The organism is Streptomyces sp. NPDC057445, from assembly GCF_042802855.1.
In the GTDB taxonomy this organism is placed as follows: domain Bacteria; phylum Actinomycetota; class Actinomycetes; order Streptomycetales; family Streptomycetaceae; genus Streptomyces.
The window spans coordinates 1-86,387 of record NZ_JBHVDH010000027.1; the positions used below are offsets into that span (position 1 = coordinate 1).

86 protein-coding genes and 12 pseudogenes are annotated in these 86,387 nt (G+C 68.6%); 51 read left to right on the forward strand and 47 right to left on the reverse strand.

Annotation, left to right across the window (positions count from 1 at the left end; genetic code table 11):
* The first annotated feature begins 16 nt into the window (after window positions 1–16).
* Entirely contained in the window at window positions 17–682 is a 666-nt protein-coding gene (locus ACFU5O_RS33300; protein WP_384246228.1) for an IS5 family transposase, read from the forward strand.
* Between the two features lie 75 nt (window positions 683–757).
* Here ACFU5O_RS33300 and ACFU5O_RS33305 read toward each other — a convergent pair whose 3' ends face one another.
* The gene (locus tag ACFU5O_RS33305; RefSeq protein WP_384246110.1) at window positions 758–1,795 is read right to left on the reverse strand and encodes a hypothetical protein; all 1,038 of its coding nucleotides are present in this window, start codon (window positions 1,793–1,795) and stop codon (window positions 758–760) included.
* Between the two features lie 274 nt (window positions 1,796–2,069).
* Between ACFU5O_RS33305 and ACFU5O_RS33310 the strand changes: the two genes are divergently transcribed.
* The 4 genes from ACFU5O_RS33310 (at window position 2,070) to ACFU5O_RS33325 (ending at window position 4,791) form a co-directional block, all read left to right on the forward strand.
* Entirely contained in the window at window positions 2,070–2,543 is a 474-nt protein-coding gene (locus ACFU5O_RS33310) for a hypothetical protein (protein ID WP_384246111.1), read from the forward strand.
* Between the two features lie 130 nt (window positions 2,544–2,673).
* A complete protein-coding gene (locus ACFU5O_RS33315; RefSeq protein WP_384246113.1) occupies window positions 2,674–3,855 on the forward strand; it encodes an aromatic acid exporter family protein in 1,182 nt (393 codons plus the stop codon).
* 277 nt (window positions 3,856–4,132) lie between these two features.
* Window positions 4,133–4,546: a DUF1622 domain-containing protein gene (locus tag ACFU5O_RS33320; protein ID WP_384246114.1), complete on the forward strand. Its 414-nt coding sequence runs from the start codon at window positions 4,133–4,135 to the stop codon at window positions 4,544–4,546.
* A complete protein-coding gene (locus tag ACFU5O_RS33325) occupies window positions 4,543–4,791 on the forward strand; it encodes a DUF1622 domain-containing protein (RefSeq protein ID WP_384246116.1) in 249 nt (82 codons plus the stop codon). Before ACFU5O_RS33320 ends, ACFU5O_RS33325 begins: the two co-directional genes overlap by 4 nt.
* An 866-nt stretch (window positions 4,792–5,657) precedes the next feature.
* Here the strand turns inward: ACFU5O_RS33325 and ACFU5O_RS33330 are convergent.
* The 5 genes from ACFU5O_RS33330 to ACFU5O_RS33350 form a co-directional block, all read right to left on the reverse strand.
* Window positions 5,658–5,879, reverse strand: coding sequence for a hypothetical protein (locus tag ACFU5O_RS33330; protein WP_384246117.1), 222 nt, complete (start codon window positions 5,877–5,879; stop codon window positions 5,658–5,660).
* A gap of 122 nt (window positions 5,880–6,001) precedes the next feature.
* Window positions 6,002–6,280, reverse strand: a complete 279-nt coding sequence (locus ACFU5O_RS33335; protein ID WP_384246118.1) for a hypothetical protein — start codon at window positions 6,278–6,280, stop codon at window positions 6,002–6,004.
* Window positions 6,281–6,927: 647 nt separating this feature from the next.
* Window positions 6,928–7,473 (reverse strand): hypothetical protein, encoded by a 546-nt coding sequence (locus ACFU5O_RS33340; RefSeq protein ID WP_384246120.1) that lies wholly within the window; start codon window positions 7,471–7,473, stop codon window positions 6,928–6,930.
* A 721-nt stretch (window positions 7,474–8,194) separates the two neighbouring features.
* Window positions 8,195–8,791: an NADPH-dependent F420 reductase gene (locus ACFU5O_RS33345; protein WP_384246121.1), complete on the reverse strand. Its 597-nt coding sequence runs from the start codon at window positions 8,789–8,791 to the stop codon at window positions 8,195–8,197.
* A gap of 41 nt (window positions 8,792–8,832) precedes the next feature.
* The gene (locus ACFU5O_RS33350) at window positions 8,833–9,651 is read right to left on the reverse strand and encodes an inositol monophosphatase family protein (RefSeq protein WP_384246122.1); all 819 of its coding nucleotides are present in this window, start codon (window positions 9,649–9,651) and stop codon (window positions 8,833–8,835) included.
* A 137-nt stretch (window positions 9,652–9,788) separates the two neighbouring features.
* Between ACFU5O_RS33350 and ACFU5O_RS33355 the strand changes: the two genes are divergently transcribed.
* The gene (locus tag ACFU5O_RS33355; RefSeq protein ID WP_384246124.1) at window positions 9,789–10,694 is read left to right on the forward strand and encodes a LysR family transcriptional regulator; all 906 of its coding nucleotides are present in this window, start codon (window positions 9,789–9,791) and stop codon (window positions 10,692–10,694) included.
* A gap of 85 nt (window positions 10,695–10,779) precedes the next feature.
* Here ACFU5O_RS33355 and ACFU5O_RS33360 read toward each other — a convergent pair.
* Both ACFU5O_RS33360 and ACFU5O_RS33365 read right to left on the reverse strand, forming a co-directional pair.
* Window positions 10,780–10,881 (reverse strand): annotated as a pseudogene (locus ACFU5O_RS33360) (DNA-binding response regulator); the annotation flags it as partial.
* 95 nt (window positions 10,882–10,976) lie between these two features.
* Window positions 10,977–11,240 (reverse strand): hypothetical protein, encoded by a 264-nt coding sequence (locus ACFU5O_RS33365; RefSeq protein WP_384246125.1) that lies wholly within the window; start codon window positions 11,238–11,240, stop codon window positions 10,977–10,979.
* A 595-nt stretch (window positions 11,241–11,835) separates the two neighbouring features.
* Here ACFU5O_RS33365 and ACFU5O_RS33370 point away from each other — a divergent pair.
* Together ACFU5O_RS33370 and ACFU5O_RS33375 are read left to right on the forward strand one after the other, a co-directional pair.
* Complete coding sequence (locus ACFU5O_RS33370) at window positions 11,836–12,114, forward strand: hypothetical protein (RefSeq protein ID WP_384246230.1); 279 nt, start codon at window positions 11,836–11,838, stop codon at window positions 12,112–12,114.
* 74 nt (window positions 12,115–12,188) lie between these two features.
* Window positions 12,189–12,524 carry an ankyrin repeat domain-containing protein gene (locus ACFU5O_RS33375; protein WP_384246126.1) on the forward strand — a complete coding sequence of 112 codons (336 nt, stop codon included), beginning with the start codon at window positions 12,189–12,191 and terminating at the stop codon, window positions 12,522–12,524.
* Here ACFU5O_RS33375 and ACFU5O_RS33380 read toward each other — a convergent pair.
* A protein-coding gene (locus tag ACFU5O_RS33380) for an IS5 family transposase (protein ID WP_384246231.1) occupies window positions 12,496–13,294 on the reverse strand; the annotation gives its coding sequence in 2 pieces (ribosomal slippage) (window positions 12,496–12,955 and window positions 12,954–13,294; 801 coding nt in all). The genes ACFU5O_RS33375 and ACFU5O_RS33380 overlap by 29 nt on opposite strands.
* 48 nt (window positions 13,295–13,342) lie before the next feature.
* Window positions 13,343–13,984, reverse strand: coding sequence for a TetR/AcrR family transcriptional regulator (locus tag ACFU5O_RS33385; RefSeq protein WP_384246128.1), 642 nt, complete (start codon window positions 13,982–13,984; stop codon window positions 13,343–13,345).
* A gap of 84 nt (window positions 13,985–14,068) precedes the next feature.
* Between ACFU5O_RS33385 and ACFU5O_RS33390 the strand changes: the two genes are divergently transcribed.
* The 3 genes and pseudogenes from ACFU5O_RS33390 to ACFU5O_RS33400 form a co-directional block, all read left to right on the forward strand.
* Window positions 14,069–14,806 (forward strand): SDR family NAD(P)-dependent oxidoreductase, encoded by a 738-nt coding sequence (locus ACFU5O_RS33390; protein WP_384246130.1) that lies wholly within the window; start codon window positions 14,069–14,071, stop codon window positions 14,804–14,806.
* 65 nt (window positions 14,807–14,871) lie between these two features.
* Window positions 14,872–15,076 (forward strand): annotated as a pseudogene (locus tag ACFU5O_RS33395) (DUF664 domain-containing protein); the annotation flags it as partial.
* A 107-nt stretch (window positions 15,077–15,183) separates the two neighbouring features.
* Window positions 15,184–15,854, forward strand: a pseudogene (locus ACFU5O_RS33400) (transposase); the annotation flags it as partial.
* A gap of 36 nt (window positions 15,855–15,890) precedes the next feature.
* On the opposite strand, the gene ACFU5O_RS33405 reads toward ACFU5O_RS33400, so the two are convergent.
* Window positions 15,891–18,161 carry an MMPL family transporter gene (locus ACFU5O_RS33405; protein ID WP_384246132.1) on the reverse strand — a complete coding sequence of 757 codons (2,271 nt, stop codon included), beginning with the start codon at window positions 18,159–18,161 and terminating at the stop codon, window positions 15,891–15,893.
* A 175-nt stretch (window positions 18,162–18,336) separates the two neighbouring features.
* On the opposite strand from ACFU5O_RS33405, the gene ACFU5O_RS33410 reads away from it, so the two are divergent.
* Complete coding sequence (locus ACFU5O_RS33410) at window positions 18,337–19,509, forward strand: sensor histidine kinase (protein ID WP_384246134.1); 1,173 nt, start codon at window positions 18,337–18,339, stop codon at window positions 19,507–19,509.
* The gene (locus ACFU5O_RS33415; protein ID WP_147977719.1) at window positions 19,484–20,146 is read left to right on the forward strand and encodes a response regulator transcription factor; all 663 of its coding nucleotides are present in this window, start codon (window positions 19,484–19,486) and stop codon (window positions 20,144–20,146) included. Before ACFU5O_RS33410 ends, ACFU5O_RS33415 begins: the two co-directional genes overlap by 26 nt.
* Window positions 20,147–20,352: 206 nt before the next feature.
* Here the strand turns inward: ACFU5O_RS33415 and ACFU5O_RS33420 are convergent.
* A pseudogene (locus tag ACFU5O_RS33420) lies at window positions 20,353–21,070 on the reverse strand (IS630 family transposase); the annotation flags it as partial.
* A gap of 89 nt (window positions 21,071–21,159) precedes the next feature.
* Here ACFU5O_RS33420 and ACFU5O_RS33425 point away from each other — a divergent pair.
* Both ACFU5O_RS33425 and ACFU5O_RS33430 read left to right on the forward strand, forming a co-directional pair.
* Window positions 21,160–21,318: pseudogene (locus ACFU5O_RS33425) on the forward strand (transposase); the annotation flags it as partial.
* A gap of 53 nt (window positions 21,319–21,371) precedes the next feature.
* Window positions 21,372–21,524, forward strand: a complete 153-nt coding sequence (locus tag ACFU5O_RS33430; protein ID WP_384246238.1) for a hypothetical protein — start codon at window positions 21,372–21,374, stop codon at window positions 21,522–21,524.
* A gap of 136 nt (window positions 21,525–21,660) precedes the next feature.
* On the opposite strand, the gene ACFU5O_RS33435 is transcribed toward ACFU5O_RS33430, so the two are convergent.
* Window positions 21,661–23,484 carry a glycoside hydrolase family 15 protein gene (locus ACFU5O_RS33435; protein WP_384246136.1) on the reverse strand — a complete coding sequence of 608 codons (1,824 nt, stop codon included), beginning with the start codon at window positions 23,482–23,484 and terminating at the stop codon, window positions 21,661–21,663.
* Between the two features lie 257 nt (window positions 23,485–23,741).
* Window positions 23,742–23,942: a hypothetical protein gene (locus ACFU5O_RS33440; protein ID WP_384246138.1), complete on the reverse strand. Its 201-nt coding sequence runs from the start codon at window positions 23,940–23,942 to the stop codon at window positions 23,742–23,744.
* A 485-nt stretch (window positions 23,943–24,427) separates the two neighbouring features.
* On the opposite strand from ACFU5O_RS33440, the gene ACFU5O_RS33445 reads away from it, so the two are divergent.
* From ACFU5O_RS33445 to ACFU5O_RS33465, 5 genes are all read left to right on the forward strand, one after another.
* Complete coding sequence (locus ACFU5O_RS33445) at window positions 24,428–24,646, forward strand: ferredoxin (RefSeq protein WP_384246140.1); 219 nt, start codon at window positions 24,428–24,430, stop codon at window positions 24,644–24,646.
* A complete protein-coding gene (locus ACFU5O_RS33450; protein WP_384246232.1) occupies window positions 24,643–26,046 on the forward strand; it encodes an NAD(P)/FAD-dependent oxidoreductase in 1,404 nt (467 codons plus the stop codon). Before ACFU5O_RS33445 ends, ACFU5O_RS33450 begins: the two co-directional genes overlap by 4 nt.
* 55 nt (window positions 26,047–26,101) lie before the next feature.
* On the forward strand, window positions 26,102–27,325 hold the full coding sequence (locus ACFU5O_RS33455; RefSeq protein ID WP_384246142.1) for a cytochrome P450: 1,224 nt from the start codon (window positions 26,102–26,104) through the stop codon (window positions 27,323–27,325).
* A gap of 21 nt (window positions 27,326–27,346) precedes the next feature.
* Window positions 27,347–28,381, forward strand: a complete 1,035-nt coding sequence (locus tag ACFU5O_RS33460) for an NAD(P)-dependent alcohol dehydrogenase (protein ID WP_384246144.1) — start codon at window positions 27,347–27,349, stop codon at window positions 28,379–28,381.
* A 234-nt stretch (window positions 28,382–28,615) separates the two neighbouring features.
* Complete coding sequence (locus tag ACFU5O_RS33465; RefSeq protein ID WP_384246146.1) at window positions 28,616–29,617, forward strand: DUF4158 domain-containing protein; 1,002 nt, start codon at window positions 28,616–28,618, stop codon at window positions 29,615–29,617.
* On the opposite strand, the gene ACFU5O_RS33470 is transcribed toward ACFU5O_RS33465, so the two are convergent.
* Complete coding sequence (locus ACFU5O_RS33470) at window positions 29,521–29,892, reverse strand: winged helix-turn-helix transcriptional regulator (protein ID WP_384246148.1); 372 nt, start codon at window positions 29,890–29,892, stop codon at window positions 29,521–29,523. The two genes, ACFU5O_RS33465 and ACFU5O_RS33470, sit on opposite strands and share 97 nt — an antisense overlap.
* A 91-nt stretch (window positions 29,893–29,983) precedes the next feature.
* Here ACFU5O_RS33470 and ACFU5O_RS33475 point away from each other — a divergent pair, with 91 nt between their 5' ends.
* Window positions 29,984–30,823, forward strand: coding sequence for an SDR family oxidoreductase (locus ACFU5O_RS33475; RefSeq protein WP_384246150.1), 840 nt, complete (start codon window positions 29,984–29,986; stop codon window positions 30,821–30,823).
* 199 nt (window positions 30,824–31,022) lie between these two features.
* On the opposite strand, the pseudogene ACFU5O_RS33480 reads toward ACFU5O_RS33475, so the two are convergent.
* From ACFU5O_RS33480 to ACFU5O_RS33490, 3 genes and pseudogenes are all read right to left on the reverse strand, one after another.
* A pseudogene (locus tag ACFU5O_RS33480) lies at window positions 31,023–31,348 on the reverse strand (Tn3 family transposase); the annotation flags it as partial.
* 162 nt (window positions 31,349–31,510) lie between these two features.
* Window positions 31,511–32,438, reverse strand: a protein-coding gene (locus ACFU5O_RS33485) for an IS5 family transposase (RefSeq protein ID WP_384246152.1) whose coding sequence is annotated in 2 segments (ribosomal slippage) — window positions 31,511–32,101 and window positions 32,103–32,438 — 927 coding nt in all. Because the reading frame shifts where the segments join, the coding sequence is not laid out codon by codon here.
* A gap of 55 nt (window positions 32,439–32,493) precedes the next feature.
* A complete protein-coding gene (locus tag ACFU5O_RS33490) occupies window positions 32,494–32,967 on the reverse strand; it encodes a hypothetical protein (RefSeq protein WP_384246154.1) in 474 nt (157 codons plus the stop codon).
* Window positions 32,968–33,059: 92 nt separating this feature from the next.
* On the opposite strand from ACFU5O_RS33490, the pseudogene ACFU5O_RS33495 reads away from it, so the two are divergent.
* A pseudogene (locus ACFU5O_RS33495) lies at window positions 33,060–33,591 on the forward strand (transposase); the annotation flags it as partial.
* Window positions 33,592–33,658: 67 nt separating this feature from the next.
* On the opposite strand, the gene ACFU5O_RS33500 reads toward ACFU5O_RS33495, so the two are convergent.
* Together ACFU5O_RS33500 and ACFU5O_RS33505 are read right to left on the reverse strand one after the other, a co-directional pair.
* Window positions 33,659–34,093 (reverse strand): VOC family protein, encoded by a 435-nt coding sequence (locus ACFU5O_RS33500; RefSeq protein WP_384246156.1) that lies wholly within the window; start codon window positions 34,091–34,093, stop codon window positions 33,659–33,661.
* A 214-nt stretch (window positions 34,094–34,307) separates the two neighbouring features.
* Window positions 34,308–34,705 (reverse strand): annotated as a pseudogene (locus ACFU5O_RS33505) (Ku protein).
* A 238-nt stretch (window positions 34,706–34,943) separates the two neighbouring features.
* On the opposite strand from ACFU5O_RS33505, the gene ACFU5O_RS33510 reads away from it, so the two are divergent.
* From ACFU5O_RS33510 to ACFU5O_RS33520, 3 genes are all read left to right on the forward strand, one after another.
* A complete protein-coding gene (locus ACFU5O_RS33510) occupies window positions 34,944–35,384 on the forward strand; it encodes an HD domain-containing protein (RefSeq protein WP_384246158.1) in 441 nt (146 codons plus the stop codon).
* A 232-nt stretch (window positions 35,385–35,616) separates the two neighbouring features.
* A complete protein-coding gene (locus ACFU5O_RS33515) occupies window positions 35,617–36,087 on the forward strand; it encodes an SPW repeat protein (RefSeq protein ID WP_384246160.1) in 471 nt (156 codons plus the stop codon).
* A gap of 551 nt (window positions 36,088–36,638) precedes the next feature.
* Window positions 36,639–36,917: a transposase family protein gene (locus ACFU5O_RS33520; RefSeq protein WP_384246161.1), complete on the forward strand. Its 279-nt coding sequence runs from the start codon at window positions 36,639–36,641 to the stop codon at window positions 36,915–36,917.
* A gap of 529 nt (window positions 36,918–37,446) precedes the next feature.
* Here ACFU5O_RS33520 and ACFU5O_RS33525 read toward each other — a convergent pair.
* A complete protein-coding gene (locus ACFU5O_RS33525; protein ID WP_384246163.1) occupies window positions 37,447–38,328 on the reverse strand; it encodes an MBL fold metallo-hydrolase in 882 nt (293 codons plus the stop codon).
* Between the two features lie 210 nt (window positions 38,329–38,538).
* Window positions 38,539–38,670, reverse strand: coding sequence for a hypothetical protein (locus ACFU5O_RS33530; RefSeq protein ID WP_384246239.1), 132 nt, complete (start codon window positions 38,668–38,670; stop codon window positions 38,539–38,541).
* Between ACFU5O_RS33530 and ACFU5O_RS33535 the strand changes: the two are divergent.
* Window positions 38,657–38,982, forward strand: a pseudogene (locus ACFU5O_RS33535) (transposase); the annotation flags it as partial. The gene ACFU5O_RS33530 and the pseudogene ACFU5O_RS33535 sit on opposite strands and share 14 nt — an antisense overlap.
* A 497-nt stretch (window positions 38,983–39,479) precedes the next feature.
* Here the strand turns inward: ACFU5O_RS33535 and ACFU5O_RS33540 are convergent.
* Window positions 39,480–39,992, reverse strand: coding sequence for a hypothetical protein (locus tag ACFU5O_RS33540; protein ID WP_384246165.1), 513 nt, complete (start codon window positions 39,990–39,992; stop codon window positions 39,480–39,482).
* Window positions 39,993–40,074: 82 nt separating this feature from the next.
* Between ACFU5O_RS33540 and ACFU5O_RS33545 the strand changes: the two are divergent.
* The 6 genes and pseudogenes from ACFU5O_RS33545 to ACFU5O_RS33570 form a co-directional block, all read left to right on the forward strand.
* A pseudogene (locus tag ACFU5O_RS33545) lies at window positions 40,075–40,560 on the forward strand (IS5 family transposase); the annotation flags it as partial.
* A 63-nt stretch (window positions 40,561–40,623) separates the two neighbouring features.
* Window positions 40,624–41,423, forward strand: a protein-coding gene (locus tag ACFU5O_RS33550) for an IS5 family transposase (RefSeq protein WP_384246234.1) whose coding sequence is annotated in 2 segments (ribosomal slippage) — window positions 40,624–40,963 and window positions 40,963–41,423 — 801 coding nt in all. Because the reading frame shifts where the segments join, the coding sequence is not laid out codon by codon here.
* A 601-nt stretch (window positions 41,424–42,024) separates the two neighbouring features.
* A pseudogene (locus ACFU5O_RS33555) lies at window positions 42,025–42,781 on the forward strand (transposase).
* A gap of 1,229 nt (window positions 42,782–44,010) precedes the next feature.
* Complete coding sequence (locus tag ACFU5O_RS33560) at window positions 44,011–44,406, forward strand: hypothetical protein (RefSeq protein WP_384246167.1); 396 nt, start codon at window positions 44,011–44,013, stop codon at window positions 44,404–44,406.
* Window positions 44,403–44,561, forward strand: a complete 159-nt coding sequence (locus tag ACFU5O_RS33565) for a hypothetical protein (protein ID WP_384246168.1) — start codon at window positions 44,403–44,405, stop codon at window positions 44,559–44,561. Before ACFU5O_RS33560 ends, ACFU5O_RS33565 begins: the two co-directional genes overlap by 4 nt.
* Entirely contained in the window at window positions 44,558–44,896 is a 339-nt protein-coding gene (locus ACFU5O_RS33570; RefSeq protein ID WP_384246170.1) for a GNAT family N-acetyltransferase, read from the forward strand. The genes ACFU5O_RS33565 and ACFU5O_RS33570 overlap by 4 nt, the downstream gene beginning before the upstream one ends.
* 163 nt (window positions 44,897–45,059) lie before the next feature.
* On the opposite strand, the gene ACFU5O_RS33575 is transcribed toward ACFU5O_RS33570, so the two are convergent.
* Window positions 45,060–45,398, reverse strand: a complete 339-nt coding sequence (locus ACFU5O_RS33575) for a hypothetical protein (RefSeq protein WP_384246171.1) — start codon at window positions 45,396–45,398, stop codon at window positions 45,060–45,062.
* A 225-nt stretch (window positions 45,399–45,623) separates the two neighbouring features.
* Between ACFU5O_RS33575 and ACFU5O_RS33580 the strand changes: the two genes are divergently transcribed.
* Both ACFU5O_RS33580 and ACFU5O_RS33585 read left to right on the forward strand, forming a co-directional pair.
* Complete coding sequence (locus tag ACFU5O_RS33580; protein ID WP_384246173.1) at window positions 45,624–46,844, forward strand: esterase/lipase family protein; 1,221 nt, start codon at window positions 45,624–45,626, stop codon at window positions 46,842–46,844.
* Between the two features lie 214 nt (window positions 46,845–47,058).
* Window positions 47,059–47,274 carry a DUF6207 family protein gene (locus tag ACFU5O_RS33585; protein WP_384246174.1) on the forward strand — a complete coding sequence of 72 codons (216 nt, stop codon included), beginning with the start codon at window positions 47,059–47,061 and terminating at the stop codon, window positions 47,272–47,274.
* 157 nt (window positions 47,275–47,431) lie between these two features.
* On the opposite strand, the gene ACFU5O_RS33590 is transcribed toward ACFU5O_RS33585, so the two are convergent.
* From ACFU5O_RS33590 to ACFU5O_RS33640, 11 genes are all read right to left on the reverse strand, one after another.
* Window positions 47,432–47,572: a hypothetical protein gene (locus tag ACFU5O_RS33590; protein ID WP_384246175.1), complete on the reverse strand. Its 141-nt coding sequence runs from the start codon at window positions 47,570–47,572 to the stop codon at window positions 47,432–47,434.
* 827 nt (window positions 47,573–48,399) lie between these two features.
* Window positions 48,400–48,657 carry a DUF6087 family protein gene (locus tag ACFU5O_RS33595; protein ID WP_384246177.1) on the reverse strand — a complete coding sequence of 86 codons (258 nt, stop codon included), beginning with the start codon at window positions 48,655–48,657 and terminating at the stop codon, window positions 48,400–48,402.
* Between the two features lie 5 nt (window positions 48,658–48,662).
* Window positions 48,663–49,598, reverse strand: coding sequence for a hydroxymethylbilane synthase (hemC, locus tag ACFU5O_RS33600; RefSeq protein ID WP_384246178.1), 936 nt, complete (start codon window positions 49,596–49,598; stop codon window positions 48,663–48,665).
* A gap of 18 nt (window positions 49,599–49,616) precedes the next feature.
* Complete coding sequence (locus ACFU5O_RS33605) at window positions 49,617–50,186, reverse strand: O-methyltransferase (RefSeq protein ID WP_384246179.1); 570 nt, start codon at window positions 50,184–50,186, stop codon at window positions 49,617–49,619.
* Entirely contained in the window at window positions 50,179–51,165 is a 987-nt protein-coding gene (locus tag ACFU5O_RS33610; protein ID WP_384246181.1) for a hypothetical protein, read from the reverse strand. The genes ACFU5O_RS33605 and ACFU5O_RS33610 overlap by 8 nt, the downstream gene beginning before the upstream one ends.
* A 461-nt stretch (window positions 51,166–51,626) precedes the next feature.
* Complete coding sequence (locus tag ACFU5O_RS33615; RefSeq protein ID WP_384246183.1) at window positions 51,627–52,055, reverse strand: thioredoxin family protein; 429 nt, start codon at window positions 52,053–52,055, stop codon at window positions 51,627–51,629.
* Window positions 52,056–52,062: 7 nt separating this feature from the next.
* The gene (locus ACFU5O_RS33620; RefSeq protein WP_384246184.1) at window positions 52,063–52,512 is read right to left on the reverse strand and encodes a DUF4395 domain-containing protein; all 450 of its coding nucleotides are present in this window, start codon (window positions 52,510–52,512) and stop codon (window positions 52,063–52,065) included.
* Window positions 52,513–52,896: 384 nt separating this feature from the next.
* Window positions 52,897–53,280 (reverse strand): transposase family protein, encoded by a 384-nt coding sequence (locus tag ACFU5O_RS33625; RefSeq protein WP_384246185.1) that lies wholly within the window; start codon window positions 53,278–53,280, stop codon window positions 52,897–52,899.
* Window positions 53,281–53,434: 154 nt separating this feature from the next.
* Window positions 53,435–53,656, reverse strand: coding sequence for a helix-turn-helix domain-containing protein (locus tag ACFU5O_RS33630; RefSeq protein WP_384246187.1), 222 nt, complete (start codon window positions 53,654–53,656; stop codon window positions 53,435–53,437).
* Window positions 53,656–54,147: a DUF2975 domain-containing protein gene (locus ACFU5O_RS33635; RefSeq protein WP_384246188.1), complete on the reverse strand. Its 492-nt coding sequence runs from the start codon at window positions 54,145–54,147 to the stop codon at window positions 53,656–53,658. The genes ACFU5O_RS33630 and ACFU5O_RS33635 overlap by 1 nt, the downstream gene beginning before the upstream one ends.
* A 251-nt stretch (window positions 54,148–54,398) precedes the next feature.
* The gene (locus ACFU5O_RS33640; RefSeq protein ID WP_384246189.1) at window positions 54,399–55,526 is read right to left on the reverse strand and encodes an NADH:flavin oxidoreductase; all 1,128 of its coding nucleotides are present in this window, start codon (window positions 55,524–55,526) and stop codon (window positions 54,399–54,401) included.
* Between the two features lie 114 nt (window positions 55,527–55,640).
* Here ACFU5O_RS33640 and ACFU5O_RS33645 point away from each other — a divergent pair, with 114 nt between their 5' ends.
* Window positions 55,641–56,075 carry a MarR family winged helix-turn-helix transcriptional regulator gene (locus ACFU5O_RS33645; protein WP_384246191.1) on the forward strand — a complete coding sequence of 145 codons (435 nt, stop codon included), beginning with the start codon at window positions 55,641–55,643 and terminating at the stop codon, window positions 56,073–56,075.
* A 438-nt stretch (window positions 56,076–56,513) separates the two neighbouring features.
* Here ACFU5O_RS33645 and ACFU5O_RS33650 read toward each other — a convergent pair whose 3' ends face one another.
* Entirely contained in the window at window positions 56,514–60,062 is a 3,549-nt protein-coding gene (locus tag ACFU5O_RS33650) for a SpoIIE family protein phosphatase (protein ID WP_384246193.1), read from the reverse strand.
* Between the two features lie 654 nt (window positions 60,063–60,716).
* Between ACFU5O_RS33650 and ACFU5O_RS33655 the strand changes: the two genes are divergently transcribed.
* On the forward strand, window positions 60,717–61,589 hold the full coding sequence (locus ACFU5O_RS33655) for a hypothetical protein (protein ID WP_384246194.1): 873 nt from the start codon (window positions 60,717–60,719) through the stop codon (window positions 61,587–61,589).
* A gap of 415 nt (window positions 61,590–62,004) precedes the next feature.
* Here ACFU5O_RS33655 and ACFU5O_RS33660 read toward each other — a convergent pair whose 3' ends face one another.
* On the reverse strand, window positions 62,005–62,499 hold the full coding sequence (locus tag ACFU5O_RS33660) for a cupin domain-containing protein (protein ID WP_384246195.1): 495 nt from the start codon (window positions 62,497–62,499) through the stop codon (window positions 62,005–62,007).
* Between the two features lie 77 nt (window positions 62,500–62,576).
* Window positions 62,577–62,981, reverse strand: coding sequence for a RidA family protein (locus ACFU5O_RS33665; RefSeq protein WP_384246197.1), 405 nt, complete (start codon window positions 62,979–62,981; stop codon window positions 62,577–62,579).
* Between the two features lie 681 nt (window positions 62,982–63,662).
* On the opposite strand from ACFU5O_RS33665, the pseudogene ACFU5O_RS33670 reads away from it, so the two are divergent.
* Window positions 63,663–63,973 (forward strand): annotated as a pseudogene (locus tag ACFU5O_RS33670) (CBS domain-containing protein); the annotation flags it as partial.
* Window positions 63,974–64,259: 286 nt separating this feature from the next.
* Window positions 64,260–64,406 (forward strand): hypothetical protein, encoded by a 147-nt coding sequence (locus ACFU5O_RS33675; RefSeq protein ID WP_384246198.1) that lies wholly within the window; start codon window positions 64,260–64,262, stop codon window positions 64,404–64,406.
* A gap of 25 nt (window positions 64,407–64,431) precedes the next feature.
* On the opposite strand, the gene ACFU5O_RS33680 is transcribed toward ACFU5O_RS33675, so the two are convergent.
* Window positions 64,432–65,970 (reverse strand): carboxylesterase/lipase family protein, encoded by a 1,539-nt coding sequence (locus ACFU5O_RS33680; protein WP_384246200.1) that lies wholly within the window; start codon window positions 65,968–65,970, stop codon window positions 64,432–64,434.
* Window positions 65,971–66,202: 232 nt separating this feature from the next.
* On the opposite strand from ACFU5O_RS33680, the gene ACFU5O_RS33685 reads away from it, so the two are divergent.
* On the forward strand, window positions 66,203–66,943 hold the full coding sequence (locus ACFU5O_RS33685) for a hypothetical protein (RefSeq protein WP_384246201.1): 741 nt from the start codon (window positions 66,203–66,205) through the stop codon (window positions 66,941–66,943).
* A gap of 772 nt (window positions 66,944–67,715) precedes the next feature.
* Here the strand turns inward: ACFU5O_RS33685 and ACFU5O_RS33690 are convergent.
* Window positions 67,716–68,123 (reverse strand): hypothetical protein, encoded by a 408-nt coding sequence (locus tag ACFU5O_RS33690; protein ID WP_384246203.1) that lies wholly within the window; start codon window positions 68,121–68,123, stop codon window positions 67,716–67,718.
* A 790-nt stretch (window positions 68,124–68,913) separates the two neighbouring features.
* Here ACFU5O_RS33690 and ACFU5O_RS33695 point away from each other — a divergent pair.
* Both ACFU5O_RS33695 and ACFU5O_RS33700 read left to right on the forward strand, forming a co-directional pair.
* Window positions 68,914–69,498, forward strand: a complete 585-nt coding sequence (locus ACFU5O_RS33695) for a flavodoxin family protein (protein WP_384246204.1) — start codon at window positions 68,914–68,916, stop codon at window positions 69,496–69,498.
* A gap of 482 nt (window positions 69,499–69,980) precedes the next feature.
* Window positions 69,981–70,565, forward strand: a complete 585-nt coding sequence (locus ACFU5O_RS33700; protein ID WP_384246206.1) for a hypothetical protein — start codon at window positions 69,981–69,983, stop codon at window positions 70,563–70,565.
* A 296-nt stretch (window positions 70,566–70,861) separates the two neighbouring features.
* Here the strand turns inward: ACFU5O_RS33700 and ACFU5O_RS33705 are convergent, their stop codons facing one another.
* Window positions 70,862–71,068, reverse strand: coding sequence for a hypothetical protein (locus tag ACFU5O_RS33705; RefSeq protein WP_384246207.1), 207 nt, complete (start codon window positions 71,066–71,068; stop codon window positions 70,862–70,864).
* A 317-nt stretch (window positions 71,069–71,385) separates the two neighbouring features.
* Here ACFU5O_RS33705 and ACFU5O_RS33710 point away from each other — a divergent pair, with 317 nt between their 5' ends.
* The gene (locus ACFU5O_RS33710; protein WP_384246208.1) at window positions 71,386–71,535 is read left to right on the forward strand and encodes a hypothetical protein; all 150 of its coding nucleotides are present in this window, start codon (window positions 71,386–71,388) and stop codon (window positions 71,533–71,535) included.
* A gap of 302 nt (window positions 71,536–71,837) precedes the next feature.
* On the opposite strand, the gene ACFU5O_RS33715 is transcribed toward ACFU5O_RS33710, so the two are convergent.
* Window positions 71,838–73,802: a protein kinase gene (locus ACFU5O_RS33715; protein WP_384246209.1), complete on the reverse strand. Its 1,965-nt coding sequence runs from the start codon at window positions 73,800–73,802 to the stop codon at window positions 71,838–71,840.
* Between the two features lie 205 nt (window positions 73,803–74,007).
* On the opposite strand from ACFU5O_RS33715, the gene ACFU5O_RS33720 reads away from it, so the two are divergent.
* Genes ACFU5O_RS33720 through ACFU5O_RS33730 form a run of 3 tightly spaced genes read left to right on the forward strand, consistent with a single transcriptional unit; the run spans window position 74,008 to window position 74,822 of the window.
* A complete protein-coding gene (locus tag ACFU5O_RS33720; RefSeq protein ID WP_384246211.1) occupies window positions 74,008–74,313 on the forward strand; it encodes a helix-turn-helix domain-containing protein in 306 nt (101 codons plus the stop codon).
* 3 nt (window positions 74,314–74,316) lie between these two features.
* Window positions 74,317–74,445, forward strand: a complete 129-nt coding sequence (locus ACFU5O_RS33725; RefSeq protein WP_384246212.1) for a winged helix-turn-helix domain-containing protein — start codon at window positions 74,317–74,319, stop codon at window positions 74,443–74,445.
* A complete protein-coding gene (locus ACFU5O_RS33730; protein ID WP_384246214.1) occupies window positions 74,385–74,822 on the forward strand; it encodes a hypothetical protein in 438 nt (145 codons plus the stop codon). Before ACFU5O_RS33725 ends, ACFU5O_RS33730 begins: the two co-directional genes overlap by 61 nt.
* Before the next feature lie 700 nt (window positions 74,823–75,522).
* Here the strand turns inward: ACFU5O_RS33730 and ACFU5O_RS33735 are convergent.
* Window positions 75,523–75,963 (reverse strand): nuclear transport factor 2 family protein, encoded by a 441-nt coding sequence (locus tag ACFU5O_RS33735; RefSeq protein WP_384246216.1) that lies wholly within the window; start codon window positions 75,961–75,963, stop codon window positions 75,523–75,525.
* Between the two features lie 121 nt (window positions 75,964–76,084).
* Here ACFU5O_RS33735 and ACFU5O_RS33740 point away from each other — a divergent pair, with 121 nt between their 5' ends.
* Complete coding sequence (locus tag ACFU5O_RS33740) at window positions 76,085–76,657, forward strand: TetR/AcrR family transcriptional regulator (protein WP_384246217.1); 573 nt, start codon at window positions 76,085–76,087, stop codon at window positions 76,655–76,657.
* A gap of 1,179 nt (window positions 76,658–77,836) precedes the next feature.
* The gene (locus ACFU5O_RS33745; RefSeq protein WP_384246218.1) at window positions 77,837–79,000 is read left to right on the forward strand and encodes an aminotransferase class V-fold PLP-dependent enzyme; all 1,164 of its coding nucleotides are present in this window, start codon (window positions 77,837–77,839) and stop codon (window positions 78,998–79,000) included.
* A gap of 245 nt (window positions 79,001–79,245) precedes the next feature.
* Here ACFU5O_RS33745 and ACFU5O_RS33750 read toward each other — a convergent pair whose 3' ends face one another.
* Window positions 79,246–79,983, reverse strand: a complete 738-nt coding sequence (locus ACFU5O_RS33750; RefSeq protein WP_384246235.1) for an SDR family NAD(P)-dependent oxidoreductase — start codon at window positions 79,981–79,983, stop codon at window positions 79,246–79,248.
* A gap of 92 nt (window positions 79,984–80,075) precedes the next feature.
* Between ACFU5O_RS33750 and ACFU5O_RS33755 the strand changes: the two genes are divergently transcribed.
* A complete protein-coding gene (locus tag ACFU5O_RS33755) occupies window positions 80,076–80,915 on the forward strand; it encodes a LysR family transcriptional regulator (RefSeq protein ID WP_384246220.1) in 840 nt (279 codons plus the stop codon).
* A 204-nt stretch (window positions 80,916–81,119) separates the two neighbouring features.
* Here the strand turns inward: ACFU5O_RS33755 and ACFU5O_RS33760 are convergent, their stop codons facing one another.
* Complete coding sequence (locus ACFU5O_RS33760; protein ID WP_384246221.1) at window positions 81,120–82,226, reverse strand: alpha/beta hydrolase family protein; 1,107 nt, start codon at window positions 82,224–82,226, stop codon at window positions 81,120–81,122.
* A 625-nt stretch (window positions 82,227–82,851) separates the two neighbouring features.
* On the opposite strand from ACFU5O_RS33760, the gene ACFU5O_RS33765 reads away from it, so the two are divergent.
* Together ACFU5O_RS33765 and ACFU5O_RS33770 are read left to right on the forward strand one after the other, a co-directional pair.
* Complete coding sequence (locus ACFU5O_RS33765; RefSeq protein ID WP_384246223.1) at window positions 82,852–83,523, forward strand: HEAT repeat domain-containing protein; 672 nt, start codon at window positions 82,852–82,854, stop codon at window positions 83,521–83,523.
* Between the two features lie 3 nt (window positions 83,524–83,526).
* Window positions 83,527–84,531: a MerR family transcriptional regulator gene (locus tag ACFU5O_RS33770; RefSeq protein ID WP_384246224.1), complete on the forward strand. Its 1,005-nt coding sequence runs from the start codon at window positions 83,527–83,529 to the stop codon at window positions 84,529–84,531.
* 236 nt (window positions 84,532–84,767) lie between these two features.
* Here the strand turns inward: ACFU5O_RS33770 and ACFU5O_RS33775 are convergent, their stop codons facing one another.
* On the reverse strand, window positions 84,768–85,028 hold the full coding sequence (locus ACFU5O_RS33775; protein ID WP_384246237.1) for a transposase: 261 nt from the start codon (window positions 85,026–85,028) through the stop codon (window positions 84,768–84,770).
* Window positions 85,029–85,315: 287 nt separating this feature from the next.
* Here ACFU5O_RS33775 and ACFU5O_RS33780 point away from each other — a divergent pair, with 287 nt between their 5' ends.
* On the forward strand, window positions 85,316–85,549 hold the full coding sequence (locus tag ACFU5O_RS33780; RefSeq protein WP_384246226.1) for a hypothetical protein: 234 nt from the start codon (window positions 85,316–85,318) through the stop codon (window positions 85,547–85,549).
* A 30-nt stretch (window positions 85,550–85,579) separates the two neighbouring features.
* On the opposite strand, the gene ACFU5O_RS33785 is transcribed toward ACFU5O_RS33780, so the two are convergent.
* The gene (locus ACFU5O_RS33785) at window positions 85,580–86,017 is read right to left on the reverse strand and encodes a hypothetical protein (RefSeq protein WP_384246227.1); all 438 of its coding nucleotides are present in this window, start codon (window positions 86,015–86,017) and stop codon (window positions 85,580–85,582) included.
* Window positions 86,018–86,387 lie beyond the last annotated feature (370 nt).

Here is an 86,387-nt window from a genome sequence, read left to right on the forward strand (position 1 = left end):
CACCACTTTTTCGACCATGATCGACAAGGGGCGCAAGTCATGCCGGACCCGGAGACCGGGAACCCCATTGCGGGGCCACGAAAACGGTAACGGGGCGACGGCGGGGACGAACTGGAAGATCCGGCACATGCGGCGACTCGGCAGGCTGGGCCGGTCCCGCGGTGGGCTGACCACCAAGGTCCATCTCGCCTGCGACGGCCGGGGTCTGCCCCTGGCCGTCGTCGTCACGCCCGGCAACGTCAACGATTCCACCGTCTTTGACGACGTCATGGACGCCTTGAGGGTGCCCCGGACCGGCGCCGGGCGGCCTCGCCGCAGGCCCGACGCGGTCATTGCGGACAAGGCGTATTCGTCCCGGGCGATCCGCCAGTCCCTGCGGCGCAGGGGTATCCGGGCGGTGATCCCGGAGCGGGCGGATCAGAAGGCCAACCGTGTGCGGCGCGGACAGGCCGGCGGCAGGCCGCCGGCCTTCGACCGCGAGCTCTACAAGGCCCGCAACCTGGTCGAGCGCTGCTTCAACCGCCTCAAGCAGTTCCGCGCGATCGCCACCCGCTTCGACAAACTCGCCGCCCGCTACAAGGCCGGAGCCCACCTCGCCGCACTCATCCTCTGGCTCCGCGAACCCATCCAAGATCCTTTGCCAGACAGAACCTACGTTGGTCCTGATGTGACGATCAGATGAACCCATCGCGGAGGCGAAGGTCAGAGGGCGGGAATCGGCGAAGGCCGGGCTGTTCTCCGCCGCGTCAAGGCACCGTCAGCACCAGCGCGTGTGGCGGCAGATGTGCCAGCCGTCGCCGGAGCCGCCCGAACCTCCGGAGCCGCCCGTACCGCCGGGGATTCCGTTCGGGTACAGCCTCGTGCGGTTCCGGTCGCGGGGGTACGGGTCGAGGTAGTCCGGGTCACCGTCGTCGTCGCGGTCCGGCAGGTAGGCGTCCCTGCCCCGGTCTGGGGCGGGGCAGCCGTGGTCGGGCGAGGAGAGCGCGAGGCTCACGACGTACACCTCGTCGGTGAGGGGACCGCCGCTCGCCGGGTCCTGCCGGCACACGCGCCAGTCGTCGTACTCGCCCTCACGGGGGAGCGTGTCGTTGAGGTACGCGGCCTCGGCGTGCACATCGTCCTCGGGTACGCCCGCGGCCGTCACCTTCGGGACGGCGGCGCGCCAGGTCAGCCCCAGGGCGTCGGGCATCTTCTTCCACGGCACCGTCTTGCCCTCGGCCTCGGGGCACGGTTCCCCGCGGCGCACGACACCGAAGTCCACGATCGGCTCCTCGGACGATCCGCCGGTCACCTGGAAGCAGACCTTCCACAGCGAACGCGCCGTCACCTCCCGCTTCTGGTCCGAGGCGTCGTGGTAGATGACCGTGAAGCCCCTCCTCCGCGACTTCGGGAAGGCCACGTCCAGCGAGTCGCCCGTGAAGTCGGGCACCGTGGGCATCGTGGCCTCGGGCGTCGCCCGCGAGGCGGTGGGGAAGCGACTCGGGCGCGTGGGCGGCTTCGCGGCCTCGGTGTTCGCCGCCCGGGCCGGGGTGTCGGCGGGCTGCTCGGGGAGCACCGCCCCGAAGAGGGCCATCGCCGCGACCGAGGCGACGACCCTGCCCGACCTGGGCCAGGGGTTGCGCCACCACAAGAGGATCAGAGCGACGAGGAGCGCCACCCCGCCGAGCCGGTCGCTCACCAGCCCCAGCAGGGGGACGGCGGCGATGGCTCCCACGCGTGCCGCGCCCGTCTGCCACCAGGGGCCGGGTGCGGAGGAAGGGGGAGGCGAGGACTCGTGGCTCTGGGGGCCGGACATGGTGGCGCGGAGCCTTTCCATCCATACGTGCGAAAGCTGACCGCCCGCATCCTACGCAGAGGGGGGAAGCCGCCCTTCCGGGTGGTGCCCCTGATGCGCCGTGGTGAACCGGGCGGGTGACGGTTCTGTGGCGGCACCGACGGGTTTGCCTGGGCGGACACTCCCGGAACAGCCTCCGCGGCCGGTGGCCGGGGATTGTCAGACACCCCCTAGCAGGCATTGGTCGGGGGTGGTGGGGCAGGCGCACTGCATGCACGGACACCGGACGCTGCCCATGACCACCGAAAAACTGCGCTGGCTGCCCTTGTTGCAGACCTTCACCAAGGAGCGCCGGTGTGGCAGGCACCGGCGCTCTGGACGGCTCAGGGGCCGTCGGCACCGCAGACTCCTCGCCTACCGCGAAGTCGAGTTCATGCAGTCTGTCGCCCCAGAGGGCAACGGTGGCCAGTGTCTGCTGCTGGTGCACATCCGTAGGGTGGTCGGGCAGGTGAGGTATCAGGTCTGCGGCCAGTGTGCCGAGGGCGTGATCACCGGTGTAGTCATCGGGGAACCCTTCCACGACAGCGGGCTCGGGACCCGTGCGCTGTCGCATCTGCGGGCCCGGTATCCCGCAATCACATGGCGCAGCACGCTCGAGCAGCGCCTGACTCGTGACCTCCTGCGCCGGATGCGGATTCGCGCCGCCCGGGCTGGAGAGGCGGCCTGTTCCCACGTACGGCTGGCGGCCGCTGCACATGCCGGAAGTTGAGCGGTGCCGGCCAGGTCTGTCGGGAAGGCTTTGTCGATATCTGCCCGTGCCCGGCGGGTGGGGGAACCGTTGCCGGCGCTCGCTCAAGGTGGGAGGGAGACGTGTCGGCCGGGCGGTACGTGAGCCGGGTATGGAGCGGGACGGGTTGCTGTTGCAGGTCAAGGGTGCCGCAGCGGTGACGGTCGCTTGGTGGGTGTCTTCGTGGTTGCTGCCGCCTGCGGTCACGGCTTTCGCGACGTTCACCGCATTGCTCGCTTTGCAGGTCACGGTCTACCGGTCGCTGTGGGACTCAGCGCAGTATCTGGGGGCGATGGCGGTGGGGACGGCTGTGGCGGCCGCTTTCGGGAGCACTGCGGGCGTCCACGCCTGGAGCGTAGCGGTCCTCGCATTCGTCGCGCTGGTGGGGGCGCGATTGCAGCCGCTTGGCGCGCAGGGCGCGCAGGTTCCCGTGGTGGCTCTGTTCGCGTTCGCCGGCGGGGGCGGGGAGATCGACTACATCGGGCACCTGGTAGCGGCCGCCGCCGTCGGCGTGTGCTGCGGGCTCGCTGCTCACTTCGCCGTCGCTCCCTCGCCTCACACCGACACAGCCCCCACAGCGATTCGGGCCCTGACGAGGCGCGCCCACAGCCTGCTGCAAGCCATGGCCGAGTCCGCGGAACAAATGGCCGTGGATGAGAAGGAGTCAAATGGCTGGGCAGGCCTTTGTGAGGAGCTGGCCTCCCAGGCGGCCCGGGCGCGCGCTGTGGTGGAAGAGGCACAGGAGAACACCAAACTCAATCCCCGGCGCCCCTGGAGCAGCGTCCAGGAATCACTGCAGCGCAGCCAGGTGGTGCTCAGCATGATCGAGCGCATCGGTACCCACGTTCGGTCCATCGCCCGAGCTCTGGACTACGCACTCAACCGTGATCAACCCGACCAGGCGGCAAAGGACTTCGTCACCGCCTATGCCGAGCTGCTGCACTGCACCGCCGCGACCCTGGAGTGTCTTGACCCGGCCAGAGGTCCGGAGCAGGCGGACCGTCTGCGCGCCTGCGTCGACAGGGGCATGCGTCTGTACCAGGACCTGGCCGCTACCGCCCGGCGCGGTCAACTCGACGCGTCGGGGCAATGGCCGGTCTACGGCACCGCCCTCACCGAAGCCGTCCGCATTCTGGAGGAGATGAAAGCGGACCTCCAACCGCCCCCGCCCACCGCTCGCGATGACGGTCGGCGGGTGAACGGTGAGACGTCGCGCGATGCACCATCGAGGGACACAGTGCCCTGGCCTGCCCCGCCGATCTCGCAGCAACATACAAGGAGGAACAACGGGTGAACGGCTTGTCCTCCGTCGCCAGCGGGTGCAATCCCAGCTCGTCGGCCAGTGCCTACACCTCCCGCGCCGAAGGATCAGCCAGGCGGATCCACCCGAACGTCCCGCCCGCGCATCCCGCAGCCGCTTCAAAGCCGTTTCGCTGCCCTCTACCCCCACCTCCCTGGGGAGCCGGGGGCTGCAAACCTGCACGCAGCGCCCGTTTTCATGCCACCCGTTGCGACCGGTGCGCCGTTGAACCGGGCCGGTGGGGATGACCTGCCGGGGGTACCCGGTCATCATGCCGCTGTCTGTGGAGCTACTTCCCGAGTCGACGCTGCGCGATGCCATCGGTCTGCTGGTGAGGGCGGTTGAGGGCGCCGGAGCTTTGATCATTTTCCTTGGCGCTGTATGGGCGTTCGCTCAGTTCGTCATGGCGGGTGCGCGGGGTCGAGGGGCGGGGTTCAACCGTATCCGGTTGAGTCTGGGCCGCTTTCTGGTCCTTGGACTGGAGTTCCAGCTGGCCGGTGATGTGCTGCGTACGGCCGTCGCACCCAGCTTCGCCGAGATCGGGCAGCTGGCAGCCGTTGCCGCCATCCGTACGGCACTGAACTACTTCCTCGGGCGTGAAATCGCACAGGAGCGCGCCGAACTCGACCAGAAGGAAACCGAGTCAGCTGCCCGCCCAAGCGCAGAAGGGCATGCCGTCTCGTGACCACCTGGCTGCACGGCGCGGCTCTGCTCGTCACCGGCGTGGGACTGTTCAGTACGTGCGCCGCGTACTGGGTGTCCCGGAACGTCTGCCCCGCGTTGGCTGTGCTGGTGGACTTCCTGCTCGCTGCCCAAGTGATCCGACTGGCCGACGAACCCTCATTGACCACCACCGCTGTTGCAGCGGCCGTGGTTGCCGTTCGCACGTTGCTCTCGGCACGTCACGACCGGAGAGCCTCGGTCACCTGATCGACCCACGGTCTTCCCTGCAGCCCGTTCCTGAGGGGACGGGATCTCTTGCGGCGGGCGCTGCTGGTGAACCGTGAGGATGTGGGCAAGTGCAGGCGCCAGGGCGTGGGACAGCCTCACCGGCGTTCCGCAGTGGATTCAAGGAGAAGGTCCACCGGCATCCGCCTCTTGGGCGAGGGTGAGCCCCGAGTACCGCAGTCCGGCGGGCGTGCCGGCATGCTCACCGCGCAGCTGCTCTCCAAGCCGTCAACCAAGGTGCGCCGACCCCTGGTCCGGGCGATCGGGTCAGCGCACACTTACGATGCCTCTCCCCCACGAAGGCGTGCGACCTGCTACCCCGCCCACTTGTGTCCCCTGATACGAGGCATGGCCTGGGCCACTTGGATCCCACCTCACACGCCGCAGGCCCACTCCCGAAGCGACGCCGGACCGGGAACCTTAAGACTCCAGACTCCAGACTCGAGGACGCTGCAGGGGTTGTAGGAGGCGATTCAATGGCCGGCCGGATTCGCCGACCCTGGCGTCCGGTGCTCCGATATCACCAGTCGAACCGACCCGCAGCGCGGCGGGCAGCGTCGGCGCCGACGACGACGCCGAAGAGATCCTGAGGTCCACGAGCGAGCACAAGATCCACCGACCACCGACGGCCATCCCCTGGCCGGCATCGTCTCCCTCGGCGACGTCGCTCGCGCCCCCGGCCCGACACCTAGGTGGGCGACCTTCTGGAGCCCCTCTCCTCGCTAGAAACGATCTTGTGCACGGCGCGAGGTTGGACCCAGCGATAAGGCAGGGCAGATGTTTCCTCGAGCACGGATCGTGTAGGGGCCATCCTGAGGCACCGGGCAAGTGCATTCTGCGGCCTCGGCTCACTGGCGCGGCTCGGACCACTCGTCCCGGCCGCCGCCCCTCCACTCGATCAGATCCGGATCATCGATCGCCGTTTCCGTGTCAGAGAACCCAGCACGGCGCAAGAACTCGATCACATCCTGAACGTGGTACGCCAGGCCGACGGGATCACCCGTGATCGTGACCCGTCTGCCTCCGTCACGTGACAGTGGGTGCACGACCACGGGCGGGTTGTCAGCCATGCTCCCAGGGTCCTTCCAGACCGGCCCCGACGCATCCGGACAACGCGAAGCCCGGCCACCAGGCCCCGGCGCCGAGCGCCCGCCCCTGGATCCCTGCAGAGGCGGGCGCATTCTGGTGTGGCCTACATGGCTTGCTGTTCTCGCTCCTTGCGGATGTCGCGCACGCTGGCGTTGAGGGCGCCATCCTGCTGCTCGTAGTGGGACAGGGCAATCCCGAGCCCGAAGAAGGTGGGCGCCCATTCACCGACGAAGATGCCCCACCGGTCAGCGCGGTCGAGGCCGGCACCAGGTTCGGCTTTGAGGGACGCGGCCCAGGTGAAGAGGGAGAGGCCGATGGACAGGAAGGCTGCGGTGTATGCGTGTTCGCTGCGCAGGCCTTTCTCATGCAACATCTGGATCATCGTAGGACTCCCGGTATGTGAGGTCAGGGCACTCCACCAGCGTCACCCGGTCAGCGCACGCTCGCATCCGGAGACCTCAGCATTCGTTGCATATGCCGACGGTACGAGTGTGGAGTTTCGGGAGCGGTGCCAACGCCGCAGGTGGTCGTAGCCATAACCCTTCGTCGGCGTGGACCGCGGCTGGCCGACGCGGGCCGCGGCAGGACCGGAATCAGTGGAGTGCCGCGGAGCAGCTGGTGAACCTGCCGCACACCGCTGGCCTGCCGCTTCCTTGCGGCGAGGGAAAGAGCCGACCAGTCGTCGGGGTATCAGTCTTTGTTCCCGGGGCGGCGGCATCGGACCTTCCTCCTTGCCGCCAAGCAAGAAGCTGCCGGCCCGGGTGACCGCTCTGGATCCATACAGCCGGTGATCGACGGTTTCAGGGGGCGGCAGGAGGGCCGGGTTCCCTGCCGTGGCTACCGTTGCCCCGCACCCCACCGAACCACCTGGAGAACCCCGTGCCCGTACCTCTCGGCGAAGACGTGGTGGTGCTGCTGCGCCGCCCCAGCACGTGCTACATCGCTACATCGCTACAACAATGCCCGGCGGTTCGCCGCAGCTCACCCAGACATGGGTCGACACCGACGGCGAGCACGTCCTGGCTTCGTTCACGTGAAGTAGCAGCGTTTGGTCAGCAATTTGGGCATCAGTTGGTGATCTTGAATGCTGCAGATGCTCACGCGAAATGACGTCACCGTGGTGCGGTGCCACCGGAGTAAGGCAGCGGCGGACGGACTGCACCTGGCGGCCATCCTGATCCGGGCCGCCAGGTGATCCAGAAGCAGAACACCTAGGTGAGGCGGAGTGAGGCACAGAGTGAGGCTGTCTCGACCTCCGGACTCGGCGTACTCGGCGTACTCGGCAAAGCGAGTGTGATCGCAGCGGGCGTCACTGCCTTCGCGCCGCTCCGCCACCTTGAACTCCGCCTCGGCCGAACCGCAGTCGACGACAGCGACTTCGGGAGCGCTTTCCGTGCCATTAGTGCGCACGCACTCGCCGACTCTCGCGGTGTTCGCGCTGGTATCCAGCTCCGCGACGATCGCGAGGATACCGGCGATGAGAAAGGGCGCGAAGACACCGAGCGCTCCGACACGTCGCATGACCGGCTTGCCGGGGTCGAGCGGAGGTCGCAGGCCGTTGGCGGGGGGCGTCATTCGACCGAAGCGGGCGCGAGTGCAAGGTTGAAGATCAGGGTGACCGGTGCGATGACGAAGGAGGCGATGCCCCACCAGCCCTGCCATAGCGTGTTGGTGGTCATCTCACGGTGAACAGCGATTCCTCAAGGTGCGACAGAAGTGTCCCCGCACCTTGAGGAATCGCATGATGACCAGAAAACCCTGATGCCCCCGGACCGTGGCCTTGAGCGCCGGCATCCCTCCGCAGAATTGGCAGCCTTGCGCGTCGGCCCCTGTGGATGCTTCAAGCAACGTTCTGCGGCGGTGTCGCCATGCTCTTTCCGCCTGGGTGATCTCTGGATCCTGTGCGGAAACTGAAGAGTAGAGCAGCGGACCGACACAATCGCCTCCGGGGTGGCTCCGGGGCAGCGGCTGGTCGCGGGCATAAGCAGGGCGTTCGTCGCCGGTGTTCGGTCCGCCGTTCGGTTCGACCCCGCCACGTCGTTCCCCAATAGGAGGGGACGCGGTCAGACGACCTCGTCCGGGACGAGGTGATCGGGTCGACGTGGTATCGGCGGGCAGATTCGCGACCAGCTCCGCAAGCGCGTCCGCCGTGAGATGGGCCGATTCCTCGGTGCGGGGCCGACAGCGTCGGGAAGGGTGGCCACGGGTCGCCGTCCGGCGCTGAATCGCTGGCCCTGGCTGCGCTGTTGTATCCGTTCTGGATGTGGTTCGCCGGGGGCGGTGCACTGTGTGCGGATCAGCGGGCGATCGAGATCGCGAAGGGCGCGAATCCGCTGGACCGAATCACGTGCGGTACGAACAGTATCGCGGCCTCCGTGGCGCGGGCGGTCTGGATCCCGCCGAGATCAGTGATCCACTCCTTGCGCCAGCCGAGGTTGATGAGCAGTTCACGGACGGTCTGCTTGGCCTGCGGGTCCTCGCCGGAGAGGAAGGCCTCGGGAGCCTGGGTGAGCGTGGCTGGCGCGGTCATCACCGGGAAGAGCATGGTGTTGAGTGTCTTGACGACGCGCGTTTCGGGGAGCGCTTCCTGGAGTTGCTCGGCGAGGCTTGAGCCGGGGTAGATCAGGTCGGCGGGCAGTCCGTCCGGTCCGTTGACGGTGGCGTTGGAGACGTCGACGAGGATCTTGTCGCGCAGTTCCTCGCGCAGGGCGACGAGCCGGTCCAGCGAGCCGGCGCCCGGGGTGGCGTTGATGACGATTGGGGCTGTCCGGGCAGCGTCGGCGGCGGCGCCCGGCGCGCGGTCCGCCACGGTCACCTCATGCCCTGCCCGGGTGAGGGCTGTGGCCAGGTTGCCGCCGACGCGGCCGTTTCCGAGAACGGCGATCGTGGTCATGATGATCTGGTCCTTCCGTACGTGCAGGTTGTGGTGCGCGGTCAGCGTGAGAGGGTGGCGACGGCCTCGGCGTGGACGCCGGGCGCGGCGGCCAGGAAGCTCCCGCTCTGCGGGGTCCAGGGGCGGCCCTCGGCGTCGGAGATCTGTCCGCCGGCCTCGGTGACGAGCAGCGCCCCGGGCAGCAGGTCCGCGCGGGCGCCCGCGAACTGCCAGAAGGCGTCGATCCGGCCGGCGGCCACGTTCAGCAGGTGCAGGGTCGCGGGCACGGCGGTGCGGACGACGAGCGCATCGAAGAGCATCGCGGTGATCGAGGAGCCTACGCGCCGCACGACCTTCTCGTCCTCGTCCGGCCGGGCCTGGCTGGTGGCCACGATACTCAGGCTGAGGTCCGCGGTCTGGGAGACGCGCAGCGGCCGGCCGTCGAGGTAGGCGCCCGCGCCGGTGAGCGCGGTGTAGGTCTCGCCGGTCAACGGCAGGTGGACCGCGGTGAGCACCGGCTGGTTCTCACGCACGAGGGTGGCGGTCACCGCCCAGTCCGGCAGGGCGTGCAGGTGGTTGACGTTGCCTTCGGCCGGGTCCACGACCCACCATTCGCCGGGCGGCAGCGCCCCGCCGTCCAGCTCGTCCTCCACCCAGCCGGCGTCCGGGCGCAGGCGCGTGAGGCGGGGGCGCAGGATGTCGAGGGCCGTGTCGTCGTTGGCGGCGAGCGCGCGCATCAGCTCTTCGCGGGTCTGGTAGCGGACCACCTCGCCGAAGCGCTCGCGCAGCGCCGAACCGGCCGCGCGCACGGCGATCGCGGTCTGGCCGAGCAGGTCGGCGTCGGAGGCGGCGACGTCAGTGGTCTGAAGCGTTTCGGACATGGTGGTACTCCCGTGTGAGGAGGGGTGATGAGGCCGGTCGGGCCAAGCTGTGCGTTCCGTCTTGCGCTCTCGTCTCGAAGGTATACAGCCCTTTAATTAACTTCAAATGCATGTCAAGCACGGCTAGGATTACTCACATGCAATTGGATTTGAACCTGCTCGCCGCGCTCGACGCGCTGCTGGAGGAGGGAAGTGTGGCCGGGGCGGCCGCGCGCCTGCACGTCACCGCCCCCGCGATGAGCCGGAGTCTGGGCCGAATCCGGCGCACGACCGGGGATCAGATCCTGGTGCGCACCGGCCGGACGATGACCCCGACGCCGTATGCGATCGCCGTCCGGGAACAGGTGCACGAGCTGCTGCACCAGGTCCAGGGGGTGCTGGCACCGAGCCGTGAACTCGATCTGGCAACGTTGGAGCGCACTTTCACACTCCGCTGGCACGATTCCCTGGTCGCCTTGAGCGGCCCCGCACTGCTCGCGGCCGTGCGCGGACAGGCGCCGGGCGTGCGATTGCGCTTCGTCGCGGAATCGAGCATCGACACCCCCGAGTTGCGGCGCGGCGAGGTCGACCTGGAGGCGAACGCCAACCGCCCGAGCGCACCGGACATCCGTGCCGAGAACGTGGGCGAGACCCGCCTCGTCATCCTCGTGAGGCAGGGGCACCCCCTCACCCGCGTCAGGACCGTCACCGCAAAGCGGTACGCCGCCGCTGAGCACGTCACCGTCTCGCGACGTGGAAACCTCAGCAATGCCCTCGACGACGCCCTCGCGCGGCTCGGCCTCACCCGCCGCGTGGTGGCAACTGCGCCCACGGAAGCGGCCGCGCTGGAGTTCGCGCGCGGCTCCGATCTCCTGATCAGCGTCCCCGAAGCCACCACGCGTTCAGCGGTCGCCGACCTCGGCCTGGTCGCGCTCCCCCTCCCGCTCGAACTGCCGTCGGCACCGGTATACCTGTCGTGGCATCAGCGCTACGACACCGACCACGCCCACGCCTGGCTGCGCGGGCTGGCGCGAACCGCGCTGGCCATGTGCGGAGCGTCGTAGGCGGCGCCGTCCGGCCGCTCCACCCATGCGTCCACGCGACCACCTTGATGCCGCACGGCCGGCCGCTGTGCGGACCCGCATCAGATCACCAGCCCCGGCGGTAGACGTACACGACCACCTGAACGCGGTCGCGAAGCCCGAGTTTGCCGAGAATGCAGGACACGAACGTCTTGACGGTCTCCTGGCTACCTCCACCCCAATGCTGCTGGCCTGCTCCCGCCACGCCTCCGTCCGCTCCCTGGAGCGGTACGCACGCCCCAGCGGCGGCGATCTGCAAGAACGTCAGCAGCGGCACATGGACCTCACCGCCCGCCACCCGCGCACCGGCGAGCTGCTGTCCACCGTGAAGTTCATGGTCCAGACCTCACCGCCGCCGGCGACCTCCAGCGCGACCTCCAACGCGACCTCCAGCGCGACCTCCAACGCGACCTCCAGCGCGACCTCCAGCGCGAGCTGACCTACGACGGACTGCGTGCCGCCGAGGCCAAGGGCAACAAGGGCGGCCGCCGACCCGCCATCCCGGCCGCGAAGACCGACACCGTCCACGCCGGCGTACCTGGAAGGCCGCCCCATCCGCCCTCGCCCGCGACCACGAGGTCAGCCGCGGCGCCGTCCGTACCGCCGTCGCCGCGTCGACGGGTCGACCGGTGTCCGGCAGCGGCAGCGGCAGCGGCAGCAGTCGGCGCGGCGAGTGCCGCGTCCGGACGCGTGAATGCCGCCCTGCTTGCGGCGCGTTCTGGCGGTGCTGACGGATCGCTCGGTTTTGGCGTACCGCATGACGAGTGCGCTGTCACTGCGGATGCGGGCGACCAGCCCCCTCTCTCAGTGATTCGATATCGATGGGAGGGTGGCATGGCGGGAACAGAGGGTGCCGCTGGCCGGGTGATCGCTGGCCGTTATCGGCTGCTGCATAGTCTGGGAGCCGGCGGCATGGGTCGTGTATGGCTTGCGCACGACCAAGAGCTGGCTTGTGATGTTGCGGTCAAGGAATCTCCCCCGCCAGAGATCCCAGAACCGGAGCTGAATGCACGCATCGCCAGAGCTCGAGGAGAAGCCCGGCACTCCGCTCGGCTGCGGATCAACCCCCACGTGGCGACACGTCTATGACAGTTTCGTCGATGGCGGTCTCCCTTGGATCGTCATGGAGTACGTGCCTGGAGTGCGAGACCTCGAGGTTGTGGTGTGCGAGAGCGGACCACTGTCGCCTGCGGACACAGCCAGAGTCGGTCCAGCCCTCTTGGACGCGCTGTCCGAAGGACGCCAGTCGGGCATCCTGCACCGAGACGTCAAACCCTTTAATGTCCTGCTGACCAGTACCGAGCCTCAAGGCGGCCATGACGCAGGAATCGGGCGGGTATTGCTCACCGACTACGGCATCGCATTCCAACAAGACTCTGTGGCCGTGATGGCACCAAGTTAGACGTCATCTCAATTGGTGGCTGATGACGTAGATAGTCGCTGGCAGGCGTGCTGTGGGGACGGTTGAATGTCGTGGTGAGCGACTACTGGACACCCGCGCATCAGGCGGTCGAGCAGGAGGATGCTGAGGCCCTGGCCCGGTTGCTAGCCGCTGGGTCCGATCCCGACGAGGTCTTCAGCAACATGACGCTGCTGACGCACGCAATCGACGCCGAGGGTGATGGCTCCCTGCAGAGCGGGCAGCCGTTGACTGTGCACACCACGGCCGTGTTGCTGGCCTTCGGGGCCGATCCGGAGCTCGCAGACCCAGACGGTCGCACCCCCATGGACATGGCCGATCACTACGGCCACGACTTGGCCGTGAAACTGCTGCAGGCCCACATCAGCAGACGAGCCGCCGAAAACAGATAAGGGTGCAGGCGATGCTCGTGAAGGCGAGGAAGTGCTCGGCCTTGCGCTCATAGCGGCGGTGGAGGCGGCGGCAGCCGGCGAGCCACGACATGGTTCGCTCAATGGTCCAGCGGTGGCGGCCAAGCCGCTGCGAGGTCTCGGTTCCCTTGCGGGCGATGCGGTGCTTGATGCCACGCCCTCGTAACCAGCGGCGCAGGTGAGAGTAGTCGTAGCCCTTGTCTGCGTGGAGCTTGTCCGGCCTGCGTCGCCGCCGCCCGCGGCGGGAACGGACCGGAGGTATGCCCTTCACCAGCGGGATCAGTGCCTGGCTGTCGTGCAGGTTCGCACCCGAGATTCCGACGGACAGGGGCAGACCCGTCCGCTCGGTGATCAAATGGATCTTCGATCCGTACTTACCCCGGTCGACAGGATTCGGGCCTGTCAGGCCCCCCTTTCAGGGCCCGCATGTTCACCGAGTCGATCGCGCAGCGGGACCAGTCCAACTCGCCGCGGGAGCCGAGCTCGTCGAGGACCAGGCGATGGAGCTTGGCCCACACCCTAGCCTTCGACCACTCGGCAAAACGGCGGTGAGCCGTCGCCCCCGACGGACCAAACGACGCAGCGGGCAACTGCTGCCACGTGCAGCCCGACGTGGCCACGAACACGATCGCGGCCAGCACCTCACGGTCGCCATGCCGACGGCGTCCACCGCCCTGAGGCCGCGAAGGCGCCTCCGGCACCACCCTCTGGAACAACTCCCACAATTCGTCCGGCACCAGCCGCTCAACGATTCGTACCACGACCCACAGCCTACCGAGGCAGCCAAATGAGATGACTTCTTAGTTCTCGCGGGCCGGACTGCGCCCGGTTGCGAGGCGTTTCTGCCCCTCGGGCATGGGCAGGACCGCCAGTGCGGTGTCTGCAATGTTCCGCAGCGTCTCCGGATGCAGGCCGGCCTTGCCTACCGCCTCGATACCGCGGACCACCGTCAGCAGCAGTGCCGCCAACCGCTCCGGATCCGCAGCGCTATCGATGTCGCCGTGGCGCTGGGCGGCGCTGATCTCCGTCCGCAGCAGGGTTAGCAGTGCCGTCATGGTCTCGGCCGACCGTCCGGCGACCGTCGGATCGTGCTGGGCCAGTTCCGCCGCGCCCTTGGCCAACAGGCACCCGCGGCGCTCGGTGTCAAAGGCGGTATTCTCCGCCATTAGGTGCACGTATCCCGACAGCCGGGCCAATGCCTCTGAGTCCGGGCCACCTGCAAGCCGCCCTTCGGCCACCTCAACGACTGCGGTGCACCAGTCGCCAAACACACGGTGGAACAGCTTGCCCTTGTCGCCGAATGCGCCGTACAGGCTGCCCTTGCCCAGGCCGGTCGCCTGGGCGATGTCGTCCATCCGGGTTCCTGCATAGCCGGTCGCCCAGAACTGTTCCCGGGCCCGCTCCAGGACTTGGCGTTCGTCGAATGCGCGTGGTCTCGGCATGGTCTCAGCCTATCCATTCTTGACTCGATCGTCCATTACTGCCTACGTTATGGACGATCCATTCCACAACTGAAGGGGTTCGACATGTCAGGCGTGCTGCAGGAGAAGGTGGCCGTGATCACCGGAGGGACCAGCGGGATCGGGCTGGCCATCGCCCACCGCTTCGTCCGGGAGGGCGCACGGGTCTTCGTGACCGGCCGGGATATCGACCGTCTCGAAGCGGCAGTCAAGGAGATGGGTCCTGCGGCCACCGGCGTACGATCCGACGTCTCGGTCCTGGCCGACCTGGACGCGCTCTACGCGCGAGTCCGCGAGGAAACCGGACGCATCGACGTGCTGGTGGCCAACGCGGGAATCGTCGCGGACGCCGCGCTCGGCTCCCACACCGAGGCGAACGTCGACCTGACGCTCGCCGTCAACGTCAAGGGCCCGCTGTTCACCGTTCAGAAGGCGCTTCCGCTGCTGGCGGAGAACGCCTCCATTCTGGTCGTCGGCTCGAGCAACAGCGTGCGGCCCAATGAGCAACTGGAGGTCTACAGCGCCTCGAAGGCGGCGCTGAGCAACCTCGTGCACAACTGGGCCCGGCAGTCGCGGGAGCGCCGATTCCGGGTCAACGTGCTCAGCCCGGGACCCACGCGGACCCCTGGCCTGCTGGGCGCCGCGGGGCCGGACGTCGACCAGTTCGCCGAGGCTGTCGTGCCACTGGGGCGGCTGGCCGACGCCGAGGAAATCGCTGAGGCCGCCCTCTTCCTGGCTTCGGACGCCTCGTCGTTCGTCACCGGCGCCGAACTCTTCGCCGATGGCGGCTACACACGGGCCTGAACGACGGCCGGTGGTGCGCATCCGGTTCCCTCGAAGCGATGGGGCGCACTCCCGGCCGCGCGTGTGCGTCGTACGAGGCCAAGTGTGCCCGAAGCAACGAGGGTGTGGCCGCGGCCTCTTTGGGATGACGTCGGCCGCCACCCCGACTGCCGCTCCGGCAACGCCAACCTCCGCTGGCCGCTCATCCATCTCGTTGAGGAGACCGGACGGCACGCGGGGCACGCGGACATCGTGAGGGAGCTGCTTGACGGGGCGAAGGGGTACTACTAGGGCGTGTATCGAGTCGTGATCAATTTGCGGGATGTGCCTTCGTGGCACGGTCCGGTCCGATAGACGGTCTTACGTGACGCGAGTGCAACTGACCGATCCGGATTGGGAGTGGCCCGTACCCCGAGCGATGCGGCAAGTTCGAGGGCGTGATCTGGCGGTTCAAGACGGGCGGGCAGTGGCGGGAGATGCCGACGGAGTTCGGGGCCTGGTCGACCGTCCACAACCGCTTCCGGCAGTGGCGTGAGGCCGGCGTCTTCGAGGCCCTGCTGGAGGGCCTGACCACGGAAGCCGCGAAGCGGGGTGAGGTGGACCTGTCCCTGGTCAGCATCGACTCCACCACCGCTCGAGCCCACCACGACGCGGCCGGGATGCACCTCGACGAGGACGTCGTCACCGCCCTGGAGAAAGCCGCGGCCGAGGAGGAGAAGGCCAGGTCAAAGGGGGCGGCCTCGAAGAGCAAAACGGGCAAGAGACCGAAAGTGATCCCGCGCTGGAAGAACGACGACGCATCCGGCGTCGGCGGAAACTCCGGCTGAAGGCCGCCCTCCTCGGACGTTCCAGAGGCGGGCAGACCAGCAAGGTCCACCTCGCCGCCGACCGCAAGTGCCGCCCGCTGGCGTTCATCCTGACCACAGGCCAGGCAGCGGACAGCCCGCAGTTCATCCCCGTCCTGAAGAAGGTACGGGTACGCGGGCCCGTCGGCCGACCCCGCATCCGGCCGGACGCGGTCGCCGGGGACAAGGCGTACTCGTCCCGCGGAAACCGCGCCCACCTGCGCTGAGGTGCCGGACGCCAAGGGCGGGCAGGAGTTGAGTCAACGGTCAACCAGCCGTGGACGCGGGGCCTCACCCGTGGATTCCGCGTCGGTGTCGTCGGTGCCGACCGGGCCGCGGGGAAGCATCCAGTCCAGCCACTTCGGCAGCCACCAGTTGGTCCGGCCGAGGAGTGTCATGGTCGCCGGTACCAGCACCATGCGTACGACCGTGGCGTCGATGAAGATCGCGGTGGCCAGGCCGAGCCCGAACATTTTGGTGGAGGGGTCCTCGGCGACGGCGAAGGACAGGAAGACCGCCACCATGATGAGGGCGGCCGAGGTGATGATCCGGGCGGTGCGCGAGACGCCCTCAACGATCGCCGTGCCGTTGTCGCCAGTGCGCAGGTACTCCTCGCGTACACGGGAGAGGAGGAACACCTCGTAGTCCATCGACAGGCCGAACAGGATGGCGAAGAGGAACATCGGGATGAACGACACGATCGGAACCGTCGCTTCCAGCCCGATGAGTGCGCCTCCCCAGCCCCACTGGAAGACCGCGACCATGATGCCGTAGGCCGCGCCGATGCTCAGCAGATTCAGCAGTACCGCCTTGAGCGGTACGAGTATCGAGCGGAAGACCAGCATCAGCAGCAGGAACGACATCGCCAGCACGGCGGCGACGAACACCGGCAGGCGTTGGCTGGTGCGTTGGCCCACATCGGACAGGCTCGCGGCGGCGCCGCCGACGTGGGCCCTGGCCGGGCCGTGCCCGATCGCCGTGGGCAGCACGTCGGTGCGCAGCCGGGCGATGGTGTCGGCCGTGGCCTTGTCCTGAGGGCTGGTGGTCGGGAACACCACGAGGGTCGCGATGCCGGTGGCCCGATCGATGTGCGTCGGCGCGACGGATGCGATGCCCGGATCCGCCGCGACCGTTGCGACGAGTCGGTCCAGCACTCCCGGATCACCGGTGGGGTCCGCGGCGATGACGAGGGGACCGTTGGTGCCCGGGCCGAACCCCTCGGCGACGAGGTCGTAGGCCCGGCGCTCGGTACGGCTGTGGGGCAGTGAGCCGTCGTCGGGCAGGCCGACGCGCAGGCCGAGCACGGGCAGCGTCGCGGTCAGCAGCAGCCCCGCCGCGCCGACCGCGTACGGCACCGGGTGCCGGCTGACGTGCCCGATCCAGCGACGCCACCCGGCGGCGTGGGCGGCGCCTGCCGCCGGGTCCCGCCGCCGTGCGAGTCGGCCCAGCTTCCTGGTCTGCAGAGCCCGGCCGATCCGGCCGGCCCGGGCCAGGCGTGGGCCGGCGGCGCCGAGGAAGGCCGGCAGCAGCGTCACCGACGCGACCACCATGGTCAGAACGACGATCGAGACGGCGAGCCCGCCCACCGTCATGAACGGTACGTTCGCGACCGCCAGTCCGAGGATCGATACGACGACGGTGCCGCCGGCGAAGACCACCGGCCGCCCCGCCGTTGCCACCGCTCGTCCGGCCGCCGCCTGCGGATCGAGCCCGCACGCGAGGTACTCCCGGTGCCTGGCGAGCACGAACAGCGCGTAGTCGATGCCCACTCCGAGCCCGACCATGCTGCCCAGGACCGGTGCGAAGGTCGGGACCTCTGTCACCCCAGCCAGTACCGTCATCGTGGCGACCCCGACGGTCAGCCCGAAGACCGCCATGCCGATCGGCAGCGCGGCGGCGACGAGCGAACCGAACGCCAGGAACAGGATCGCGGCCGCGGCGAGGAGGCCGATCAGCTCGCTCGCGCCGCCGTCGGGGTCGGAGAAGGCGTAGAAGAGGTTCCCGCCCATCTCGATGCGCAGCGGCAGCTCGGCGCGCAGCCGGTCGCCGAGATCGACGAGGGCGTCGAGGTCTTCGGCCGACAGCCGGCTCTGGTCGGGATACTGCACCCGGACGACCGCGATCCGCCCGTCGGCCGAAACGAGGCCGCCGCGCACGGCGGCGTCCCCGCCCGCGTCGAGCGCCCCCGCCGGGTCGCTCGTGCCGAGCACGTGCGGCAGCCGCTTCACCTCGGCCCGCAGCCGCGTGAGAGCGGCGCGCGCGTCGTCGTCGTCGAAGAACGTCGCACCGTCGTCGAGGGGGGTGACGACCACTTGGGCGGTCATCCCCTCCTGGCCGGTGCCTGCCCGCTCGATCAGTTCCGCGGCCCGTCGGGAGTCCAGTCCCGGAGCGGTCATCGAGTCCGCAGTCCGCCCGCCGAAGGCGACGGCGGCGAGGACGGCGAGCGTGGCGGCGATCAGCCATGCCGCGATCACCCGCCAGGGATGGCGGGCGGCGCTTGCGCCCAGGCGCAACAGGGCTTTCGAGAGCATCGGGTCCTCCAACCACCTCGTCGGCCGTCCTTGTACGGCCGCCGATGCCGAGGCTCGTCGCCACGGCGCTCCGCGGCATCGGCCCGCGGGCCGCGGATCCGTCGGCCCCGGGGCGGAGTGACGACCCGTCCTTTCGGCCGATGCGCGGCACGCCGCGGTCCCTAGGCTGAGAACCGTGCTCCGAGACGACCTGCGAACCCTGTGGACCGAACCCCGGCCGCCCGACGCGCCCGCCCGGGTGCGGCGGGACTGGGCGCTGCTCGCCGCGGGCCTTGCCGGTGTGGCGCTGGAGGCCACCCTGCGCGAGAACGTCGTGTGGCGGCCGGTGGCGGTGGTGTTCGCCGTATGGCTGTGCCTGCTGCCCCTGTGGCGCCGGACCCGCCCGCTGGCGATGGTGACGCTGGCGTTCGGCTCGGTGATCCTGCTTCAGGTGGCCTCGCTCGTCGCCGCACCGCGCGAGCCCGTCGGCCTGTACACCGGCGCGGTCGTGCTCGTGCTGGTGTACGCGCTGCCCCGGTGGGGATCGGGACGCGAGATCGTGCTGGGCGGCGCGGTGATCCTCGCGGCCGGCGCGCTGTGTTCCGTCACGGACGAGACCCCGGTCGTCGAAAATGTCGTGGGCTTCGTCTTCCTGCTGCTGCCCGGCGTGGTCGGGGCTGCCGTGCGGTTCCGGGTGACCGCTCGCGAGCGGCAGTTGGAGCAGGTGCGCTCCCGCGAGCGCGAGCAGCTCGCCCGGGAACTGCACGACACGGTGGCCCACCACGTGTCGGCCATGGTGATCATCGCCCAGGCGGGCCGGGTGCTCGCGGGCACCGACCCGTCCGCCGCCGTCGAGGCGCTGGAGGGGGTCGAGGAGGAAGGGGCGCGCACGCTGGAGGAAATGCGCGCCATGGTCGCCGCGCTGCGCGACCGCGGGGTCGGCGCCGAGCTGGCGCCGCCTGCCGGAGTCGCGGATCTGGAGCGCCTGGTGCGCACTCCGGGTGGTCGCCTCCGAATCGACCTGGGGCTCGACGGCGAACTGGACGCGCTGCCCCCGGCCGTGGACGCGGCCGTCTACCGGATCGTGCAGGAGTCGGTGACCAACGCGCTGCGCCATGCGGTCGACGCGACCGAGCTCGTCGTTCGGGTCGCCGCGGAACGGCACACGGTACGGGTGAGCGTGCGCGACAACGGCCGGCGCACCGGCCGGGGTCGCGACGGATACGGACTTACCGGATTGCGCGAGCGCGCGACGCTGCTCGGCGGCACACTACGAGCCGGCCCAGGTACCGACCGGGGCTGGCATGTCGACGCCGAACTGCCGAGAGCGAGGAGCGAGAGCGGTGTCCATTCGCGTCCTCGTCGCTGACGACCAGACGATCATTCGCACCGGGTTGCGGATCATGCTGAACGCCCAGCCCGGCATCGAGGTGGTCGGCGAGGCCGCCGACGGGCGGGAAGCGGTACGTCTGGCCCGCGAACTACGCCCCGACGTCTGCCTGTTCGACATCCGCATGCCCGTACTCGACGGGCTCGAGGCCACCCGGCTGGTCGCCGGCCCGGGCGTCGCCGACCCGCTGGCCGTGGTCGTCATCACCACGTTCGACCTCGACGAGTACGTCTACGGCTCACTGCGTGCCGGCGCCCGCGGATTCCTCCTCAAGGACACGGGACCGGACCTTCTGGCGCAGGCCGTACGGTCGGCGTCCGACGGTGAGGCGCTCATCGCGCCCAGCGTCACCGTCCGCCTGCTCCAGGCATTCGCGGACCTGCCCGCCGGCCGGCCCGCGGCCCAGCCGGTCTCACCCGTCACCGCCCGCGAGGAGCAGGTGCTCCTCGCCGTCGCCCGCGGGCTGACCAACACCGAGATCGCCGACGCGCTGCACATCAGCCTCAGCACGGTGAAGACGCATCTGGCCAGCCTGATGGCCAAACTCGGCGCCCGCAACCGGGTCGAGATCGCGATGTGGGCCTACGAAACGCGCCGTATCCTCCCCGGAACCTGAGCCGGGTGCCGGGCCATGTCCCATGAATCCCCGCCCGGACATCAGTGCACCGGTCGGCTCACGTCGGCTCCACGTGCCTCACCCGCCCCAGAGCGTGACGTACCAGGAGGCCGGAACTGGGACGGTGAGACACCCGATACGACAAGACTCCCGACAGCTACCTCGCCACTCTCCACCTGCACGCCTCGATGATCTGGATCAGTCTTGAACTCCTCGGCGCGGTGTCGGCGGTGCAGGGAGCCGATGACTTTGCCGGTAGCGACCTCCGGTGCGGCGAACAGTGTGGTGGTACCGGCGCGGACGTAGTCGTGGGTCGCCCGCTCGGGAACCCCGGGCATCATCGGCAGCACGGGCTGGGACCGGTCCAGGGCCTGGATCTGCGATTTCTCATCCACGCAGAACACCAACGCTCGCTCGGCGGGTCCAGATACAACCCCACGACGTCGTGCACCTTGTCGACGAAGTAGGGATCGGTTGACAGTTTGAAGGTCTCCGACCGGTGCGGCTGCAGGCCGAACGCCCGCCAGATCCGTGACACCGACGACTGCGACAGGCCCATCTCGTCAGCCATCGACCGAGTCGACCAATGTGTTGCGTTCTTCGGTGTGGACTCCAGTGTCTTCGTGACCACCGCGGCGACCTGCTCATCCGTCACCGTCCTGGGTCCGCCCGGACGCGGCATGTCACCCAGGCCGGAAATCCGGTACCGCACGAACCGGACCGCCAACGGCCCACCGCAGGAGGTGTGGAACCGAGCCGGGCCGCCACATCCTTGTTCGAGGCACCCTCGGCGCACGCCAGGATGATCCGGCACCGCAAGGCCCACGCCTGCGGCGTGGAACGACGCCGCACCCACCCCTCCAGTGCAGCCCGTTCCTCATCCGACAGTCTTAACTCGGCCTTCGGCCGCCCGGTCCGCACCATGAGACAAGCCTATACATATGAACAGAATTCCTGACTCAGAAGACTAGGGTCCGTCTCCAAAGTGATCTTGCAAGTGGGATCATGCTGTGGTGGTTCGACATGAACTCACTGATGAGGAGTGGGAGTTACTCGCCCCGCTCATAGCTGGCTCCGTGATGGGACGTCCGCGTTTGGACGACCGTAGGCTCGTCAACGGCATGGTCTACAAGATCCGCACCGGGATCACCTGGCGTGACCTGCCCGAACGTTACGGCCGTGGAGATCGGTCTACACCCGCTTCCGCCGGTACGCCCTGCAGGGCGTGTTCACCCGCGTCCTCCAGCAGATCCAGGCCCGGGCGGACGCTGCCGGTGACATCGACTGGCTGGTTCAGATCGACTCCACCGTCGTTCGCGCTCACCAGCACGCGGCGAGGACATCGACGCTGGCCTGCACCGGCTCACCGACGCCCTGACCTACGACAGACCTCACAGTTGGACGGGCAGGTGGCGGGGTCCGCGGAGCATGGCGTTCTGCGTAGGAGGGGCGGGTCCTCGACCAGCCGTGCCGTGCCGAGGTAGTTCGGGGAACGCCGTCAGGCCGGTCGGCTGTCAGCCGAGCGCGCGGTCGAGGTTGAAGGCGGCGCTGATGAGGGCGAGGTGGGTGAACGCCTGGGGGAAATTGCCGAGTTGCTCTCCGGTGTGGCTGATCTCCTCGGCGTACAGGCCGAGATGGTTGGCGTAGGTGAGCATCTTCTCGAAGGCCAGGCGGGCTTCGTCCAGGCGCCCGGCGCGGGTGAGGGCCTCGACGTACCAGAAGGAGCAGATGGAGAAGGTGCCTTCGTCGCCTTCCAGGCCGTCGGGGCTTGCCTCGGGGTCGTAGCGCCAGACCAGGGAGTCGGAGACCAGTTCGTTGCCGAGGGCGTCGAGGGTGGAAAGCCATACGGGGTCGTTGGGAGCGATGAACTTGGTCAGCGGCATCATCAGCACCGCGGCATCCAGCACGTCGCCGCCCTCGTACTGGACGAACGCCTGCCGGGCGGGGGACCAGCCCTTGTCCATGATCCGCCAGTAGATCCTGTCGCGGACCTGGCCCCAGCGGACGAGTTCGGCGGGCAGGCTGCGGTGCAGGGCGATGCGGATGCCGCGGTCGATGGCCACCCAGCACATCAGACGGGAGTAGAGGAACTTCTTGCGCCCCCCGCGGGTCTCCCACACGCCCTCGTCGGGCTTGTCCCAGTGCTCGCAGACCCAGTCCACCACGTCGCACACGCCACGCCATTGGCCGCTGAGGAGGGGCTCACACCACTTGTCGTACAGGTACACGGAGTCGAGCAGGGCGCCGTAGATGTCCAGCTGCAGCTGGTTGACGGCGTCGTTGCCGACCCGCACGGGCGCCGAGCCCCGGTAGCCCTCCAGGTGGGGCAGCTCGTGTTCGGGCAGCTCGGAACGTCCGTCGATACCGTACATGATCTGCAGCGGCCCGGACGGTCCGTCCTCGGGCCGATCGATGTGCTGCATGAGAAAGCCCATGAACGCCTTGGCCTCCTGGGTGAAGCCGAGCCTGAGCAGGGCGTAGACGGCGAACGCGGCGTCGCGCACCCACACATAGCGGTAGTCCCAGTTGCGGCCGCCGCCGATCTGCTCGGGCAGGCTGGTGGTGGGGGCTGCCACGATCGCGCCGGTGGGGGCGTAAGTGAGCAGCTTGAGGGTGAGGGCGGAGCGGTGCACCATCTCCCGCCATCGGCCGCGATAGCGGGACTGCTGCAGCCAGCGCCGCCAGAAGGCGACCGTGGCAGTGAACGTCCGCTCGGCCTCGGCGTGCGGACACCCCCGCGGCGGGGTCTCGCCGCTGACCCGGTCGAGGGCGAAGACCGCCGTCTCCCCCTGGGAGAGTTCGAACTCTGTCCACACATCGTGCTCGTCGCACCCCAGCGGCACCGTGGCGGTCAGCGTCAAGGACAGTGCCTCGGAGGTGAACAGGGCGGTCCGGTCCAGCATCCGCACCGTGTGCGGATGGGCGCCGTAGCCGAAACGGGGGGCAACCCTGGCCCGGAACGGGATCTTCCCGCGGACGCACACCACCCGCCGGATCAGCCTGTGGCGGTCGGCTTCGCCGGCGTCCGTCACCGGCATGAAGTCCTGGATCTCGCCCAGGCCGTCCTCGGTGAAGAACCGGGTGATCAGCACGTTGGTGTCCGGCAAATAGAACTGTTTGGTGTCGGCCGGCACGGCTGCGGACAGCTCGAACGCCCCGCCCCGGTCCGCGTCGAGGATGGCGGCGAACACACTCGGGGAGTCGAAGGACGGGCAGCAGTACCAGTCGATGGTCCCTTCCGTGCTTACCAGGGCCACCGTACGCAGATCCCCGATCAGGCCGTGCTCAGCGATCGGCAGATACCGGACGGACTTGTGCTGTGTCGGTGTTCCGGACATCGCAGCAGCCTCCCTTTGCTCCTGACTCTCCTTGAGGCTTTCCCGATCGCAGGGGGCATCAGACGGGCCAGGCGGGGTCGGTGCGGCGGCAGTGCTGCGGTACGACCGGGCGGGTGACTGACCGGGCACGCAGCCTCAGGGCGCGCGTCCGACTCGACGGTGCGCGGCGAGTTCGTGCTGTTCCGGCAGTCCGACGGCCAACGACATCCGCGACCTCCCCAGGGATCGACGCACAACAGGCCACCACTTCCACAAAATCACCGAGCCCATGCCCCATCGGAGACAAGGCAGGCCGGGTCGAGCGTCCCCCAGAGGACCAGGGACGGCGCGGACACGTTCGCCAGTCCCGGTTCCCAGTCCGCGCCCACCGTCACGGCGGAGCGGTACAGCGTGAGGATGCTGTCCCCCATCGACCCGTCCACGCGACGGAGCATTTCCTCGGCCACGTCAGCCGCCATCGACAAACGCTGTTCCTGGAGATGCACGAGGCCAAGCTCGATGAGCGCACGTCGTCCCGAGCCGGATCTGCTGGTGGCGACGGCCGACTTCGACGGTTACCGCGCACGCCCGTCCGTTGCCGACTGACGTGTTCGGCACGGAGCATATGCGCCCTGGTAGCGGAGTTGTGGTCATGGAGGGAGGGGCGAATAATCCTATACGTAGTGGAATGTCCGGGCGCATCTTGGTGCCGATGCCATCGGGGGTGGATCGCTCGTCGGGCCGTGCCGCTCACCGGAGGTATGCGTCGCGGCAAGGGAGCGCCGTCGCGAACAAGAGCGAACTTGCGGGCGCTCAGCCCGGTGGCCTTCGGCCGGGGTGAAGCCGGGGTGATGGGGGGCTGTCCGGACGGGTCACCTGACGGAAGGCCTGATATCCCCGCATAGCCGAATGACCGCGCCGGTGGTCGCTGTGATGCGGGAGGCGACGAGGAAGGAGTCTGCCCATGCGGATCGTCGTGGACCTGAATCGGTGTCAGGGTTATGCACAGTGCGTGTTTCTGGCGCACGAGGTCTTCAGATTGAGTGGTGCGGAGGCGCTCACCTACGAGCCGAACCCCGAGGACGAGCGGCGCCTGCAGGTTGAGCGAGCCGCTGCGGCGTGTCCGGTGCAGGCGATCGTGATCGACCGCTTGGACGGCGCGGAGGGGAGCGCGACGTCATGACCGTGCCGGCAACGGTCGCAGAGCTGGTGCGCGACTTCAAGGCCAACGGGCGGATCGTCATCGTCGGCGCCTCCCTGGCCGGACTGCGGGCGGCCGAAGCCCTGCGTGAGGAGGGCTTCACCGGGTCTCTGACCATCATCGGGGACGAGCCGCATGAGCCCTACGACCGTCCTCCGCTGTCCAAACAGGTGCTCAAAGGCTGGGTGCCGGCCGACCACACCAAGCTGCCCCGCCTGCGAGAAGTGAATGCGCAGTGGCGGCTCGGGGTGGCCGCCACCGGGTTGGACCGGGCCACCAGGCAGGTGCGCCTGGCCGACGGCGAGCAGATCCCGTACGACCGGTTGCTCATTGCCACCGGCACCCGGGCGCGACAGTGGCCGAACCCGGACGAGGCCGCCCTGGACGGGGTCTACACGCTGCGCTCGCGTGATGACGCCGCACAGTTGCAACAGGCGCTGGCCGCGCGGCCGTCGCGGGTCCTGATCATCGGCGCCGGGTTCATCGGCTCGGAGATGGCCTCCGTCTGCCGGGAACTCGATCTCCCGGTGACCGTCGCCGAGCGGGGCTCGGCGCCGCTGGTCGGCGCGCTCGGGGGGGTGATCGGGAAGGTCGCCGTGGAGATGCAGCGCGACCACGGCGTGGACCTGCGCTGCGGGATGGGCGTGTCGTCACTGGAGGGCGACGCGAGCGGACACGTGCGGCGTGCTCGGCTCTCGGACGGGAGCATTGTCGAGGCTGACGTGGTGGTGGCCTCGCTCGGGTCGATCCGCAACGTTGAATGGGTGGAGGGCTCCGGGCTGGCGGCCGGCTTCTGGGGCATCGGCTGCGACGCCGGCGGTCGCGCCTTCGACATCAACGGCGTGGTGACCGACACCGTCTACGTGGTGGGGGACGTGGCGCGCGCGCCCCACGTTCTGTACGAGTACCAGTTCCTCGCGATGGAGCACTGGGACAATGCCGTCCTCGGTGCCGAGGTCGTGGCCCACAACATGGTGAACCTCGATCCCGACTACTATCCGCATCTGTTGCTGCCCGGCTTCTGGTCCGGTCAGTTCGGCGTCAATATCAAGTCTGTCGGCGTGCCGACGTACGGCGACGAGATCGTCTTCACGCAGGGGTCGGTCAAGGAGCGCCGCTTCGCCGCCGCCTACGGTCGTCGGGGCCGCATCGTCGCCGCGGTCACCTTCGATCACGGCAGGTGGCTGGAGCACTACGCGCGGCTGATCGAGCAATCGGCACCGTTCCCGCCCCCGCCGCCGGGCTGGGATCGGCCCGACGACATGAACCCGATGCCGGCCGAGTTCCCCGCACCGGGCGTCCCGACGGAGTTGCCCGACGTTGTCTTGACCGGCCACGACCCGAACGAGCGGAGGGCCGAGTTCCGGCCTCGACGCCGCTGACACGCCCCTTTGGACCAGCGCGTCACCGGACAGCACCAGCAGGAAGAAGAACATCATGGCCGAGGAAACTCCCTGGCAGCAGGCCCTCCGCAACGCCAACCGCGCCAATCCGTACCCCTTCTTCGAGGAACTGCGGAAGACGCCGGTGTCGCGGCAGGCGGACGGCAGCTATGTCGTCAGCACCTATCGAGAGGTCGTCCAGCTGCTCCACGACAACCGGGTCAGCTCGGATACGAGGAAGCGCCCCGGGGCGATCCTGGGGGTCGACCCCTTCGAGGGGACGATCATCACCGAGGATCCGCCCGAGCACGATGCGGATCGCCGCCGGATGATGCGGCACTTCGCGTCGCCCGAGTGTCCCCACATGATCGCCGACCGGGAGCCCGAGATCCGCCGCATCTTCGCCGAGCTCCTGGACGACATGAAGGGCAAGACCCGTATCGACGTCGTCGACGAGTTCGCCTTCCCGGGGCCGGTGACCGTCATCTGCAAGGTCCTGGGCGTGCCGCTGGAGTCCATCCCGCGCTTCCACGGCTGGATCGAGACGGCCCTGGACGGGTTGGACCTCGGCCCGGAGGCGAGCGACCCGGAGCAGCAGCGCCGCCTAGCGGCGGTTCCCGCTCAGGTGGCCGAGATGAGGCAGTTCCTGACCGACCTGTTCGACCAGTACCGCAAGCAGCCCGGCCCGGGCATGTTGTCGGGGATGGGCAACGACGACGGCCCGGAGGGGCGCCTGCCTCAGGAGTCGCTCGTCAGCAATGCGATGCTCTTGCTCTTCGCCGGGCATGAGACGACGGTCAACCTGATCGCCCACAGCGTGCTGTCCCTGCTGCGGCACCCCGACCAGCTCGAGAAACTGCGCCGCCGGCCCGAGCTCATCGTGCCCGGGATCGAGGAGCTGCTGCGCTTCGAGTCGTCGGTCCAGTTGTGGCACACCCGCTCCGCCCTCGACGACATCGAGATCGCCGGTACCACCATCCCGGCGGGCTCGACGATCTTCCTGTGCTACGCCTCGGCGAACCGCGACCCGGAGCGGTTCGAGAACCCCGACAAGCTCGACCTCGAGCGACCGGACAACGAGCACGTCGGCTACAGCCAGGGCATCCACTACTGCTTCGGCGCCCCGCTTGCGCGGCTGGAGGTCCAGAGCGCTGTCAGCGAGTTCTTCCGCCGCGTGGAGAACCCGCGGCTCGTCGAGGACCCACCGCCGTACCGCCACAACCAGATCTTCCGCGGCCCGCGCCACCTCCTGGTCGACATCGACGGAATCCGCGACTGAGCCCCCGAGCAATGGATAGCCATGAGAGCATTCCAATTCGTCGAGCCGCAGAAGCCGGCGGAGCTGCGCGAGGTACCGGTGCCCGAGCCCGGGCCGGGGCAGGTCCTGGTGAAGGTCGGGGGGGCCGGCGCCTGCCACTCGGACCTGCATCTCATGGAGGCGCCCCCGGAGCGCGTGGGGCGGCTCCCCTTCACGATCGGCCACGAGAACGCGGGGTGGGTGGAGACGCTGGGACCGGGCGTCACCGGGTTCGCGCCCGGAGAGCCGGTGATCGTCTACGGTCCCTGGGGCTGCGGGCTGTGCGCCAACTGCCGGGAGGGCCGGGAGAACTACTGCCAGACGACCGGCGGTCTCGGCGGGGGCCTGGGTGGTCACCAAGGCGGAATGGCTGAGTACCTGCTGGTCCCGGCGTCGCGCTTCCTGCTTCCGCTGGGCACCCTCGATCCCCGCGAGGCCGCCCCGCTCAGCGACGCGGGACTGACCAGCTATCACGCCGTCAAGCGGTCGCTGCACCTGCTGGGGCCGGGCTCGACCGCGGTGGTGATCGGGGCGGGCGGTCTGGGCCAGATGGCCATCCAGATTCTGCGTGCGCTCAGCGCGGCGACCACCGTCGTCGCCGTGGACACCGCCGCCGACAAGCTGGAGATCGCCAACCGCATGGGCGCGGACGAGGCGCTGGTTTCGGGCGAGGAGGCGGTCACGCGCATCAAGGACATGACGCGGGGGCAGGGCGCTCAGCTCGTGCTGGACATGGTCGGCGTAGACCCGACTCTGCGGATGGCCGCTCAGATGGCCCGGGTGCTCGGCCACCTGACCATCGTCGGTCTCGGCGGCGGAGCGCTTCCCGTCGACTTCTTGAGCCCGCCGCACGAGTGCTCGGTCGCCTCGCCCTACTGGGGCTTCATCCCCGAACTCATGGAAGTGGTCACCCTTGCCCAGCAGCAAAAGATCAAGATGCTGGTCGAGCACTTCCCCTTGGAACGCGCCGGCGAGGCCTACCAGCTCCTGCACGACGGCAGGATCCAAGGACGCGCCGTCATCACCCCCCACGCGTGAGTACCGTCATCCACGCGACCGCGCCACCACGGCAGGGGGCTACGCCACGCCTTGTTCCAGCCGGGGCCGGGGCGTCCTCGGACCGGTCTCGACGGCCCTGCTCTACGCCGCGGGGCGCCCCAGCAGGCCCCGGACGCCGCACCCTCTGTGCACATGCAGGGGTAGCGCCGAGGTAAGCCCAAAAGCCGCCAGTACTTGATCTTGGCGCCCTTCTCTGGGCCCGGGGCGGGACTTGTGACCTCGATCGAGCGGACCGCGTACCCGCGGTTCAAGCGGCTGGTCACCGTGCATGAGCTGCATCTCTTCTTCGCGTCGACGCGGGACGAGGCTGCGTGGGCCGCTGAGCGGATGGACTCCTACGGGCTTCAGCTCGCGTTGCTGCTGGCGCTGAAGTCCTATCAGCGGATGGGGCGGTTCCCGAAGCCGGATGAGTATCCGGAGATGGTGGTCGACTTCGTCCGTCGTGCGGTTGAGCTGCCGGAGGGCACGCTCCCGTTGTACGAGACGGGCCGCACCGCTGAGCGGCAGCGTACGGAGGTACGCCGGCGGGTGGGGACGAAGTACAAGCAGTCCCAGGCTCGGCAGATCGCTGAGGCGGCGATCCCCAAGGAGGCCGCGTCGAAGAACCGCCCTGCGGATCTGATCTATATCGCGCTGGAGAAGGTGGTGGCGGCTGGGCTGGAACTGCCGGCGTTCTCCACCTTCGACACGATGACCTCCACGATCCGCACAGAGGTGAACGCCTCGATCTGCTGCGGCATCCACGACCGGATGAGCCTCGCCGAGCAGTCGGGGATGCTGCGGCTGCTGGAAGAGCGCGACAGTGACGGCACGACGCAGTTCAACCGGCTGAAGCAGACCGCCCAGGGCCCGAGCTGGTCGCACTTCAAGCGCCTGTTCACGCACCTGGAGTGGCTGGACAAGCTCGGCGACACCGCGGTGTGGGTGGACGGCGTCGCGTCGCCGGAGGTTAGCGACTTCGCCGGAGAAGCAGATGCGGCGGACGCCTCCGAACTGCGGGACTACGCGGCTATCAAGCGGATCGCGCTGCTGGCCTGCCTCGCTCACAAGGCCCGGGTGCGGGTGCTGGCTCAGCAGGTCGTCCATCGCGTCGCGGATGTGCACCACCCGCTACCACGCTATCCCGTGCTGCGCGGCGACAGCCGCTGTGTGATCCGGTCGAACAGCTCCGTCAGCGGCTCGCCGACGTCCCGGCCGAACTCGGTCAGCCCGTAGGTGACCTGGGGCGGCGTCGTCGGCTCGACCTCCCGCCAGACCAGGCCGTCCTGGACCAGCGCCCTCAGGGTCTGGGCGAGCATCTTCTCGCTGATGCCCTGGATGCTCTCGCGCAGCTCGTAGAACCGGAGGCCATTGCTCCGCAACGAGATCAGCACCCAGATGCCCCACCTGCTGGTCACATGGTCGACCACATCGCGCGCGGGGCAGTCGGTGTGAAACACGTCATACCGCTTCCCCGCCTCGGCCTGTCCGGTCTGCGCGCCTTCCACCACGCCATGAGCTTACCTCAAGGTATGTCCTTACCAAAAGTTAGCCCGCGCTCCTAGTGTGAAGGCCACAGAGACATCCGACAAGGAGCTGATCATGATCGTAGTGACCGGGGCTACCGGGAATATCGGCCGGCCGTTGACGCAGGCGCTGGCCGAGGCGGGCCAGCAAGTGATGGCAGTGTCGCGGCACACGGCGGCGGTGCCGAACGGCGTCCGCCACGTGGCGGCCGACCTGGCCAAGCCAGCCAGCCTCAAGCCCGCGCTGGCCGGGGCGAAGGCGCTGTTCCTGCTGCTGTCCGGCGACCTGCACGCCACTGGAGCCAACCCTGCCGACATCATCAGCGAAGCTGCGGCCAGCGGAGTCCGCCGGGTCGTCCTGCTCTCCACGCTGGGCGTGGTGACCAGGCCCTCCGGCCGAACGCGGATCGCGATGCGCGCACTGGAGGACATGCTGCGGGAGTCCGGCCTGGAGTGGGCCATCCTGCGGCCGGGCGGCTTCGCCTCCAACGCCCTGTGGTGGGCCGAGTCCGTCCGCGCGCAACAGGTCGTCGCCGCGCCCTTCGGCAACGTCGGGGTGCCGATCATCGACCCGGCGGACATCGCCGCGGTCGCGGCAGCCTGCCTGCTGGATGACCGGCACACCGGCGGCGTCTACGAGCTGACCGGCCCGGAGGTGATCACTCCGCGCCAGCAGGCGGAGGCCATCGCCGCCGCGCTGGGCTCGCCAGTGAGGTTTCACGAGCTCACCCGCGACGAGGCCAAGACCGCCATGACCCAGAGCATGCCGGCGGAGCTCGCCGACGACACTCTGGACATCCTCGGCTCCCCGAGCCCGGCCGAGCTGCGCGTCAGCCCGGACGTCCAGCAGGTCCTCGGCCGCGCCCCGCGCCCCTTCGCCGACTGGGCCGCCCGCAATGTCGCCGCGTTCCGCTGAGACTGGTCAGCGCCGCTGGAACTGCTTTCGTGCTCGGCGATCCAATGCTGACTCGAGGAACCTGACCCGAAGTTGACGGCCGCGGGTGCGGCGTCCTCCATCGAACTGGGCAGGTAGCTATCCGGCCCCGGCGCTGGCGGGATTCAGGTCCTCGTGTGCGGGTCCGGTTCGATGCGCAGCAGCAGGAGGGCGGTGTCGTCGGTGCGGTCGCCTGACGGCTGGGTTTGGTCGATCCGCCGGCCGGGACACTGGCGCGGAAACTGTAGCGGCCCAGGCAGTGAGGTTGGCCCACCGCAACGGGAGAGCCGGGCGACATCCTCGTCCAGGACGTCGTGCTCGCGCCGGTCAGAGGGCAGTGCCCGCAGCTGTTTCAACGGCGGCGTCCAGATAGCGAGTGGTCCACAGCACGGCAGCGTTCAGGACCAGGCCGAGCGCGCCAAGCTGGTCCTCCTGCCCCGTCCGGTACGCCTGCATGATCTGCCCGCGCTTGCCGTGGCAGATGCGTTCGGTTCTGCCCAGTGAGTGTGATCAGGCCGCGCGCGGCGTCCAGTAGTACGGAGGCAACGGATGGCCGGACCGATTCCCCGGAGAGTGCGTTCCGCCAACCATCCCGAGCCTATTTCGCCCCGCGCTCGGCTGATTTCCCTGGATGAGGGACGCGTGGATAGCCAGGACTTGTCCGGGCGATCATGTTCGTAGCCAGATGGTGAGTGCTGCGGCGGTTGCGGTGCCGAGGTAGACGTAGCGGCGCTTGTCGTATCGGCTAGCCACGGCCCGGTGTTGTTTCAGCCGGTTGATGGCCCGTTCGATGGTGTTGCGTTTCTTGTAGGGCTCTTCGTCGAAGCCGGGTGGCCGCCCGCCTCGTGAGCCCTTGCGTAGGCGGGCGGCCTGGCTGTCGGTCATCTCCGGGATGGTGTGCCGGATGCCCCGGCGCCGTAGGTACTCGCGGCAAGGGCCGTTGCTGTAGGCCTTGTCGGCCGCCAGGCTGTCAGGTTTCCTGCGAGGCCTGCCCGGCCCGGTTCGGGGGACCCGGATGTTCTCCAATACCGGCTTGAACTGCGTGCAGTCAGCCCGCTGACCTGAGGTAACGATCAGGGATAGGGGGCGGCAGCGGCCGTCCGCGCTCAGGTGGAGCTTGGTGGTGAACCCGCCGCGCGAGCGGCCAAGGCCCTCACCTCCTGCACCACCTCCGCCAGCCGGGCGAGGAGACTCTGCCACGGCGCTTTTCGTCCTGGTGTTCTGGCGGTTCGGCCCCCTATGGCGCCGGGGGCGGGTCCGTGCGGGCGCCGGCGGCGTGCTGATGCGCGCGCACGATGGTGGAGTCGACCGAGATGTTCCAGTCGATCTCACCGGCCGCTTCCGCCGCGGCCTGAACCTGCTGGAGCAGGTGCTCCCAGGTTCCGTCGGCCGACCACAGCCGATGACGTTTATAGACGGTCTTCCATGGCCCGAACCGTTCGGGCAGATCACGCCACTGCACTCCGATCCGGACCCGGTGCAGAATCCCGTCGATCACCTGCCTGTGGTCCCGCCACCTGCCACAACGCCTGTTGCCAACCGGCAGGAACGGCCGCAGCCGTTCCCACTCCGCATCACTCAGATCGCCCCGCCCCATGGTAGGAGGAACGACCCGGACAGACGTCTGTCACAGATCAGAAGAACCCTGATCACTACCCCGTGACGAAGGGCGCGTATCCGACCGGGACCTCGCTCACCTGAAGCTCGGAAAAGAGCAGAGTGAGGTTGTGCGCGTTGGTCTCCATGCGAACCTCGTGGAAGTCGATCCCGAGGGCCTTCGACCAGCGGCGGGTCGCCTCCGACTCGGGGAGGAGCTTGGCTCCCGGGTATAGGCAGTGCCACTTCACGCCCCAGACGTATCCGTCGAGATCGGCACCGGGTTCGTGGTCGATGAGCCGGTCGTCCAAAGAGACCCGCCAGGTCTCCGCCGGCACTGAGGTCTCGCATCGGGCCTCGACGCAGTACCGGAAGAGATACCGCAGGTGGGATGGCGTGATGCTGGTACGGGGATCCGCCGTCGCGTAGACGATGACCTCGTAGTCGCGCATGTAGTTGGTGTATCCGTGGTGCACGACAGCGTGATCGAAGGTCTCGTCCAGCATCTGTTCAAGTACGGCAGCATCCATACCGCCCGTCTACCTCACTCGGCGAGGCCTTCGACAATGAGATTCACGGGGGTCAGGCACCGTTGGCCTCCAAGATCGCCCGGACAAGTCCTAGCCGCATCATCGGCCACCTCGGACCGTCGCTTACGCTTCAGATCCGTCAGCGGTTCCGTAAGGACGCCGTGCTGATCGTCGACGGCACCCTAGTGCCCGCGCGGGATCATGCGGTTGCCACGCAGTCGAAGAACTACCGGTACTCGACCAACCACCAGGTCGTCATCGACGCCGACTCCCGACCCGTCGTCGCCGTCGGCCGACCGGTCACGGGCAACCGCAACGATTGCAAGGCGTGGGAACTTTGCGGTGCGAAGGCCGCCGTCGGCCGGGCCACGGTCATCGCGGACGGCGGCCATCGGGGCACCGGCCTGCTCATTCCGTACCGACGTGAACGCGGCCAGACCGAACTGCCAGCGTGGAAAAAAGGAGCGCAACACCTCCCACCGCAAGGTCCGGGCCCGCGTCGAGCACCCCTTCGCGCGGATGAAGGCATGGAAGATCCTTCGTGACTGCCGTCTGAAAGGCTATGGCGTTCACACCGCCATGCTCGGCATCGCCCGGCTGCACAACCCCGCCCTCGCGGGGTAACTCCCGCCCCCTACGAGACCAGAGGCCCCGGGGAGGTGGCTCCCCACCTCCCCGGCTCGGAGAATGTTCAGTCGATACAGAACTCGTTGCCCTCGATGTCCAGCATCGGGATGCACGACTCGTTTTCCTCATCGGCGTACAGCGTTTGCACGTGGGTCGCACCGAGCGCGACCAGTCGTGCGCACTCGGCTTCGAGCGTGGCGAGGCGCTCGTCCCCCACGAGCCCGGTGCCGGCCCGGACGTCGAGATGCACCCGATTTTTAACGATTTTCCCTTCGGGGACGCGCTGGAAGTACAGGCGCGGGCCCACTCCTGAGGGATCACTGCAGGCGAACCATGATCCCTGCTCCTCCGGAGGGAGGGTGCGGTTGAAATCGTCCCAGGTGGTGAACCCCTCCGGTGGCGGCGGTATGACGTACCCCAACACTTCACACCAGAAGCGAGCGAGGCGCTCAGGTTCTGCGCAGTCAAAGGTGACTTGGAACTTTTTGATCTCTGACATCGGCGCACCGTACCGCGTACCAGGGAGACCCTGCCGCTCATTTCCCCAGTCGGATCCGCCCGACCCGTCGCATCCTGGACCGCCTTGGACACCAAGTGATCAAATCGGACAGTCCACGAGAACGACGCAACCGTGGCGGTGGAGCGCCCCAGTAGTCCCCAGGATCCAGCCCTCACCAACCACCTTCAGCCCAAGATCAGTTGCGGGACAACCCTTAGCGGGGAGGGTCGAACTCTGCGTGTGGGTCGCGGACTTCGTCGGCCGAGTGCAGGGTGAGGACGTTGGCCTCGATCTTGAGGGCGACGAGGTAATCGTGGTTGCGCATGACGAACGTCGCGATCCCGGCCTTGTTCGACTGGGCCAGGGCATCGTGGAGCAGCGCGTAGACCTTGCCGACTCCTCATCCTTGGGCCCCAGATAGTAGGTCTTGTCGAAGAACACCGGCTTGACATCCTTCAGGTCGACGAATCCCGAGATGTCGATCGCCCTTGAGCGTCCCGGCGCGATGTCGTCCAGTTCTTCGGGCTCGACGATGACAAATTCGCCATCCCCGGTTTCATAGCCCTTGACGATCTCCTCCTGCGGCACCTCTTCGCCGGTGCGCCCATTCACCCTGATAGCCCGTTTGCTTCAGGCGGGCCTCCTCGACCGGCTCCGTCCCGGTCCCGCGCTAGCCTGCTGAGACGATCACACGGTCCGCCGCCACCGCTTCGTGACCTTGCTGTTCCGACTCTTCCGGCGTGCTCCCGCACGATCGCGTGCCGAGCGCCGGTCGGAGCCGCCTTTAGCTGCTGACTGCGGGCAGCCGTGAGCCGGGCGGTGGAGGCCCGGCGCCGGTAGAGTCGTACCTATGCCGGACCTCACGCTCGACCAGGTCGCGGCGATCGCCCGCGAAGGCCACGCGCTCCAGAGGGACAAGACGGGACGGCCCTACCTGGAGCACGTCCAGGCCGTGGTTGACGGGGTGAGGGAGCGGGGCGGTTCCGACGAACAGATTGCCGCCGCCTGGCTGCACGACACGATCGAGGACGACGTGCTCTCCCGCGAGTGGCTCGAGGCAGCCGACCTTCCGCAGGATGTGAAAGACCTCGTGGACGCGATGACCAAGCGCCCGGGCGAGAGCGACGAGTCGTACACGCAGCGGATCCTCGCCACGCCGGGCGCCCGCCTCATCAAGGAGGCCGACCTCGCCCATAACGCCGACCCGAATCGGCTCGCCCTGCTCGACGAACCGACCCGGACCCAGCTCGGCGAGAAGTACGCGAGGATGCGGCGGCTGCTCGGCCTGTAGGAGTCGTGATCAACTCTCAGGAGCAGCCAGGCTCAGTATTCCGCTGCCCGGGGCGCTTTCCGAAAACAGGAGAAAGACCCGTGAACCCGGAAGTTCACGAAGGCCAGGAACAGCAGCACGGCGAGCAGAGTCCGAGTAACAGACGGTATTTGATCCCAAAAAGGGTCATTTTGGAGGTTTTTCTCGAGAAAACGGAGGTAGCAGCGTGTGGACGGCCGCTCTCTTGGAGGAGATGATCAAGGTGGCCTACACCCGGAACGACATCGAGCAACACCCGGACATCGTGGAAATGCGCCGTCACTCAGAGAGAGCGGTCACCACAAGCCGGGCTCAGGGTATTGAAGCAATGTCCCTGGTCACCGGCATCTATCTGGCCGCCTCCCCCTGGATCGCCGGCTTCAACGGCTTCTCCACTCTTGCCGTCAACAACCTGGTGACCGGCATTGCCTTTGCTGCCCTGCTGGGAGGCCTGGGTCATGCCTATGAGCGCACCCATGCGATGGCCTGGGCCGCCGCAGTGATCGGCGCCTGGACCGTCATCGCACCCTGGGTCGTCGCGGGGGACGTTTCCACCACCAGAACCATCGTCAACAACGTCATCGTGGGCTTGGTCGCCCTGACACTGGCGCTCGCGGCCGCGGCTGCCGGCGCCCGGAACCGCGGCACCCGAGGCGGAAACCAGCCCCTGCCTTCGAACCGCTGAAGCAAGCCGACGGGCCGCCCCCTGCGGCGCCGCGCTCCTGCGGATGATTCGTACGCTTCGCGGCTTGTTCCACTTGTTCGGCCAGCTGCCGTGCCCGCCGACGCTGGTCGCCAGACCCCCCTGCCACAGGCGCGACGAATCTTGTGCGCCCTGACCTCACAAGATCAGCTGCGCGTATGCGGGGAGGGAGGCCGCGATCAGCAGGTACGGGCGGGCACTGGCGCGTCGGGGGGCATCAGCGGCCAGGAGCGTGTGCCAGGAGCGCATTCCTTCGAGCGCCACGCTGGTGAAGAGTTCAGGGGTGTCGATCAGGAGGGTCAGCGAGGCCAGGGCTCCGTCGTTCTCACGGTCGGCCCGACGTAGCCGCGATGGTGATCCGTGATGGATCGGCAGGTACGCGCGCAGTCACGGCTCCGGTGATCATGGAGTGTCGAGTTCGCTGATCACCACAACGGAAGACCGTGGCTGCTGCGTCAGCATCCCCTATGCCTGCCGGGCTTGGCCGACTCGTCGGTTCCGATCCGGCCCGCCCCGATGAATTGCCTGACCTGATGGACCGACTGCGCCGTCTGCCCGACCCGCGCCGCCTCCAAGGCCGGCGTCACCGGCTGTGGTACGTCCTGGCCCTGGCTGCCTGTGCGGTCCTGGCCGGGGCCAAGTCCCTCACCGCGATCGCTGAGTGGGCCGCCGACACCCCTGAGCAGCTCCTTCTCCAGTGCGGGGCCACGCTGCGCGATCCGGACCAGCCCTACCGGGCGCCCAGCGAGGCGACCGTGCGTCGGATACTGCAGCGCAGCGACGGCGACGCGCTCGATGCGCGGATCTGCTGATGAGGGGAGATACGCCAAGTGCGCGAGACTCCGATCGAGCACAAGTCCGTGGAGGAGTCCGGCCGGTAGTGCAATGCCGTCGGCCGCGTCGGACGAGCAGCTCGTCGCGATGCTGGTGGACCGGGCCCGGAGTGAGGGCCTCAGCTGACGGCCTGCGTGCCGGTGTTACCGAAGCGGCGGTAGAAGTAGGTCACACCATTCGGGGCGGACACGGACGGGTTCGGTGGGGTCACCTGGCTGTGGGGCATGACCAACGATTCCTCGGGATTCGGTGTGCGGGCCACGCCGGTGGGCCCGGACATGTGGGACTGAAGGCGCATCGCGCGGACCGCGGTGCGCTGCGGTTTCGCCGGTTCCTAGAAGCACCGGCCGTGCGGGGCTTCTAGGAACCGGCGACCCGCACGGCCATACGGGGCCTCTTCGGCCGAGTGCTTCGTCGTCGTGCTCAGGGCGGCTCGTCGGTCCGGCCGTCCTGCGGTGGGGCCCCGTTCCGTGTGACCGTGGTGTCGGTGCCCGCGGGAGTGGTGTGTCACCACTCGATGGCGCGTCCGTCGACGGTCGTTCCGGGGTAGAGGTGTTCGGCAGTCAGGGCCAGGATGGTGGGATTGATGCGGTCCAGGTGGCGCAGCAGCATCAGATCGGCGAACTCCTTGGCGTGGCGGGCGACGGCGGCCACTTCCTCGGTGTCCTGCAGGTACTTGCGGGTCTCGTCCAGGTGGCGGGGGTCGTCGTCGTTGGCGGGGTTCTTGTGCCCGGCGACGACGGCGCGAGGGTGGACCGCAGCGATCTTGTCGATGGCGGCGATCCAGTCCGCGCGCCGCTCGGGCAGCGGCCGGGCCTTCTCGCCGCCGGCGAGGTAGGGGTGGACGCCGTTGTAGACGATGTCGCCCGCGACGACGAGGCCGATGGACGGCACGTGCACGAACGTGGTGTCCGGTCCGTCGCTGTCGCCGGCCTCGACGAACCGGACCTCCTCGCCCTCCAGGAGGAAGGTGTAGTCGTCAATCACCTCGGGCAGCACGATGTCCTTGACGATCTGGCCGGGAAACTGGCCGTTCCAGAACGCCATACGCTTTCCGGCGGTGAACTCCGCCAGAGCCACGGTGCCCTCGGTGGCGATCATCCGCGCGTCGGGAAAGTGCTTGGCGACCTCGGAGAAACCGAACCAGTGGTCGCCGTGGCCGTGAGTGGCGTACATCGCGACCAGGTTCTTGCCCGAGGCCAGCACCCACTCGGCCACCTGCCGGGACTGCTCCTCCAGGTGCGGGGCGTCGATCAGGATGGCGTCCCGCTCCCCGTAGATGAGGGTCGCCGACATCGGGGACCAGGCCGGCAGCGGCCGGACCGAGGAACCATCGGGCAGGACCGCCCGGGGAGGAAGGGTGACGAGGACGTCGTATTCGAGAGCCATGGTTGTCTGCTTTCTTACTTTCGATGCTTCGTTCTCCTGTGTGCCGCGAGCACCCGAAATGTTCCCGGCTGGGGTCGGCGACCTCGCCGTCGCCGAGTCTGTGGGGGGCACGTGATGCGTCCACCAGCGTGCGCCGTGTGTCCAGGCTGCGCGCGTTTTCAGACCCACCCTGTGGCACCGTCCGGTGTCAGGACCGTGCGGCGCTCGCGGTCACCGGGCCGGAGCCGGTTCGGCAGCAAGCTGGTGGTGGCGGCGGATCAGGTGTGTGATCTCGGCCGCGCCGAAGGCAAGGACGATCAGTGCGGCGCCGATGGGGCCGAGCCAGTGCATGCTTTCGAACATCGCCAAGGCCCACCCCCAGGTCACCAAGGCGTGGGCTGACACCGGCTACCGCACCAAGATCATCCACCACGGTGCCCGCCTCGGCATCGACGTCGAAGTTGTCCAACGCGGCCCCGGCGTCAAAGGATTCAAGGTGGTCCCCCGCCGCGGGGTGGTCGAGCGGACCTTCGGCCGGCTCATGCACCACCGGCGCCTCGCCCGCGACTACGAAACGCACCCACACCGATCCGAAGCCATAATCCACGTCGCGATGATCGACCTCATAAGCCGCCGGCTGACTCGCGAGTCCACCCTGACTGGCGCGACACCTGATCGACCTCGGCACCACGCGTCTCTATCTACTGCCGCAAGCTACTGGCACGAAGCTCCAGCAGGTCGACGCACTCACGGAGATCAGACTGCGGAAGGCCGGCGCGCTCGCGCATCACTGCGTTGGCCTGAATGTGGCGGCCATCGGCGATCAGACCGTCCGCCTCTGCTCGCGCCTCGACCGACAGCCTGCTCCAAACTCTTCTGAGCCGCGCCCTTCTCGTCAAGGCGCGAGCTGCCTTCAGTGCCGAGGCCACGTCTCCGTCCGCGTACGCCAGTAGCACCGTCTTCGCTCCCATTCGCACGCTATCCGGAGCCACCGACAGCCCAGCCGTCCCGAGAACGTCCGAAGTTTTCGGCGGCGCCCGGCTACCGACTGCGTCTACGCAGGCCAGAAGCACCCCACACCCCCACGGACCGGCACGCCACGCCGCTTCGCCTCCTCCCCCCAGGGCCACCGGTCCACCGGATTGGATGCGTGCTGTCGGCTCAGCGGTCGGTCACAGCTTGCCGGTCACCACTGCGCGCCAGGTCCATCCGGCCGCGAGGACGGCGTCCTGAAGGGGGCTCTTCAGCGCCGTGTTGTCGAAGCAGAACGTCTCCGTCGTCTCCAGTCCGCCGTCGGCGCCTCGTCCGATCGTCCAGCGCTTGGACACGGTGTGCACCTGCCCACGGGTGTACTCAGGCGACATCATCAGCCTGGGCTTGCCCGCGACCCAGGTGACCTCCCACTGCCGGTCGAGGGCACGGACCTCGTGGGACGAGGGGACCAGGCGCATCCGGATCTGAACGGCTCGGCTCACCTGCGACCGGACGAAGAAGGTCTGCCAGGCCGACTCCATCAGCCGCCACTCCGCGACCAGTTCGGCTCCCTCCGGGGCCCCGTCTCGTACAACGTAGGGAAGGTCCGGGCGGCTGAGTCCGAGCAGGGCCGCGCGGACGTGCTCAGCGGATTGCTGTGCGATATCGCCGGCGGGACGCTTGGTGCCGGTCAGTCTGTCGAAAAGGCCCATCAGGCCAACCTATGAGCAGCGGGGGGCCTGTCACAAGATCTCCCGCGCGGTGTGACGCACCTACCGACAGGCCCTTAAAGGCGAGTGTCTGGGACGATCCCGTGGAGGATTCACCACCAAGATTCACCTTGTCGCCGAGGGGCGCTGCCGGCCCCTCGCCCTCGTCCTGACACCCGGCCACTACGGTGACGGCCCTCAACTCGAGCGCGTGCTGGAACAGGTCTCCGTGCCACGCACCGGAGCCGGACGGCCCCCGCACCCGGCCTGACCATGTGCTGGCGGACAAGGCCTACACGTCCCGGAGGAACCGCAGCTACCCGCGCCGACGTGGAATCCGGCACACCATCCCCGAATGTCTCGACCAGCGTAGACACCGGCAGAATCGAGGTTCCCGAGGCGGCCGGCCACCGTCTTCGACAGCGAGCGCTACAAGAAGCGGAACACTGTCGAACGCACCATCAACCGCCTCAAGGGCTTCCACGCCGTCGCCACACGCTACGAGAAACGCGCCTACATCTACTTCGGCACCGTCACCCTCGCGACGCTCGTCATCTGGCTCCGAGCATGATCCGAGAAGCAGTGCCTAAGAGGTCATCTCATTTGGGCCGTTCGATAAACTCCAGGTGTGGGGATCGTTGAGCGGCTGGTGCCGGATGAGCTGTGGGAGTTGTTCCAGCGAGTGGTGCCGGAGGCGCCGAGTCGACCTCAGGGAGGCGGTCGGCGCCGGCATGGTGACAGGGAGGTGCTGGCTGCGATCGTGTTCGTGGCCACGTCGGGCTGCACGTGGCAGCAGCTGCCGGCCGCCTCGTTCGGACCGTCGGGACCCACGGCTCATCGGCGCTTCACCGAGTGGTCGAAAGCCCGGGTGTGGGCGAAGCTCCATCGCCTGGTCCTCGACGAACTTGGCTCCCGGGGTGAACTGGACTGGTCTCGCTGCGCGATCGACTCGGTGAACATGCGGGCCCTGAAAAGGGGGACCTGACGGGTCCGAATCCGGTGGATCGGGGCAAGTACGGCTCAAAGATCCACTTGATCACCGAGCGAACCGGACTGCCCCTGTCCGTCGGGATATCCGGCGCCAACCTGCACGACAGCCAGGCCCTCGAACCGCTCGTGCGAGGCATCCCGCCTATCCGCTCCCGGCGCGGACCGCGTCGGCGACGGCCGGCCAAACTCCACGCCGACAAGGGCTACGACTACAACCATCTGCGCCGATGGTTACGCCAGCACGGCATCCGGCACCGCATCGCCCGCAAAGGCGTCGAGTCTTCCCAGCGGCTGGGACGCCACCGCTGGACCATCGAACGCACGATGGCCTGGCTCGCTGGATGTCGCCGCCTCCATCGCCGCTACGAACGCAAAGCTGAACACTTCCTAGCCTTCACCAGCATCGCCTGCACCCTCATCTGCTACCGCAGACTCGCCAAATGAGATGGCCTCTAAGGCTTGTCCCGTCGCTCCTGACCGCAGGGGCTTGGGTGCTGGCATGATGACGTCCATGACTGCATACCGAAAGGCCGATGCCGCGTAGACGGCCTGGCGCCCTGCGCGTCGAACAGCATGGTCCTCGCGCCTGGGAGGGCCCGCCGCCGGATCGGATCCACGGGCTCTCTGCCCGCACCAGCCTCGCGATACATCGAGTAGAGAGGCTGTCGGCCGACTATTACGTCTATCCCGGTGCCACGGACCGTGCGCTGCAGCGTTACCAAGCGTTTCTGGAACCGCCTGGACGTCGGCCTCTCTATCCGCAGGACGCGGAGTGCTCGTGCCGCGGCTGTTCCTTTGACGACGTGAGGCATGCCCGCGACGTGCTCGAGCTGGTCCTGGAGCAGCTGCCTGTCCGGGCTCGTGCCGAGCTGGAGCGCCAAGTGGTCTCTCTGGACACTGTGTACCTCAAGCGCACCCTTCCCGACCCGTTTGCCGACCGCCGGCAGTGGCGCTCTGACCTTTGGTGGCGTCGTCGGCTCGCGGGCCGCAGGGAGCCTGGGTGAAGACCCGAGGTCCAGCGCGTCAGCAATGAAATGATCACAGCGTGGCTGGTGTGATCACGGCGTCGGCGCCGTGCTGGATAGTGCCCTTCAGCGGGCTGAACCCGCGCCAGTTCGCCAAGTTGGTGACCGCTGTGCGGCGTCAAGGTGCAGACGCTGCACGTCAAGGGTCGCCGTGGGGCCTGCCGCTGGAGGACCGGCTGCTGCTGGTTGCCACGTACTGGCGACCCAACTTGACGCTACGCCAGCTCGCCCCGCTGTTTGGGGTCTCGAAGTCTTCAGTCGACCGCATCGTCGGCCACCTCGGTCCTCTGCTCGCACTCCGGCCCCGCAAGCGGTTCCGCAATGACACGGTGCTCATCGTGGATGGAACTCTTGTTCCAACCCGCGATCACACGGTGGCCGAACAGTCCAAAAACTATCGGCACTCCACCAATCACCAGGTCGTCATCGATGCGGACACTCGGCTGGTCGTCGTGGTCGGCCGGCCGCTTCCCGGCAACCGAGCCGACTGCAGGCATGGGAGGAGTCTGGCGCCAAGGCCGCCGTCGGCGGCACCATGACGATCGCCGACGGCGGCTATCCGGGCGGCACCGGCCTCGTAATGCCCCACCGGCGCCGCAAAGAGAGGAACTCCCCGACTGGAAGCAGGCGCACAACAAGTCCCACAAACAGGTCCGCGCCCGCGTCGAGCACGCCTTTGCCTGCATGAAGACCTGGAAGATCCTGCGCGATTGCCGACTCAAGGGCGACGCCATGAGCGGCATCGCCCACCTGCACAACCTCGCCCTCGCCGGATAGGCGATCGGGCCGAACGACGATCGTCCTCGCCCACGCCTCATCGAAGATCAGTTACGGGACAAGCCTTCATGCGCGGGCCAACGCGAAACGCGTGACGCTCGGCGCCCGTCGAGTAGCTGCGCTGCGCCTGGTACGGGACCTTCGCAGAGCTTGGAGCACTTCCGGGGAGTGGGCGGCCGGCAGGCTCACCCGACCCCTGACCGCCCCTGTTGGTTATCCCCCCGTCGAGACTCCGCGGACGAGGGCCGCCGCACCCTCTCAAGCCCAGCCCACCGGACAGCTCGTAGACACGAGCGACAAGCGAGCACATCGCTGGCAGCTGCGCGAGCAGAGTGGCCAGGCGCGGAAGACGGCCGAGAAGGCCGAGGAAGCCGCGCGCACTAGCGAGGAACAACTCAAGCACCGGCAGCGGGCAGACCAGGAGGTAAGGGAGAGCGAACAGCGCACGGCCGACCTCGCCCAGCAACTACGGGAGGCAGAGACCGCCTATCGTGAGGCCCAGAACAAGGGCACGTGCCGCTCGGGAGCAGGTCACGAACGCGGAGCGGGTCGCCCGCGAGGCACGCCACCGCGCCTCGGACACCGCCCACGCGGCAGAACAGCTGGAAGACGGAAGCTCGTCCCTGGGGCCGTGCGAGACCTGCCGAGAGGACAGACCGCGGCCAAGAAGACGGCACCAGCCAAGTAAACAGTCACGATACGGAGACAGCACACATCGGCCGGAGGCCCGCGGCGCCCAGCGTCGGCATCGGAAATCAAGGAGACCCACGGCCTCGCTCCTGCCCTGACGTGAATGCGTGGGGCGCATGGCGTTTGACCGGCTCGGCCAATGGGTTGATCACTGAGCGGGCCTCCCCGACGTGCCCTGGCCGTGGCGGACCATGCTGGGGGCCTCTGGCGGGTACTCGTTAGTCCCCCGCGCCCCAAAATGACCAGTGCGGTCTCAAGAGGGCAGGGCCTTTCATGAGTTCCGAGAGGACCCCTTCGCGGTAGCAGTGGCCCCCTGCTCGAGCCCGCCCCGTAAGCCGGAGCCAACTACGCCCCCCTGCGTTGGAAGGAAGTTGCGCTTCGCGCTCCGTCCTGCTGTGGTGGCGCCTGCCTTCACGCAGCTGCCGGGGCCTTGCCGGGGCACGGTTGTCCACTCGCGCGAGTGACCGCAACCTGAGCTGGTTCTCTCGTGCCGGGATACTCCGTTGCTTGATCCAGAAGCGATCGGCAGCATGGCGCCCATGCAACGCCATACCCACGCCGGTCCCTTGGCGCTGCGCGCCATGAAGGATCTGGCCAGCCGGGTATTCCCGGCGACCGGCTACCGTCACGTCGGCGACCTCGCCTGGAACTGGTGCCTGGCCCTCGACCGGGCCGACGAGCACCCCACGGCGATCTGGATCCACAAAAGCCAGACTCTGGCCTGGGGCTGGCTCGAACTGCCCGACACCCTCATGCTCCAGGTCGACCCAAGCTGCCCCCAGCTGGCCGACGAAGTACTCGACTGGGCCGAGCAGACAGCCCCCGGAGCGTTAAGCGTCGAGGTCGCTGAGACGGAACGGAACCGCATCTGGCCGCCGCGCTGGAGCGGCGCGGCCACACACGCGCCCCCGACGGTCCTTTCATGGCCGCGATGAGCCGACCGCTCACCCATCTGCCGGACGTGCCGTCCCTGCCCGATGGCTACCTGATCAGGGCCCAGCGGGACCACATCGATGTCGCTGGACGTGCGGCAGCACACCGCGGCGCGTTCGGCTCGACCCGGTCACGACCGAGCGCCATGCCCGCATGAGGAGCACGTGGCCCTACCGCCCTGAGCTCGACCTCATCGTCGTCTCTCCCGCCGGTGACGCCGTTGCCTACTGCCAAGGCTGGTATGACGAGGCCAATGGCATCGGCGAATTCGAACCGGTCGGCACCCACCCCGAGCATCGCCGCCTGGGCCTGGCCCGCGCCGTCTGCACCGCCGTGCTCCACGCCTTCGCCGACGCCGGCGGGCACCGCGCAACCCTCTGCTGCCGGGGAGATGCCGCCTACCCCGTCCCAAAACAGCTCTACGAGTCCATGGGTTTCACCGCCTTCACCCGAACCCACACCTACATCACAAAGACAGAAGCCGAGTCATAGGCCACCGCTTTGCGGCGTTGCTGAAACTCACCGACATTCCGGCAGCTGAGTAGCCCCACTCGTTCCTAGAACTCACCGTCACGTGTTGCTGCTTCTCACCGACGCAATCACGAGGCCTACGGCAGCTGGCCGACGCAGGCCTGGGGCAGCCCGCTGGTGAGACCTACGCCCACCGGCCCAGCCGCCTTGCAGCAGCACTTCGACCACGCCCAGGAAGCGACACCCGGGTGGGCGTGGTCAGCCGCCTTGGTGAAGGCGTCCTGGAGGCGGCGCAGCCGTCGTCGGTGAGATCAAGTGCTTCCACGTCGCTGCGGGACGACTTCAGGGCTCGCAGCGCCGTCAGGTCGATCGCCGACCGAGGTTCGGCCTCCGGCTCCTGGTCGTCGGGGTCGGGTTCGGCGTCCGGGTGCGCGAGCAACTGCTTGAGCATCAGGTAGCGCGGGTAGCGCTGGGCCCTCTTGAGCAGGCTGAAGACGGTGGTGACGTCTCTTCTCCAGACCATCTGTCGGTCGGGGCTGTTGAGAATCTAGGCTCGTGTGGGCGGGAGGAGGTGCTCGCCTTGGGTGGCGCGGGCCCAGGCGTAAGCAGAGCCGATACCTCCCGGGCCAAACACTCCCCGCGGCCATTGCATCATTTGTAATGAACTCCGCAGGTCAAACGGGTGATACGGGCAAATCACCCCCCATGATGTGGCTGTTCCCCCACCCCTCCCACGAGGAGTACAGCCTTGTCCGAAACGACCGAGCCCGAGATCGGCCCGTTCACGATCGGCGATCCGTTCGACGCTCCCTCCAACCCGATCGACGTCCCCGATCACGACGAGTGGACCGTCGACAAAGGCTTCGCCTGGGTCTTCCACGCCGGTGACGACCGCCGCCTCACCCGGCCGGTGATCATCGCCGACGGCTTCAACCACGGCAAGAGCGAGCTCGACAAGCTCTACCAGTTCCTGGACGGCGAGGACTATCCCTTCCTCACCGAACTCCGGCGCCGCGGCCGGGACGTGATCCTGCTCGGCTTCGACAACCGCACCGCGTCCATCATGGAGAACGCGAAGGCGGCCGAGGCCACCATCCGCGAGGCCATCCGGCTGCGCGAGGGGTCCGAGCGGCTGATCGTCGGCGGCTTCAGCATGGGCGGGCTGATCACCCGCTACACCCTCGCCAAGATGGAGACCGACGGCACCCCGGACGAGCACGAGACGGCGGTGTACTTCTCGTACGACACCCCGCACCGCGGCGCCTCCATCCCCGTCGGTGTCCAGGCGTTCGCGTACCTGCTCCCGCCCGTGAACCTCAAGCCTCACCCCTTCGCACAGCAGATGAACAGCCCGGCCGCGCGGCAGATGCTGTGGCGGCACTACGACTACAAGACGGGGAAGATCGACGTCGCCCCGGAGCGCGAGGCCCTGCTGGAGGAGCTGCGCCGGGTCGGCAACTGGCCCTCGACGCCGCGCACGCTCGCCGTCGCCAACGGCCGGCCGGACGGGGTCGGACTGCCTGACGTCAACCCCGGGGACGTCGCACTGCGGCTCGAGGTGCTCTACCCCGACACCACCTTCTACATCCAGGCCCAGGGCGACGACGTGACGGCCGCCCACCTGCACCGGACGTTCCCGAAGTACGAGAAGACCATCACCACCAACGACTTCCCCGAGCTGGACGGCGCACCGGGCGGCACGCTCGCGACGTACGGGATCCTCGCCCAGCAGATGGCGGAGAACGGCGGCAAGCCGGATCTGCGGCACCCGCAGGTGTGCTTCGTCCCGTCGGTCAGCGCGGTCGACATCCTGGACTTCGAGACGCAGGACGACCTGTACACGGTCATCGACGACCTGGACCCGGGGCAGAGCGGAGCGGGCGCTTTCCTCTGCTCGTCCACGACCACCCCGCACACCGCCGTCACCGAGGAACTGTGCACCTGGCTGATGAAGCGGTTCGACGCCTGATCCCCGGCCCGCCCTCCGGAGGACCGGACACCTGAGAAACGGACGCCGCCCCACCCTGTGTCGACGGGATGGGGCGGCGTCCGGGACGCGTACGGCCGGTGGCCAAGTGCAACACTCACTGGCCAACCAGAACACTCAGTCACAGCTCTTCGCTCGTGTAGGTGGTCCGTCGTGCCTCGACGAACCGGGTAACGACTGGGGGCCGTCACACTCCATGGGAAAGAGATCGACGCACAGCACGTCGCCAGAGCCCGGCCTGGTCGTGCCGGACGTCACCGCTGCCGACGAGCACACCCTTCGCGCGGTGATGAAGAGCCTCCAGCAGCAGTGGGCCACCTCCGGTGTCACGCCGGTCTGGCGGACCCCGGGACAGCCGGGGATGACAGCTCGGGTGTACGCGGACATCCGACGCACCCCCAGCAGGGCCTGACTGACAGGAGGCCGGGTCCCGCGCTCCGGCCAGCAGGCGTCACCGTCTCCCAACGACGGGGTGCTTCGTTGTCCAGCGTGCGACATCCGCCCCACGGAGGCGCGCCGGGGGCCCCTGCCGCGCCCGGTCAGGGGCCCTCACCCCGTACCGCTGCCAGTCAACGCTCGGCTGCGCGGGCACGCAGGCGCGCCGTGATCCCCGTGCGCTCCCGGGCGGCCTCGAGTTCACGACGGGCCTTCTCGCACACCGGGCACAGCCCGCCTGCCTCCGGCTGATAGTCGTCCTGGCCGGTGTGCAAGGGGCCGACGTCCCTTCCGCACGACGGGAAGCTCCAACTCGGGGACCTCGCGGGCTCAGGAGTCTCTTCACGGGGCGGGGCGGCCGTGTACCCCACACCTGGGTGTCCTGTGGGGCTTGGTCGGCGAGCTGCTTCGCTTCCCGTCGGCGGTAATCGTCCAGGGTGTTGACGTTGGTGCAGGGCTTCCGTCAGGATCTCCCCCGCTGGCCGGTTCACTGTTTCAACAACGCGTGTCGGGCACGAAGGGCACGCTTGGACCCGTCGCAGGTTCCTCACGCTCCTGGTACCCGCCCTCGGGCATCTCGGCAGTCGGCCAGACACCGAAGGAGCCTTCCTCGCCCAGGCCGCTCCCATCAGCACCCTTCGGCCCTTGAACCGATGGTGATGGCGGTCGGGGATCACCGGTGCGCAGAGAATGGCGCAGTTGAGCGCCGGAGTCCGCTGGCAGACCTGGGGTTGCCGGCGCGCCAGGCCGCTTGCCCGGCTGCACATCCTGCCGCCCGGCGGCATCCCAGCCAGTCGCGGTGCGCCAGCTCCGCACCACTGGCCGCCCGAACAACGCGAAGACGCTCATTCAGGCCTGCTCACGCGTTACGACCCGTACCACCGCGATGATCACGGTGGCCTGCGCAATGGTGATCACCATCGCACGTCCGATCCGCGACGCCAGCAGCTCGGTCGCGCACTCATGTCGGAGACCGCCGGGGTCATCGGACCTGGGCGGCCGGTTGTACGGGCCCAGGTGGGCTGCGGAGTAAGCGGCGTCGTCACCGCGAGCATTCATGCGCTGCCAACGACTGATCAAGGATTGAGAAACAACCTGTCCCTTACAGCCAGCGCTGTGCTGTCGCGAGGTCGGCGGCGGTGCCGACGGGGGTGTAGGTGAAGCCGTCCCATTCCTCCAGGACGCGCGGGGTGTCGGGGTGGAGGTGGCCGGCGTGGCCGTGCAGGGGGCGGTGCCTGCGGGGTTGGTCCAGGGGTGGCTGGCGTCGGCGTTCGTACGCGGCGAGGGGGTCGTCCGGGTCGACGGCTGGGACAGCGCGTGAGGGTTGGTTCGGCGGGCCGGGCCGGGCGTGCTTGCCCATGGTGGTCAGTGGGCGATGCCGTCGATGAGGTCGCGGGCTCCTTGGCGCAGGAGGGCGACGGCGACGGAGGTGCCGAGGGTGGCGGGGTCGAGGCGTCCGGCCCATTCGTGGGCGTTGAGGACGGTCTTGCCGTCGGGGGTGAACACGGATGCGCGCAGGGAGAGTTCGCCACTGCGTTCTGCCTTGGCGTAGCCGGCGATCGGGCTGTTGCAGTGCCCCTGCAGGACGTGGAGGAACATGCGCTCGGCGGTGGCTTCGCGGTGGGTGTCGGGGTGGCCGAGGTCGCTGACGGCGTCGATCACCGTGGTGTCGGCCTCGCGGCACTGCAGGGCGAGGATCCCGGCGCCGATCGGCGGCATCATCTGCTCCGTCGACAGGATCTCGGTGATCACGTCCGTGCGGCTGATCCGTTCCAGGCCGGAGACCGCCAGGAGCAGGGCGTCGGCCTCGCCCTTGCTGAGCTTGTCCAGGCGGCGGTTGGCGTTGCCGCGGAACGGCACGCACTCCAGATGAGGGTGAGACGCTGCCAATTGGGCGATGCGGCGTACCGAGGAGGTGCCGATGCGGGTGCCGGGTGGCAGCTGGTCGAGGGTGAGGCCGGTGGGGTGGATGAGGGCGTCGCGGATGTCATCGCGCTTGAGGAACGCGGCGAAGGTGGTGCCGGCCGGCAGAGGGCGGTCGGCGGGCACGTCCTTGACGCAGTGCACCGCGAGGTCCGCCTCGCCTGCGAGAAGCGCGGCGTCGACTTCCTTGGTGAAGGCGCCCTTGCCCTCGACCTGGGAGAGGTCGCCCATCCACTTGTCGCCGGTCGTCTTCACCGGCACCACGCTTGTGCGGGTGTGGGGGTGAAGTGCGGCCAACTCGGCGCGGACGCGCTCGACCTGGGCCAGGGCCATCGGGGAGTCGCGGGAGACGATGCGGATCAGCTCAGGGGCGGACATGCCGCCCACGATAGACCCTCAGACTCGGGTCCCGATGAGCAGCCCGGAGGCCCATCTCAGCGGTGTGTAAAGCAGGTTGGGGTGTTCGGGCAGGTGCGCGAGGAAGGCGTCGACGCGGGATTGGTGGTCGTCGGGCCAGGTGGGCTGTGGGAGGAGGTCGTCGGCGATGTAGAGGCCGCCGCGCTCGAGCAGGGCGATCAGGTCGGCGAGGCGGTGGATCTTTCCCGGCCGGCAGTCCACGTACGCGAGGGAGATGGGCGGGCCAGTGTAGGCGGTGAGCCAGGCGTTGGTGGTGGTGAACGTGGCGCGGTGGTCGTGGGCGAGGTGCTTGGCCGCTACCGCCTGCACTGCTGGGTCGGCTTCAACGCTCGTGAGGGAAGTGTCTTCAGTCATGCCGTGGAGGAGCCAGGCCGCGCCGGCGCCGACGCCGGTGCCCAGCTCCAGGAACCGGCCGCCGGGCTTGGACGCGGCGAGGGTGGCCAGCAGGGAGCCGGTGCGCTCCTCGCAGGACATGGCGAAGCCGAGTGCGGCGGCGTCGGCGAGGATGGCATCGAGTGCGCCCGGGCGGGCGCGGGGTGTGTCATCCATGGTGTGCTCCGAGGTAGGCGGCGGCCTGTTCGGCGGCGAAGGTCAGGACGTGGTCGGCACCGGCCCGCTTGAGCATGGCGAGGTACTCGACGGTGCCTTCGATGCCGAGAGCGGTGAGGGCGGGCCACTCCCCCGACGTCGAGTACGCCACCAGCGGCACCTCCTGGTCGGCGCGCAGGCGCACCAGGATGTCGGCGGCGGTGAGGACCGGCTGGAGGGTGAGGGAGTCGGCGCCCTCGGCGATCCAGCGGCGGGCCTGGACGAGCGTGTCGCGCTCGGCCCGGCCTGGTTCTAGTTGGAGGCCGCGGCGGTGCCCGGCAGCCGGATCCGTGCCCATCAGCGCCTTGAACGGGGCATAGAGGGTGGTGTGGATCGCGAGGTTCGGGTTCACGCCGACGTCGTGCAAGCCGTGGTCGTCGAGCGCGGTGCGTACGGCGTGGACGGAGCCGTCGAGCATGGCGGTGGGTGAGACGACGTCCGCCCCGGCCTCGGCGTGCTGGATGGCCATCCGGCCCATGTACGCGTGCGTGGCGTCCAGATCGATCCGGCCGTCGGGAACACGCAGGATGCACTCACCGGTCTCGGTCCAGGAGCAGCCGCAGACCTCGGTCGTCAACGCCATGTCGGGTGTGGCGCGGCGGGCGGCCGTGATCGCTCGGAGCATGAGGTTGCCCGCGGCCAGAGCGGCAGATCCGCGGGCATCACGATCATGCCCGAGCGCAAAGAGTTTCACCCCGCGGATCCCCATCGCCGACCAGCGCGCGACGGTGGTTTCGACGCGGGCGAGCGGGACGGCTCCGGGCAGGGCCGGGGTATCGCCGGTGTAGTCATCGGGCAGGACGAGGAGCGGGGCGCCCAGGTCCGCTGGTGTGAGGCCGAGGCGGGCGTAGAGACCGCGCACGGCGGGGCGGGCGCGGGACGGGCTGACACCCTCTGGACGCCGGATGGGTAACGGGAGGTCAGAAGTAGGTGCGGTCATGCCCGCCAGTAGATACCGACACCGTGTCGGCAAGGAAGGGCGCGCAGTGGCACACCAGGCGCGCACCACAGCCAGGTGAGGGTGTGCGAGTACTCGACGGGGTTCAGGTGAGGTTACGCGCGGCTCGTGGGGGCTGGTCGGGCCGCTCCGCCAGATCCGCCTCGAACTCGAGAAAAGCGCGGTCGGCCGCCAAGGGTGTACGACGGGCTGCGTGCCGGGAGGATCGAGCCCTGGTGGTTGTCGTAGTCGTGCGGTGGGCCCGGCGGCGGCAGCGCCGCGGCGTCGTGGGTGGATGAGGTGTTCGGTCGCCAGGCCTCCCTGGCCGCGCGGGCGGCATCATGTGGGCCTGGAGGCTGCCCGGATTCATCGCGTCGGGTGATGCCATGCAGGGAAAGATCACCGTTCGTTACAAACGAAAGGCCACACGACGGCTGCGGAACCCCGGAAAACGAAATGGTCTCTCAATCCGCCGTGGCCAGCTCCACCGCCGACACCACGTCGGCCCGGGTCGGCGCCCCGGAGGCGCGGCGCACGACACGTCCGGCGCGGTCGAGGACGAGCACGGTCGGCGTGCGCATCACATCGACGCGACGGACCAGGTCGAGCCGCGCCTCGGCATCGATCTCCACATGGCGCACGCCAGGCGTCCCGGCGGCCACGCCGGCCAGCAGGCGCCGGGTGCCGGGGCAGGACGCGCAGAGGGCCGTCGAGAACTGCACCAGCGTCGCCCGCTCCCCGAGCGCCACACCCAGCTCACCGGAGGACAGACGCAGCGCGTCACCCCGGCCACCGTCGCGCAGCCTGCCGTCACGACGGGCACGGACCAGCCCGAAGACGGTCGCGGCCGCCGACACGACGGCGGCCACGATCAGCCCGGTCGGATCGCTCACGACTACCTCACCCGTGGCTCAGCCGGGCCCGGCTGCGGACCGCGAGCAGGTAGAGCTCGCAGCCCAGGCAGTAGCCGAAGGCGGCGTTCAGAAAGGCCGCTGCGAGCGCCGCCGCGCTCGCGGCGATACCGAGCCAGGTGGCACCGGACAGGTAACCCGCCGCCCCGACAATCGCGAAGCCCAGGCCGACCGCCTGCGCGAAACGCGGCGGCCGCTCCTCCTCGAGCTCCTGCGGCGGCCCGAGACGGGGACGCACCAGCCGACGGTAGAGCCAACCGTACGGGGACCAGCGCAGTCCCAGAATTGCACCGAGGGCGAAGACGACAGCCTGCGCCGCGAGCAACACGCCGCTGCCGGTGGCAAGGACCAGAAGCAGGACAAGGGTCGTGAGCGCGGCGGCGAAGCGCGGCCCACGCGGGTCGAGTCGGACGGGCACACCGGGGGTGCGGTCAGGCATGACGAACTCCGGGACGATACGAACGGATCCTGGCGAATCGAGCGCGCGGTCAGCGACACGCGGCGGACCACACCCGACCGAAGTCGATGTGAGCCCTGATAACCAGGAACGTCGCGGAGAACATGCCGCCATTGCAGCAGCCACCCCCGCCGCGGTCAATATCGTTCCAAGATCATCCCGTGGCGGGTTTCCGGCGTATCTGGGTCATGCCCCTTGCACGTCTTCCGTCCGGGACGAACCGCGGGCCCGCGCCGACCATGGCGCGGACCCGCGGCTGCACCTGCTACTCGTCGTCAGGAGTCGTCTGGCGGCCCCTGGAGACGGCGGCTGCCGGCAGACACGGCGGCGCACCTCCGCGGCCGACCGCGAGCTCGTGCGCTGGACTCAGCAGCTGGTAGGCGTCGGCGAGGTCGGCCGTTTCCCGTTTCCTTCACCCGCGCCGCCATGGCGGTCTGCAAGCTGTAAGCGCTCAAGGCCCTCGGCCGTATGGGAATGACGTTTTCTACGGTGCCTACGGTGCCACTGACGAGCCAGAGTCGCTGGCCACCATTGACCGGGCGCTGGAGCTGAGGCCGCTCCGGCCAGAACCGCGCACGCGGTGAGCGCGAGCACGACGACCAGAGCGTGCCGAACGCCGCGCGGATCGCGAGGGTCGGGCACCTCGGCCAGACGCTCCAGCAGGCCCGGGATCTCCTCGGGCAAGGCCCCGGGATGCTCGCGGAGTTGGTCAAAGGGAGGCGGGCTCGGCAATGATGCGTCGGCAGGCACGGTCTTCCACCCGGATCACGGGGCGTCGGGAACCCCGATCTTGGAAACCTCGCGCCTGGCACGTTCCCAGACCGCCGTTAACCTGACAGTTCGTCATGAATCGGGCGTCAAGCGACTAGGGCGAAGCCCTGTCTTCACGCCCGCCCTGGGCACGTCATCCGCCCGCGGCGCCCTCGGCCTCCCAGCGCAGCAGGTCACCCGGCTGGCACTCGAGCACCTCGCAGAGCGCAGCAAGCGTCGCGAAGCGCACCGCCTTGGCGCGGCCGTTCTTGAGTACCGCCAGGTTGGCGGGCGTGATGCCTACGCGGTCCGCGAGCTCGCCCACGGACATCTTCCGCCTGGCCAGCATCACGTCGATGTCGACGGCGATCGGCATCAGATCACCTCGTCCAACTCGGCCTGCATCTGCGCCGCTTCGACGTCGCGCGCGACGGCCTGGGCGAGCAGCATCCGCAGCACGAGCACGATGAGTGCGACCCCCAGGATGGCCAAGCCGACTCCGCCCATGATGACGGTGACGCCCGGGTCGTCCCGCTGGCCCGGCGCATTGAGGGCCGTGACCGCGAACCACACGAGGGCAGCCGCCACGATCGCGCCGATCACGCCGTCCACGTACCGGAAGGCGGCGTGGGAGAACACGGTTCCGCGTCGCACCATCGTCACCAGCCGCCATACGCAGACCAGGGCGACCTGGGCCGACACCATGCCCAGGATCGTGATCAAGCGCAGGGGGGTCAGCGGGAGCGACCCGTCCTCCGGGTCGCTCCCGCTGGCCAACGCCCACACCATCAATGCCTGTACGAACACGGTGCCGGTGAGCACCACCGCGAGCACGGCGCGCAGCGCACGCACTGTCAGCTTCCCCACGACCCATCCTTCCATCGAATTGCGATGGGAATCTATCGAATTTCGATAGATGAAGCAAGGGCCGAGTCGGAGGGTGGGCTGCGGATTCGCACCGTGACGGGACGCCAGGCGGCGGTTGCGCTAACAGTCTTGATCTTGTCGAAGTCGGCCTCGCTTGAGCACAAATCGGACGCCACCCGACTACGCCGAAGCCGTGCTTCATGGATAACGACGGTCGCGCTCCGTGGGACTACGAGTCAAACCGGGGCTGGCTAGCTCAGCGTCTTCAGCGCCGCCGCGTCGTACGGCTCCAGCTCCTCAATCCGGTCCCCCAGAATCTTCGCCGCCCACTCCGGGTCCTGGAGCAGGGCGCGACCGACGGCGACCAGGTCGAACTCGTCGCGCTCCAGGCGGTCGAGGAGGTTGTCGATGCTGCCGACCTCGGCGCCCTCGCCCGCGAAAGCGCGGATGAAGTCACCGTCGAGGCCGACCGAGCCGACGGTGATGGTGGGCCTGCCGGTGAGCTTCTTGGTCCAGCCCGCCAGGTTAAGGTCCGAGCCTTCGAACTCCGGCAGCCAGTAGCGGCGGGTGGAGGCATGGAAGGCGTCGACGCCGGCCGCTGCGAGCGGGGTCAGGATCGCCTCCAGCTCCTCCGGTGTCTCGGCGAGCCTCGCGTCGTAGGCTTCCTGCTTCCACTGCGAGTAGCGGAAGATCACAGGGAAGTCGGGCGAGACGGTCTCGCGGACCGCGGCCACGATCTCTGCCGCGAATTTCGTACGGGCCACGGGGTCGCCGCCGTAGGCGTCGGTACGGCGGTTCGTCCCCGCCCACAGGAACTGGTCGAGGAGGTAGCCGTGGGCTCCGTGCAGTTCGACGCCGTCGAAGCCGATTCGCTCGGCGGCCCCGGCGGCATCGGCAAAGGCGCCGATGACATGGTCGAGGTCGCGCTGGGTCATCGCCTTGCCGGCGCCCTCGGTGCCGTCGACGCGGATGCCGGAGGGGCCGACGGCGGGGGCGTCGGCGAAGGGCGGGTCGCCCTGCTTGCGCACCATGCCGATGTGCCACAGCTGCGGCACGATCGTGCCGCCCGCCGCGTGAACGGCGTCGGCGACCTTCGCCCACCCCGCCAGCTGCTCCTCACCGTGGAACCGCGGCACACGGTCGCTCTGCCCGGCCGACTCGTGGCCGACGTATGTCCCCTCGGTGACTATCAGGCCCACACCCGCAGCGGCGCGACGGGCGTAGTACGACCGCACGTCCTCACCGGGGACACCGCCCGGGGAGAACATGCGGGTCATCGGCGCCATCACGATGCGGTTCGGGACGGTCAGGCCGTTCAGCGCGATAGGCCGGGACAGGGTCTCGGCCGCGCGGGAGGCGGGGGACGCAGTGACGGTCACGGTGGTGCTCCTCGCAGGTACTTGAAAACCTTGATACTTGAGAACTTCAGGCAATGAGGAGACGGTAAATGTAGATATTTGAGGTAGTCAAGTTTCCTGGGTAGAGTGACCCCCATGACAGGACCTCCCCGCGTCGACACGGCCCAGCTCATGGAGCTGCTCTCGGTGTCGCTCGGCGCCTACTACGGCGACTTCACGGTCGCGGCGGCGAGTGAGAACCTCACAGCGAGCCAGGGCAAGGCGCTGACCGTTTTGCGCCGGGGACCCACCGCGATGCGGGCACTGGCCGACACCTTGACCTGCGACGCCTCCAACGTGACCGGGATCGTCGACCGGCTGGAGAAGCGCGGCCTGGTGCGCCGCGAGGCCGGCGCCTCCGACCGGCGCGTCAAGAACGTCGTCCTCACGGCCGAGGGCGAGCGTGTCACCGACGCGATTCGTTCGAAGATGCGCGCCACACAGGATGGCCTGGACAGGCTCAGCGACCAGGACCGGGACTGCCTGTACGCCCTGCTGGAACGAGTTTTCGTCTCCCAGCCCCCCGCCTGATCGGGGTGACCTGCGGCCGACCTTGTTGAGCGGAAGTACGACTTCCGAGCCGACGTCTACGTGTTCGTCGTCCACGAGGCCCGTATATACGCTGCCGGTGACGCGCGGGCGCAGTGGACGTTCTACGTCCTGAGCCGAGCCCAGATCAAGGCCACGCCACGCGAGTTCGGGACCAAGCGCCGGCGACGCTTCAGCGCGTCCGCACGGCTGCCAACACAGTGGCCTACGAGGCGCCGGCCGCTGCGGAGCGAAGTCGGCAGGTGGTACATGCAGGCCGCCGGACGACGCACGTCTCGCTCACCGATTGGTTCGGCGAGATGATCTTGGCCTCGGTGGACACGCAGACGATTCGGATAGCCACCGCCCAGGATCCGCGGCTCCATCAGCAATGAAGACAGTTGGTCAGCGGTGGATTGGCGAAGCAAATCCACCGCTTCCTTAGCAATAACGACGAGCAGTAGCGGTCGGTTGTATGGCACTTCCGTCAGCCGGCGGGTCGCCGGTTCGACACGATGGTTCGGCGGTGGCGGCGAGCAGGGCGGTGTCGTCGTCGACCCGGTCGGGGGTGTTCAGCAGCTCCAGGGCCCGTTCGGTGATCTGCTGGGGGTCGGTGCGGGCGGCGGCGGGCAGCGCGCCGCAGGTCTGGCAGAGGGCCGCCAGGCAGCCGTCCAGGTCCAGTGCCCGGTTTTCCACCAGGCCGTCGGTGTACAGCAGCAGGCTGGTGCCGGGCGGGAACGCCACCTCGCGGTCGACCGGGGTGCTGCCCAGTCCCAGCGGCAGTGCCGGGGGCAGCTCCAGGTAGGCGGTGTCGGCGGCTACCAGCAGGGGCGGCAGGTGCCCGCTGGCGGCGTAGCGCAGGCGGTGGCGGTGTGGGTTGTAGACCGCGTACAGGCAGGTGGCGAAGCGTTCGGTGGCGAGCGATTGCAGGTAGGCGTCCAGCCTGGCCAGCACCTGGGCCGGGTCGGCGCCCTCCATCGCGAGGCTGTGCAGGGCGGAGCGGAGTTGGCCCATCACGATGGCGGCCTCCACGTCGTGGCCCATGACGTCGCCGATGGCCAGCCCCACGGCACCGTCGGGCAGTGCGAGCACGTCGTACCAGTCGCCACCGACCTCGGCGCCGCGGTTGCTGGCCCGGTAGTGGGCGGCCAGGCGCACCCCGGGCGCCTGGGGCAGGCGGTGGGGCAGCAGGGCGCGCTGCAGGGTCAGGGCGAGGCGGCGCTCGTTGTGGTACCGGGTGGCGTTGTCGTAGGCCAGGGCCAGGCGGTGGGCGAGGTTCTCCAGATACTTGTGTTCGACCGCGGAGTAGTCGGTGTGCCGGACCAGTACCAGGGCCCCCAGTGTCTGGTCGTGGGCGTGCAGCGGCAGGGCCAGCACGGCGGGGGGCGGCGGGTGCGGGCCGGCTGGGGCCGGGGCGGTGCCGTTGATCGCGTGGGTGGCGGCGGTGGCCAGGGCCTCGCGGTCAAGAAGGGGGGTGCCAGCGATGTATGCCGGGAGTGACTGTGCCGGGGCGGGTGCCGCGGCGGCGAGATGGATGCTGATCTGGTCGGCGAAGTCGGGCAGCAGGATCTGGCCGGCAGTCTGCAGTATCCGGTCCGGGTCGAGGGTGGCGGACAGCCGCAGGCCCGCGTCGGCCAGGGAGGCCAGCACGGCCAGCTGGTTGCGGGTCTCGGTCAGGACCTGTTCGCGCAGTCGGGACAGCTCCAATCCGGTGCGGACGCGCGCCAGCAGCTGGCGCGCGGAGAAGGGTTTGGCCAGGTAGTCGTCGGCGCCGGCCTGCCGGCCCTGCACGGATTCCTCCTCGCCGGCGCGGGCGGTGAGCAAGACGATGGGCAGGCGGTTGGTGCGCGGGTCGGCGCGCAGCGCCCGGACCAGCTCGAAGCCGTCCATGCGGGGCATCATCACGTCGCTGAGCACCAGCTCCACCGGCTGCGCCAGGGCCATCTCCAGGGCGGCCCGGCCGTCGGCGGCGAGCAGCACGTCGTAGTCGGGCTGCAGGAGTTGGGTGAGGTAGGCGCGCATGTCGGCGTTGTCGTCGACGACCAGCAGGCGGGCCCGGTGGGGGCGGTCGGTTTCGTGCGGACCGGGGCCGTGGGGGGCATCGTGGGTCGCGGGAGCGTGCGGGCTACGTGCTGCGGGGGTGGCCGGGGCGGGGCCGGCCGCCAGCCAGCCCAGCGCCTCGTCCACATAGGCCGCGGCGCGGCCGGGCCGGCCGCCTCCTCCTTCCCTGGGAGTTTCCCCGGGGGATCCGGCGCCGGCCGCGGGCGGGTCCGGGCGGGGCCGGTGGGCGGCGGCGAAGGGGAGATTCACGGTGACGTTGGTGCCCTGGCCGAGCCGGCTGTCCACGCCGACGGTGCCGCCGTGCGCTTCCACCAGGTCCTTCACCAGCACCAGACCGAGGCCACTGCCCTCGTGGGAGCGGGAGCGGGCGCCGCGGACCCGGTGGAAGCGCTCGAACAGGCGCGGCAGCTCGTCCGCGGGGATGCCGGTGCCGGTGTCGGCCACGGTCAGCCGGGCCCGGTCGCCGGCCGCAGCCAGCTGCACCCGGGCGCCGCCGGTGAAGGTGAACTTCAGGGCGTTGCTGAGCAGGTTGAGGATGATCTTCTCCCACATCTCCCGGTCCAGGGACACCGGCTTGGGCAGCGGCGGGCAGTCCACCTCCAGCGTCAGCCCGGCCGCCTCGAAGGCGGAGCGGAACACCCCGGCCAGCTCGGCCGTGGCACCGGCGAGGTCGACCGGCTCGAGGGCCGGGCGCATCTGCCCGGCCTCGGCCCTGGCGACATCCAGGAGGGTGTTGACCTGCTTCAGCAGGCGCAGGGCGCCGCGCTCGGCCAGCTCCAGTTGCTCGCGCCGCTCGGGCCGGTCCTCGTCGGCCAGGGCCTGCTGGAGCGGGCCCAGGAGCAGGGTGAGCGGGGTGCGGAACTCGTGGCTGACGTTGGCGAAGAAGGTGGTCTTGGCCCGGTCCAGCTCGGCCAGCGCTTCCGCCCGCCGGCGCTGCTCGTCGTGGGCGAGCGCGGCCGTCAGCGCCCCGGCAACAGCGGCAGCGAGCACCTCCAAGAAGTCCCGGTAGGCTCCGGCCGGCGGGAAGCAGGGGTTGACGCCCACCACCAGGACGCCCTCCACCTGGCCCGCACAGTCCAGCGGCAGGGCCAGCGCCTGCTCGACCGGGAGCCGGGAGGCCGCGGCGTGCTGCCCGGCCGTGTTGCCGCCGGTGAGCGCGGCGGCCGGCAGCGTGGTCGGGGCACCGTCGGCGACCACCTGCGCCAGCCGGGCCTCGACCTCCGCCCCGGCGGCCTCGGCCGCCGGCCGGAGTCCGGCGCAGGCCGCCAGCCGCAGCGTCCCCGGCTCGGAGGCCAGATACAGGCCCAGGAACGGGATCTCCTCGGGATAGGAGTCCAGCACCTCCGCGACGACGCGGGCGACCTCGCCCGGGGTGGGCAGCCCGGCGGTACGGGCGCCGGTCTCGCTCAACAGGCGCAGTCGGCGCTCGCCCAGTACCCGGCCGGTGGTCTCGGTGATGATCTGCAGCACACCGCCGGCGGTGCCGTCGTCCAGCAGCACGGGCTGGAAGGCGGAGTCGAAGTAGCACTGTTCCGGAAAGCCGTGGCGCTCCATGATGAGCGGCTCATCGGGGATCAGCAGGGGCTTGCGGGTATCGGTCACATAGTGGAAGTGGGAGCTCACGGGGTGGACCCAGACCTCGGGGAACACATCCTTGTAGGGCCTGCCGAGCGCCCAGGGGTGTTTGGCACCGACAATGGGTGTGGAGCCCAGGTTGTACAGCGTGGCGAATTCGCGGCCCCAGTACAGAGCCATTCCGTGTTCAGAGGTGAGCATGAGGCGCAGGGTGTCCACCAGGGGCCCCGGCCAGGACTCGGGGGGCCCGAGCGGCGTCGCCGCCCACTCGATCCCGGCCAGAAGCTCGCCGAACGCGCCGGCCTCGGCGAACATCCGGGCCGCCGCGGTGCGCGGGTCATCGGGCCGGGTCATCGAGAAAATCCTCCTGGCGCCTTTGTGATCCGCCCGCGCCCTCCCAAGGCTGCCGACGGCCACTCGCTGCGGACCTTCCGGGGCAGATCGGACGCCGGATCCGACGGTTCTGGCTACGCTCCTGCCAGAATTGAAAGGTTAAATAATCAAAACTGTGATTTGCCCAGTAGTGTACGCTTGCAGCCGCACGCGGACGGCGGCGATCTTCGACTCGCAGATCCTGTGGGCGGCCGACACCGTCGGCGCCGACGGTGTCGGCAGGGACGGCGGGGAAGAAATGTGATGCGTGCTGCTACGGTCGCCACCTTGTCGCATCTCCCGATGACCCTGTCGGCACCAGCCGATGCCGCGGCGAGAGCCGCCCGTGCTGGCCAGGCGCCGCCGGGTGATCGCGGCGCATTTGTCCGGCAGTTCGCGGCCGCGGATGGTGAAGGTGAGGATCCGTCGGTAACCATCGGCAGGGGACCACGATCCCTGCAGCTCTGTTTGCATGTCTCTCGCACCGGCTGCGGGTCAGTCGGCAAGGGCAGCGCAACTCGGGTGTTCCGCCAGGCCACCTGGCGATGGACGTTCACAGGGTCCCGTCGGGCCTCGCCCGTCGGCGCCCAGTGATATTCGATGGACAACCAGTTGGTCCTGGGGGATTGTCACGTCGTGACATTCGACGAATCCGTGGACCGGCCTGCGCTCTCTTTGAGCAGTCTTGAGGTCTCCATTGCAGCCGACCTTGTCTCGTCCCCTCTGGTGGTCTACGGCAACTGGCCCCGGAACAGCGATGCCTGGGACGAAGACGGCGATGACGGGGACTGGGACAGCCTCGACAGGCCACCGGTCGAAGGTCTCTACTTCGAGACCGACGAATGGGAAAACACCGGGAAGTACGGCGATCTGGGACGATTGACCTTTGACAGGTTGCACGCGATCAGAGTGATCCGCGAGGAAGGGCTGCCCTATCCGTATTCGCCGCAGCCGGGCTGCTGGGTTTACGTCGTGAACGAATCGCCCTGGCTGGCGGAGCACCACCGACGCGTCATGGACCGCTACGGACGATCCCTGCTGGAGACGTCCCAGCACTATGTGTTCAGGTTTCACGACGAGTACGTGGAGGCCATCGCCGAGGGAATCTGGCTGGACCGCGTCCGCCGGGACGCCCCCTTCACCGAACCCCTCTGGCACCCGCAGACGCCCTTCGGACTGGATCTGCCTGCCGAGCGATTCGTTTCGGCGTCCGGTATCGACTGTGAGCTGAGACGGTCCCCGCGCCCGGACAGCGATCTCGTCCGTGATGCACAGTACTGCTCTCAGCGGGTCTTCCAGGTGAACGTCCTCGACGGATGCTCCTACGAGCTGGCCTCGATCTGGATCCGGAACCTCGACGGCGTCCTCAGGTCCCATGTCATCTTCTCCAGTGCGCCCGGGGTCGTGGTCGCCAGAGTGGAAGGTTTCGCCCAGCCTTCCGACTTCGCCGAACACTGGGAGCGTGAACTCGCGGAACTGGCTGAGTGCAGTCGTCAGCCGGGCAAGTAGAAGGCCGTGACGAGGAGCGTTGCACGGGTCGATGGGCCAAGACCGTCATACCGGACCGTCCCGGCAACGCCGTTGTCCGGCTGTCGAGAACACCATGGCGGTCACAGCCGCGGCCAGGATTGTCGACGTACTCCTTTGAGTGCTCCACCAAGTACACCTTGGCTCCCCACCCATAGGCCGCTCGCCTGCGAACGGGCGCCATACAGGAGGGGCAGCCCGATGGCCAGCCAGGATCAGGGCCGGGGCGGGTCGTCCAGCATGGGCGCAGCTCATCGCAGAGCGACGCCGCAGGCGCCCTTGACGAGCCGTCACCGGGTGCGAGCAGTTGAGGTGCCAGGGACTGACGGGCCGCACCGGCCGGCGCTTTCGGGCGGTCCCGGGCGTAAGACACTGGGACCGCAGCACTCAGTGCAGCCTAGTCCTCGAGCATGTCGGTGGTGTTGTACTGGTCGTGCCTGATCCGGAAGGCTTTCAACTCTTCGCGGCTGCGCTGTGAGTACTTCTCCACCTTCTCGAAGTACTCCTCCCTGGAAGCTCCCGGTGTGAAGAGCAGCAGAAACGACACCGGGTCGTCGCTGTCGTTCTGGAAGGCGTGGAGCCCGCCGGGCGGTACGTAGAGGAAGTCTCCCTCGCCTCCTGTGACCCAGCGTTCGCCGTTGTAGAGGCGGACCTCGCCGGACAGGACGTAGAAGGACTCGGAGATCGTACGGTGGAAGTGTTCCCTGGCGCCCATGGTCTTCGGCGCCATGTCGATCTTGTACAGGCCGAACTCGCCGTTGGAGTTCTCCTGCTTTGCCACGTAGCTGATGTTGGTGCCGCCCGAGCCGGTGTCGGGCTGCGGGGGTGCAGGTCGGAACAGCGCGCTGGCCTGGCCCCTTTCGCCGAGGTAGCGGGGCTCTGGGTAGGACATGGCGACTTCCCAATTCGTGAGTAGGTGGTTCCAGGCCAGCGCTTTGAAGGACTGGTGGGAGCCAGGCAGACTCCGACCTATGGCTTCACGTCGAGACGCACGAGCGCGCCGATCTCGACCAACTGGTCCGGTAGTGCCAGGTCGGAGACACCCATGACCGTGCTGGTGGGCCGGTGCTCCCCGAAGTACTCGGCGTGAAGGTGTGCCGTCGTGTCGAAGTTCTCCCGCAGGTTCCTCACCAGCACCGTGCTCTCCACGATTTGGCTGCGCTCGGCCCCGAAGTGCTCCAGCACCAGGTCCAGATTGGCCAGCGTGGTTTTGACCTGGAGCTCGAAGTCGCCGGCACCTACGAAGTTGCCGTCACGATCATGGGACACCTGCCCAGACACGTACACCGCGTCACCGACCTGGATTGCCTGGCTGTATCCGTAGAGCGACTCCCACGGCATACCAAAACCGAATCTCTTCGCCTGAACAGGCATGACTCACTTCCTGGTGATACGACGCATGGCGCTGCCGGTTACGGACAGTCCTCTTTCGAGGAAGAAGTTATGCCGTGATTACTGAGGAAAGCCTGGGACATGCCGTACCAGGGCCGGGCTTTAAGGCAGGCATCATGCAGCACCCCACTGAGTCGCCCCGATCGACCGGACCGCGGAGCCGGTCCGCCGGAGGCTGCGCGCTCCTTCAGCAAACCTTCTCCTTCCGAAGATCGCTCTGTGGAGCCGCTCGAACCCCGAAGGGTCTTCATAGGCCCCTTGGGGGCGCGCTGGCGCCATCCCCCACCAGCTCGAAACCCAGGTGAAGTAGGCGAACCCCAGCAAGATCAATCTCACCGGGATTTCCTGTCCCTCGACGACTCACACCCTGTCGTGGCCCCCACACTCAACAAGCGGGCGGCTGGGTCCTGGGTGGATCGCTCGACCGAGTGGGGAACGAAGAGCAGGGCTGGCCGTTTTCAAAGAGCCTCATCAAAGCTTCCTACTGCGGTTGCGTGGGGGTCCGGAGTGGGATCGAGCTGCCTTCGGGCCGAACGGCCGCCGAGGCCGGCATCACCGACGCGGCGCTCGTCTTCCTGATCGTGCCCGCCGACTCCGCCCTGGGGGCTGTTCCTCTGAGGCGTTCGGGTCGCGCAGCGGCGCAGTGAGCCGTCGCCGTGGGACCTGTCGATCTGCGGCACGGACAACAGGCTCAGGGCATGCTGACCGACCGGGACGTGGTGGTGAAGGTCCTTGGTGCCGGCAAAGACCCCGCCCAGACCAAGGTTGGTGTGCCGGCCCAGGGCGAAGCGGTCACCATCGGCGCCGACGACGACGCCAACGAGATCCTGCGCACCATGGCCGCCCACAAAGCGCGCCGCCTGCCCGTCATCGACGGGCACGACCTGGTCGGCATGGTCGCCCTCGCGGACGTCGCCGAAGCCCTGCCAGACACCAAGGTGGGCGACGTCCTGGACTCCATCTCCACGGGCTGACAACGACCTCGGGTGCGCACTACCTGGTCCTGCGCCGACACCGGCGTCCCGCGGCATCCGGCCTCCGCGGTGTCAGGGCTCGTGGCCCAGCGAAGGCACGGAGCGTCCGGACCATCCACCGATCGTTCGTGCCCCCAATACCCCCTCTACCGCCACCGCGATGGCCCCACACCATCAACCCCCACCTGATCGTCTCCGAGCACACCGCCCAAGAACGAGAAGCCCGCCAGCCCCCACTGGCTCGGGGATCAGTCGGCGAGACCGCGTCACGCTCAACCGGATCCGGATGGACCGACAGCTCGAAGAGGCACTCGCCCACGGGCCCGACGCCCTCCACCTGGCCGCCCTCTTCGGCATCAGCGAACGCGCCGCGACCCGCTACACCAACGATGCCAAGGCATTCCTCGAGTCCCCACTCGAACAGAACCAGTAGCCCCGCCCGGCCGGGTTGGTCGGCGCTACCGGCTGATCAGCGGCAGCACGGGGAAGGTGTGGCTCTGCCAGATCAAGCGAGAGGGCTCTTCCGGGTAGGCAGTGACAGCCGGCTGGGTGTCGAAGAGCTGAACGAGGCGTTGACCGGTGTCGTACGCGGGCCAGCCGGGGTCGCCGTGGGCGGCGAACGAAGCCCATGCGGCGCGCATCCGGGCGGACAGGGCCTCTGCCTCCGGGGAGGGCGCTTCGCCGATCAGCATGGCAGGCTGGCCGCGGTCCAGGTTACCGAAGACGAGTGGTACGTCGAGGCCGTGGCAGGCGCCGAGGGCGCCGCCCATGCCCGGGGCCGGCCAGGCCAGCTCGTAGACATGCGCGCGGCCGCCGGCAGCCGTCTGGGCCTCGGCGAGGTGGAGCGACGGCATGCGGAACAGCCAGTCGGAGTGGACCAGTTCGTACAGCTCGCCCGGGCCCGCCGCCGGGAAGGCGTCGCGGTAGCGGCGTGCGCCGTCCGGGCCGGGTGCGAAGACATGGAGGGCGTTCGCCGCCTGCTCCTCGCTCACCTCACCGAGCAGACCGTTGATGGCGGTGAACAGGCGCTGCTCGTCGCGGGTGTGGCCGACGAGGAGTTCGATGTCTCGGCCGGCGCCGTCGGTCAGGGCCTGCCACGGTGTGACGGCCAGGACCTCGCCGTCGACGACGGGCGAGAAGGGGATCGTTCTGTGCGCGGGCCGGCCCCAGCGTTGCGCCCACTGGTCCATCTTGGCGCCGACCGTGTCACCGGCGGCGGACAGCTGGTGTGGGGCAACACCGGACAGGTCGGCCACCGTGGGCCGCAGCCCCAGCTCGGCGGCGCAGGCGGCAGTGATGTCCGCGGCAAGCTCCGGCGAGAAGAACGTGCCCGGCACACTCTGCGCGACGGCCCGGCGGAAGAGCCCGGCCGCACGGTCCATCGCCAGCAGCGCGGCGACCGATCCCCCACCCGCCGACTGCCCGAAAACCGCGACCCGGTCAGGGTCGCCGCCGAAGGCCCGGATGTTGTCGCGCACCCACTCGAGAGCGGCGACCTGGTCGAGCAGACCCCGGTTGGGAGGAGCCCCCTCGATCTGCGCGAAGCCCTCGATACCCACGCGGTAGTTGAACGTCACCACGACGACGCCACCGTCCCGCGCGAGCCGACCACCGTCGTACTCGGGGAGGCCGGACATGCCGATCACGTAGGCACCGCCCTGGATCCACACCATCACCGGCAGCCCCGCGCCCGGGTCGGGTTCGGGCGACCAGACGTTGACCGTCAGCCAGTCGTCGCCCGCCGCGTCCTCCGACAGCGCGTCCATGCCGAAATGCCCGCCTTGCGGGGGCGGCGGGCCGTACGAGAAGGCCTCCCGCACCCCGCTCCAGCCCCCTACCGGTCGCGGCGCGGCGAAGCGCAACATGCCGACCGGGGGCTCGGCGAACGGGATGCCACGGAAGACCGCCACACCCGCCTCCCGGATGCCGCGCAGCCTCCCGGCCGCCGCGCGGACTTCGGGCCGGGACCCGGACGGCTTGGACTCGGCAACGGTCATCACAACTTCCCCTCAAGCAGGAAGAGAGGGCTCGCGGCGGCCCCGGACCCTGCGGATCATCCACCGCGGTTGGATGCCGCGCCAGCGATTTACGGATGACTCGGACTGCTGGAGTCGGGCATCCGCCGTCTTGATCGTCTGTGTGCGTCGCGCGCACCGACGAGGTGACGCCCCGCTCCTCCCGCTCTACGCTTGTCAGGGGTACCGAAGAGGCCTCACGGGGTGATGGTGGATGCTCGACCTCTCCTCCAGGCTGTCGGACGTCCCGGCCGTACGCGGTCGGGCGCCCTGGCCCGGTCACGAGTACGTCAAGGGCTGGGGCGTGTTCGGGCTGCCCTTCGACTCGGGCCATGTACTGGCCCTGCGCGTCTTCCCCGAGAGCAGTTTCGGGCCCTACCGCACGGTGTGGCATCGCGACCCGAGTGGCCGCTGGTCGATCCACGTCGACGGGCCACGACTCGATACGGCATGCCCCCGGTACTACGGGGCCGCCTGTGACCACACGGGACACGCCCCCATCGGGCTCGCCTGGACGGGCCCGACTTCCCTTCACGTGACGATGGACGCGCCCCCGCTGGACTGGACCCTCACTGCTTCCTCGAGTCCCCTCCTCGGTCTTCTCAACAGGTTCGGCTCCGCGCTGCCGCTCTCCACCTGGCGTCGTCCTTCCCTGGTCCGGGTCCGTGAGCGGCTGGCCTACGCGCTGGGAATGGGCCACCTGCAACTGTCCGGCGTGATGCCGAGCGGCCACAGGGGAACGCTCATGCCGGAGCAGATGTACTTCGTCGACACATCCCGGGCCACGCTCGACGGCGTCGACCTGGGCCTGCCCCTCCGGCTCCGGGAAAACCCACGGATCGGCGACGTCCCGCTGCCGACCCGCGGCGTCCTCGCCATCGGCGGAGCGGCCTGGGAGATCCTGGACCAGGCCGCATACGAACGCACCCGGGCCGAGACCGCGAACCCGCAGTAGGGGCGGGCGCGCCGGGCACCGCGGGACCTCGACGGTGGTCCGATGCGGCTGCCTTTGCCGCAGGCTCCTGTGCCCACCTGGCCTCCCGAGACTCCTTCGGCATCTACGCAGAGGATGACGGTCCAGCCGCTAGCGAAAGGCCTGCCAGCTGGCTTGGCCCTCGATACCGGTGGACCGGCAGGGCGTGGTCGTACGAGTAGATGTTGAAGCAGGAGACTGGCCCCGCATCGTGTGGGCTCGAAGAGCGATGCGGAAGAAAATTGGTTCTCGTCGCCCCCACGGTGTCGGTGGGCGAGAGTCGTCCCCGTCCACCAGCCGGTAAGGCGACACCTTGCAGACTGCGGCGGGTTTTCGCGGTAGCGGGGGCGGAACGAGGATGTATTTCGACCTCGGCCGGTCCTTCCCCCTGTATACCCGGTAGCGGTGCCTGTTCGTCGAGGAACCATCCTCGACGAACAGGCCCTCGCCACCGGCGCGCGCCTGCTCCGGAGCCGTCACCGAGAGCCCGCGCCCGCCGCAGACCGCACCGTTGACGAGCCCCGCACCGCAGCGGGGCCCACGGTGCGTACATCGAACTGCGGGGACGACGCGGTCACCCGACTGCCGGGGATACCGCCCCGCAACCGAAACGCTGCGGTCGTACGGAGGCAGAAGGCGCCTGCCCGCTCCCGGAGACCGTCAATGTCCGGGTCACCACCTCACAGCACCTCATGGCGCGGTGGTCACCACCTGCCCCGGGCGACCAGAGGTGCTCGTCCGTTGTAGGTGGCGGTTACGGGAGGACGTAGGTGCCGCACTTGATTGCCACCCAGGCGCGGGTACCGCGGTGATTCACGGGAAGCCAGGTGCTGTACGACCGGCCGCCGGTCGTACAGGTGTAGCTGCCGCCCTGAATCGCGCCGCTGCAGTTGGAGATCCAGCAGTTGATCGAGTCGTGCCCGCTCGAACCCGGGCAGCTGCCGTTGCGGTTGTACAGAGTCCGCAGGAGGGATGACGAACTGGTCGCTCCTGAACGAACATTGAGCTTGCAGTAGACCATGTCGGGTGCGGCGTAACCGGTGGCGGATGCGGACGCCTTTGCGAATGTGGCCGAGGCGGGAGCGGCGGTGGCGGTGCCGGCCATGCCCACGACGGCGAGCAGAATTCCGGAGACGAGAGCCAGGAGGCGCGTGACGCGCAACGAATCGGTCCTTTCGGTCAGTTGTACTCCCGGGTCGACGGGGAGTCGGGACCGGACACGCCTCGACCGAGGGCATCCCCGCCGAGCTGAGAATGGTGATGGATGCGCGCGGCCGCGCAAAGCCCCCATGCCCCCGTGACCCGGTTACCTCCCTGAAGGGAGGTCATGATCATATATCTACGTATGTGTTCACGTGGATTCGATCCATAGCTCGGAAAGCCGATCAGGCACTGTCACGCGCCTGAACACGGGCCGGCCCGCAGCCGCGATACCGCCCGTGGCTCCGAACAGGACGATCACGGCTCACCTCAGGCGGTACAGAGGTAGAGGGCCCAGAGCGCTGAATCGCCGTGCCTCATGCGTGCCCGATGCAGCGCCGAAGGTGACGAGGACGCCGCGGAAGCAGCCCACCCGGAGGTGGGCGCGTCAAGGCCGGCCCTGCCATCAGCTGCCCCGTCGCCACCCATCCCTACAGGGCGAGCCTCGCCCCCGAGACGCGCATCGATGCGCGCACGCAGCTCAAGCGCGTCACCTCGCAGCCCCTGGCGGGCGCCGAGGCGCTGACCAGGGTGCCTTGTGCAGGAGAAGGGGTCTGGGGAGCGGATAGCCCGGACGGTTGAGTCAGTGGACCGCAGGCGCGGTCGAATGTTGCCGTTCGGGCTCACGGATGAGCTGCGCGGGTGCGCTCCGCTGCCGGAATATCGGCCGGTGGAGGGCGGTTGGAGGCGGGGAACTCAACCGCATCCCGGAGCACGGCGGATGTCGACCCGGGCTGATCCTGGAGCACTCCATGGCCCGTTCGTTCCTCTTCCTCCTCGGCAGCGCCCGCGCGGACGGCAACACCGAACTGCTTGCCCGTACGGCGGCGGAACAGCTGCCGGACGACACCGAACAACGGTGGCTGAACCTGGCGCAGCTCCGTCTGCCCGACTATCACGACGCGCGCCACGCGGCGGGCCCTTGGCCGCTGGAGGAGAGCGACGAGGCATTGCTGTGGGAGGCGACGCTGGCTGCCACCGACGTTGTGATCGCCTCACCGCTGTACTGGTACTCCGTGTCGTCCTCCACCAAGCGCTACCTCGACTACTGGTCGAAGTGGCTGTCCACCCCGGACCCCCGCTTCAAGGAGAAGATGGCCGGCCGCACCCTTTGGGGCGTGGCGGCCATGGCACACCGCGAGGAAGTCGTCGCCGAGCCACTGGTCCTCACCCTGCACCACACCGCGGCATACATGGGCATGCGATTCGGCGGCGTACTGCTCGGCAACGGCTCCCGGCCCGGCCAGGTACTCACCGACGAACGGGCGACCGCCCAGGCCAAGACGTTCTTCGCCCAGAAGGCGCCCCTCGCCCGATTCCCTTACGACAAGGAGTGACAAGGCAAGGGACGGCACCTCTGCCGTACCCGACTGCCGAGCCCGGCACCGGCTCCGCCGCGAACCCGACGGCCACGTCCGAAGGCGGCGAGGCCACGTGATCGTACGCCCGATCGGCTGTGCAACTGATCTGGCGAACCACGACGCAGCCCCTTCGACACGGGCCGGACTGGTGGGACCATAGCCGGACGGGCCGATCGGCGGTCGGTTTCACCTCTCCTGGGGCACCCATGAACATCCGGCTCCCATTCCGAATCCTCGCCGCAGCCACCTTGGCCGGCCTGACACTCACGTCCTGCGGCGGTTCCGGCGAGTCCGCGCGCACATCAGGTTCGCCGCCCGCCGCGTCGGCAACGCCCGAACCGACAGGCACAGCGCCCACACCCTCGCCGTCTCCTCCGGCCACCTCATCGGCCACGCAGGTCCCGGCCACGCCCAGTCCCAGCGGCACACCACCCCTGGGCTCCTGGAGCCTCCAGCCCGTGTGGCCGTTCACCACGCTCGCCCAAGCTCAGGCGTGGGAGCGTGCCTACCGCTCCGGCGGCCACCAGCCCTGGCATCTCGACCCAGCGCAGACCGCGCTGTCCTTCACCCGTGACTACCTGGACTTCACGGAGATCGACCGGATCACCTCGCGCACCGTGAGCGGTCGGCACGCCCGCATCGGCGTCGCACCGACGGGGCCAGAAGGCGGTACCGCGGCAGTGATTCACCTCGTGCGGTTCGGCGACGGCCCGAATGCCCCGTGGGAGGTCGTGGGCACCGACGACACGACGTTCTCCCTGACCACGCCAGCATACGGATCGCTCGTGCGCTCGCCGCTGGAGACGGGTGGGCGGATCTCCGGAGTGGACGAGAGCATCCGCGTCCAGGTGCGCCAGCCGTCGTCGACCGCGCCGCTCGGCACCTCACCGTGCTGCACGTCGGCGGGCGGCGACAAGCAGCCCTGGCACGTGACGGTGCCGTTCTCCGGCTCCCGGGACCCGGTGCTCACAGTTGTCGCCTCCACCGGTGGACACATCGCCGACGTCGAACGGTTCACCATTACGGCGGTGCGCACCGGCTGACGTCTCAGACCGAAGCACGGTGCCGCTCCCCGCCGCAGGGCGTCAGCGGTCCGGTGGCGGGCGCCGGCGAACTTCCCGAAGTCGCGGACAGGCTGAAGCTGATCAAACAGCTGCGGCTGTACGTCAGCGACCTTGCGCAAGCGCGTACTGCCGGCCATCTGATCAACAGTCCGGCTCTCGATGGTAGGACTTCCTTCACGGAAAGATGAGGGGGCGAGGCACAGCGTCGACGCAACAGTGAGGCACCCGAGCTATTCGACCTTGTGCTGGAAGAGTTGGGCCTGCTGGCGCTGGCCTCAGTCGATCTTGACAAGGCGCGCTGGACCGCGGCCCGTTGGTGGGCCCGCCAGATCGTGGCGCGCCAGCTCGATCCCATACTCGGAGCCAAGCTGATCCATCAGGAGACCGCAGCCGAACTCGACTACCCCGACGTGCTGCAACCCATCGCTGATCTGGCGACAGCAATCGACCTGCAGAACGATCAGCTTCCGGACCAGCAGCACCTCTGGGACGAGGTCACCTCCGCAGCACGAGACTTTCTCGCCACAGACGCGCACGTTGCGTACCAAGGGTGCCCCGGTCGGACTGGCGAACCGGCGCAGGCCCGCCCTGACCGAACTGGTGGCGGAAGAGGAATCGGGGCTACGCCTTCCACCTCAATCGCTACGGCCTGTACGCGTGGGACAAGGCCGGGGAACTGCGCGCCAAACTGGACACCGAGACCAAGGCCTTCAAGCCGCTGACCCACTTCACGCTCACCGCCTGCTCGCCCGCCGGTGACCTGCTGCTGGTCCACAACAAGCAGGTCCTGATCCTGCACGTGCCCGCCCCCGACGACCTCACCGGCCTCGCGGCCGCCGTCGAGGAGGCCCTGCGCGCGTACGCCCGGCAACGCACCGCCCTCAAGAAGCAGTGGACACCCGTCAACTGGCACTGGACCAAGACGTCTGCACCGGTCCACCGTCTCTGAGCTGACCGGCCGCACCTGTCCTTTGCCGACGAAGGTAGTCGACGTCGATCCGCTGACCACGGCGGACCATGTCCGTTGGCAGGGGCTTTGAGGCGGGCAGGCTGCCAACCGCAGTTCGCCCCAAGGCGTGAGAGGAAGAGGACAAACCCGTGGAGCCGCCCGCGAGCGCTTCGGCACGGTCCTGGACGGCTACTCGGACGCGGAGCTCGCGGTCATCGCCGACTACCTCCCCTGCGCGGCCGATGTGGGACGCGCCCAGGCCCGCCAACCGGGTAGCGGCATGCGGCTGTCCCCGGTAGAGGTCAGCTGTCCGGGGCGGCGTTCTGGCGGGCCTGCGCGGGCTGGACGGTGCCGCCGGGGAGCTTCGATCCGTCTTTCATGTTGAGCGTGCACATCACGTAGTGGAATCCGACATCCCAATGCGACTCGTCCAACCATCCTTGGACGGTACGCACGTCGTTTGTGTAGGCAGCCCCAAAATCGTTCGCGCACATGTTGGCGGCCTCGAACCCGGCGTTGATTTCCTTGAAGGTCATGTTCGACGGCGCCTGGACGAAGCCCACGATCTGCTCTTGGTGCGGCACGCCGCAGTCCGCAAGGAGCAACGAGTAGCCGTCCGGCACTTCCTTCGAGTTGAAGCAGTCGCCGATCGATGCGTTCCCTACGAGAAACTCGTCCCCGATCGCGCGGAAGCGGCCGACCGGCCCCCCGATCGGTGCGGTGTTGTTGGAGACCAGGCAGGGCATGGCCCGCACGCCTCGGTCCCAGCCTTCCTCACTCGGCGGAACGGCGTACGATCTTGCGTCCGCCATCCCGTCGACCGTGCTCTTGAGCAGAGCGCCGCAGACCGTGTTGCCGCCGCGCTCGGCATCCTCGACGGATGCGGGCAAGTGTGTCTCGACCACCTGACCGGTCGGGGCTCCCTTGGTGCAGTGCACGACCTTGAGCCGGGGCTCACCAACGAACTTCTTGCCCTGCCACCGGGCTGCGACACAGTCGCCGGGCTTGAGTTCTTTCGCCAGGCCCACGGCGGCGCCGTAGGGCAGAAGCGGCCCGGTCGGAGAGGGAGGCGGAGACTCGTCGCCGGAACCGTCCAGCAGAACCGCTCCGGCCCACAAGCCCGCGCCCAGGAGCACCACGGCCGACGAGGCAAGTGCGACGACCAGACGTCCCGGCAGCTTCCGGCGCGGCGGCGGACCGGAGTTGCCGGACGAGACGGGAACAGTCTCCCGGTTCTGCCAATCCGCGACGGTGAGCGGCTGACTGCGGCCATCGGATCCCGGCCCACCGGAGCCCGGCCCGTCGGGTTGTGGGCCCGATGTCCCCCCGCCGCCGGGCCGCAAAGCACCCCACACGCCGGCCGACTCCTCCGTCCTGGTGCGGCTGTCGGCGGCGGCGACCCGGGTGAGGATCCTCTTCGCCTCCTCGCCGGTCGTCCTCTCGGCCGGGTTCCGGTCCAGCAGTCCGTCGACGACCTGCGCCAGTCCCGCAGAGATGTGCTCGGGCAGTTTCGGTTCCTCGACCAGCGGTGCTGTCAACGCCGCGGCCTGGGTCTCCATGTCGTAAGGGCCTTTGCCGACCGCCGCGAAGTACAGCGTGGCGCCGAGGGAGAAGAGATCCGATTCCGGAGTCGGTTGTCCGCCTCGCACCCGTTCCGGAGCCAGATAGCCCGGGGTTCCCGCGATGCCCGAGGCGCCGGTGAGCCGCGGCTCCTGAGACGCCGTCGCGAGGGAGATCCCGTAGTCGGCGAGCGTCACCCGGGTGAAGTTCCTTGGAAGAGAAGCGTGAGGCGCGCGGCCACCGGGCGCGAGGAGGATGTTGGCCGGCTTGACGTCCCGGTGCAGGATCCCGAACTGATGCCCCTCTGCCAGCGCCTCCAGCACACCCAACCCCACGGCCGCGACCTCCGCGGGCGCCAGCGGCCCGTGCGCCTGCACGAAGGCCTCCAGATCCATAGCGCCGGGCACGTACTCCATCACGATCCACGGCAGACCGGCCTGCTCGACGATGTCATGGACCGTCACCACGTTCGGGTGGTTACGCAACTTGGCGGCATGCCGGGCCTCACCGCGAGCCCTCTCCACCCGGGCGCTCACTTGTGCTCGGGGCAGATCCGGCGGTACGTCGAGCTCCTTGAGGGTCACGTCGCAATCCAGCACGTCGTCGTGAGCCAGCCAGACTCGGCCCATTCCCCCTGCTCCGAGCCGTCGCAGCAGTCTGTAGCGCCCAGCGATCACCCGCGAAGTATCGCCCTCGGCCCCAGTCACGACGCACAAACTAGGACTTGCCAGGATTGATTACCAAATGCGACATGCCGGTTGTCGACCTTGATCGCCCGATCGGCGAGGATACGGAGTCCGCCGGATGGCCCCGCGCGGTACTCGCGGGGTGAACTCGCCCCGTACAGCCGGCCGCCATTACCCAGGACTTCGGGCTGTCGTCGGTATTGACGGGGGTCGTGATCCCTGCGGTATGCCGTTGGTATGCGTTATCCGGAGGGTGGGGGCCCTGAACGCTGAGCGTCGGGCTTTTCGGGAGAAGGTCCGGCTGCAGGCCGGTGCCCGGTCCGCGGCGGGTGTGAAGACTGCGGTGATCGCGAAGAACCTGCGGGTGAGTGTGCGCTCGGCGGAGCGCCGGCGCCGGGCCTGGCGTGAGGTCGGGATGGAAGGCCTTGCGGTCGGCAGGTCCAGCGAACTCCCCGACCGTCACCGGTACCCGGTTCAGCGCGCTCGAGGAGGAACTGGGCAAGGGCCCGGCCGCGCACGGCTTCGAGGATGAGCGGTGGACCCCTCGCCCGTCCAGATCGTGATCCGCCGCCGGTTCCGGCTGACTCTGTCGGCGGCAACGGTGTGGCGTCTGCTGAAACGGCACGACTGGTCCTGGCAGGTACCCGCCGCCACCTGCTGCTGAAGGGCGCCCGGAAGAGCTTCTCCTGGAAGGACTACCGGGACCTGCTGGTACGAGCCCACATCCGGCTCGGCGGCCCGATCATGGTGGTCTGGGACAGCCTCAACAGCCACCTGGCAGCAAGGCTGAAGCGGTACGAGGCCGAGCACGACTGGCTCAACCACCGTCCGCCTCCCGCCGTACGCGCCCGATCGCAACCAAAGGGATCTGGTCACTCCTGTGGAACGATGGCCAACACCGCGTTCGAAACGCCTGACGACTCGACCGCACACTCCGCCGAGAGTTACGCAGAGACACTCGTGTGCGACGACAAGTCCGCCTTCGCACACCGCGACCCACTGCCGGCCCCCCGGTGCCTCGACGGCACGGCAGAGGCGTAGACGAACAACCCGGCAGGTACGAGCAGGGCAAGAAGAACCGCCGCGACGGGCTCGCGCATCAGCACCAGCACCAGCACCAGGCAGAGGCCACCCATGGCGGCGGCCAGCAACGGCGAGAACGGCCGTGTCCACAGCGGCCGTGAGCGGTGCACCCGCCGCACGACGCCCAGCCCGTTGCCAGTTGCCACTTCCTGCAGACGCCCGCGCCTGCGCGTCGCCAGCCCGAAAAGCCACCCCTTCGGTCTGTCTCTCTCCTTGTCACTTCGCGCCTCGCTCTGAGAACCCGTGTCTGTCACGCTGTGTCCTCCCCGGAACGCCGGAGCCGCCGTTCCTGTCCCTGCACACCACCGTCGTTCTGCTCGCCGCACTCGTCCTCGGGCTCATTGCGGGCGGTCTTGGCGTTTTGACCGAGCGCCAGTAGCGGGCGCCGTGCTGGCTGCGGCCGGCTCCTTGGTACCGGTGCCGCGTTCACTGATCAGCCGCCCCACGAGGGTCCCGATCGGTGATCGCGCAGCCGGTAAGCTGGAGACCCGCACATACCGGCGAGCGCCCTGAGCACTTCATTGCGAGTCGGCCGCTGGACGTGACCGACCAGCAAATCATCGAGGTCAGGACCGCATGTTCGCCGCGCTGAGCCGTCGCCGGACACGCGATGCGGGCCGGGGCCCCAGTGGCTCCGGCCTTGAGCACGGCACTGGTGCTATTTGCCTTCCAGCGCCGCCACCAGCTGAGGCAGATTGCCGCCGGCCACGATGAGGGCAAGGTGGTCGTGGTAGTCCCGGCTGCTGACGATCAGGCCGTCGCGGACCCGCAGCACCTGGATGTTGGAGGCCTCAAATGTCCGTCCGGTCAACCGGTGGTGCACGTGGTAGTCGAACTCGGCGACAACTACTTCCGCATCGTCGGTTTCCCGGACGACCACGTTCGCCGGGGTCAGCTCCACGGGCGAACTTGCCGAAACTTGAGCGAACCGCTCCTTGAGTGCGGCCCGCCCCTCGATCCGGCGCGGACCGGCCGGCTCGAAGACGGTCTCCACTACGGCGTCCTCGGCATAGAGGTCGGCCAGCTCCGTGAACCGCCCCGCGCTGATGTTCTCGATGAGTTTCTGGAAGACCTCGCGCGGTGTCAGCGTTTCAGGCATGACCAACCTCCAGTGGGATCCACAGCTAGAATCGGACTAGCGACTCCGTTTTCACGATACGGACTGGGGACTCCGGTTGTCCAGGGTGGTTCTGCCGTCGACGGCGAAAGGCGGGAGACGGATGGGTAGCGCTCAGGAGCGCCCGCTGCGGGCGGACGCCGCCCGCAACCGGGCCAGGCTGCTGGACACCGCCACGCAGGTGTTCACCACCCGCGGCGTCGGCGTGCCGACCGAGGAGATCGCCCGAACCGCCGGGGTCGGGGTCGGCACGCTCTTCAGGCACTTCCCGACCAAGGAGGCACTGCTGGAGGCAGTGATGGTGCGCAGACTCGAGACAATGGCAGCCCAGACCGCGCAGCTGGCCGCCGAGACCGGGCCCGCCGAAGCCTTCTTCGCCTGCTTCCGCCTGGTGGTGGAACAATCCGCGGGCAAGAACGAGTTCGCCCAGGCGCTCGCTACGGCCGGGGTGGACGTGCACGCATCCCTGCAGGAACCGACCATGGAGATCCACGCCCGGCTGTCCGATCTGCTGACCGGGGCGCAACAGGCGGGAGCGGTCCGCCCGGAGCTGGGTCTGCCGGAGTTCATCGCCCTCCTGGCCGGCACCAGCAGGGCGATGGAACAACTCGGAGCGGATCCGGCCCCCCGGGAGCGAATCTTCGAGGTCGTCTTCGACGGGCTGCGGCCACGCTGAACCGAAGGCCCTGCCGAGCGGTCTGCGAGGCACACCGCCATCGCGAGCATCGGCGACACCCGACTGGCCCCTTGGAATCAATCATCCAGCCTGGGGCTTTCACGGTGTTGGGCGTCCCGGATGCTGAGATCGCATGAGTGGAGAGTGCTCCTGACCTGGGAAGATGGGGCTTGTCGAAAGCTCCGTCCACCGCGGGAAGCAAGTTCACTCACCAGGTGAAGCGTGCGGCTCTGTCTCCGCGTGTTCGTGCCCAGGCCGGGCGCCGGCGGTGGGCTCGCAGGCCGACGGTGATGCTGGGTCAAGGCGGTTCCGCAAGACGGGGCACCCCGGATTCGCTCGGCCGTATCGATGTAGTCGGCTTCCTTGCCACGTTCGCCGCCCTCGCCGACCCCGCATCCCGGACCTACTACGAGAAGAAGATCGCCCAGGGAAAGCACCACATCCAGGCCCTGTTCTGCCTCGCACCGCCTTGTCCACGGCATGTACAGCCGGTGTGTCCGGCCCCCGCAGGTCGCCGAACTACCGCCCACCGAGGCGGTACCGGACGGGCCAGAGATCACCGAAATCGACTGTCCCCGCTGCGGCTCCCGCCTCGCCGGCCTGGACGGCCGTTACCAGTGCGGAGGATGCCAGTGGGTGAACCCGTGGTCGGAAGGGCACAGGGGTCTGCCGGCCGCAGAAGACGACCCGGACTATCCGAAGCGGACCAACCACACCCGCTGACGCTTGCCCTCATGGGCGGGGGCTGGTCATCTGGACCAGGCCCCCGTTTCGGCAGGGCGCTGCCATCGCACAGCATGGCAGGAATGGGGACGCCCCCGAACCCGGGTCGGCTCGGGGGCGCTGCACCTACCTGATGATCGTGATGACCACGATCCCGACGACCAGCACGCCGAACCAGATCGGTATTCCCGTCGACGTTAACCGGCCGAGGCTGTCCCGCGGCTGCGGCCTCCGGCGTTTCGCCATCCTGCTCCCTTCCCGTGCGACCGGTGTTGGTGGCCACGGTCCGGTCGGGGCGAAGGGGCGACCAGGGCGCGAATCGGACGCACCGGAGCAGGGCAAGGCCCTCGAACCCCTGGTGGGCTCGAGGCGTCAGGTGCCGCGCAGTGGTGCGACCCTCCTAACACCACCGCGAGCAAGGCGCTGAAATCGTCCCGGACCGGTAGACAGGTCGTCATGACAGACCCAACGTCACCGCAGGCACTGCCCAATGCCCGGGAACTCTTCGACATCCCCCACGACGTCGCGTACTTCAACAACGCCAGTCTCGCGCCCACCCTGCGCAGCGGACTGGCCGCTGGCCGCGCCGCCTTGCAACGGCGGGCGCACCCCTGGGACATCCTGGCGGCGGACTGGTTCACCGGCGCCGAACGCCGGCGCGAGCTGTTCGGGGCGCTCGTCGGCGCGAGCCCCGACGACATCGCCCTCGTCCCGGCGACCAGTTACGGCTTGGCCGTCGCCGCGCAGAACCTCACGGCGAGGCCGGGGCAGGGCGTGCTGGTCCTGGCCGAGGAGTACCCCTCCGGCATCTACACCTGGCGGCGGTTCGCCGAACGCACCGGCGCGCGGCTGGTGACCGTTCGCCGAAACGGTGAGGACACGTGGACCGATGCGGTCCTCGCGGCCCTCGACGACAGCGTGGCGGTCGTGTCCGTGCCGCAGGTCCACTGGACGGACGGCGCACTGCTCGATCTCGACGCGATCGCCGCGGCGGCCCGGCGGGTGGGCGCCGGCCTGGTCGTCGACGCCAGCCAGTCGGCGGGAGCGGTACCGCTCGACGTCGCCGCCCTGCGGCCCGACTTCGTGGTCACCGTCGGCTACAAGTGGCTCCTCGGCCCCTTCGGGCTCGGCTACCTCTACGTGGCACCCGCCCACCACGACGGCACCCCGCTGGAAGAGAACTGGATCCTCCGCGAGGACGCCCAGGATTTCGCCCGGCTGGTCGACTACCGTGACGCCTACCAGTCCGGTGCCAGACGCTTCGACGTCGGACAACGCACCGCCTTCGAACTCAGCCCCATGGCCGTCGCGGCTCTCGAACAGCTCACGAAGTGGACGGTCCCGAACATCGCCGCCACTCTCGCCGTCACGACCGGCCGTATCACCGCGGAGGCACGGCACCGCGGTCTGCCCGTCGCACAGCCCCGGGGGCCCCACATGCTCGGCATCCGCGTACCAGAACACCGGCGACGGCAGATCCTCGACAGCCTGCAACGGACAAAGGTGTACGTGGGAGCTCGCGGGTCGGCGCTGAGGATCAGCCCCCACCTCTACACCACGGACGAGGACGTGGACCGTCTCCTGAGCACGCTCGACCAAGCTCTGGCCGTAGGACCCTGACGAGACCCGACACTGCGACCGGGCCCCCACGGCCTTCGTACTGGTCAGTGCGTCCTTGGCCGGAGCAATAGAATCAGCCGGAGGCCGTGCCCACGTCCGGCGATTCCCCGTCCGGGCGGTCAAGTACGGGCTTCGTTCGAGCCCGGACGCGAAAGAACACGCCCAAGCCGTAGGGAACGGCTGCTCACACGGCAATGGCCGGGCGCACTGAGCCGCGGCCCGGTCGAGCAGAACACATCAGACCATCACCATGGCACGACTCCGTTGTCGTCGAGCATCTGACCAGTGGGGCCGTCGTCGGGAAGAGCCGCCAACCGGATGGCGATCGCCGCGCCCTGCTCAGGGGTCTGAGTACCGCTGAACCCATTGAGGTCGGTGGCCACGTAGCCGGGGCAGGCGTTGTTGATCAGAATGTTGGTGCCGCTCAGCTCCTTGGCGTACTGGATGGTGACGGCGTTGAGGTAGGTCTTCGTCGGCGCGTACGCCCCACTGATCCCGCCGAGGTCGACACCGGGCGTGGTCTGCAGGGCCAGAGAGCCGACATGGCTGGACTGGTTGACGATCCGCGGGTGTGTCGAGCGGCGCAGTAGTGGCAGCATCGCGTTGGTGACCCGGATGACGCCGATGACGTTGGTCTCCACCAGCCGCCGCACGGTCTTCAGGTCGAGGGCCGCGGGCTCCTCCGGCCAACCACCGGCGACACCGGCATTGTTGACCAGGACGTCAAGGCGTCCCGCCCGCTCCTCGATCAGCTGCGCCGCGGCGGTCACGCTCGCGTCGTCGGTCACGTCCAAGGGCACGCCGAACGCGTCGACACCCGCCGCGCGCAGTTTCGCCACGGCGTCCTTCCCGCGCCCCTCGTCCCGGGCGCCGACACCGACGCTCCAGCCCAATGCGCCCAGCCCTGCCGCGATTTCGTACCCGATTCCCTTGTTCGCGCCGGTGACCAGCGCGATTGTCTTCTTGCTCATGACAGCGAGCATGGCCGCGCTTCGACCATGCACCAACACCACCTCGGTAACGCACCAATACCCGAGCGACATAAATCGACCGTCCGCCGAAGTACGGTGCATGCATGGAAATACGCGAGCTGCGGTACTTCGTCGTCCTCGCCGAGGAACTGCACTTCGGCAGGGCCGCCCAGCGTCTGGAGATAGCGCAGCCGCCCCTGTCCCGCGCGATCGCCCGGCTCGAACGGCGGCTCGGGGTCATGCTGTTGGAGCGCACCACCCGCAAGGTCACACTCACTGAAGCCGGGGCCGTACTGCTGTCCGAAGGGCGCGCGATCCTCAGCGCGGTGGCCGCAGCCGAGCGGCGTACCCAGCAGGCTGCGCAAAGGCGCTCCCGCCTCGTCCTCGCCGTCAAATCCGGCACCGCCGCCGAGTTGCTGGCCAGACTGCTCGACGCCTACCGCGCGGAGCGCGGCGCAGCCACCGTCGATCTGCTGCTCTGCGAGGCACACCAGCAACAGACATTGCTGCAGGACGGGCAGGCCGACGTGGCTCTGCTGCACTTGCCGTTCGATTCAACGGCCGGACTCGACAGCGAAACCCTGTACACCGAGGGGCAGGTGGCGATCCTGCCCACCTCTCACCCACTTGCCGGCCGCTCCGAGATCCGGATGGCCGAAGTCACCGCACTGCCGGACCTCCCGATGGCTCGCTGGCCCGATCCCGGCGGCAACTACCCCGAGGGGCCAGGGGTCGAGGTACGGAACCTGACACAGCTCTTCCAGCTGATCGCGCTCGGCCGTACCACGGTGGTTGTGCCCGAGTCCGCCGGCACCGACCTGCGCCGGGATCTCGCCGCCGTGCCGGTCCTGGACGCTCCGCCCGTGACCACGGTGATCGCTTGGCCGTCGCACAGCCGACTTCGCTCAGTCGCCGACCTGATCCGCATAGCAACACGTCTTTGACTGGCTGCTCTGCATCTGCCCGCGTGGAAGCGGCCGACCGTTCGGATCGGCGGCCGGAACCGCGCTGGACCGCCACTGGCCCGGCAGCGCGACTGGACCCGCCGCCGTCCGCCGCCTGACGGGCCTTCCCGCCACCCGCCCCGTAGCTGGGTCACCCAAGATCATTCCCCTAGCCCCTGCTCAGTCCACTGACCGGTGACACGGCTAACGGGAGGAGTCCGCGAGCGTGTCATCGATCCAGTCGAGGATGACCGTTTCGGCGAGAGCGCGGTTCTGCTGCTCCTGGTGGTCTCCGGCGCCGTCGGCCGCAGTGAACTTCCGGAGGGTGGTGGGGGCTTTGAGGCGGGCGAGGGTGGCCTCGGCGTTGCGGGCGAGGGGGTCGGCGTCGGCCATGGTTCCGAGTACGGGAACGCGGATGTCGTCGCTGTGTCCTTCCAAGGTGAACGGGGCGATCTTCCGGAAGTAGTCGCGCAGGTCGTGGGCGCCGTTGACCCAGAACCCGCGATCGACCAGGCCCCACTTCAAGCGGGGGATCGTCTCGATGGCTGTCTGCATCGCGGCCAGGTCCGCGTCGGAGACCTCCGGGAGGCGCCGCAGTGCCTCGGACGTGACGCCGAGCGCAGAGGCCGGAGGGACGTTGGACAGCATCGACCACACGGGAGGGTCCACCACGATCGCGGCGAGACGGGACTCGCCCGCCGCTGCCCGCAAGGCCAGGTGGCCGCCGAGGCTCCACCCCTGCAGGACGACTTTGGCGGGGTCCACATCGGGGCGGGCGACCACGGCGTCGACCACGGGGCGGATGACCCTCTCCCAGTCCGGGATCAGGGTCAACCCGTCGCAGATCAACGGTGCCCCCTGGCCGGGGCCGTCCACGAGAACCACGTGGTAGCCCCGCGCGATCGCGAACGCGCCCATGGCGAAGTACATGTCCGGCACCGCAGCGTCGTAACCGTTGTTCATGACCACGACCGGGCGACGGGCGGTCGACGCACCCGCACCGGGCAAAAACAGCACCGTCAGCCTGTGGCCGTCGAGGGAGACATCGAGTGGCTCCGCGGGCCGGTCGCTCAGCGCCATGGCCTTGCCGAACGAGTCCAACTGGGTGTTGAAGGCGGTCACGAGGCGGGGATCGACCGGCTTCCCGTACAACGGACGGTAACTCACCCCGGCGTAGACCGTGGCGCGCAAGTAGTGATAGCGGGCCGTGCCCCTCTTCCCCTGCCGCTCGGCGTCCCTGGCGTACCCCGTATAGCGGTTCGCGGCACCGTACCAGGCGTCATAGAACGCCCCGTCGTCGTCGCCCCTCATGTCATTCGCGATGGCCAGAATCTGCCCGACGTCAGCGCCCCCGCCCACATACTCCAACGCCCAACGCGCCGAATCGTTCTGGATCACACCCGGGAACAAATCAAGCGTGCGCCCGTTCCCCTGCCCGTCGATCGCGACTCCCTCCGTTGCCGCAATCCCGGCGGCACCCGTCGAGCCCGCAGCGCCACCTTGTCTCGCCTGGCTGGTCATACCGCTACCGTCACACCCGGTCGTCCCCCGCCAACGCTGCCACGCTATGACCCACCAAAATTCGTACATAGCGCATAAGGTCACATCTCGTAACGGGCGCTGCGGACGGGCCTCCCGCAGGCGGCCATGCTCGGCATGGATCCGACTGCGGGCCGCATGCAGCTCCCCCGCCGAGTCAGGAGAGCCCGCCCGCTGCTCCGCTTCAGCCTGCCACCCTGTCCCGGCGGCCTGGTTGTGAGCGGCCACTGATTCTGTGGGTGGGCGGCGCAAATAGGCTGTTCCGTTGTTCCGAGGCCGGAGGCGCTCATGCTGGCCCTGGCGGGCCCGCAGCAGGTGACTGGTGATCGCGCAGCGGGCCCTGTTTGACCTTGACACGGTGACAGGGCCTTGACTGCTTGCCAGGAGGTGGTCTCGAATGACGATCACGAGACAGAACACGGATGCCGTACGAGCGTTCCAGGGGCTGGAGGACGGCCGTTCGTCCGTGCGACTGCGGGCTGCTCTGGCGGTCGGTACGGCGCCTGACCCGCGCTTCATCGACAAGCTCATCGAGCGATGCGCGATCGAGCCCGAGTTCTTCGTCCGCGACATGCTGACCTGGGCGCTCACCCGCCATCCGGTGTCCATGACGCTCCCCGAGCTGGTCTGCGAAGTCCGCTCGGAGCGTGCGCAGGCACGGAGCCAGGCGCTGCACACGCTGTCCAAGATCGGGGACCGGCAGGCGTGGCCAGCGATCACACGAACGCTGTTGTCCGACGCCGACGACGAAGTGGCGCGGAGTGCCTGGCGGGCCGCGGTCGTGCTCGTGCCGGAAGATGAGGAGTCCGCCTTGGCCGAGGTGCTGGCGACGCAGCTCGGGCGCGGTGAGCGGGAGACGCAGCTGAGTCTCAGCCGGGCACTGGTCGCGCTGGGTGAAATAATCGTGCCGGCTCTGCGTGCTGCGACGACGGTTTCTGACCCTCGCGTTCGCGCGCACGCGCTCGCCACACAACGGCTGCTGCGCGACCCGGACGCCGGATTCGATTTCGCGATCGAGGAGGCGAAGCGCGTCGTGGCCCTCGGCGGGTCCGGCCAGGAGGGACGATAGGACGTGTTGATCGGTGAGGTGGCACGACGGTCCGGGGTCAGTGCCCGCATGCTCCGGCATTACGAGTCGCTTGGCCTGGTACAGCCTTCCGGTCGCACGGGCTCCGGCTATCGGGAGTACTCCGGGGAGGACATCCGGCGGATCTTCCATATCGAGAGCCTGCGGTCGCTGGGGCTGTCGCTGCGTGAGATCGGACGCGCGCTCGACGATCCCGGCTTCACGCCCTCGGCGCTCGTCGGCGACCTCATCAGTCAAACACGCGAACGCATCGCGGCCGAGACCGAGCTGCTCACGCAGTTGCGCCGGATCGATGCCGCTAACCCCGCCGGCTGGGAGGACGTCCTCCAGGTCGTTGCGCTCCTCCAGGCACTGGGCTCGAAGAGCGCCGACACACGCCAGCGCGCGGCCCTTGCCTCGGTCGACGAGGTTCCGGTGCCGTTGGAGGCCCTGGTCGAGGCGGCACTGAGCGAGACGGAGCCGAACGTCGCCGGAGCCCTTCGCTGGGCGCTGGCGCGATCGGGCGACGGCGGCCCGGCACTGCTGGCGGAGGGCCTCGGCTCACCGGTGGCCGCGGTGCGGGAACGTGCCGTTCAATCCCTCGCCGAGATGCCCGGCGATGAGGCTACCGCGCAGCTGCGGCAGGCCCTCACGAACCCCGACGTCGTCGTCCGCCGGTATGCGGCTCTGGCGCTCGGGACACGTGGAGTGGCCGATGCGGTCCCGACCCTCATCGACATGATCGTGGAAGGAAAGAACGACGTCGATGCAGCCGATGCACTGAGCGTGCTGGCGAGCGACACCGCGATGGCGGATCAGATCGAGACCAGGCTCGTCGATACCCTCACCCACGCCACCACTGAAGCGCCTGCACGCGGACGGCTGACTCAGGCGCTGGCCGCCGTCCCTGGGACAAAAGCGTCACGTGCCCTCGTGGAGCTGTCGCATGATGAGGACCGCGCCGTTGCGCTGACTGCGGCGTACCTTATTCAGCTGCGCGACGCACGGTGACGTGTCTCTCCCGGGGTACCGCGTACCCGGCCCGCGGGGCGGAGCGGTCCCGGGCATATCGCCGTCCACCGAAGGGGCAGCGGACCTCCTGGCCGGTTTCCGCAGCACTACCCCGACACTGCAGCGGCCGACGAAGTCACGGGTCGTCCCAGGGTGCTGCTCCACCCCTTCTCCGCGCTCCGACGGCGTGCTGGTGGGCCCGGCAGACGGTGGGGTCGACGTGAGGTCCCAGCTGATCAGGTCCTGCGCATCGGCCGGGCCTGAGGTTGAGTGAAGATGCGCTGCCAGGTGCCGTTGCGCTGCCTGCGGCGGAGCAGGTCGAACACCCGGCCCCACGGCCCATACTTCTCCGGCACGTCCCGCCACGGGATGCCGGTGCGGACCCGGAAGCGGTTGCCGTCGATCAGTTGCCGCCTGGCCCATCTCGGTGGCCCGGCCGGGCTTCTTGCCCTTCGGCAACAGCAGCTCCAGTACGGCCCATTGCTCGTCAGTTGGATCTCCCCGCGTCACGAATCGAGATCATTCCACGTCCAAGATCCACTTTCGACGCACGTCCTGGAGGGATAGAGAGCCCCCACGATGACCGGCGTACGAGATGCCTGCCAGCACGTCGGCGTAGACGGTCGCGGGCAACCACCAGCGGCGGGGTAGCTCCCTGGGGGCCCACTTGAGGGATTTCGGTCCGCCAGGCCGGTTCCATCCGAAGTGCCGCGGTCTGGGAGCGATACGTTCTGAATCATCGTCACGTCGCCATCCGCTGCGGCGCCAGAGGAGCTGATCATTCATGGCTGTATGCGAGGTCTGCCACAACGACTATGAGTTGGCATTCGAGGTGCACGCCGCGGGGGCAGTCCACGTATTCGACAGCATCGAATGCGTGGCCCAGAAGATGGCGCCAATCTGCGACAACTGTCAGTGCCGCATCCTCGGCCACGGGCTTCAGGCCGATGGGCATTTCTTCTGCTGCGCGCACTGTGCTCGCCAGCGCGGCGCCACGCAACTCGTGGATCACGCCTGAGCAACACGGCGTCCCAGAGGGGCGTGTGCCTCATTTTGGGCTATGGACGCGGAGCTGCCGGATCGGCTTCACCACTCTCGACCCGTCGTCTCGCTCCACCAGCACATTCATGGGAGCTTTCCGCTTCAGCCGCACATGCGGCAGCGCGGGTACCGGCTCCCCGCTCAGGTCCCCGTAGCGGATCCGTACTGTCACCGGCCGCCAGTCGCGCGGTCCCCGGTTCTCCCAGTACGTACGGGCCGTCGGGGCCGACCGACCGCCTCCGCCAGGACTGCGCGGCTTCCTGCCCGCGGCCTTCTTCACCGTTGCCTTATTGGCGGCCGTCTTCTTCCCGGTGGTCTTCTTGGACGCGGTCCTCTTCGCGGTCCGCTTCTCCGCCATCTCGTGGACGGTCGCCGTCTCGCCGCGGCGCTCCTTGCAGTATTCGTCGTGCAGGTCGGGCATGCCGTCGCTGCTCATCGTGTCCATGAGCGGCAGTGCGCCTTCGAGCTGCTGCTCGGTCTCCTGCGGGCCGGCTCGGCGGGGTCCCGGATCTCGTCGGGCCAGCGCATCATGTGGATCAGAATCGCGTCTTCGACGACACGGAGAAGGCCAAGCCGCCCGCAGCCGTGGAAGGCCATCCTCGCCACGAATATCCGTGCGCATACCCACGACACAGCCGATACGCGCAACGACGCCTTGACGAAGGAAACGGGCACGATCTGAACCCAGGACTCGAACGCCTCCAGCGGCGATAGCGCCGCACGCGGACCCTCCCGGACGCGCTTTTCCGTCTGGGCCGGGCCGGCCAACCTCCAGCGCACCGACACACTCAAACAGCTTCCTGGCGTGGCTCAGG

Excerpts from the sequence above, each read along its gene's own strand:
- ACFU5O_RS33660 (WP_384246195.1), bottom strand. The coding sequence starts at position 62,499 with ATGTCCTACCCAGAGCCCCGCTACCTCGGCGAAAGGGGCCAGGCCAGC.
- ACFU5O_RS33405 (WP_384246132.1), bottom strand. The coding sequence starts at position 18,161 with ATGCTCTCGAAAGCCCTGTTGCGCCTGGGCGCAAGCGCCGCCCGCCAT.
- ACFU5O_RS33510 (WP_384246158.1), top strand. The coding sequence starts at position 34,944 with ATGCCGGACCTCACGCTCGACCAGGTCGCGGCGATCGCCCGCGAAGGC.
- ACFU5O_RS33745 (WP_384246218.1), top strand. The coding sequence starts at position 77,837 with ATGACAGACCCAACGTCACCGCAGGCACTGCCCAATGCCCGGGAACTC.
- ACFU5O_RS33575 (WP_384246171.1), bottom strand. The coding sequence starts at position 45,398 with ATGGTCTGGAGAAGAGACGTCACCACCGTCTTCAGCCTGCTCAAGAGG.
- ACFU5O_RS33565 (WP_384246168.1), top strand. The coding sequence starts at position 44,403 with ATGAGCCGACCGCTCACCCATCTGCCGGACGTGCCGTCCCTGCCCGAT.
- ACFU5O_RS33680 (WP_384246200.1), bottom strand. The coding sequence starts at position 65,970 with ATGACCGTTGCCGAGTCCAAGCCGTCCGGGTCCCGGCCCGAAGTCCGC.
- ACFU5O_RS33460 (WP_384246144.1), top strand. The coding sequence starts at position 27,347 with ATGAGAGCATTCCAATTCGTCGAGCCGCAGAAGCCGGCGGAGCTGCGC.
- ACFU5O_RS33350 (WP_384246122.1), bottom strand. The coding sequence starts at position 9,651 with ATGTCCGAAACGCTTCAGACCACTGACGTCGCCGCCTCCGACGCCGAC.
- ACFU5O_RS33570 (WP_384246170.1), top strand. The coding sequence starts at position 44,558 with ATGAGGAGCACGTGGCCCTACCGCCCTGAGCTCGACCTCATCGTCGTC.
- hemC (WP_384246178.1), bottom strand. The coding sequence starts at position 49,598 with ATGTCCGCCCCTGAGCTGATCCGCATCGTCTCCCGCGACTCCCCGATG.
- ACFU5O_RS33305 (WP_384246110.1), bottom strand. The coding sequence starts at position 1,795 with ATGTCCGGCCCCCAGAGCCACGAGTCCTCGCCTCCCCCTTCCTCCGCA.
- ACFU5O_RS33525 (WP_384246163.1), bottom strand. The coding sequence starts at position 38,328 with ATGGCTCTCGAATACGACGTCCTCGTCACCCTTCCTCCCCGGGCGGTC.
- ACFU5O_RS33455 (WP_384246142.1), top strand. The coding sequence starts at position 26,102 with ATGGCCGAGGAAACTCCCTGGCAGCAGGCCCTCCGCAACGCCAACCGC.
- ACFU5O_RS33765 (WP_384246223.1), top strand. The coding sequence starts at position 82,852 with ATGACGATCACGAGACAGAACACGGATGCCGTACGAGCGTTCCAGGGG.
- ACFU5O_RS33475 (WP_384246150.1), top strand. The coding sequence starts at position 29,984 with ATGATCGTAGTGACCGGGGCTACCGGGAATATCGGCCGGCCGTTGACG.
- ACFU5O_RS33310 (WP_384246111.1), top strand. The coding sequence starts at position 2,070 with ATGACCACCGAAAAACTGCGCTGGCTGCCCTTGTTGCAGACCTTCACC.
- ACFU5O_RS33760 (WP_384246221.1), bottom strand. The coding sequence starts at position 82,226 with ATGAGGGGCGACGACGACGGGGCGTTCTATGACGCCTGGTACGGTGCC.
- ACFU5O_RS33605 (WP_384246179.1), bottom strand. The coding sequence starts at position 50,186 with ATGGATGACACACCCCGCGCCCGCCCGGGCGCACTCGATGCCATCCTC.
- ACFU5O_RS33755 (WP_384246220.1), top strand. The coding sequence starts at position 80,076 with ATGGAAATACGCGAGCTGCGGTACTTCGTCGTCCTCGCCGAGGAACTG.
- ACFU5O_RS33750 (WP_384246235.1), bottom strand. The coding sequence starts at position 79,983 with ATGCTCGCTGTCATGAGCAAGAAGACAATCGCGCTGGTCACCGGCGCG.
- ACFU5O_RS33370 (WP_384246230.1), top strand. The coding sequence starts at position 11,836 with ATGGAGTACGTGCCTGGAGTGCGAGACCTCGAGGTTGTGGTGTGCGAG.
- ACFU5O_RS33595 (WP_384246177.1), bottom strand. The coding sequence starts at position 48,657 with ATGGGCAAGCACGCCCGGCCCGGCCCGCCGAACCAACCCTCACGCGCT.
- ACFU5O_RS33645 (WP_384246191.1), top strand. The coding sequence starts at position 55,641 with ATGACAGGACCTCCCCGCGTCGACACGGCCCAGCTCATGGAGCTGCTC.
- ACFU5O_RS33675 (WP_384246198.1), top strand. The coding sequence starts at position 64,260 with ATGGACCGACAGCTCGAAGAGGCACTCGCCCACGGGCCCGACGCCCTC.
- ACFU5O_RS33735 (WP_384246216.1), bottom strand. The coding sequence starts at position 75,963 with ATGCCTGAAACGCTGACACCGCGCGAGGTCTTCCAGAAACTCATCGAG.
- ACFU5O_RS33740 (WP_384246217.1), top strand. The coding sequence starts at position 76,085 with ATGGGTAGCGCTCAGGAGCGCCCGCTGCGGGCGGACGCCGCCCGCAAC.
- ACFU5O_RS33515 (WP_384246160.1), top strand. The coding sequence starts at position 35,617 with ATGATCAAGGTGGCCTACACCCGGAACGACATCGAGCAACACCCGGAC.
- ACFU5O_RS33695 (WP_384246204.1), top strand. The coding sequence starts at position 68,914 with ATGGCCCGTTCGTTCCTCTTCCTCCTCGGCAGCGCCCGCGCGGACGGC.
- ACFU5O_RS33520 (WP_384246161.1), top strand. The coding sequence starts at position 36,639 with ATGGACCGACTGCGCCGTCTGCCCGACCCGCGCCGCCTCCAAGGCCGG.
- ACFU5O_RS33335 (WP_384246118.1), bottom strand. The coding sequence starts at position 6,280 with ATGATCCAGATGTTGCATGAGAAAGGCCTGCGCAGCGAACACGCATAC.
- ACFU5O_RS33445 (WP_384246140.1), top strand. The coding sequence starts at position 24,428 with ATGCGGATCGTCGTGGACCTGAATCGGTGTCAGGGTTATGCACAGTGC.
- ACFU5O_RS33345 (WP_384246121.1), bottom strand. The coding sequence starts at position 8,791 with ATGACCACGATCGCCGTTCTCGGAAACGGCCGCGTCGGCGGCAACCTG.
- ACFU5O_RS33500 (WP_384246156.1), bottom strand. The coding sequence starts at position 34,093 with ATGTCAGAGATCAAAAAGTTCCAAGTCACCTTTGACTGCGCAGAACCT.
- ACFU5O_RS33450 (WP_384246232.1), top strand. The coding sequence starts at position 24,643 with ATGACCGTGCCGGCAACGGTCGCAGAGCTGGTGCGCGACTTCAAGGCC.
- ACFU5O_RS33330 (WP_384246117.1), bottom strand. The coding sequence starts at position 5,879 with ATGGCTGACAACCCGCCCGTGGTCGTGCACCCACTGTCACGTGACGGA.
- ACFU5O_RS33610 (WP_384246181.1), bottom strand. The coding sequence starts at position 51,165 with ATGACCGCACCTACTTCTGACCTCCCGTTACCCATCCGGCGTCCAGAG.
- ACFU5O_RS33390 (WP_384246130.1), top strand. The coding sequence starts at position 14,069 with ATGTCAGGCGTGCTGCAGGAGAAGGTGGCCGTGATCACCGGAGGGACC.
- ACFU5O_RS33630 (WP_384246187.1), bottom strand. The coding sequence starts at position 53,656 with ATGCCGATCGCCGTCGACATCGACGTGATGCTGGCCAGGCGGAAGATG.
- ACFU5O_RS33320 (WP_384246114.1), top strand. The coding sequence starts at position 4,133 with ATGCCGCTGTCTGTGGAGCTACTTCCCGAGTCGACGCTGCGCGATGCC.
- ACFU5O_RS33490 (WP_384246154.1), bottom strand. The coding sequence starts at position 32,967 with ATGGATGCTGCCGTACTTGAACAGATGCTGGACGAGACCTTCGATCAC.
- ACFU5O_RS33620 (WP_384246184.1), bottom strand. The coding sequence starts at position 52,512 with ATGCCTGACCGCACCCCCGGTGTGCCCGTCCGACTCGACCCGCGTGGG.
- ACFU5O_RS33340 (WP_384246120.1), bottom strand. The coding sequence starts at position 7,473 with ATGACGCCCCCCGCCAACGGCCTGCGACCTCCGCTCGACCCCGGCAAG.
- ACFU5O_RS33540 (WP_384246165.1), bottom strand. The coding sequence starts at position 39,992 with ATGGGCCTTTTCGACAGACTGACCGGCACCAAGCGTCCCGCCGGCGAT.
- ACFU5O_RS33440 (WP_384246138.1), bottom strand. The coding sequence starts at position 23,942 with ATGGCGGCTGACGTGGCCGAGGAAATGCTCCGTCGCGTGGACGGGTCG.
- ACFU5O_RS33355 (WP_384246124.1), top strand. The coding sequence starts at position 9,789 with ATGCAATTGGATTTGAACCTGCTCGCCGCGCTCGACGCGCTGCTGGAG.
- ACFU5O_RS33315 (WP_384246113.1), top strand. The coding sequence starts at position 2,674 with ATGGAGCGGGACGGGTTGCTGTTGCAGGTCAAGGGTGCCGCAGCGGTG.
- ACFU5O_RS33585 (WP_384246174.1), top strand. The coding sequence starts at position 47,059 with ATGGGAAAGAGATCGACGCACAGCACGTCGCCAGAGCCCGGCCTGGTC.
- ACFU5O_RS33650 (WP_384246193.1), bottom strand. The coding sequence starts at position 60,062 with ATGACCCGGCCCGATGACCCGCGCACCGCGGCGGCCCGGATGTTCGCC.
- ACFU5O_RS33780 (WP_384246226.1), top strand. The coding sequence starts at position 85,316 with ATGGCTGTATGCGAGGTCTGCCACAACGACTATGAGTTGGCATTCGAG.
- ACFU5O_RS33560 (WP_384246167.1), top strand. The coding sequence starts at position 44,011 with ATGCAACGCCATACCCACGCCGGTCCCTTGGCGCTGCGCGCCATGAAG.
- ACFU5O_RS33665 (WP_384246197.1), bottom strand. The coding sequence starts at position 62,981 with ATGCCTGTTCAGGCGAAGAGATTCGGTTTTGGTATGCCGTGGGAGTCG.
- ACFU5O_RS33720 (WP_384246211.1), top strand. The coding sequence starts at position 74,008 with ATGCCGTTGGTATGCGTTATCCGGAGGGTGGGGGCCCTGAACGCTGAG.
- ACFU5O_RS33435 (WP_384246136.1), bottom strand. The coding sequence starts at position 23,484 with ATGTCCGGAACACCGACACAGCACAAGTCCGTCCGGTATCTGCCGATC.
- ACFU5O_RS33530 (WP_384246239.1), bottom strand. The coding sequence starts at position 38,670 with ATGTTCGAAAGCATGCACTGGCTCGGCCCCATCGGCGCCGCACTGATC.
- ACFU5O_RS33685 (WP_384246201.1), top strand. The coding sequence starts at position 66,203 with ATGCTCGACCTCTCCTCCAGGCTGTCGGACGTCCCGGCCGTACGCGGT.
- ACFU5O_RS33300 (WP_384246228.1), top strand. The coding sequence starts at position 17 with ATGATCGACAAGGGGCGCAAGTCATGCCGGACCCGGAGACCGGGAACC.
- ACFU5O_RS33385 (WP_384246128.1), bottom strand. The coding sequence starts at position 13,984 with ATGCCGAGACCACGCGCATTCGACGAACGCCAAGTCCTGGAGCGGGCC.
- ACFU5O_RS33785 (WP_384246227.1), bottom strand. The coding sequence starts at position 86,017 with ATGGACACGATGAGCAGCGACGGCATGCCCGACCTGCACGACGAATAC.